General features: G+C 49.9%; 97 protein-coding genes and 1 tRNA gene (1 of these 98 cut by a window edge). 62 read left to right on the forward strand and 36 right to left on the reverse strand.

The annotated features are described in order from the left end of the window. Positions 1-154 precede the first annotated feature (154 nt). The 6 genes from AC5FX6_RS19675 (at position 155) to AC5FX6_RS19700 (ending at position 6661) form a co-directional block, all read left to right on the forward strand. Complete coding sequence (locus tag AC5FX6_RS19675; RefSeq protein ID WP_493598667.1) at positions 155-700, forward strand: GAF domain-containing protein; 546 nt, start codon at positions 155-157, stop codon at positions 698-700. A 67-nt stretch (positions 701-767) separates the two neighbouring features. Further along, a complete protein-coding gene (gene truA / locus AC5FX6_RS19680; protein WP_493598668.1) occupies positions 768-1535 on the forward strand; it encodes a tRNA pseudouridine(38-40) synthase TruA in 768 nt (255 codons plus the stop codon). Between the two features lies 1 nt (position 1536). Then, positions 1537-2844: a cystathionine gamma-synthase family protein gene (locus AC5FX6_RS19685; RefSeq protein WP_493598669.1), complete on the forward strand. Its 1308-nt coding sequence runs from the start codon at positions 1537-1539 to the stop codon at positions 2842-2844. A gap of 833 nt (positions 2845-3677) precedes the next feature. Continuing rightward, positions 3678-5447 (forward strand): ABC transporter ATP-binding protein, encoded by a 1770-nt coding sequence (locus AC5FX6_RS19690; protein ID WP_493598670.1) that lies wholly within the window; start codon positions 3678-3680, stop codon positions 5445-5447. Next, complete coding sequence (locus tag AC5FX6_RS19695; protein ID WP_493598671.1) at positions 5444-5965, forward strand: GyrI-like domain-containing protein; 522 nt, start codon at positions 5444-5446, stop codon at positions 5963-5965. Before AC5FX6_RS19690 ends, AC5FX6_RS19695 begins: the two co-directional genes overlap by 4 nt. 84 nt (positions 5966-6049) lie before the next feature. After that, positions 6050-6661 (forward strand): TetR/AcrR family transcriptional regulator, encoded by a 612-nt coding sequence (locus AC5FX6_RS19700; RefSeq protein ID WP_493598672.1) that lies wholly within the window; start codon positions 6050-6052, stop codon positions 6659-6661. Positions 6662-6772: 111 nt separating this feature from the next. On the opposite strand, the gene AC5FX6_RS19705 is transcribed toward AC5FX6_RS19700, so the two are convergent. Together AC5FX6_RS19705 and AC5FX6_RS19710 are read right to left on the reverse strand one after the other, a co-directional pair. Next, positions 6773-7192, reverse strand: coding sequence for a hypothetical protein (locus tag AC5FX6_RS19705; RefSeq protein WP_493598673.1), 420 nt, complete (start codon positions 7190-7192; stop codon positions 6773-6775). Positions 7193-7400: 208 nt separating this feature from the next. Beyond that, entirely contained in the window at positions 7401-9185 is a 1785-nt protein-coding gene (locus tag AC5FX6_RS19710) for an ABC transporter ATP-binding protein (protein ID WP_493598674.1), read from the reverse strand. 150 nt (positions 9186-9335) lie between these two features. On the opposite strand from AC5FX6_RS19710, the gene AC5FX6_RS19715 reads away from it, so the two are divergent. From AC5FX6_RS19715 to coaE, 8 genes are all read left to right on the forward strand, one after another. Continuing rightward, entirely contained in the window at positions 9336-10436 is a 1101-nt protein-coding gene (locus tag AC5FX6_RS19715; RefSeq protein WP_493598675.1) for a Glu/Leu/Phe/Val family dehydrogenase, read from the forward strand. 198 nt (positions 10437-10634) lie between these two features. Next, positions 10635-11807: a transcription antitermination factor NusB gene (nusB, locus tag AC5FX6_RS19720; RefSeq protein ID WP_493598676.1), complete on the forward strand. Its 1173-nt coding sequence runs from the start codon at positions 10635-10637 to the stop codon at positions 11805-11807. Between the two features lie 80 nt (positions 11808-11887). Beyond that, positions 11888-12193 carry a YtxH domain-containing protein gene (locus AC5FX6_RS19725; protein ID WP_493598677.1) on the forward strand — a complete coding sequence of 102 codons (306 nt, stop codon included), beginning with the start codon at positions 11888-11890 and terminating at the stop codon, positions 12191-12193. Positions 12194-12195: 2 nt separating this feature from the next. Then, complete coding sequence (locus tag AC5FX6_RS19730; protein WP_493598678.1) at positions 12196-13194, forward strand: isocitrate/isopropylmalate dehydrogenase family protein; 999 nt, start codon at positions 12196-12198, stop codon at positions 13192-13194. Between the two features lie 25 nt (positions 13195-13219). After that, positions 13220-13759 (forward strand): DUF1573 domain-containing protein, encoded by a 540-nt coding sequence (locus AC5FX6_RS19735; RefSeq protein WP_493598679.1) that lies wholly within the window; start codon positions 13220-13222, stop codon positions 13757-13759. Positions 13760-13791: 32 nt separating this feature from the next. After that, the gene (gene yajC, locus AC5FX6_RS19740) at positions 13792-14094 is read left to right on the forward strand and encodes a preprotein translocase subunit YajC (protein WP_493598680.1); all 303 of its coding nucleotides are present in this window, start codon (positions 13792-13794) and stop codon (positions 14092-14094) included. A gap of 12 nt (positions 14095-14106) precedes the next feature. Then, positions 14107-15084 carry a YbbR-like domain-containing protein gene (locus AC5FX6_RS19745; RefSeq protein ID WP_493598681.1) on the forward strand — a complete coding sequence of 326 codons (978 nt, stop codon included), beginning with the start codon at positions 14107-14109 and terminating at the stop codon, positions 15082-15084. A gap of 4 nt (positions 15085-15088) precedes the next feature. After that, positions 15089-15694 (forward strand): dephospho-CoA kinase, encoded by a 606-nt coding sequence (gene coaE, locus AC5FX6_RS19750; RefSeq protein WP_493598682.1) that lies wholly within the window; start codon positions 15089-15091, stop codon positions 15692-15694. A gap of 645 nt (positions 15695-16339) precedes the next feature. Here the strand turns inward: coaE and AC5FX6_RS19755 are convergent. Continuing rightward, positions 16340-16414: transfer RNA gene (locus AC5FX6_RS19755), tRNA-Val, on the reverse strand. Between the two features lie 185 nt (positions 16415-16599). Between AC5FX6_RS19755 and AC5FX6_RS19760 the strand changes: the two genes are divergently transcribed. Next, positions 16600-19119: an AsmA-like C-terminal region-containing protein gene (locus tag AC5FX6_RS19760; protein WP_493598683.1), complete on the forward strand. Its 2520-nt coding sequence runs from the start codon at positions 16600-16602 to the stop codon at positions 19117-19119. Positions 19120-19513: 394 nt separating this feature from the next. Here the strand turns inward: AC5FX6_RS19760 and AC5FX6_RS19765 are convergent, their stop codons facing one another. Both AC5FX6_RS19765 and AC5FX6_RS19770 read right to left on the reverse strand, forming a co-directional pair. Next, positions 19514-20680, reverse strand: coding sequence for a mechanosensitive ion channel family protein (locus AC5FX6_RS19765; protein WP_493598684.1), 1167 nt, complete (start codon positions 20678-20680; stop codon positions 19514-19516). A gap of 1 nt (position 20681) precedes the next feature. After that, entirely contained in the window at positions 20682-21908 is a 1227-nt protein-coding gene (locus AC5FX6_RS19770) for a Glu/Leu/Phe/Val dehydrogenase dimerization domain-containing protein (RefSeq protein WP_493598685.1), read from the reverse strand. Between the two features lie 436 nt (positions 21909-22344). On the opposite strand from AC5FX6_RS19770, the gene AC5FX6_RS19775 reads away from it, so the two are divergent. Next, a complete protein-coding gene (locus tag AC5FX6_RS19775; protein ID WP_076421268.1) occupies positions 22345-22653 on the forward strand; it encodes an ArsR/SmtB family transcription factor in 309 nt (102 codons plus the stop codon). A 169-nt stretch (positions 22654-22822) separates the two neighbouring features. Here AC5FX6_RS19775 and AC5FX6_RS19780 read toward each other — a convergent pair whose 3' ends face one another. Continuing rightward, the gene (locus AC5FX6_RS19780) at positions 22823-23230 is read right to left on the reverse strand and encodes a hypothetical protein (protein ID WP_493598686.1); all 408 of its coding nucleotides are present in this window, start codon (positions 23228-23230) and stop codon (positions 22823-22825) included. A 203-nt stretch (positions 23231-23433) separates the two neighbouring features. Beyond that, the gene (hemA, locus tag AC5FX6_RS19785; protein ID WP_493598687.1) at positions 23434-24708 is read right to left on the reverse strand and encodes a glutamyl-tRNA reductase; all 1275 of its coding nucleotides are present in this window, start codon (positions 24706-24708) and stop codon (positions 23434-23436) included. 114 nt (positions 24709-24822) lie between these two features. Here hemA and AC5FX6_RS19790 point away from each other — a divergent pair, with 114 nt between their 5' ends. Together AC5FX6_RS19790 and AC5FX6_RS19795 are read left to right on the forward strand one after the other, a co-directional pair. Further along, the gene (locus tag AC5FX6_RS19790; protein ID WP_493598688.1) at positions 24823-25998 is read left to right on the forward strand and encodes an ATP-binding protein; all 1176 of its coding nucleotides are present in this window, start codon (positions 24823-24825) and stop codon (positions 25996-25998) included. 152 nt (positions 25999-26150) lie between these two features. Further along, positions 26151-27086, forward strand: a complete 936-nt coding sequence (locus AC5FX6_RS19795; protein ID WP_493598689.1) for a GNAT family N-acetyltransferase — start codon at positions 26151-26153, stop codon at positions 27084-27086. 73 nt (positions 27087-27159) lie between these two features. Here AC5FX6_RS19795 and AC5FX6_RS19800 read toward each other — a convergent pair whose 3' ends face one another. The 3 genes from AC5FX6_RS19800 to dusB form a co-directional block, all read right to left on the reverse strand. Then, entirely contained in the window at positions 27160-29148 is a 1989-nt protein-coding gene (locus tag AC5FX6_RS19800) for a Na+/H+ antiporter NhaC family protein (RefSeq protein WP_493598690.1), read from the reverse strand. 162 nt (positions 29149-29310) lie between these two features. Beyond that, the gene (locus AC5FX6_RS19805; protein WP_493598762.1) at positions 29311-30213 is read right to left on the reverse strand and encodes a DMT family transporter; all 903 of its coding nucleotides are present in this window, start codon (positions 30211-30213) and stop codon (positions 29311-29313) included. Positions 30214-30365: 152 nt separating this feature from the next. Continuing rightward, on the reverse strand, positions 30366-31358 hold the full coding sequence (gene dusB, locus AC5FX6_RS19810) for a tRNA dihydrouridine synthase DusB (RefSeq protein WP_493598691.1): 993 nt from the start codon (positions 31356-31358) through the stop codon (positions 30366-30368). 53 nt (positions 31359-31411) lie between these two features. Here dusB and AC5FX6_RS19815 point away from each other — a divergent pair, with 53 nt between their 5' ends. From AC5FX6_RS19815 to AC5FX6_RS19840, 6 genes are all read left to right on the forward strand, one after another. Beyond that, positions 31412-32374: a CPBP family intramembrane glutamic endopeptidase gene (locus tag AC5FX6_RS19815; RefSeq protein WP_493598692.1), complete on the forward strand. Its 963-nt coding sequence runs from the start codon at positions 31412-31414 to the stop codon at positions 32372-32374. A 45-nt stretch (positions 32375-32419) separates the two neighbouring features. Next, positions 32420-33247: a phosphatidate cytidylyltransferase gene (locus tag AC5FX6_RS19820; RefSeq protein ID WP_493598693.1), complete on the forward strand. Its 828-nt coding sequence runs from the start codon at positions 32420-32422 to the stop codon at positions 33245-33247. Between the two features lie 96 nt (positions 33248-33343). Beyond that, positions 33344-34618: a Glu/Leu/Phe/Val family dehydrogenase gene (locus AC5FX6_RS19825; RefSeq protein WP_493598763.1), complete on the forward strand. Its 1275-nt coding sequence runs from the start codon at positions 33344-33346 to the stop codon at positions 34616-34618. A gap of 121 nt (positions 34619-34739) precedes the next feature. After that, on the forward strand, positions 34740-35423 hold the full coding sequence (locus AC5FX6_RS19830) for a phosphatidylserine decarboxylase family protein (RefSeq protein ID WP_493598694.1): 684 nt from the start codon (positions 34740-34742) through the stop codon (positions 35421-35423). 247 nt (positions 35424-35670) lie between these two features. After that, positions 35671-36483 carry a metallophosphoesterase family protein gene (locus AC5FX6_RS19835; protein WP_493598695.1) on the forward strand — a complete coding sequence of 271 codons (813 nt, stop codon included), beginning with the start codon at positions 35671-35673 and terminating at the stop codon, positions 36481-36483. 1 nt (position 36484) lies between these two features. Further along, complete coding sequence (locus AC5FX6_RS19840) at positions 36485-37069, forward strand: hypothetical protein (RefSeq protein WP_493598696.1); 585 nt, start codon at positions 36485-36487, stop codon at positions 37067-37069. Positions 37070-37304: 235 nt separating this feature from the next. On the opposite strand, the gene AC5FX6_RS19845 is transcribed toward AC5FX6_RS19840, so the two are convergent. Together AC5FX6_RS19845 and ribD are read right to left on the reverse strand one after the other, a co-directional pair. Then, a complete protein-coding gene (locus AC5FX6_RS19845; protein WP_116545075.1) occupies positions 37305-37787 on the reverse strand; it encodes a GAF domain-containing protein in 483 nt (160 codons plus the stop codon). 78 nt (positions 37788-37865) lie between these two features. After that, positions 37866-38918, reverse strand: coding sequence for a bifunctional diaminohydroxyphosphoribosylaminopyrimidine deaminase/5-amino-6-(5-phosphoribosylamino)uracil reductase RibD (ribD, locus tag AC5FX6_RS19850; RefSeq protein ID WP_493598697.1), 1053 nt, complete (start codon positions 38916-38918; stop codon positions 37866-37868). A gap of 146 nt (positions 38919-39064) precedes the next feature. Between ribD and prmC the strand changes: the two genes are divergently transcribed. The 5 genes from prmC (at position 39065) to rfbA (ending at position 43877) form a co-directional block, all read left to right on the forward strand. Continuing rightward, positions 39065-39919: a peptide chain release factor N(5)-glutamine methyltransferase gene (prmC, locus tag AC5FX6_RS19855; protein WP_493598698.1), complete on the forward strand. Its 855-nt coding sequence runs from the start codon at positions 39065-39067 to the stop codon at positions 39917-39919. Positions 39920-40233: 314 nt separating this feature from the next. Then, positions 40234-41259, forward strand: coding sequence for a UDP-glucose 4-epimerase GalE (gene galE, locus AC5FX6_RS19860; protein ID WP_493598699.1), 1026 nt, complete (start codon positions 40234-40236; stop codon positions 41257-41259). Positions 41260-41269: 10 nt separating this feature from the next. Next, entirely contained in the window at positions 41270-42319 is a 1050-nt protein-coding gene (gene rfbB / locus AC5FX6_RS19865; protein WP_493598700.1) for a dTDP-glucose 4,6-dehydratase, read from the forward strand. An 18-nt stretch (positions 42320-42337) separates the two neighbouring features. Next, positions 42338-42889, forward strand: coding sequence for a dTDP-4-dehydrorhamnose 3,5-epimerase (gene rfbC / locus AC5FX6_RS19870; protein WP_493598701.1), 552 nt, complete (start codon positions 42338-42340; stop codon positions 42887-42889). Positions 42890-43001: 112 nt separating this feature from the next. Continuing rightward, positions 43002-43877 (forward strand): glucose-1-phosphate thymidylyltransferase RfbA, encoded by an 876-nt coding sequence (gene rfbA / locus AC5FX6_RS19875; RefSeq protein ID WP_493598702.1) that lies wholly within the window; start codon positions 43002-43004, stop codon positions 43875-43877. 117 nt (positions 43878-43994) lie between these two features. Here rfbA and chrA read toward each other — a convergent pair whose 3' ends face one another. Further along, positions 43995-45164, reverse strand: a complete 1170-nt coding sequence (gene chrA, locus AC5FX6_RS19880) for a chromate efflux transporter (RefSeq protein WP_493598703.1) — start codon at positions 45162-45164, stop codon at positions 43995-43997. A gap of 65 nt (positions 45165-45229) precedes the next feature. Continuing rightward, entirely contained in the window at positions 45230-46213 is a 984-nt protein-coding gene (locus AC5FX6_RS19885) for an isopenicillin N synthase family dioxygenase (RefSeq protein ID WP_493598704.1), read from the reverse strand. Between the two features lie 98 nt (positions 46214-46311). Here AC5FX6_RS19885 and AC5FX6_RS19890 point away from each other — a divergent pair, with 98 nt between their 5' ends. The 3 genes from AC5FX6_RS19890 (at position 46312) to AC5FX6_RS19900 (ending at position 48530) form a co-directional block, all read left to right on the forward strand. After that, complete coding sequence (locus AC5FX6_RS19890) at positions 46312-47148, forward strand: hypothetical protein (protein ID WP_493598705.1); 837 nt, start codon at positions 46312-46314, stop codon at positions 47146-47148. A gap of 159 nt (positions 47149-47307) precedes the next feature. Beyond that, entirely contained in the window at positions 47308-48051 is a 744-nt protein-coding gene (locus tag AC5FX6_RS19895; RefSeq protein WP_493598706.1) for a PKD domain-containing protein, read from the forward strand. A 47-nt stretch (positions 48052-48098) separates the two neighbouring features. Further along, on the forward strand, positions 48099-48530 hold the full coding sequence (locus AC5FX6_RS19900) for a hypothetical protein (protein ID WP_493598707.1): 432 nt from the start codon (positions 48099-48101) through the stop codon (positions 48528-48530). Positions 48531-48592: 62 nt separating this feature from the next. Here the strand turns inward: AC5FX6_RS19900 and floA are convergent, their stop codons facing one another. The 3 genes from floA to proS form a co-directional block, all read right to left on the reverse strand. Further along, a complete protein-coding gene (gene floA, locus AC5FX6_RS19905; protein ID WP_493598708.1) occupies positions 48593-49579 on the reverse strand; it encodes a flotillin-like protein FloA in 987 nt (328 codons plus the stop codon). Positions 49580-49588: 9 nt separating this feature from the next. Beyond that, positions 49589-50062: an NfeD family protein gene (locus tag AC5FX6_RS19910; protein ID WP_493598709.1), complete on the reverse strand. Its 474-nt coding sequence runs from the start codon at positions 50060-50062 to the stop codon at positions 49589-49591. 158 nt (positions 50063-50220) lie between these two features. Continuing rightward, the gene (gene proS / locus AC5FX6_RS19915) at positions 50221-51699 is read right to left on the reverse strand and encodes a proline--tRNA ligase (protein ID WP_493598710.1); all 1479 of its coding nucleotides are present in this window, start codon (positions 51697-51699) and stop codon (positions 50221-50223) included. A gap of 185 nt (positions 51700-51884) precedes the next feature. On the opposite strand from proS, the gene AC5FX6_RS19920 reads away from it, so the two are divergent. From AC5FX6_RS19920 to AC5FX6_RS19930, 3 genes are all read left to right on the forward strand, one after another. Continuing rightward, a complete protein-coding gene (locus AC5FX6_RS19920) occupies positions 51885-53171 on the forward strand; it encodes a hypothetical protein (protein WP_493598711.1) in 1287 nt (428 codons plus the stop codon). A 17-nt stretch (positions 53172-53188) separates the two neighbouring features. Further along, entirely contained in the window at positions 53189-54691 is a 1503-nt protein-coding gene (locus AC5FX6_RS19925; RefSeq protein WP_493598712.1) for an OmpP1/FadL family transporter, read from the forward strand. Between the two features lie 164 nt (positions 54692-54855). Further along, complete coding sequence (locus AC5FX6_RS19930) at positions 54856-57090, forward strand: S9 family peptidase (protein ID WP_493598713.1); 2235 nt, start codon at positions 54856-54858, stop codon at positions 57088-57090. Between the two features lie 60 nt (positions 57091-57150). On the opposite strand, the gene AC5FX6_RS19935 is transcribed toward AC5FX6_RS19930, so the two are convergent. The 4 genes from AC5FX6_RS19935 to AC5FX6_RS19950 all read right to left on the reverse strand — a co-directional run bounded on the left by AC5FX6_RS19935 (position 57151) and on the right by AC5FX6_RS19950 (position 64603). Next, positions 57151-58014 (reverse strand): RelA/SpoT domain-containing protein, encoded by an 864-nt coding sequence (locus tag AC5FX6_RS19935; RefSeq protein WP_493598714.1) that lies wholly within the window; start codon positions 58012-58014, stop codon positions 57151-57153. Positions 58015-58067: 53 nt separating this feature from the next. Continuing rightward, positions 58068-59513 (reverse strand): aldehyde dehydrogenase, encoded by a 1446-nt coding sequence (locus tag AC5FX6_RS19940; protein WP_493598715.1) that lies wholly within the window; start codon positions 59511-59513, stop codon positions 58068-58070. Positions 59514-59997: 484 nt separating this feature from the next. Continuing rightward, positions 59998-60786, reverse strand: a complete 789-nt coding sequence (locus tag AC5FX6_RS19945) for an SDR family oxidoreductase (protein WP_493598716.1) — start codon at positions 60784-60786, stop codon at positions 59998-60000. 82 nt (positions 60787-60868) lie between these two features. Beyond that, positions 60869-64603, reverse strand: a complete 3735-nt coding sequence (locus AC5FX6_RS19950; protein ID WP_493598717.1) for a metallophosphoesterase — start codon at positions 64601-64603, stop codon at positions 60869-60871. A 175-nt stretch (positions 64604-64778) separates the two neighbouring features. Between AC5FX6_RS19950 and AC5FX6_RS19955 the strand changes: the two genes are divergently transcribed. From AC5FX6_RS19955 to AC5FX6_RS19995, 9 genes are all read left to right on the forward strand, one after another. Beyond that, complete coding sequence (locus AC5FX6_RS19955) at positions 64779-65306, forward strand: 3-hydroxyanthranilate 3,4-dioxygenase (protein ID WP_493598718.1); 528 nt, start codon at positions 64779-64781, stop codon at positions 65304-65306. 92 nt (positions 65307-65398) lie between these two features. After that, the gene (locus AC5FX6_RS19960; RefSeq protein WP_493598719.1) at positions 65399-66487 is read left to right on the forward strand and encodes an amidohydrolase family protein; all 1089 of its coding nucleotides are present in this window, start codon (positions 65399-65401) and stop codon (positions 66485-66487) included. 214 nt (positions 66488-66701) lie between these two features. Beyond that, complete coding sequence (locus AC5FX6_RS19965; RefSeq protein ID WP_493598720.1) at positions 66702-67787, forward strand: hypothetical protein; 1086 nt, start codon at positions 66702-66704, stop codon at positions 67785-67787. Positions 67788-67902: 115 nt separating this feature from the next. Then, positions 67903-69180: a kynureninase gene (gene kynU, locus AC5FX6_RS19970; protein ID WP_493598721.1), complete on the forward strand. Its 1278-nt coding sequence runs from the start codon at positions 67903-67905 to the stop codon at positions 69178-69180. 109 nt (positions 69181-69289) lie between these two features. Next, the gene (locus AC5FX6_RS19975; RefSeq protein ID WP_493598722.1) at positions 69290-70759 is read left to right on the forward strand and encodes a potassium/proton antiporter; all 1470 of its coding nucleotides are present in this window, start codon (positions 69290-69292) and stop codon (positions 70757-70759) included. A gap of 57 nt (positions 70760-70816) precedes the next feature. Further along, positions 70817-71203: a hypothetical protein gene (locus tag AC5FX6_RS19980; protein ID WP_493598723.1), complete on the forward strand. Its 387-nt coding sequence runs from the start codon at positions 70817-70819 to the stop codon at positions 71201-71203. A 304-nt stretch (positions 71204-71507) separates the two neighbouring features. After that, positions 71508-71711 (forward strand): hypothetical protein, encoded by a 204-nt coding sequence (locus AC5FX6_RS19985; RefSeq protein ID WP_493598724.1) that lies wholly within the window; start codon positions 71508-71510, stop codon positions 71709-71711. Positions 71712-71755: 44 nt separating this feature from the next. Next, on the forward strand, positions 71756-73996 hold the full coding sequence (locus AC5FX6_RS19990) for a monovalent cation:proton antiporter family protein (protein ID WP_493598725.1): 2241 nt from the start codon (positions 71756-71758) through the stop codon (positions 73994-73996). Positions 73997-74041: 45 nt separating this feature from the next. Continuing rightward, positions 74042-74989, forward strand: a complete 948-nt coding sequence (locus AC5FX6_RS19995) for a mechanosensitive ion channel family protein (protein ID WP_493598726.1) — start codon at positions 74042-74044, stop codon at positions 74987-74989. Positions 74990-75045: 56 nt separating this feature from the next. Here the strand turns inward: AC5FX6_RS19995 and AC5FX6_RS20000 are convergent, their stop codons facing one another. Next, positions 75046-76446: an alanine/glycine:cation symporter family protein gene (locus AC5FX6_RS20000; RefSeq protein ID WP_493598727.1), complete on the reverse strand. Its 1401-nt coding sequence runs from the start codon at positions 76444-76446 to the stop codon at positions 75046-75048. Between the two features lie 472 nt (positions 76447-76918). Between AC5FX6_RS20000 and AC5FX6_RS20005 the strand changes: the two genes are divergently transcribed. The 4 genes from AC5FX6_RS20005 to AC5FX6_RS20020 all read left to right on the forward strand — a co-directional run bounded on the left by AC5FX6_RS20005 (position 76919) and on the right by AC5FX6_RS20020 (position 82046). Next, the gene (locus tag AC5FX6_RS20005) at positions 76919-78193 is read left to right on the forward strand and encodes a cation:proton antiporter (RefSeq protein ID WP_493598728.1); all 1275 of its coding nucleotides are present in this window, start codon (positions 76919-76921) and stop codon (positions 78191-78193) included. An 89-nt stretch (positions 78194-78282) separates the two neighbouring features. Beyond that, positions 78283-80001, forward strand: a complete 1719-nt coding sequence (locus tag AC5FX6_RS20010; RefSeq protein WP_493598729.1) for a cation:proton antiporter — start codon at positions 78283-78285, stop codon at positions 79999-80001. Further along, the gene (locus AC5FX6_RS20015) at positions 79988-80581 is read left to right on the forward strand and encodes an alpha-ketoglutarate-dependent dioxygenase AlkB family protein (protein ID WP_493598730.1); all 594 of its coding nucleotides are present in this window, start codon (positions 79988-79990) and stop codon (positions 80579-80581) included. The genes AC5FX6_RS20010 and AC5FX6_RS20015 overlap by 14 nt, the downstream gene beginning before the upstream one ends. Positions 80582-80660: 79 nt before the next feature. After that, positions 80661-82046: an FAD-dependent oxidoreductase gene (locus AC5FX6_RS20020; protein WP_493598731.1), complete on the forward strand. Its 1386-nt coding sequence runs from the start codon at positions 80661-80663 to the stop codon at positions 82044-82046. Between the two features lie 32 nt (positions 82047-82078). Here AC5FX6_RS20020 and AC5FX6_RS20025 read toward each other — a convergent pair whose 3' ends face one another. Next, positions 82079-83350 (reverse strand): porin family protein, encoded by a 1272-nt coding sequence (locus AC5FX6_RS20025; protein WP_493598732.1) that lies wholly within the window; start codon positions 83348-83350, stop codon positions 82079-82081. An 89-nt stretch (positions 83351-83439) separates the two neighbouring features. Beyond that, positions 83440-84705: a porin family protein gene (locus tag AC5FX6_RS20030; protein WP_493598733.1), complete on the reverse strand. Its 1266-nt coding sequence runs from the start codon at positions 84703-84705 to the stop codon at positions 83440-83442. Positions 84706-84968: 263 nt separating this feature from the next. On the opposite strand from AC5FX6_RS20030, the gene AC5FX6_RS20035 reads away from it, so the two are divergent. Beyond that, complete coding sequence (locus AC5FX6_RS20035; RefSeq protein ID WP_493598734.1) at positions 84969-85463, forward strand: DUF4168 domain-containing protein; 495 nt, start codon at positions 84969-84971, stop codon at positions 85461-85463. Between the two features lie 62 nt (positions 85464-85525). On the opposite strand, the gene AC5FX6_RS20040 is transcribed toward AC5FX6_RS20035, so the two are convergent. The 3 genes from AC5FX6_RS20040 to asnS all read right to left on the reverse strand — a co-directional run bounded on the left by AC5FX6_RS20040 (position 85526) and on the right by asnS (position 89270). After that, positions 85526-87061 carry a hypothetical protein gene (locus AC5FX6_RS20040; RefSeq protein ID WP_493598735.1) on the reverse strand — a complete coding sequence of 512 codons (1536 nt, stop codon included), beginning with the start codon at positions 87059-87061 and terminating at the stop codon, positions 85526-85528. A gap of 72 nt (positions 87062-87133) precedes the next feature. After that, positions 87134-87709, reverse strand: coding sequence for a porin family protein (locus AC5FX6_RS20045; RefSeq protein ID WP_493598736.1), 576 nt, complete (start codon positions 87707-87709; stop codon positions 87134-87136). Positions 87710-87830: 121 nt separating this feature from the next. After that, positions 87831-89270, reverse strand: coding sequence for an asparagine--tRNA ligase (asnS, locus tag AC5FX6_RS20050; protein WP_493598737.1), 1440 nt, complete (start codon positions 89268-89270; stop codon positions 87831-87833). A 288-nt stretch (positions 89271-89558) separates the two neighbouring features. Here asnS and rpoN point away from each other — a divergent pair, with 288 nt between their 5' ends. From rpoN to AC5FX6_RS20070, 4 genes are all read left to right on the forward strand, one after another. Then, the gene (rpoN, locus tag AC5FX6_RS20055) at positions 89559-91004 is read left to right on the forward strand and encodes an RNA polymerase factor sigma-54 (protein ID WP_493598738.1); all 1446 of its coding nucleotides are present in this window, start codon (positions 89559-89561) and stop codon (positions 91002-91004) included. A 173-nt stretch (positions 91005-91177) separates the two neighbouring features. Next, the gene (locus AC5FX6_RS20060) at positions 91178-91798 is read left to right on the forward strand and encodes a hypothetical protein (RefSeq protein WP_493598739.1); all 621 of its coding nucleotides are present in this window, start codon (positions 91178-91180) and stop codon (positions 91796-91798) included. A 66-nt stretch (positions 91799-91864) separates the two neighbouring features. Beyond that, a complete protein-coding gene (locus AC5FX6_RS20065; RefSeq protein ID WP_493598740.1) occupies positions 91865-92647 on the forward strand; it encodes an enoyl-CoA hydratase-related protein in 783 nt (260 codons plus the stop codon). A gap of 185 nt (positions 92648-92832) precedes the next feature. Further along, positions 92833-93558: a TapB family protein gene (locus AC5FX6_RS20070; protein WP_493598741.1), complete on the forward strand. Its 726-nt coding sequence runs from the start codon at positions 92833-92835 to the stop codon at positions 93556-93558. On the opposite strand, the gene AC5FX6_RS20075 is transcribed toward AC5FX6_RS20070, so the two are convergent. Then, on the reverse strand, positions 93559-94269 hold the full coding sequence (locus AC5FX6_RS20075; RefSeq protein WP_493598742.1) for an ABC transporter ATP-binding protein: 711 nt from the start codon (positions 94267-94269) through the stop codon (positions 93559-93561). Positions 94270-94496: 227 nt separating this feature from the next. Between AC5FX6_RS20075 and AC5FX6_RS20080 the strand changes: the two genes are divergently transcribed. Both AC5FX6_RS20080 and AC5FX6_RS20085 read left to right on the forward strand, forming a co-directional pair. Then, entirely contained in the window at positions 94497-95081 is a 585-nt protein-coding gene (locus AC5FX6_RS20080; RefSeq protein WP_493598743.1) for a DUF4142 domain-containing protein, read from the forward strand. A gap of 98 nt (positions 95082-95179) precedes the next feature. Continuing rightward, positions 95180-95752 carry a DUF4142 domain-containing protein gene (locus tag AC5FX6_RS20085; RefSeq protein ID WP_493598744.1) on the forward strand — a complete coding sequence of 191 codons (573 nt, stop codon included), beginning with the start codon at positions 95180-95182 and terminating at the stop codon, positions 95750-95752. A gap of 56 nt (positions 95753-95808) precedes the next feature. On the opposite strand, the gene uvrA is transcribed toward AC5FX6_RS20085, so the two are convergent. From uvrA to AC5FX6_RS20100, 3 genes are all read right to left on the reverse strand, one after another. Beyond that, a complete protein-coding gene (uvrA, locus tag AC5FX6_RS20090) occupies positions 95809-98703 on the reverse strand; it encodes an excinuclease ABC subunit UvrA (RefSeq protein ID WP_493598745.1) in 2895 nt (964 codons plus the stop codon). A gap of 131 nt (positions 98704-98834) precedes the next feature. After that, complete coding sequence (locus AC5FX6_RS20095) at positions 98835-99218, reverse strand: YidH family protein (RefSeq protein ID WP_493598746.1); 384 nt, start codon at positions 99216-99218, stop codon at positions 98835-98837. Between the two features lie 97 nt (positions 99219-99315). After that, the gene (locus AC5FX6_RS20100) at positions 99316-99711 is read right to left on the reverse strand and encodes a DUF202 domain-containing protein (protein ID WP_493598747.1); all 396 of its coding nucleotides are present in this window, start codon (positions 99709-99711) and stop codon (positions 99316-99318) included. 186 nt (positions 99712-99897) lie between these two features. On the opposite strand from AC5FX6_RS20100, the gene AC5FX6_RS20105 reads away from it, so the two are divergent. Genes AC5FX6_RS20105 through AC5FX6_RS20115 form a run of 3 tightly spaced genes read left to right on the forward strand, consistent with a single transcriptional unit; the run spans position 99898 to position 105760 of the window. Further along, positions 99898-102582 carry a TonB-dependent receptor gene (locus tag AC5FX6_RS20105; RefSeq protein WP_493598748.1) on the forward strand — a complete coding sequence of 895 codons (2685 nt, stop codon included), beginning with the start codon at positions 99898-99900 and terminating at the stop codon, positions 102580-102582. After that, positions 102579-103658: a DUF4249 domain-containing protein gene (locus AC5FX6_RS20110; protein ID WP_493598749.1), complete on the forward strand. Its 1080-nt coding sequence runs from the start codon at positions 102579-102581 to the stop codon at positions 103656-103658. The genes AC5FX6_RS20105 and AC5FX6_RS20110 overlap by 4 nt, the downstream gene beginning before the upstream one ends. A 14-nt stretch (positions 103659-103672) precedes the next feature. After that, positions 103673-105760, forward strand: coding sequence for a hypothetical protein (locus AC5FX6_RS20115; protein WP_493598750.1), 2088 nt, complete (start codon positions 103673-103675; stop codon positions 105758-105760). A gap of 92 nt (positions 105761-105852) precedes the next feature. Here the strand turns inward: AC5FX6_RS20115 and AC5FX6_RS20120 are convergent, their stop codons facing one another. Both AC5FX6_RS20120 and AC5FX6_RS20125 read right to left on the reverse strand, forming a co-directional pair. Next, the gene (locus tag AC5FX6_RS20120; RefSeq protein WP_493598764.1) at positions 105853-106716 is read right to left on the reverse strand and encodes an LOG family protein; all 864 of its coding nucleotides are present in this window, start codon (positions 106714-106716) and stop codon (positions 105853-105855) included. Between the two features lie 141 nt (positions 106717-106857). Then, positions 106858-108105, reverse strand: coding sequence for an ABC transporter permease (locus tag AC5FX6_RS20125; protein ID WP_493598751.1), 1248 nt, complete (start codon positions 108103-108105; stop codon positions 106858-106860). Between the two features lie 181 nt (positions 108106-108286). On the opposite strand from AC5FX6_RS20125, the gene queA reads away from it, so the two are divergent. From queA to AC5FX6_RS20140, 3 genes are all read left to right on the forward strand, one after another. Further along, on the forward strand, positions 108287-109333 hold the full coding sequence (gene queA / locus AC5FX6_RS20130) for a tRNA preQ1(34) S-adenosylmethionine ribosyltransferase-isomerase QueA (RefSeq protein ID WP_493598752.1): 1047 nt from the start codon (positions 108287-108289) through the stop codon (positions 109331-109333). 95 nt (positions 109334-109428) lie between these two features. After that, positions 109429-110064 carry a CatB-related O-acetyltransferase gene (locus AC5FX6_RS20135; RefSeq protein WP_493598753.1) on the forward strand — a complete coding sequence of 212 codons (636 nt, stop codon included), beginning with the start codon at positions 109429-109431 and terminating at the stop codon, positions 110062-110064. Between the two features lie 33 nt (positions 110065-110097). Next, the gene (locus AC5FX6_RS20140; RefSeq protein WP_493598754.1) at positions 110098-110790 is read left to right on the forward strand and encodes a 2-C-methyl-D-erythritol 4-phosphate cytidylyltransferase; all 693 of its coding nucleotides are present in this window, start codon (positions 110098-110100) and stop codon (positions 110788-110790) included. On the opposite strand, the gene AC5FX6_RS20145 is transcribed toward AC5FX6_RS20140, so the two are convergent. The 3 genes from AC5FX6_RS20145 to AC5FX6_RS20155 all read right to left on the reverse strand — a co-directional run bounded on the left by AC5FX6_RS20145 (position 110787) and on the right by AC5FX6_RS20155 (position 113417). After that, positions 110787-111515, reverse strand: coding sequence for an ABC transporter ATP-binding protein (locus tag AC5FX6_RS20145; protein ID WP_493598755.1), 729 nt, complete (start codon positions 111513-111515; stop codon positions 110787-110789). The two genes, AC5FX6_RS20140 and AC5FX6_RS20145, sit on opposite strands and share 4 nt — an antisense overlap. 87 nt (positions 111516-111602) lie before the next feature. Further along, entirely contained in the window at positions 111603-111824 is a 222-nt protein-coding gene (locus AC5FX6_RS20150; RefSeq protein ID WP_007652164.1) for a DUF2795 domain-containing protein, read from the reverse strand. Between the two features lie 279 nt (positions 111825-112103). Further along, the gene (locus AC5FX6_RS20155) at positions 112104-113417 is read right to left on the reverse strand and encodes a DUF349 domain-containing protein (RefSeq protein ID WP_493598756.1); all 1314 of its coding nucleotides are present in this window, start codon (positions 113415-113417) and stop codon (positions 112104-112106) included. Between the two features lie 366 nt (positions 113418-113783). Here AC5FX6_RS20155 and ettA point away from each other — a divergent pair, with 366 nt between their 5' ends. Further along, positions 113784-115343 carry the 5' portion of an energy-dependent translational throttle protein EttA gene (gene ettA, locus AC5FX6_RS20160; protein WP_493598757.1) on the forward strand. Its footprint extends 111 nt past the window's final position, so only the first 1560 of its 1671 coding nucleotides appear in the window; the start codon lies at positions 113784-113786; the stop codon falls past the right edge of the window.

Genomic DNA, 115343 nt, shown 5'->3' on the forward strand with positions numbered 1-115343 from the left:
TGCTTAACTTGTTGGCGTTTAGAAAGGTATGGTGCGTTGAGAATTATGTGGACTAAAAGTGTCAACATAAAGCAAGGCAGCTGGAACGGTTAACCGTTTTGGAAAGTTATAGTCTACACGCTTTACGTGAGAGTATACATAGACGGGAAAGATTATGAAGAACACCTTTATTGGGGTGAACCTGATTCCTCAGAACGAAGAGGAAAGACTGCTGAAATTGCAGGAGTACGAAATATTGGACACGCCACCGGAGGGTGCCTTTAATCACATTGCAGCTATGGCTGCCCGCATGTTCAATGTACCCATCGCCCTGGTTGCTTTGGTGGATTCGGAGCGCGTATGGTTTAAAGCCAACGTGGGTATGGAAGGTGTGGAGAATGTGAGCCGTGGAATTAGCCTTTGCTCGCTTGCGATTCTCAATGATGGTCCTACTGTGTTTCCGGATGCCGTAAATGAACCTTGTTTGTTGGCTAATCCATTGGTGACAGGTAATTTCGGCCTTCGCTTTTATGCCGGTGCTCCGCTAAGAACATCCGACGGATACAATTTGGGCACGCTTTGCGTCGTAGACAAGCAGCCACGCGAGTTTTCGGAAGCAGATCAGAAAGTACTTGGTCAACTGGCCTCCATTGTGATGGATGAAATAGAACTGCGCTACTTGAAACGCAAAGTGCAGGTAGAAGCCACAGTTAAAGACTAGCTAAGAGCTACACATTGAAACCCGCAAGTACCACAGTGCTTGCGGGTTTATTTTTTACCTTTGCTTCATGCGCTACTTTCTAGAAATCGCTTACGACGGCACCCGTTTTCATGGCTGGCAAACGCAGCCCAACGCACTCTCGGTACAAGAAGTATTGGAAGATTGTTTGAGCAAAGTGCTGCGGCAGCCTATCAGCACGACAGGCAGTGGCCGCACCGATACGGGTGTGCATGCAAGCCAGCAATTCGTGCATTTTGATGCGGAGCAGGAGCTGGACTTAGAGCACATGGTCTACCGCTTCAACCGCCTGCTGCCCGACGATATCGTGGCGAAAAACCTATACCTGGTCACGGACGAGGCCCATGCCCGCTTCGATGCCTTTGAGCGGACCTACCATTACCACATCACCCTAGCCAAAGACCCTTTCACACGGTATTATGCTACCTACCTGCCGCGTTCTGTGGATGTGGAGAAGATGAACGAAGCGGCTGCGGTTTTGCTTCGTTACGAGGATTTTACGACCTTTAGCAAAGTCAAAGGCGATACCAAGCACTACCGCTGCAACATATACGAAGCAGTGTGGCAACGGCAAGGCGACGAGCTGATGTTCACGATCCGGGCAAATCGCTTCCTGAGAGGGATGGTGCGACTGGTGGTAGGAACCTTGCTGGATGTAGGTCGCGGCAAGCTCTCCATTGTGGATTTCGAGCGGATTGTGGCTAGTCAGGACCGAAGCAAGGCGAGTGGAGCGGCTCCTTCCGAGGGGTTATACCTGGCCAAGGTGACGTATCCGGAACATATTTTCAAGATATCACCCAAAACAAACCCTTTATAGCATGCAATTACCAGAAGACCAGAACGGTCCCCATCTAAACGGCAAGCACCTTCGCCCCGAAAGCTTAATGATGAGCTACGGCTACAACCCCGAGTGGTCAGAAATGGCTGTGAAGGCACCGATCTATCAAACATCTACCTTCGTTTTTAAGAACGCAGAAGAGGGCAAGGCCTTTTTTGAACTAGCGTACGGCCTCCGCGAAAAGCACGCTGAAGAGCAGCTTGGCCTGATCTACAGCCGCCTGAACAACCCGGACCTCGAAATCCTCGAAAACCGCCTCCGCTTTTGGGACGGCGCCGAAGAAGCGGCCGTGTTCGCTAGCGGTATGGCCGCTATCAGCACCACACTTTTGGCCTTACTCAAGCCAGGCGACCTGATTCTGCACAGCGAGCCTATCTATGGCGGCTCGGATTACTACATTAAAAACATTCTGCCAAAGTTCGGCGTGAAAAGCATGGGCTTCCGTGCCAACACCCCAATAGAGGAAGTGGAGCAAATGCTAGAGGAATCAGGTATGGCCGACAAACTGGCCATGGTATACCTCGAGACCCCAGCCAACCCGACCAATCACCTGGTCGATATTGAAGCTTGCTCCGCTATGGCAAAGAAGCACTCCACTGCAGACAAAAAGGTAGTGGTAGCCGTGGACAACACTTTCCTGGGTCCTGTGTTCTCGCATCCGCTTAAGCACGGTGCTGACCTTGTTTTATACTCTGCGACCAAGTACATCGGCGGCCACTCCGACCTGATTGCGGGTGCCTGCGCCGGTCCTGCTGATCTGATGAAGCAAGTGAAAGGCATGCGTACGTTCATGGGTTCCATGGCGAGTCCGTGGACCGGTTGGATGCTGATGCGCAGCTTAGAAACTTTGAAAATACGCATGGAATGCCAGGCACGCGGCGCTGAAGTAGTCGCCGCCTACCTGAAAGAGCACCCGAAAGTAGATAAGATTTACTTCTTAGGCTACCTGCAGGACAATCCGCAGCAGCAAGCCATCTATGACAAACAGTGCAAGGCGGCAGGTTCTATGATCTCCTTCGATATCAAAGGCGGTGAGAAAGAAGCCTTCACGTTCCTGAATAACCTGAGGCTTATTAAGCTGGCCGTGAGCCTTGGCGGTACCGAGTCACTGGCTGAGCACCCGGCTTCCATGACACACTCCGACATTTGCCTGGCCGACCGAGCAGTGATGGGTATAGGCGAAGGTATGATTCGCATCTCGGTAGGTGTGGAGCATCCGGAGGATATCATATCTGATATTGCGCAAGCACTGGAGAAAGTAGCTATACCTGTGGAAGCAGAAGTGTAGGTATCAGGTATAACTTTAATTAAGTCCTTTTCTGATTTTCAGAGAAGGACTTTTTTTGTGGCGTTGCCTCTACTCTTGTTTTGACAATAGTGCGAGAGAAATCCCAAAAATCCTGATGCAAAAACCATTAACTTTGCGGTCGGTTAACTGGTAGTACTCGTAAGGGTATAGCTGGCGAATGGAGTAGCTATGGCGCGAGCGTCCACGCTCGTGTCTACTATCGTGGGGCCTCTGGCCCCTGTATCAGGTATAGCAATAGCTTGCGCAGGTATAGCAACTGTGCTTTCGGATATAGAGGTTTTGTTTCATAGTATGGCTTAGCCAGCCGGGCTGGGGTTTCGCCTGTGCGGCGGGCACTCACTTTTTTCCTTGATGAAAAAAGTAAGCAAAAAAATCAAGACGATTTTGAACTCGCTGACCGCTCAAACAAAAAATCGTCGTTTGCGCACCTGGCTTATGTGTCAGTTACATAGGCTCAGTGCAAGTTAGCTTGCGATGCGTGCCAGTGGTGTGTATGGTTTGTAACAGTTGCGACAATGCTTATACCTACCAGTTTGTAATGTCTAATTCCCCTCTTGGGAGGGGCAGGGGGTGGGTTATTTGGCTTGAGCACCAAAGGACTCTAGCAACGAAGCTATACCTGTCATGTAGTAAAGGCAGATTCGCCGCCTTGGATAAGGAGGGATTAGGGGTGGTTGGACCCGGTATTTGATAAAGTCCTGTAAATCCTTGAGGTAGGGCTCCTATGTAGAGATTCAGATATCAGAAAAGGAGCAAACCAACCACATGGGGCTTTAAACCCCTGAAAACAAACAAAAACAGAAAAAACAAACTTGGAAGATAAACCAAAAGATACAGGCAAGGTATTCGATGCGGACGTCATACGGCGGCTCTTCACGTTTGTGAAGCCCTACCTGAAGACGTTCTACTTCATCGTGTTCCTGACATTTGCCTCGGCTATACTGGCGGCGGTGCGCCCATTTCTGATACAGTATACCGTTGACAACGAGATACTGCAGAACGATTGGGAAGGCCTGAACAAAATGTTCGTGATCCTCGCGGTGCTCTTAGTGGGGCATGCTATCGTTCAGTATCTCCATACCTATTTCGCTGGTTGGCTCGGGCAGCACGTGGTGCGCGACATCCGGGTGCAGCTTTATCGCCACATCCTTAACCTGCGCCTCAAGTTTTTCGATCGAACGCCTATCGGTACACTCGTAACCCGTAATGTGTCGGATGTGGAAACGCTTTCTGATGTGTTCAGCGAAGGTTTGGCTGCTATGATCGGCGATATCCTGCAACTGGTATTCATTCTCGGCTTCATGTTCTACATCGATTGGGAACTGGCGCTAGTCAGTTTGTCCACTTTCCCGATCATGCTCATCAGTACCTACATTTTTAAGGAGAAGATAAAAGACACTTTCCAGGATGTGCGTACGGCGGTGGCGCGGCTCAACTCCTTTGTGCAGGAGCATATAACAGGTATGAGTATCGTGCAGATCTTCAATAACGAGAAGCGCGAGATGGAGAAGTTCAAGGAGATTAACAAAGAGCATACCCGTGCCAATGTACGTTCTGTGCTATACTACTCCGTGTACTTCCCGGTGGCTGAGATTATCGGTGCGGCTGGCCTGGGCTTGCTCGTATGGTATGGCGCGCACGGCGTGATCGACAATGATGTGTCGCTGGGTACGCTGATGGCCTTTATTCTCTACATCCAGATGTTCTTCCGCCCGATCCGCATGATCGCTGACCGCTTCAATACGCTGCAGCTGGGCGTGGTTAGCACCGAGCGTCTGATGCGCTTGCTTGACAGCAAAGAGATGATTCCGGACAATGGCAGCTATAAACCCGAGAAGATCAATGGCAATGTTAACTTTAAAGATGTATGGTTTGCCTACAAAGATGAGGACTGGGTGCTGCGCAATATCTCCCTGGATGTAAAGGCCGGGCAGTCAGTAGCCTTCGTGGGGGCTACAGGTGCAGGTAAGACTTCTATGATTAACTTGCTCAACCGCTTCTACGAGATAAACAGTGGTCAGATTCTGATCGACGGGCATGATATAAAAGAATATGACCTGGACGTGTTGCGTCATCACATCGGCCTAGTGTTGCAGGACGTGTTCCTCTTCTCAGGCACTATTGCTGACAACATCAGTTTGGGTAACAAGGCCATCACCGAGGAGCAGATGTGGCATGCGGCTGACCTGGTGGGTGCTCGCAAGTTCATTGAGCGATTGCCGGGTGGACTGAACTATCAGGTAATGGAGCGCGGTGCCACGTTATCAGTTGGCCAGCGCCAGCTTATCTCCTTTGTACGGGCCATGGTTTACAACCCAGAGATCATCATTCTCGATGAGGCCACTTCCAGCGTCGATTCCGAAACTGAAGAACTGATTCAGTATGCCATTGACCAGCTGATGCACGGGCGCACGTCCATCGTCATTGCCCACCGGCTATCTACCATCCAGAAGGCCGACAAGATCATCGTAATGGACCGGGGTGAAATAAAAGAAATAGGTAACCACGAGGAATTGCTGCGCCACGATGGCTACTATGCCCAACTCTACCACATGCAGTACAAAAACATGATTGATTTATGAACAGGAAATTCTTGTTAGTGATGGTGGTGCTTTCCATCATTATAGGGGCTTTTTATGCCTATTTAGGCGGTTTTAGCTCAGCTAAAGTATCTGAAGTTAGCTCCGAGCAACTCTACTTGGCAGGGCGTTCTTTCAAAGGTTCAGTAAATGACAATGCGATCAATGACGCTTTCAGAAGAGCCGCCGAGGTGCTTGACAAGAAAGAACTGAACGGTATGTTGGGCAATATCTATTATAATAATCCGGAGGGGCGAGCCGACAGCGTGGATGCTTTTATTGGGGTAGTTATACCTGACAGCTCGGCGCAGTTGCCAGCTGACTATGAACTGCGGGTAGTGCCGGGTGGCCGCCGTGCCCTGCGTGGAGAGGTAAACGCCCATTACATGCTTTCTCCTAATAAACTGTATGAAGCCCTATTTGACTACGCTAAGGAGAAGAATCTGGAGTTGGAAACCTTCTATGTAGAGTGGTTCCCGGAAGACCACCGGGGTATAGTAGAAGTCCCGATTAAAGAGTAGCTTGCAAGTATAGATTATCTCTATATATTTGGTGATAGGGGAATGGCTGTACCTTTCCCCGTGGAACTATAGCAACAAAACAAATTGGGCAAAAAGGCAGAGGCAAAAAAGGAGCTGATACTGGAGGCAGCCAAGTCGGTGTTTGGTAAGCTGGGCTACAGCAAAGCCACATTAGACGATATCGCCCATGCCATTGGGCTTAAAAAACCGACCCTCTACTATTACTACAAGAGCAAGGAAGTTCTTTTTATTGAGGCCTTTTCGCAGGAATGGAAAGATAGTTTGTACCGTCTCAAAAAAGCATCTGAACAGAAACAAGATCCCCGTGAGCGCTTACTCCTGTACATTCGCTCATCGCTGCGCTACTATCAGGAAATCGTAACGCAGCATACCATCTCTATTAAGGTCCTTATAGAGACGCGCATTATGTTCCAGGAGCTCTTTAAGGAGTCGCGCGCCAAAGAGTCAAACTTCTATGCTTCCGTCATCAAAGAAGGTATAGCCAACCATACTTTCATCGATTGCGAGGCTGAGCGAGTAGGTTACTCCATCATGGTCGTCAAAGACCTGATCCAGTTCGAGGAATTTCAGCGTGCCCAGTTTCATAATCTGCCTTCCATCGATTTTGAGAAGATAGAGCGAGAAGTGCTGTTTACCGTAAATCTGATTCTGGAAGGTATACGGGTAAGAAGCTAATACATAAAAATGCCCCATCCGCAGCAAGCTGCTTGGTTGGGGCATCGTCATATCAGGCCTTTTCAGGCTTCAAGTCTTATTATAGCCAGATGGTAGTACAGAAGCAGGAAGCTACCCCTGCGGGTGACTGGCTTTGTATTCATCCAGCTTGGCCTTTAGCGCATCTACATCGGCGTGGTGGCCTTTGGCAACTTCAGCCGCGTCAAGTTCAAGGAGCATGTTTTGCATTTGCTTGAGGTAGGCAGCTTTGTCTTTCTTGAGGCACCCTTTGTGGTTGTCTTTGCAGGCGCCGTTCTCATCCATGGGCTTAAACATGCCGCCTTCACCATAAATGAGCCACTGCGGATTCAGGTCATGGAAGTGCTTCACGATGGCCACTAACTCGTCAAGGAGATAGTTTTTGCCTGACAGGATATTGGAAAGCACTGCTTCTTCGCTGCCCGTCATTTCAAGGAGCTGCGGCATTTCCAGTTCTTTAATACTGGTGTAGAAACGGAACCTTTTACCGATTTGCTGTATGTCAATAGCCATAGATAGAGATTTATGAGGTTATATAAACTTGCTATACGTACCTATAACAGTTTCTGTATCAAAAAATTCCCAGGCTATCAGTATAGTGTGTTAATACACAGATTGTTGAAGCTAAAAAAAGGTTGCAATTCGCCTGATTGACGAGGTTGGTTTTGAGCGGAACGATAGCTTCATGCAGGTATAGCAACATGGATTACGGTGGCTATACCTATTGCGTGTCTTCCGCCTGCAACTGTCTTTCGTAGAGCACCTTGTAAAGTCCCTGCTGTTGAATCAGCTCATCGTGCGTGCCATGCTGCACGATCTCGCCATCATCAAGCACCAGGATCTTGTCGGCCAGCTTTACAGACGACACTCTATGCGAGATGATGATAGAAGTTCGATCAGCCATAATGCGGCGAAGACTGTTCAGGATGGCATTCTCCGTTTTGGTGTCTACCGCTGAAAGCGAGTCATCCAGTATAAGAATGCTTGGTTCCCGCACGAGTGCCCTCGCTATGGAGACACGCTGCTTCTGGCCACCGGAGAGGGTAATGCCCCGTTCGCCCAGCTTTGTGTCGAACTGTTCCGGGAAGCGCATGATGTTTTCGTATACGTCAGCGTCTTTGGCGGACTGTATCATTTGCTCCTCCGTAATACTTGGCAAACCAAAGCCGATGTTGTTGCGAATGGAGTCAGAGAAAAGGAACACGTCCTGCGGTACGTAACCAATCTGGCTACGGAGACTATCCAGGTTATAATCGCGCACATCTACGCCATCAATCAGAATGCGGCCTCCCGTGGTGTCGTACATGCGCGGCAGCAAATTAGCGATGGTACTTTTGCCCGAACCTGTGTTGCCGATCACGGCCAGCGTTTCGCCGTGTTTGATGTCAAATGATACGTTCTTTAGAGCGTGTATACCTGTATCAGGGTATAGGAAGTCCACATTTTCGAAAACAATGTCCCCTTTGATCGGGCGGCTGATGTTTTCCCGTGAAACAATGTCGTTTTTAGTGTTAAGGAATTCGTTGATACGGGCCTGCGAAGCGGCGGCACGCTGCACCAAACTGGCTGTCCAACCCAGGGAGGTAACAGGCCAGGTGAGCATGTTCACGTAAATGATAAACTCAGCGATGTTGCCTGTCGTGATGCTGCCGTTCATCACTTCCTGTCCGCCAATGTATACTGTAATGATCGTGCTCAGGCCTACCAGAAATAGCACTAGCGGGAAGAAAAGCGAGTTAACGAAGTTCAGTTCCAGCGACTTGTCTTTGTAGTTGTTGCTGGCCTTGGTGAAGTTGTTGTGCGAATCATCCTCCCGCACAAAGGATTTGAGCACCCGTATACCTGAAAAAGCCTCCTGCACGAAGGTGGTTATACCTGACAGGCTACGCTGTATTTCGTCGGACTTGCGCTCGATGATGTTATTGACATAATAGATGCTGATGGCCAGAACAGGGAGCGGGATCAAGGTATAGAGGGTGAGCTTCACGTTCACCGACAGCATGTACGGAATCACCATCAGGAAAAGGATCACGAGGTTGATGCCATACATAATGGCCGGGCCCAGGTACATGCGCACACGGCTCACATCCTCAGAGATGCGCGACATCAGGTCACCGGTGTTGTTCTTGCGGTAAAAGCTGAGCGGCAGGCTTTGGTAATGTTCGTAAATCTCGTTTTTAAGGTCATTCTCGATGAGTCGGCTCATCACAATGATCGTTTGCCGCACAAAAAAGAGAAACAGCCCCCGCAGGAGCGCCATTACCAGAATCACCACGCCATACACCAGTATACTGCTGGCAAAGGTCTCGTAGACCGTCTCCTGCTGCGACATGCCTTCATAAAGGTTGTGCAGGTTGATGCCTTCCTTGATCAGATTAAAGGCATGACGCACCACCTGCGCCGGCAGAATCTGGAAAAAGTTGGATATGATGATGAATACCAGGCCCCAGAGAAGACGGTATTTATACTTGAGTAGATATTTATTGAGGTATCGAAGTGATTTCACAGCAAGAATATGAAGCTCAGAGGCTTTTACGTAGACTTAGAAGGTACAAATTGAATTAATCAAAAAAAGAATTAATTTTGCAGCACGAAACAGAGGGTTTGGAATCGTCTGCTTCTACAAAGATAGAATAACCCTTAATCAAATTCATAAATGGTCGAACTAAAAGAAGTTGAACTGAAGAAAGACAAATCGGTCTTCGGTCAGATATCGGAGTATAACCATGAGAAAGTAGTTTTCTGCCACGACAAAGAGACTGGCCTGAAAGCTATCATCGGTATCCACAACACAGTATTGGGCCCTGCTCTGGGTGGTACGCGTATGTGGTCGTATGCTTCTGAAGCCGAAGCGCTTGATGACGTACTGCGTCTTTCAAGAGGTATGACTTACAAAGCTGCTATCTCAGGCCTGAACCTGGGTGGTGGTAAGGCCGTGATCATCGGCGATGCCAAAAAAGACAAGAACGAGGCCCTGCTTCGTCGTTTCGGCCGTTTCGTGAAGAACCTGAACGGTGCTTACATCACAGCTGAGGACGTAGGAATGACCACAAAGGACATGGAGTACATCCGTATGGAAACGGAGCACGTGTCTGGTCTGCCTGAGTCAATGGGTGGTGGCGGTGACCCGTCTCCGGTTACAGCTTACGGTACGTACATGGGTATGAAAGCCGCTGCCAAGAAGGCTTACGGCTCTGACTCACTGAGCGGCAAAAAGATCTCTGTACAGGGTGTTGGTCACGTGGGTGGCTACCTGGTAGAGCTGCTTGCCAAAGAAAATGCCCAGATCTTCATCACGGACATCTACGAAGACCGTCTGCGTGAAGTGTCTTCTAAGTTCAACGCACAGATCGTGAGCATGGACGAGATCTACGACCTAGACGTGGACATCTATTCCCCTTGCGCCCTGGGTGGAACGATCAACGACAACACACTGGATCGCCTGAAGTGCCAGGTAATCGCGGGCTGCGCCAACAACCAGCTGCGTGATGAAACGGTACACGGTCCTGCGCTTGTAGAAAAAGGTATCGTATATGCACCAGACTTCCTGATCAATGCAGGTGGTTTGATCAACGTATACTCTGAGCTGCAAGGCTACAACCGTGAGAGCGCCTATGCGCAGACGGAGCGTATCTATGGCTATACCCTGGATATCTTTGAGCTGGCCGAGAAAGAAGGCATCTATACGCAACTGGCTGCCACTAAAATGGCTGAGAAGCGTATCAACAGCATCGGAAAAGTAAGATCTACTTTCTAAGGTCCTTCTATTGATAAGATGATAAAACAGAAGTGCTACATTAACCTGTGGCACTTTTGTTTTACACTTGTTCTGTTTTTAGCGAATTGGCTCACCTTTTCGTATAAATTACTACAGCGATAAACCGCTATACCTAATGCTCCGGCGTTAACAAGAGTACTAATACATTTCAACCAACACGTTCTTTAAAATACCATTATGCTCAACCGCAGAACACTTCGAATCAAGGCTATGCAAGCCATCTATGCCTACAAACAGGCCGAAGGTTCGGATTACCAACTGGCACTTGACCAGATAGCAGACGACTTCGCGCCAGACCTGAACTCCATGGAAGTGCAGGACCGTAAACTGCTTGAAGGCCGCAAGCAGATTGCCCAGTTGCTGTTCAAGGAGTGGCACGAAACCAGCCAGTTCGAAACAGAAGAGACCGACAAGGAGATAATTGACGCGGTAAACAGAGCGATCGTCTATTACCAGAACACCCTCAAAAAGGACTACAAGCATTACAGCAATCAGATGATGGGTGCTGTGGAGCGTATCTATGACCACTATCTGGGCACCTTACAAATACTGCAACTGCTGAACGAGCTGGTAGAAGACGAAGAAGAAAAGAAAGAAAAGCGCTTTACAGAGGCCAAAGGCCCGGACGTAAAGCGTTTCCTGAACAACCGCGTAGCACAGCGCATCCTAAGCAACAAGTCCTATCAGGAAAATATCATCCGCCGCAATATCAGCTGGGGTTCTGACATCAGCGAAATCCGTGCGGTTTATAAGAACATACTCAAGCAGGACGAGGTGTTTTTGAACTACCTGGCACTACCTGAACCTACCCTCGAAGAGGACTTGGAGGTGGTGAAACATATTTTCAAAAACATTATTTTTAAAGAAAAAAACTTACAATCTTTGTTTGAGGAGCAGGATTTGAACTGGGTGGAGAATAAATCCATCGTAAAAAGCCTGGTCAATAAGACTGTTAAGATGTTTGGTGAAGAAACCGAAGAGGAGCCCGTGCTGCTGGATCTTTCGGCTAACTGGGAAGACGATAAGGCCTTCTTTGAGGAGCTCTACCACCAGACACTGCAGGATGATGAAAAGTACGAGGCCATGATTGCCGCAAGCGTGAAGAACTGGGATGTGGAGCGTGTGGCCCTGCTTGACAAGATCATCCTGAAAATGGCGCTTTGCGAAATGCACATCTTCCGAAGCATACCCGTTAAAGTGACCATCAACGAATACATTGAGATTTCTAAGCTGTACAGCACACCTAAGAGCAAGCAGTTTGTGAACGGTGTACTGGACAAGATGGCACAGGAACTGACCACGAAAGGAGATATTCGTAAGTCAGGCCGTGGTTTGATTGATAACAAATAAGGTATAGTCCGTCTTTAAGCCCTGATATACCGTAATAGGGGGAAACGACATACCTAATATATAAGTATAGAGATAATCCTATGAGTAAGAAGACAAGCAACATACTGTTCTTCGTATCAGGCGCCGCAGTAGGAGCCGTGGCAGGTATCCTGTTTGCACCAGAGAAGGGCAGAGAAACACGCAGCTGGCTAAGCTACCGCCTTGAGAAGTATCGCGACACCCTTTCAGACCTGCTGGAAGAACTGGTGGAGGATCGTGACCGGGTAACCTCAAGCGCAAAGTCTGAGGGGCAGCGCGTGATTCAGGACGCAAAAGACAAGGCCGAAAAACTACTGGGTGATGTAGATTCACTTATCAACGAGATTAACAGCAGGAAAGAGATATAAACATGAGAGAGATTACACTGATTCCCGGTGACGGGATTGGGCCAGAGATTACAGAAGCCGTTAAAGCCATATTCAGCGCTGCCAATGTGCCTGTAACCTGGGAAGAGGAAAATGCAGGACAGACCACCTTCGACTCGATCGGTGAACTGATTCCTTCTACACTGATCGCTTCACTTAAGAAGAATAAAGTGGCTTTGAAAGGCCCGATCACTACGCCAGTAGGCAAAGGCTTCAAGAGCATCAATGTGCAGCTGCGCCAGATGTTTGACCTGTACTCCAATGTACGCCCAGCCAAGACCACTCCCGGTGTAAACACCCGTTTCGACAATGTAAACCTTGTGCTGTTCCGTGAGAACACGGAAGGCCTGTATTCTGGCCTGGAGATGTTTGACGAGCGCCTGCAGATATCCGACTCGGTGGCCCGCCTGACGCGTGTAGGTTGCCGCAAGATCATCCGTGCCGCATTTGAGTACGCCAACAAGCATAACTGCAAGAAAGTAACAGCTGTGCACAAGGCGAACATTCTTAAAAGCGCCGGTGCCCTGTTCCTGAGCGAAGCTAGCGAGATATCAAAAGAGTATCCGCACATCCAGTACGACGACAAGATCATCGACAACATGTGCATGCAGCTGGTGATCAAGCCAGAGCAGTTCGACGTGATCGTTACTACTAACCTGTTCGGTGATATCCTGTCTGACCTGTGCGCGGGTCTGGTAGGCGGCCTGGGCGTAGTGTCCGGTGCTAACATCGGCAATGACATGGCTATCTTTGAAGCGGTGCACGGCTCTGCTCCTGATATTGCAGGCCAGGGCAAGGCGAACCCAACGGCATTGTTGCGCTCTGCTATCATGATGCTGCACCACATTGACCTGAAGGACGAGGCGAACCGCATTGAAACGGCACTGGACGCAACACTGGCCAACAGAGAGCAATGCACTGGCGACCTGGGTGGCAATGCCAGCACGATGGAGTTTGCTCAGCACATCATTGCGAAACTATAATTGAGTATAAAGCTGTTTAACTGATATGAAAAAGAACTTCTTATTAGCCTTAGCACTTGGCGCTGCCATGACAGTGACCAGCTGCGACCAGAACAACACGACAGAAGCAGAGGCAACAGTTGCTGAAACAACTGCCACTGCTGAGCAACCACAGCAGATTGACAATCCGAACGTGGTGCCGACCAGTCAGACAACCAGCACTGAAAACACTGCTGTGATGACGTTTGAAGAGTCAGAGTACGACTTTGGTACAATCAAGCAAGGCGAGGTAGTAGAGCATACTTTTACATTCACTAACACAGGCAAAACGCCACTAGTGATCGAGAGCGCATCTGCCTCTTGCGGCTGTACTGCACCTGACTGGACGAAAGCTCCTGTAGCTCCAGGCGAAAAAGGCGAAGTGAAAGTGCGCTTCGATAGCAATAACAAAGCTGGTCAGCAGGCTCCTACTGTTACAATCCGTGCCAACACAGAGCCTAACATTGTGCGCATTGCTATGAAAGGCAACGTGGCTACATCCAGCATCCCAACTGCAGGCGCCGATGGTCCTGTAAAACTTAACTAAGAACCACTCTACTTGAGAGTATAACCCTTTTTATGCAAACGATATTTCTCCAGGCCGCACCAGACGGTGGCATGTTGCCACAGCTCCTGATGTTCGGCGCTATTATCCTTGTTTTCTATTTTTTCATGATCCGTCCGCAGCAGAAGAAGGCGAAGGACCAGAAAAAATTCCGTGAAGAGCTGACCAAAGGGATGCAAGTCGTTACAATAGGCGGACTGCATGGTCGTTTAACAGCAGTAAACGATGAAACCGTAGAGATAGAAGTAGACAAAGGCGTTCGCCTTGTATTCGAGAAATCTGCTATCTCGCTGGAAGCCACCGCAAAAGTGAAATAAGGATAAGCAACCTTGTCGTTTGAGAAAGCGCGAAATATCATTTTATGGTTTGTAAGGCCATTTAAGCCTCAAACAGAGCACTACTGGCGAATTGTAGTGCTCTGTTTTGTGGCGGCCTCTACTTTCTGGCTGCTTAACGCTCTCAATAAAAGCTATTCTACCCAAACTACCTACCCGGTACGTTTTGTGTACAATGACCAGCGCCTGGTTCCTATCAGTCCGCTTCCGGAAGAGGTGGCGGTGAATGTAACTGGCCGTGGATGGAAACTCCTCCGCAAAGCACTCAGAGTAGAAGTGCAACCTGCCGAGGTCTACATCCGAAATCTTCCCCGAAACAATTACCTGCTTGGATCTGCGCTGCGTCCCGCCTTGGTGAATGCCATGGATGGACTACAGCTTAACTTTGTAGTGACGGATACGCTCTTCTTCAATTTTAACGAGAAGGTAACGCGCCGCATCCCGCTGCAGCTTGACCCAAGCCAGAAAGTAACTGGTGAGCGTCACGCCATGCTACGCCCTGTGCGTATTGATCCAGACTCTATCACCTTCCGTGGGCCATCCTCAATGGTCGATAGTCTGCCTAGCCCGTTCTTGCTACGGCTTCCCATCACGAATCTCACAGAATCAGCCAAAATTGACGTGCCTATTGAGTACGACAACAAATCGCTGGTGAAAGCGAGCATCACAGAAGCAACAGTTTCTGTACGAATAAGACCGCTACAGCAACGAGAACTTCAGGTGACGCCGGAGATGGTGAACGTTCCATTAAATACCGAAGTGACCTTGCGGCCACAGGTGGTGCTGATTCGCTACCTCGCCCTTGAAGACTCAGGAGCTGTCATTAATTCTGATGCATTCAAAGCCATTGTAGACTTTTCGAGGTATAACCGCCTAGACTCTACTGTAGTGCCTGAACTCGTACAGAAGCCTGCCGGAGCACGCAACATCACGCTCTGGCCTGAGCGAATCAAAGCTGTTTTAGAAAAATAACACGATGCTTAAGATAGGTATAACCGGAGGGATAGGCGTAGGCAAAACGATTGTATGCCGCCTGTTTCAAGTGCTGGGTATACCTGTGTATGACGCTGACACACGTGCCAAGTGGGTCATGCAGTTTGACCCTGCGCTCAAGCATGAGTTGCAAGAAGCCTTTGGGGAGGAAACCTATACCTTAGAAGGCCAGTTGAACCGCGGTTACCTGGCATCGGTCGTTTTCAATAACCAGGAGCGACTTGACAAGCTAAATGCCTTGGTGCACCCACACGTAGGCACTGATTTTGAACGCTGGGCTACAGCCAATGCTGAGGCACCTTACCTGATCAAGGAAGCGGCCCTAATGTTTGAGTCGGAGTCGTGGCGGCAGATGGATGAAATTATTGTAGTAACCTCTCCACTGGATGTGCGTCTGAAGCGCCTGCTCAAACGCGATGCGCACCGTACAGAAGCTGATATAAAGGCAATCATCAGTAAGCAGCTGAGTGAAGAAGAGAAAATAGCCCGTGCTCAGCATATCGTCTACAACGATGATCAGCAATTGCTCATTCCTCAAGTGCTAACATTACACGATCAGTTCCTCACCAAGTCTGGCTTGGCTGAGTAGAATCCTCCAGCTAACCTGTCTTGCAGGTATAGCGCTATGCCTGCTCCTTTTCTAAAATGCTTGTGATTACCCCCAAGCTTAATTTAAAAAAGCCTCACAAGTTAAAGACAGCTTCAATTGACTTTCTCTGTCATTCTGTAAGGATCTTGGTCGAGAACCTTTCAGCCTTCGCAATTAGTGTAGACTTAAGTCTCGGAGGGAGGGTCCCTGTCTTTCAGAAAAATTTCTCTACAAAACGATAAAAAGTTCTGAATAGGGGTTCTTGAAATAAAACGACCCTGCCTACCCCGGAGGTTAAGACTATGCCACATGCTGCCAGGATCCATTGAGGATGACAAAAAATTAAATGAAATGGACCTGCGGAAATAGGGTTCTCTATCGCAAACTAGCTACTAAACATGCAACAGAATGTTCGGTCCCTCAGAATGAAACGAGTTGGACAGTAGCGTTACTGTGGTTATTTGAAAAGTTAATCGGCTTAATAGGTCTGCCTGAAAGCGAGATGCAAAACCTATCCTGGCAATGTATATTGTATTTGTAAATCAGCTCGTTATAAGAGGAACCGGGCGATAGGAATTCTCTAAATCAGTCTGTTTCAGAAAAGTATGGACATAAAAAAAGGACAACTTTTAAGTTGTCCTTTTGTGGGGCGTACTGGATTCGAACCAGTGACCCCCTGCTTGTAAGGCAGGTGCTCTGAACCAGCTGAGCTAACACCCCTTTTTATCGTTTCGTTGACCTTTTGTCCCCGTTTGATGATGCAAATATGGGGTGTTTTTTTGGAACTGCAAAACATTTGGAAAAAAAATCTTAAAATTTTTTTTCGTGCCTCACGGCCTATTGTGCACGTGTGAATACTACAGTACCTTTAGCTTTTGTAAGATGCTTAAAATCTGAACTTTCTCTTGGGACGAATTCGTGTTGTGAAAAAAGTGCTATTTTATATCACCCTGGCAGCAGTGGCGATTACTGGCATTTCGGCGGGCTTGGTGTATGCGTATCAGGATAAAATAATCGGCTTATTTGTAGCCGAAGCCAATAAGCACATTACAACAAAGGTTGAAGTAGGTAAAATATCGCTCTCCCTTTTCGATAAGTTTCCGCAGGTGGCCGTGGCGCTCGACCAGGTGAACGTGCACGAAGGTATAGCAGAGAGTGATTCGTCGCTGGCACGGGCCGAAAAGCTGTATTTCACATTCAGTGTGTTTGATATCATTCGTGGCAAGTATGATGTGAAGCAGCTATACCTGGAGAACGGCTCCATACATGTGCGTATCCTGAAAAACGGACAGGCCAACTATCATATCATCGCGACTGATTCCAGTAGCTCCTCCGGTGACTTCGCCTTCAATCTGGAAAAGGTAAACCTAAGCCAGGTGACGATACGCTATACCGACCTGTTGCTAAACCAGTATATCGAGGCCGATGCAGAACAGTTAGTTGCCGCTATGGCGATCACAAACGATAAGGTAGCCTTGGAAACGAAAGGAAACGCCACAATAGCAACTATCCGGATAGGAGAGAGCGAATACTTCAGGGAGAAGTCTGTTGCGCTGCACACAGCCCTTGAGATAGACCGCACAGCGCATACCATAGCCTTGCAGCCTTCTGTTGTACAAGTAGAGGGGGCTGCTTATGAAGTAGGCGGAAAGATTGCCTACGGTGGTACAACAGAGCTGGACTTGCAACTGCAGGGAAAAGACACCAACATACAGTCGTTGCTCTCGCTGTTGCCGCAGCAAATCACGCGTGATTTTAGCCAGTACCGCAGCGAAGGCGACGTGTTTTTTAAAGGGACTGTGCAGGGAAAAGTTTCCGCTAAGCACAACCCGGAGGTAGCGTTTGAGTTCGGCGCCCGAAACGCGGCTTTCTTTCACCCCGACACAAAGCAGAAGGTGGAAGGCTTGCACCTGGACGGATATTTCACAAACGGCGCCAGCAAGAATGCTACAACATCACTGCTGGAACTAAAAAACCTGAAAGGCGTGCTGAACAAACGTCCTTTTGAAGGGAGCCTGACCTATCGCAATTTTGACAATCCCTATCTGGCTTTCAGTGCCAAGGGTATGCTGGATGTAGGCTATATAGTCAGTCTGCTGCAGCTCGACGAAGTGAAAAGCGGAAGTGGTTTGGCTGATGTGCGCATCGCCTTTGCAGGTAATCTGAGAGAGTTTAAAGCTAAGCCTGGAAACAACACGCTCAATACGAGCGGTGACATTACCCTGCATAATGTAACCCTGAGCCTGAAGGAAATGCCCATGCCATTAAGTGGCTTAAACGGTAACTTCATTTTCAAGAAGAATGATGTGGCTGTGTCCGATTTCAAAGGTCGCCTCGGCGACTCAGACTTCGTGCTAAACGGCATGTTCCGCAACGTAATGGCTTGGCTATTGCTCGACAAGCAGCGCCTGCTCGTAGAAGCCGATTTAAGCAGCCAGTACTTAAATTTTGATCAGCTGCTCAGCGAAGAGCTAAATACACCGGCGGATGCAAGGCAGACTAGCAGTGGTGCCTCTTATAAGTTTAACATCTCACCAGATATTGCATTCGACTTAGGTGCCACCATCCGTCAGGCTAAGTTCAGGCGGTTCAGAGCGGAGCACATCAAAGGGGAGGTGAAACTGCGGAATCAAATCGTGTCAACACCCAACATCTCTTTTAACGCCATTGGAGGCAACTTCGCAGTACGTGGAAACCTGGATGCCCGCAACCGCGACCACATTAAGGTAAGCACAGCCACTAAGCTAAGCAACATGAGCGTCGATAGCCTGTTCTTTGTGTTTGAGAACTTCGGGCAGGATTTCATTTCTGATAAGCACCTGCGAGGCAAGCTTACAGCCAATATCGTATCGGATGTATACTTTGACAGTCACCTCAACCCTAAAACCGACCTGATGCAGGCAGAGATTGCCGCCACAGTGCGTGACGGCCAGTTGATCAACTTTGCACCCATGCAGAAAATGTCGGCCTTCGTGAAGAGGTCCGAACTGGCGAACATGAAATTTGCAGAGCTAAGCAATAATTTCTGGATACAGCAACGCACGATCTTTATTCCGGAGATGGACATCCGCACCAACCTGTCAGCTTTATCTTCCATGTCTATATCAGGTACTCATACCTTTGATCAGGACATGGACTACCGCATTAAGCTCCCTCTCTCTAAAGGTACACGCCCAGACCGCGACAGTGTATATGGGGTGGTGGCCGAGGATACAGACGCAGGGAACAGTTCGCTTTTCCTGACCTTACGTGGCAAGGAGAGCGACTTTAAAATAGCTTACGACAATGAGCGTGTGCGCGAGAAAATCAAAACTGACCTGAAGCAGGAGGGTCAGGTGCTAAAGGACCTACTGCGGGGCAAAAAGCCAGTGAAACAGGAAAAGAAAGTTGAGCTTCAGGAAGGGGAGTATTTCGATTTTGAATAAGCTTTATGTATAGAAGCTATACCTGCTAAGTGTTTATGCGGACTCTTGTTTTCAGGTAGCTATATCGAGTATAATTTTGGTGGATTAGGTGTAGTATTGTAAAAATTATATTTTACTTACATCTGTTGTTAACGATCATTCACCTCTCAAATGCAGGTGTTTGTTAAAAAAATGCTGTTAATTGTATAACCCGGCAGGCATTTGGTCGTTAGATAAAACAAAATTACAATAATGATTTGCGTTGATTTTTGGGAATAGATATAAAATGTACTGTAAGGTGACTTGGTAAGGTCCTATCTTGTTAAGAAAAGCATTACAGTTTGAAAATATAAGGGTGAAAAAAAAGCCGGAGTTTCTCCGGCTTTTTTATTTATACCTGTACAAGTATTTATACTTATTGCAAATCGGTGCTAGGGAAATGAGCCGTCTCAGGTGCCTGTGAAGCATTGGTCTTTTGCTCTTTGTATACATGCAGCGTTTGAGTCGGAAATGCAAAGTCAGCGCCGTGCTTATTTACCACTTCCACAACCTTATAGGCCACTTCCTCTTTAATGTCGATGAAATCGTTCCAGTCTAATGCCTCTACAAAGTATAGCACCATGACGTCCTTGGAGCTTGCTCCCAGGTTCTGGAAGCGGATACGCCCATCTAAATTGGTTTGAGGATGACTGTCGATGTATGCCTGCAATTCGCTGGTTATAGCTTTGATCTGCGCTGACGTGGTATCATAGGTCAGGTTCACGTCAAACTGTACTCTACGGAAAGTGCGCAGGGTCAAATTGTTGAGTGGCTTATCGATCATGCTCTTATTCGGCACCGTCACAAAGGTCTTTTCCAGTGTGCGTATACGGGTGCTTCTAAAGCCAATCTTTTCAATTACACCTGTAATACCGTTTACCTCTACTAAGTCCCCAACCACAAAGGGATGGTCCAGGAAGATGGTGAAGGAGGCGAGCAGGTTCTCTAGGCTTTCTTTAGCGGCAAAGGCAATAGCCAGACCACCCACACCCAAACCAGCTACCATGCCGGCCACATTTACTTTAAATACCGACCCCAGCACTACCAGGAAGGCGAAGATATAGATCATCACCTTGACAAAGTCAATAAAGAAGGGAACCAGCTGATCATCAAGTTTGGAGGCAGTGCGAGATGCACGGCGCTGGAATACTAGCCCGAAGAAATCTATCAAGCGTGTGATTGCCCAAGTAATAGCGGCAATGATGAAGATCTGGTAGATGCGAAACAGCGACAGCTGTATAATAGGGCCACCTACATAAGCTATACCTTTCGGAAAACGCAGCACATTAACGGCCAGGAAAAGGAATATAAGAAACACGACCATTTCCAGCGGCTTTATCAAGAACCGTTTTAGATTGGCCTGGCCTTCTTCATCCGTAAAGCGCTTTACTACCCTGAAAATAATATTGGTAATCAGCTTGGACAGAAGCGTTTTGAATACATAACCAAGCAGCAGGATGGCGACTGCCCATAGGTATGCCGCCAACGTGTTGCCCAGAAACTCATAGGAAAGATGAGTTCTTATGTCATCTATATAATTCATATTACAGCAGTTGGCTAAGCGCTAATTCGAAGGAGTTTTTGGCGATTTCGGTCTTTGCCTGATTTTTAGTGTGGGTCTTCTCCAGTGCCTCCCGGATCACACGGGATATGTCATGGAAGATGGCGTCGTCAGTGATCTCCACTTCATTCTCCATCAGGTAGGCAAACACACGGGCCATGCCGCAGTTAGCGATAAAGTCAGGTATAACCGATATGTTTCGGTCAGCGAACTCACCGGTAGGGCCAAAGAATATCTCCGGATCCTGGAACGGCACGTTGGCACCGCATGATATGACCTCAAGTCCGCTGGCGATCATTTGTTCAAGCTGCCCCCGTGTAACCAGGCGCGATGCAGCGGCAGGTATGAAGATCTCAGCAGGAAGAGACCAGATGCGGTTGTTCACCTCTTCGAATGGGATCAGACTCTCGGTATACAGCGCATTGCCCTGACGGCCCAGGAATAAATTGCGGATCTCCTCAAAAGAGAAGCCCTCCTCCTTGATCAAACCACCAGCCCGGTCGATGATACCTACGATCTTGACGCCTTTGCCTACCAGGTAGAAGGCAGCGGCGGCACCTACATTTCCCCAGCCTTGAATGATGGCGCGCTTTCCTTCAAACGAACCACCCCATATGGTATAGTAGTGACAAACAGCTTCTGCTACGCCATAACCAGTGATCATATCGGCTATGGTGTATTTACGGGAAGCTTCCGGGGTATAAGCAGGGTCTTCTATTACTTTGATTACTCCCTGGCGTAACTGGCCAATCTTGTTGATCTTCTGAGGCTCTGTAGCGTTGAAGTGTCCGTTTACGACGCCTTCCTGCGGGTGCCACAAGCCATAGTCCTCTGTAATCGGGATCACTTCGTGTATTTCATCCACGTTTAGGTCGCCGCCGGTACCGTAATAGCTCTTAAGCAACGGAATTACGGCTTTATACCAGCGTTCGAGCACACCACGCTTTCTAGGGTCAGCCGGGTCGAAGTTTATACCTGATTTAGCACCTCCAATGGCAGGTCCAGACACAGTAAACTTCACTTCCATGGTTTTGGCCAGTGACTCTACTTCACGCTTGTCCAGGCCTTTGCGCATGCGGGTGCCACCACCGGCTGCGCCACCGCGCAGTGAGTTGATCACAACCCAGCCTTCAGCCTCGGTTTCAGCATCTTTCCATTCAAATACTATCTCAGGGCGTTTATTCTCAAATTTTTCGAGAAGCTCTTTCATGGGTTTGTTTGTAGTTAAGGGTTTACAGACGGCAAAGGTACAAAAATACATTTGAGCGTGCAGGGCCTCAGGTAGCTGGCTTGTCATAGCCAAGTTTTGGACTTCTATAAGAAGGGAGTTTAGGTATAGCTGGTACTTGAGGAAAGTAAGCGGTTTGGACAATTCACGGAGGGAGCCGATCGGTGTTTAACCATATAGTAATCTATTAACATTAAGTATTTTATATATCCAATTTTAATTTTAATACGTACATCTACTCAATTCAGCGTTAACGATGTGTCTGACAAGGAGTGTGTTGTGTTATGGAAGGCTTCAAGAGAAAATTTTAAAATTCCTTTGAAGCTACATCAGCCAAATGTCGCTGTTGCCGTATATATCTTAATATGAATTGTATTGTTTAAATGTATGTAGAAACTGTTAGGTATAATTATTAATTATGAAAAGTTTGTTATCTAGAATTGAATCTAAAAAAATAGATAAGGCGGCCGCCATGCTTAAAGTCTTGGCGCACCCGAAAAGACTGGCGATAGTGGACTTGCTTGGCAAGGAAGATAAAATGACTGTTACTGAAATTTATAAGTATCTGGACTTGCCACAAGCTATTGCTTCACAACACTTGATTACGCTAAAAGACAAAGGTGTGCTTTCTTCTTTTAAAGTAGGTACCAAGATTTACTATTCCCTTGCCATACCAAAACTGATCGATGTGATCGATTGCCTGGAAGAATGTTGCATTGATATTTAGCGATCCGCTTAAGTGCTTTAGCACTGAATATTGTACAAGTAGAAAAGCCAAAGGTCTCCGCTCCCTTCATAAATGAAGCTGGCGGGGACCTTTGGCTTTTTATTGACTAAATATAATGGGCGATTTACGGAGTTTTGCGATGAAGCAAATGAATGCCCATGCGGAAAGCTTACAGGAGAATTTTGTCGCCTGCTTCTGCTTGTTTCTTTACTTTCACCCGCTTCCTGGTAGAAGAGTCCGCAGGCTTGTCTTTCTTCATGGCCTTCTCTACCTCACGTTTCAGTATCTCGTGGCCTTCAATAGTAGTGGCAGCGGAAAGTGCGACAGCTTCAGTGCGGCGTACGACACGTGATGAAGTAGCTGCTACATGTGGCTTAGAGGTTGCAACCCATCTGGCATCTGCGTCAGCATAAGCTTCTGCAGGCTTGTTGGCAACCATTCTATATTCTGACTTCTGTATCGGAGCGATGCCATCGTTAGCAATATCACGCTCAGTCAGCATAAAAGAGTGACTTGTGCAAGAGCTTAGGAGCAAAACAACAGAAACGAATGATAGGAGAGTAGAGATGTTTTTCATTTTCACTGTACTTAGGGTAATAAAGTTGATTTTGTCTGCTGCTGTTCTCTAGCTTGGATTGGAGCGTTTCTTCTGATTAAATTAAATATCTTATTTGAATATTTATATGTGCAAAGATATGTATTAATATTCATATACTGCAAGTGAAATCATAAAAAAAGCTGACTTATTAGGTCAGCTTTTTTTATAAGGTGTATTCTATATTAATGTGATTCTGTGTGTTGTTTCTCCAGATCAAACAGATCATTGAGCAGATCGATGAGTGTTTCAGCCTCACCGCGTTTGCAAGCCGCCTTTAGTTGCAGCACAGGCAGCTTAATCACTTTCTGCATCATTGATTTTGTGATGCTCTCTACCAGCTTGGCTTCTTTAGGGCCAAGCTTCTTCATGTAGCGGGCCATTTCCTCCTGGCGAATCGTCTCAAGCGCATTTTTCAGCTTGTTGATGGTAGGCGATACCATCATCTCTTTCGACCAGTCATTAAACTGCTCTTTTGACTCTTCTATAATATGTCGTACCTGGGGTACTGAATTGATGCGCTGCTGGAGGGCGGCAGATGCCTTGTTCTGTATAGTGTCGATGTTATAAACCAACACACCTGGCACGGCTTCTACTTCTGTTTCGACGCTGCGTGGCACCGATAAGTCTATAAAGAACTTAAACGTGAGCACGTTTAAGCGCTGAATCATTTCTTTGGTGAAGAAAGGCGTCTCGCGTGCCACCGATGAGATGATCACATCTGCCTCTTTCAAACCCTGCACGATATCTTCGAATGGAAGTACCGCCATACCACACTCGTCAGCCAGAGCCTGTGCTTTCACGAGTGTGCGGTTTGTGATGGTCACATGCTGGTAACCCTTGTCTTTGAGGTGACGGCACACATCAGCACCAATCTCGCCCACACCTACTACCAGTATCTTTGGTTCGGCCACCACGTCGGCTGTCAGTTCTTCAATCAACTCAATGGCAGCATAAGAGGTAGAGGCAGCCCCATCACGGAAGGCAGTCTCCTGTACGACACGCTTGTTTGTGAAGAAGATGGTGTGCATCAGGCGGTGCAGGAACGGACCAGCGGTCTCATTGTCGGCGGCCCACTGATACGATTGCTTTACTTGATTGGTGATCTGCATATCGCCCACCACCTGTGACTCCAACCCCATGCTTACCTCAAATAAATGCTGTACAGCGTCGTTGTGCTGGTTGAGGATGGTAAAATAGTCGAGGTATTGGGTGATATTGTCGATGCCTTTTGTAATGCCGAGCAGCTTTACAATTTCGGTACTATAGTCCACATCGGAGTTATAGTATACTTCGGTGCGGTTGCAGGTAGAGAGCACCAGTATGTCAGAAGCCTGAATAAAGCTTTTCAGCGTCTGAATAAATTGCCTGCATGAATTCTCATCTAAGGCAATCAGCTCCCTGATATCCAGCGGCGCTTTCTTATATGACAGGCTGATTGCTTTAAAGTTCTGAAGCATAATTTACGTTCGGAATACTAAAGTGCAAAATTACTGTATTGATGATTAAAATGAAACTTCCTTGCCCTTATTAATTAATTTATACTAATTTCAGATAATTTTCGCGCCTTCCGCATGATTCCCATTTACGCCCAGAAAAACAGAATAAAGTTTCTTGTCGTTATCGTAGCGCTCATTATTGGGGCGGTCACCATCACGTACACTAACGTATTAGTGAGCAAACTGTCTGAAAGAGAGCAGGAATTGGTACAGCTTTACGCCAAGGGCCTGCGCTACATGATCAATGCTCCAAGCGATGACAACATCGTTTTTATTGAAGAAGAGATTCTTTCCTCTAACCACACCATACCTGTTATCCTAACAGACGAACACGAAAACATTCTCGATTTTAAGAACATTGATTTTCCGGAAAACATTTCGGACCAGCGAAAAAATGAGCTCTTGCAACGGGAAATTTCCCGCATGAAGGCACAGCATGCCCCTATTGTGGTGCCTTGGGCGGAGGGCTCTGAAAACTATGTGTTTTATAAAGACTCGGCCCTGCTTTCGCAGCTGCGCTATTACCCTTATGTGCAGCTGATGGTAATAGCCTGCTTTGCCCTGATGGCTTACTTTGCTTTCAGTTACTCCCGCAAGGCGGAGCAAAACAGGGTATGGGTTGGTCTGGCCAAAGAAACCGCGCACCAGTTGGGTACGCCGCTCTCATCGCTAATGGCCTGGTACGAGTACATGAAGGCAAGCCCGAAGTTCGAAAACGAACCGATTACGGCGGAGCTTTGGAAGGATATACGCCGCCTGGAGATCATCACGGAGCGCTTCTCCAACATTGGGTCGGTGCCGCTGTTGCGCGATGAGAATATCCTGCAGGTGACAGAGAATGCCATCAACTACCTGCAAAACCGGATCTCAAGCAAAGTGGACTTTAGCATAAACTCTGCTTTTGCGCCTGAGATCACAGCCAAGGTCAATGTGCCGCTCTTTGACTGGGTGATCGAGAACATCTGCAAAAATGCTGTCGATGCGATGGAAGGCCGGGGCAGCATAAAGCTACAGCTTTCGCTGCTGGGCAAAAGCCAGATTGCGCTTGATATCAGTGATACAGGCAAAGGTATACCGAAGAGCAAGATGGATTCCGTCTTCTTGCCAGGCTTCACTACTAAGAAGAGGGGATGGGGACTGGGGTTGGCATTGGCCAAGCGCATAATCGACAACTATCACGCCGGCAGGCTCTATGTCAAGTCTTCTGAAGTAGGCAAAGGCACCACCTTCCGGATCGTGTTGAACAGGTGATTTTAAGTTAGAAAGTTAAAACGTTCAGAAGTTATAAAGGCAGGGGTTTAGCAGGTATAAATGTAGGGACAGGTCGCGACCTGTCCACTTTATTTGCAGGCGTAGTCTAGTAGAACAATATCATCAATCAAGAAGAGCTTTGTCAAGTAGTAATGGTAACGGTAATCAGGTATAGCGATAGGTATAAGCCGGAGTGGGACGCTTTCATCAAAGCCTCCAAAAATGGCACGTTCCTGTTTATGCGCGACTACATGGAATACCACGCCGACCGGTTCGAAGACCATTCGCTCCTGTTCTATTATAAAGATAAACTGGTGGCGGTGATGCCCGCTAACCGCATGGAGGATGACCTGCATTCACATGCCGGCTTAAGTTACGGGGGGATGGTAAGTGGTCTGAAGATGAAGAGCCCGCTGATGCTGCTGGTGTTTGACGCTTTGATCAGGTATAGCCGGGAACAGCGGTTCAAGTCGCTTTATTATAAAGTCACACCCCACTTCTACCACCAACTGCCAGCCGAGGAAGACCTGTATACCCTGTTCCGGTATGGCGCTACTTTATACCGCCGGGATATAAACTCTGTGATTGACTTAGGGCAGCCTGTCAGGTATAGCAAAGACCGACGCTGGCGCCTGTCCCAGTGCAAAGACCATGAATGGGAAGTGAAGTGCTCAGGAGATTATGCGGATTTTATGCAGTTGGTAGCTACACAGCTTGAAAGCAGGCACAAGTTGCAGCCTGTGCATACAGCAGCCGAAGTAGAGAGGCTAGCACAATTATTCCCTAATAACATCAGCCTTTACGCCATAAAGCAGGAGAGGGAGCTGCTAACTGGTGCTCTGGTTTACGAAACTGCTACCGTGGCTCATTGCCAATATATTGGTGCAAGCGACCGAGCACAGGAGCAAGGTGCTGCTTATGTGCTGATTGACCACCTGATAAACCAAGTATACCCGCACAAAAAGTATTTCAGTTTTGGCATCTCTACAGAGCAGCAAGGGCTATACCTGAACGAGGGTTTGGCGAGCTACAAAGAAAGCTATGGCGCTCGCACTGTGGTGCATGACTTCTATCGATTGGATTTTTAGCTTCAACAGCTGAAAACAAAGAAGGCTACCCAATCAGGTAGCCTTCTTTGTGCCTAGGTAAGACCAATGTGACTTAGGTTGTGGCTCCAGCTAAAACAGGCTCTTGTTCGTTTTTCTTGCCAAATAACTTGATAATGCCCCATAGTATAACCGCTCCTATAATATATACCAGGAGCCAGTGCACTCCCCAGCTAGAGAGCGAAGTACACACCAGGTTAGCCACCAATGCCACTGTAACAGCATAAGGCAGCTGTGTTTTTACGTGGTCGATGTGGTTGCAGCCCGAGGCCAGGGAACTGAGAATGGTCGTATCAGAAATAGGGGAGCAATGGTCACCGAATACGGCTCCTGCCAGCACCACCGAAATCACATTGTACATAATCGGCATAGTCTCCTCAACGCTCATGCCATGCTGCTGGCTTACATACCATGCGGCAGGCAGCATCAGCGGGTATAGGATCGCCATAGTGCCCCAGCTCGACCCTGTTGAAAATGCGATGATGGCAGCCAGGAAGAAGGTAATCTCAGGAAGCCAGCGCGGTGATACATTCCCTGAAAAGAGTGAAGTCAGGTACTCAGCGGTATAGAGCTCTTTGGTTACCTGTGCCAGCGACCAGGCCAGCACCAGTATAAGCATAGCTGGCAGCATGGTCTTGAATCCCGTCACCAAGGACTCCATGGTTTCATATAAACTCATAATGCGCTGGCCCACTGTAAGTGCAATGGCTACGACTACTCCTGACAAGGAGGCCCAGATCAGTGCCGTGTAAGAATTGGAGTCACCAATCGTGATGGAGAGTTTGCGAAAGAAGCCAATACTATTGTCCGCCCAGGTATCAGGGTTGTACCCTGTATAAAGCAGGCCAATCATAGTGCCGAAAATAACTACCAGCACAGGTATAAGCGCATTGAAAGCCCGGCTACGATCAGGGTCGATGGGTTCGAACTCGGCCATTTCCTGCTGTTGGCGGGCGTCGCCGCGGCTGTCGGGGCGGTGGTTGCTCACAGCGCCAGTGGTGCGGGCTCGCTCCTCGGCTTTGTGCATCAGACCATAGTCGCGGTTCATCCAGATCAGCATAAACATAAATACCAATGTCAGGACCGGGTAATAGGCGTACTCCAGCGAGTGGAAGAAAAGCGAATAGGCACCTTCTTCTATACCTAAAGTCGTGGCGGCATCCTTAATATAACCCAGCTCAGCCCCCACCCAAGTTGTCACAAAAGCGATAGCAGCTACAGGGGCAGCAGTACTATCCACAATGTAAGCGAGTTTTTCGCGGGAGATGCGGTGCTTATCCGTTACAGGGCGCATGGTGTTGCCCACGATCAGGGTGTTGGCGTAGTCATCGAAGAAGATCGCAATACCCAAAGCCCAGGTCACCAGCTGTGAGCTCCGGGCTGAGCGGGCATAGCGGGAGAGTTTATTTACAACTCCTGCCATACCTCCGTTTTTAGAAATGATCGCGACCATGCCACCGATCAACATCGAAAACAGGATCACGGCAATGTGGTCTGTGTCGGTCATAGCGCTGACCAGGTAGGTGTCGGCTACAGCAAGCAGGCCTGTGAAGAAAGCCTTGACTGACATGCCATAGATAACAAAACCACCTACCCAAATACCGGCAAACAAGGCCAGCAATACTTCCCTGAAGATAAGGGCCAGGATAATGGCAATAAGAGGCGGCAGAATAGAGAGCCACATCGGGAAGCGTCGCACCCCGTGCTCGGCTTCGGCGTCGAGGCGGTATAGGCGAGCAACGGTATGGGTACCCACATTGGCGCTCACCTGTATCAGGTTTGCCTTAGTTGGCAACGAAAAGCGGGCCTCACCTTCTGTAAAGCTGACGTCTAGCAGGTTACCGTTGATGCGCATAGGCAATGGGCCGCTATACTTGACCAGGTTGCCTGATTCGTTGGTGGTACGCAAAGTGAAAGCCGTGTCGTTAACGGCTTGCAGTTTAAATTCTTCAATGGCTAACTCTGTGCTGTCTTCCTGTGCTGTTGCATGAAAGGATAGAAGCATCAGCAGTGCAAGACTCAAAAGGGTCTGGAATAACCTCATGTGGTTGTAGGGTCGGTTCTTGTAAACCCTTAAGTAAGCAAATTATTAAGAGATTAGAAAATTCTGATATTAGCAAACCCTGCCTGTATAAAATAAAACAGCCTCTGCATTCGTATGGCAGAGGCTGTTGAGTAAGGTATAAACTTCTGAAGCTGTAGTAATTTACCTGGCTCTGTTCACAATAAATACACCAGCCAAAATAATGATCATACCCACATAGTGCCATAAGTGAATGACCTCCCCATCCAAAACGCCCCACATAAGCGCCACAATAGGAATCAGGTAAGTAGACGAGCTGGCAAAAAGCGTAGTACTCATGTGGATCAGCTTATTGAAAAGCACCAGACCTACTGCCGTGCTGAAAACAGCCAGGATAGCAATATACATGAAAGCCTCCCAGGCTCCCGGCGTGCTCTGTAGCTTTGGCACCACGTCCGTGGTGAACATATAAGCAATCGCCACCGGCCCAACCGTCAGCAGCGCCATACTGGACATTACAAGCGGTTTCATGCCCTGCAGTCGGTGCTTGATAATGTTCACGCTGCCACCGTAGCAAATCGTGGCGATCACAATGTAGATGCCATAGAACGTATTGTCCATGTTGGTGTCGCCGCCCGAGAAGATAAGGATGGCTGTGCCCGCTATACCTATGATAATGCCCAACATGCGCATCCAGGTGATAGCCTGCTGAAAAAACATGGCTCCTACCAGCAATGTGAATAGGGCCGTAAGTGAGTTGAGCACACCGGCCAAGCCACTGGCCAGCTGCGTTTCAGCATAAGCGAACAGAAAAGCCGGGAACAAATTGCCCAGCAGACCACTCCCTAGCAGATACTTCCAACGGTAAGGCTCTACCTGCCGGAGATGCTTGATGGCAAAAGGGGAAAGCGTCAGAAAGGCGATAGCGATCCGGATGGCACCCAGTTCGTTGGAGCTGAACACGACCAGGCCTTTCTTGATCAGGATAAAGGATGTACCCCATATCAGGGCCAGTATAATAAGCAGGAACCAAGCTAAAGGCGGCGCTCCTGTTTTCTCCTGTGCGGGAGCGAGAGAGGTTTTGATAGTTAGAAAGTTTAGAGGTTAGAAAGTTAGAAAGTTATCCGAGGTACGAAGGGCTCTTTCAAACCATCTGCAAATATAAAAGGAGTTGAAGTCTCAACACATATGCTGAACCTCCAACACCTTAAAACTTTCTAACTTTTTAATTTTTCAACTCACAACGCCTCTTCGTACGCCATCGTCTGGGCGATCTCGTCCAGTGTGTCGTAGATTTCCTGGATGTCTTCGGACTGCACCAGTTTCATACGCAGCGGCTTGAAGTGCGGCAGGCCACGGAAATAATTGGTGTAATGGCGGCGCATCTCAAAAATGCCCAGCTTGTCGCCTTTCCACTCCAGTGAATGTGTGAAGTGCTGGCGGCAAACTTCTACTCGCTCTTCCAAGGTTGGTCCCGGTAGTATCTCGCCGGTTGCCATGTAATGCTTGATCTCATTGAAGATCCACGGGTGCCCTATGGAAGCGCGTCCGATCATGATGCCATCCACGCCATACCTGTTTTTGTACTCCAGCGCTTTTTGCGGAGAGTCGATGTCGCCATTGCCGAATATGGGAATGTGCATGCGCGGGTTGTTCTTCACCTCCGCAATCAGGCTCCAGTCAGCTTCGCCTTTGTACATTTGCACGCGGGTGCGGCCATGTATACTCAAAGCTTTGATGCCGATGTCCTGCAGTCGTTCGGCAGTCTCTACAATGTATTTAGTGTTCTCGTCCCAACCCAGACGCGTTTTCACGGTCACGGGCAGATCAACGGCCTTGACGATCGTCTCTGTCATCTTCACCATCTTGGGCACGTCGCGCAGCAGTGCGGCGCCAGCACCCTTACAGGCCACGTTCTTCACAGGGCAGCCGTAGTTGATGTCGATCAGGTCAGGACCGGCCTGCGCCGAAACGATGGCAGCTTCGCGCATCGAGTCGATGTCGGAGCCAAATATCTGGATGCCGATAGGGCGCTCGTAGTCAAAAATGTCAAGTTTTTGCACACTTTTGGCAGCGTCACGTATCAAACCTTCAGAAGAGATGAACTCGGTATACATCAGGTCTGCACCGTTGGCCTTGCATACTTTTCTGAAAGGCGGATCGCTCACGTCTTCCATCGGCGCCAGCAGCAGCGGAAACTCGCCCAGTTCTATGTTCGCTATCTTTACCAAAGCAAAAGTTAAAATTTCACGTAAATTTACGTCAATTAAACCTAATCTTCTCTATGAAAGGTTTCATCTCCGAAGGCAGGCACCCGTTTTTTGTCCTGTTGCTACTCCTGGGGTTTATGCTGTTGGGCTATTTTGTGGCTTCTATTCTGTTTATAGCCATGAGTCCGCTTATGGGAATAGAAGTGCTGGACATCACCAATCTGCTGGCAAATCCGGCTGAGAACCCAAAGGGTGCGGACGCACTGCTGGTCTTTCAGGGCTTCGTGCAGTTCTGTTCTTTTGTATTGGGTCCGCTGATTATGCTGCGCTTTATGAAGGTGAACATCGGCCACTACCTGAACTGGAAACTGCTGCCTATACCTACATTGCTCCTGCTTACGGGATTCCTGATAGTTTTCATCATGCCTGCCAACTCACTTATCATCAACTGGAACGCCGAGCTCAGCCTGCCTGACTTTATGAAGGGGTTTGAGGAGTGGGCCAGGGCTAAGGAAGATGAACTGGCGGAGCTAACCAAACTGATCGCTAACTTCGGTACGCTGCCACGGCTGCTGGCAGGCCTTTTAGTCATTGCCGTTATACCTGCCATTGGCGAGGAATTGGTGTTCCGGGGGGTGCTGCAGCGCCAGTTGCACCGCTGGTCCGGCAATGCGCATGTTGCCGTATGGGTGGCTGCCATTGTTTTCTCGGCTATACATGTGCAGTTTTTTGGTTTTGTGCCGCGTGTGCTACTGGGCGCCTTATTCGGGTACCTATACCTGTGGTCGGGCAACATTTGGGTGCCGATTGTGGCGCACTTCTTCAACAACGGCTTCACAGTATTCTTGCTATACCTGCAGCAGACAGGCGCTATCGACTTTAATGTCGAGTCAACGGAGCCTATGCCGATTGTGGCTATTTTGATATCGGCGGTACTGAGTGCTGCGCTAATCTATTACCTTTACAAACAATTTATGCTGACGCCCACACGCCCTGAAAGTATAGCAGAGGCTGCAGAAGAGCGGCAGAACCAATAATTCAAGACGAACCACCCGGCTGATGCTGCCGGTAACCTGTTACGCATGAGCACCAAGCTATCTGCCCTTAGTAATTTACAGCAACGCCTGATTGTAGGAGTATTAGGGGCGGCTCTCTTTATCGGAGGTATCATCTTCAGCGAGTGGACCTTCTTCATCCTGTTCCTGGGGCTCACCGTGCTGGGCACGTTAGAGTTTTACAGACTGGCGGGTACGGCAGGTATAAAAGCCAACAAGGTATATGGCACCCTGCTGGCGGCTGGCATCTTCATCGCTGTTTTCCTGATTGATAAAGAGTACATGCCGGCCGAGCTGCTATACCTGGTGCTACCTGCATTATTCTTCATGTTTGTGCTGGAACTGTACCGCAAAGAGCCGCAGCCTTTCACCAATATCGCTTTCACCTTGTTGGGCGTACTCTACATCGCCGTGCCTTTTTCACTGTTCCAACTATTGGGTTACCTGCAGGGCGAATACAGCTGGCAGCCTATTCTGGGGCTGATGCTGCTGATCTGGTCATCTGATACGGGAGCCTATATTGCCGGTAAAAACTTCGGCAGGAACAAGCTGTTTGAGCGTATCTCTCCGGGCAAGACCTGGGAGGGCTGGGTAGGCGGCACCATCCTGACGGTGCTGGTTGGTTGGGGACTCTCCATGTTCTTTCAGGATCTGGAACTCTACCAGTGGATAGGCGTAGCTATTATAGTATCAGTTTTTGGTGTGCTAGGCGACCTGGTGGAGTCTTTGCTCAAGCGCAGCCTGGGCGTAAAAGATTCGGGTACGCTGCTACCCGGGCACGGCGGCATTCTGGACCGCTTCGACAGCCTGATATTGGCCATTCCGTTTATCGTCGCATTCCTTAAAACTTTCTAAATTATTGTTGATTAAGGTGTAGGTATGTGTAAATAATATTTACATAACTTTACCGCCATAATTGTTAATCACTGATTAATTCAAAAGATTAAAATGATGTTATACAAAGAGCCTGCACCGATCAAGGATAGAGAAAATCCTTTCGAATCGATGATGTCGCGTTTCAACATCGCGGCAGAGGTACTTGGGCTGGATGAGGAGGTTTACAATGTCCTTAAGACTCCAACGCGTCAGGTAATCGTGAACGTGCCTGTAACGATGGACGACGGCAAAGTGCGTGTGTTTGAAGGTTACCGCGTTATTCACTCTACAATCCTTGGTCCATCAAAAGGTGGTATCCGTTTCGCTCCGGACGTGTTCCTGGATGAGGTGAAGGCCCTGGCTGCCTGGATGACCTGGAAGTGTGCCGTGGTAGACATCCCTTACGGTGGTGCTAAAGGTGGTATCATTTGCGACCCTTACGCAATGTCTGCTGGTGAGATGGAGCGTCTGACAAGAGCCTATACCCAGGCTTTGATCGATATATTCGGTCCTGACCAGGATATACCTGCTCCGGACATGGGCACAGGCCCACGCGAGATGGCGTGGCTGATGGACGAATACTCTAAAACCAAAGGATCAACGGTACACGCTGTAGTTACTGGCAAGCCATTGGTACTTGGTGGTTCATTGGGCCGCGTAGAGGCTACTGGCCGTGGTGTGATGGTATCGGCGATGGCTGCTATGGAGAAGCTGGGCATGGACCCAAGCAAGTCTACGGCAGTAGTGCAGGGCTTCGGTAACGTAGGTGCCTGGGCTGCTAAGCTAATGGCCGAGCGTGGTGTGAAGATACTGGGTGTGAGTGACGTAAGCGGCGCTTACTGGAACGACAACGGCATCGACATCGAAGAAGCGATTGAATATAAGAACAACAACAACGGTCGCCTGGAAGGCTACAAGAACGCTGAGAAGATAAGCAACGACGAGCTGCTTATCGCGAAAGTGGACGTGCTGGTGCCAGCTGCTGTTGAGGATGTGATCACGATCAAGAACGTAGACCAGATTCAGGCACGCCTGATCGTGGAAGGTGCTAATGGTCCTACTTCTTACAAGGCGGACAACATCATCAACGAAAAAGGCATCATGGTGGTACCGGATATCCTGGCTAACTCTGGTGGTGTGACCGTGTCATACTTTGAGTGGGTGCAGAACCGCATGGGCTTTAAGTGGACGCTGGAGCGTGTAAACACACGTGCCGAGCGCATCATGAACGAGTCATTTGAGCGTGTGTATGCTGCCTCGCAGAAATATAATGTACCGATGAGAATCGCGGCCTACATCGTGGCAATCGACAAAGTAGCCATGACCTACAAGTATCGCGGCGGATTCTAAACAAAGATTTTTATTAAAATAAACGAAAGTTTATATATTTTTGAAGCAGATAATAGCCCATCTACGAAACTGGATGGGCTATTATAAGTTATATAAGACCTGTAGCATTTAGTTTTCACGGATGAAAATTCATAAGGAAGGAAGAAGGATTTTATTTTTTACATTGCTGATTTTGCTGGTACTCAACCTGTTGCTCTACAATTTCAACGCAGATAACAATACCTTCAACAAGATTTTCTCCGGTGTTTCAGTTGTTCTGTTCCTGCTCATCCTGCAGTTTTTCCGCAGCCCATACCGCAACCTGTTATTGCACGAAGACCTGATCGTGGCACCCGCCGACGGTAAGGTGGTTGTGATCGAGGAGGTAAAGGAGACGGAATATTTTAAGGACAAGCGCAAGCAGATCTCCATCTTCATGTCACCGATCAACGTGCACATCACCCGTAACCCGGTTTCAGGCATTGTGAGTTACTTCAAGTATCATCCGGGTAACTACTTTGTAGCATGGCACCCGAAGTCAAGCACGCAAAACGAGCGCACGACGGTAGTGGTAGAGTCTACCGCTGGTCCTGAGGTGCTATTCCGCCAGATTGCCGGGGCGATGGCCCGTCGTATTGTGTGGTATGTGAACGAAGGCGACGAAGTAAGCCAGGGCGAGGAGTTCGGCTTCATCAAATTCGGTTCACGCGTCGACATCTTCCTGCCACTGGACACCGAGGTGAAAGTGGAGCTTGGACAAAAGACCAAAGGCGGCCAAACCGTCATTGCCCAGCTCAAAACCGAAACGCCGACATTCTTCGGATAAGCTTTTAAACCATTCCTATACCTTACAAAAGGTATGAAAAGGCCAGTCTAGGATCAATACTAGGCTGGCCTTTCTACTTTTAAACAACTTATACTATTCTTCTTAAATAGCCAATTCCACTCCTTTAAAAGCTACAGACGTAGCGCTATAGCAGTATTGATCGTCTTCGTGCCATTAGCTGTACACTAACATTCTCCTGTATCTAGCGTTAGCAGATTAGAGAATAACTGTGCCGCCTGAGGCGACTATGAAACATACCTACTACCTACTACTAATACTGAGCCTAGGTTTGCTGGCCTCTTGCGATGAACTGTTTGAATACCATCCGAATCAGATCATACTAAATGAAGATGAGCGCAACCTTACCGCACGCAACCTGGAGCGAATGCAAAACCAACATCCCGGTGATACACTGCACCTGCTCTTGATGGGTGATACCCAGCGCTTCTATGACGCGGCCAGTGCCTTCGTTGACAAAGCCAATACCTTCCCTCACATCGATTTCGTTATCCATCAGGGCGATATTTCTGACTTTGGTATGTCGCAGGAGTTTCGGTGGATTCAGGATATCATGAAACGACTGCAATGGCCATACCTGACTGTGATCGGAAACCACGATATGCTGGCTAATGGGCGCAAGGTATACCAGCAGATGTACGGTGACTTTAACTATGCCTTCGACTATGGTCATACCCGCTTTGTGTTTTTAGACACCAATAGCCTTGAGCACAATTACAATGGCAAAGTACCTGATATAGATTGGCTGGGCAGGCAACTACTGAGGCAGGAAAATGATAAATGGGAGCAGGCTATCACAGTGTCACACATACCTCCCTACGATGCTGATTTTGACTCTAATTTAGAGAGCGCCTTCCATCAAACGCTGAAAGACAGTGAGCGTGTGCAGTTGAGTCTGCACGGGCACATTCATAACTTCAGAGCCGATTTTCGCTACGATGATTCAGTGCTATACCTGGCTACATCGACTGTGAAACAACGTGAATTCACATACCTCAAGGTATGGGTAGGAGGGTATAGTTACCAAAGAGTTGCTTACTGATATGAAGCGGTACTTTATACTATACCTTGCAGGCCTGCTGCTCTTGTTAAGCCCTCACGCCGCTAATAGCCAGGAAAGAGCATTTTCACCGTATCATGCCAAGGTGCAGTATGCAGGTAGTATCGGGTTTGTGTCGGCAGGCATTGGGCGCAGTTTCTTTCGTGACAAGTTGGAAACAGACTTGTTCATAGGCTATCTGCCAGAGCGAATCGGCGGAGATCATATTTGGACGGCTGCCCTGAAAACTACATTTATCCCTTTCAAGCCATTACCCATCAAGTCGCTGGATTGGCAACCACTGCGCACCGGTCTGCAACTAAGCCATACCTTTGGGAAAGAGTATTTTATCTTTGAGCACCATGACAAGTATCCCAAAGGCTATTACGGCTTTCCGACGGCGATGCGCCTCTACTTATACCTGGGCGGCCAGGCAGACTTTTCACGTGTAGATAAACTGCAACGGGTTGGGGTGTATTATGAAGTAGGCACAAGTGCAGAGTACCTGATCTCGTATATTCAGAATCCCCGCTACCTGGGTCCGGGCAAGATTTTCAATCTGGCGCTGGGTATGCGGGTGAGGTTGTAAAAAAGCCCCTATACCTTTCCGATATGATGGGGAGGTATAGGGGCAGTGCCATCCAAATAATTATTTGTGTCATTTCGACCTTCGGGAGAAATCTGAGATACGGCGGAGGCCGAAAATGACCTAGGATTCTCCATACTGTCGGGATGACAGATTAAATTGATTTCCCATGACGTTTACGGTGTTAGGTATAGGGGCGCGGAGTACAACCGGAAACTGAAGCTGCGCAGCAAAAGGCCTAATACCAGCTCTCCACCAGCTTCATCAGCTGCTCCAGATATTTCTGGTCCACTTCATCAAAATCATTGAGCTTGTCGCTGTCCACGTCCAGCACCAGCTTTACCTCACCGTCTTTAATAACCGGTATCACAATCTCTGACTTAGAGTCGCTGCTACAGGCAATATGGCCCGGGAAAGCCTCTACGTCAGGTACCAAGATAGTTTCGCGGCGGGTATAGCAGGCACCGCACACACCTTTGTGATAAGGTATACGGGTACAAGCCACCGGCCCCTGGAAAGGACCCAATACGAGTTGTCCCTCTTTGTTGAAATATACGCCTACCCAAAAGAAGCCCATACCCTGACGCAGGGCGGCCATCATGTTGGAGAGGTTCGCAATCAGATCGGTTTCGCCGGTTACCAATGCCTCGATCTGAGGAACAAGGGCTTTGTATTTTTCTTCTTTGCTTAGGTTCTGGTCTACAATTAGTGATTCAGCCATAATAGGGATTGTATAAGTATAAGTGTGCAACGGAGGAAATCTATACCTGGTAAGCAGTATAGCGCCCCGGCGCAGGGTTTATAAGTTAAGTTCTGAAATACTGTTTCGGTAATGCAATAGTCTGTCGGAACCCGCGGACTGCATTTCGAGCAGCTGTCCCTGTGCCATACCTGGAGCCGGAGTGCCATCACGCAACACACGGGTCTGGCTCTTAAAACAGATAGCTTCGTCCCACAGGTTTTCCTTCAACAGACTTTTGAGCAGGTAAGTGCCGCCTTCTACAAGCAGCGATAATACCTGGCGCTGGTGCAAGTCTTGCAATAGCTGTGGCAGCAACGGCTTGTCTTCGTGGAGTTGCACATATTGCAGATTCTCGTGCTGCTGTTCCAGCTGTTTGTAGGTATACACAACGGTCGGCAGACTCTTGTCAAACAGGTATAGATGGTCGGGTAGTTGCAGTTTGCGGTCAATGACCACACGCAGCGGACTGTGGCCGGGCCAGAAACGGGTGTCGAGTCGAGGGTTGTCGCAGGCTGCCGTGTGGCTGCCCACCATGATTGCCTGCTCTTCGGAACGCCACTTATGCACCAGCCTTCGCGATAAGGGGCCACTGATCTGTACCTGCTGGTTGTTGGGTCCGCTAATAAATCCATCTGCCGACTCTGCCCATTTCAGCAGAATGTAAGGACGCTTTTGGGTATGGAAAGTAAAGAAGCGCTTGTTGAGCTCCAGCCCTTCACTTTCCAATACGCCCACTTTTACCTGTGCTCCCGCATCAAACAGTTTCTTGATGCCACGTCCTGCTACTTTGGGGTTCGGATCGGTGTTGCAGATGACCACATCGCGCACACCGCTGCTAATCAGCAGGTCGGCACAAGGCGGAGTTTTGCCAAAATGCGAGCAAGGTTCCAGCGTCACGTATACCCGGCTTTTAGGCAACAAGCTTTTGTCTTGTATACTAGCTATAGCATTGACTTCGGCATGTGGGCCTCCAAACTTACGATGCCAGCCCTCCCCAATAATGCGTCCTTCGTGCACCACCACGCAGCCCACCATGGGGTTGGGATAGGTATAGCCGCTGCCCAGTTTGGCCAGTTCCAGCGCACGTCGCATGTAGATTTCGTCAGACAAGTTTAAGAGTTTAGGTATTAGAGAGTTTAAGATTCAGAACGATAAAACTATACGCCCCAGGAGCGACTTGATTTAACATTCGTGACTTATACGCAATAAAACTTTACTTTTGCAAAGGTACCTAAAATCACACAAAACCTATACCTGTGGCCACCATACAGCAAACAGCAAAATACATCCGTGAAAGCATACAGCATGCCTATCCTGAACCAGAGGCTGGTGCCATGGCGCAGCTGGTACTGGAGCATGTGCTGCAGAAAAGCCGGATGCAGTTGAGCCTGGCACAGCAGGAGGAAGTCAGTGAAACTCAGGAAGCGCAGATAAAGCAGGCTGTAGAACGTTTGCAGCTACATGAGCCAGTGCAGTATGTGCTCGGCACAGCCCATTTTTATGGTCTAGACTTGCAGGTAGATGAACGCGTGCTGATACCTCGTCCCGAAACGGAGGAACTGGTAGATTTGGTAGTGCGCGAGCACCAATGCCGTAGCAGCTTGCAGGTGCTCGACATCTGCACAGGCAGTGGCTGTATCCCTTTGGCACTGGCCGCTAATTTACAAGTTCATAAGGTGTATGGACTGGAGGTTTCGGAAGGCGCACTGAAAGTGGCCCGCGCCAATGCCCGTCAACTGAAACTGCCGGTGGCCTGGTTGCAGCAGGACGTATTTGAGCCGCTCCTGGGTATAGCCTCCCATTCCTTAGATATTATTACCAGCAATCCGCCCTATGTAAAGGAGCAGGAGAAAGCCTTAATGCGAGCCAATGTACTGGAGTTTGAGCCCCACCTGGCACTGTTTGTGTCTGACGAAGACCCGCTGAAGTATTACAGGCGCATTGCTGAAATAGGAGCAGAGCTTCTCAAAAAAGGAGGCCGGCTATACTTTGAAATAAATGAGAAGTATGGCGAGGAAGTGCATGCTCTGCTGCTAAAGGCAGGATTTACACAGGCGCAGGTAGTGCAGGATCTTTTCGGGAAGGACAGAATCGTGAAGGGTGAGCTTTAAGTGTAACGCTCAGGCATCTTTCTCTCTCAGCGACCCAAGTCGTGATGCTTATGTCAATAAATACATTTTAATATTATATTTTTGTGCTAACCCGTTTTGAAGCAAATCAGCTTGTAGAAACGGGAATAGTTGTGGTCTAGCGCTTAAGCTATAGGTGAAGGTGCTAGAAACCAATCTGAAGTGTTTATCGCATACCTAGGAAGTGATCACTGCTCTGACAGCGGTCAACTAAAATTTATATATTGTTAATCTGTAGTTCGTCGGTAGCGGCTACAAAACAGGAAAGCTTACTCATAAGCTTGAAAACAAATCGCATGAAGAAAATACTAGTAACCGGAGGGGCGGGCTACATTGGATCCCATACCGTGGTAGAATTGATAGAGGCAGGTTACGAACCTGTCATCATCGATAACTTTTCTAATACCGAAGAGCGTTCCCTGCAAGGCATAGCCGATATAGTGGGCCGCGACGTGACCTGTCACCGCATCGACTGTACTGATATGGAGGCGCTTCGTAAGGTGTTTGAAAATGAAACAGGTATAGCCGGTGTCATTCATTTCGCCGCATACAAAGCTGTAGGCGAGTCTGTGGAAGAGCCGCTTAAGTACTACCACAACAATGTGGGGTCACTGGTAGCCATTTTACAAGTAATGAAAGAGTTCAAGGTAAATAAGCTGGTATTTTCCTCATCCTGCACAGTATACGGAATACCTGAACAGCTCCCGGTTACTGAACAAACACCTGTACAGAAACCTACCTCACCATACGGCAATACCAAGAAGATCTGCGAAGAAATTTTATCAGACTTGGCAACAAGCGGCAGCGATATGTATACCATTGCCCTGCGCTACTTCAATCCGATTGGAGCGCACCCCACTGCTAAGATAGGCGAACTTCCATTGGGTGTTCCAAACAATCTGGTGCCTTTCATTACCCAAACAGCTGCAGGAATACGCCAGGAGCTTACTATTTTCGGTAATGATTATGATACCACAGACGGTACCTGCATCCGCGATTACGTGCATGTGGTAGACCTAGCTAAGGCGCATGTCGTGGCGATTGAAAGGCTCTTGTCTGACAAGGCTGATCATATCGAGTTTTTTAATGTAGGCACAGGCACAGGCAACACGGTGCTAGAGGCAGTGCAGGCTTTTGAGCATGCCACTGGCGAAAAATTGAATTACAAGATCGGTCCTCGTCGTCCGGGTGACGTGCCGAAAATATATGCCGACGTAACCAAAGCTATTGAAGAATTAGGCTTTAAAACGACCAGTACCCTGGAAGAAGCTATGAAAAGCGCCTGGGACTGGCAAATGCATTTAAAGAACACATCAGAATAACCTTAACAATATGAACTTACTTATTACTGGCGGAGCGGGCTTTATCGGCTCGCACGTGGTGCGGCTTTTCGTGGAGACCTACCCGCAGTACAACATCTTCAACCTCGACGCTTTGACCTACGCGGGCAACCTTGCCAACCTTGCCGATGTGGAGTCGAGAGAGAACTACACCTTTCTGCGCGGCGACATCACGGACGCGGCCTTCCTGGAGCAGATCTTCGCCGAGCACAAGTTCGAGGCGGTGGTGCACTTGGCGGCCGAGTCGCACGTGGACCGCTCGATTGCCGGGCCCATGGCCTTCGTGCAGACCAACGTGATGGGCACGGTGAACCTTTTGGAGGCCTGCCGCAGGGCTTGGGCGGGGGACTTTGAAGGCAGGCTCTTCTACCACGTCTCCACCGACGAGGTGTATGGCTCGCTGGGCGCCGAGGGGCTCTTCACCGAAGAGACCGCCTACGATCCGCGCTCGCCCTACTCGGCCTCCAAGGCCGCCTCGGACCACTTCGTGCGCGCCTGGCACCACACCTACGGGCTGCCGGTCAAGCTCAGCAACTGCTCCAACAACTACGGCCCCCACCACTTCCCCGAGAAGCTGATACCGCTGGCCATCCACAACATCAAGGCCTCAAGGCCCGTGCCTGTGTACGGCAGGGGCGAGAACGTGCGCGACTGGCTCTACGTCAAGGACCACGCGCGGGCCATCGACGCCATCTTCCACCGGGGAGCGGTGGGGGAGACCTACAACGTGGGGGGCGTGAACGAGTGGCGCAACCTGGATCTTGTAGAGCTGCTCTGCGATGTGATGGACGAGAAGCTGGGCAGAGCTCAGGGAGAGTCGCGGAAGCTGATCACCTTTGTCAAGGACCGGGCCGGCCACGACGCCCGCTACGCCATCGACTCCTCCAAGCTGATGGAGGAGCTGGGCTGGGAGCCCTCGGTGACCTTCGAGCAGGGCCTGCGCAAGACCGTGGACTGGTACCTGCAAAACGAGAGCTGGCTGGAGGAGGTGACATCAGGCCACTACCAGCAGTACTACGCCCAGCAGTACGGGGAGAGATAGGAGAGGAACAGCATACAGATGAAATTAATAGAGAGATACCTGGGGGACTGCCTGCTGCTTGAGCCGGCGGTTTTCTCAGACGAGCGAGGCTACTTCTACGAGAGCTTCAACGAGGACAGGTTCAACGCCCTGGCAGGCCGCACCGTGCGCTTTGTGCAGGACAACCAATCGTATTCTACCCGCGGCGTGCTGCGGGGACTGCACTTCCAGCGCGCAGAGCACGCCCAGGCCAAGCTGGTGCGGGTGCTGAAAGGGGAGGTGCTCGACGTGGCCGTGGACATCCGGCCGGAGTCGGCGACCTTCGGGCGGCACTTCTCAGTGGTGCTCAGCGCCGAGAACAAACTGCAGCTCTTCCTCCCGCGCGGCTTCGCCCACGGCTTCGTGGTACTGAGCGAGCAGGCCGAGTTCTTCTACAAGTGCGACAACTACTACCGCAAGGAGTCGGAGGGCAGCATCCACTACGCCGACCCGGAGCTCTCGATCGACTGGTGCCTGGACCCGGCCGAGCTGATCGTCTCAGGGAAGGACCGCGAGAGCGCGACCTTCGCCGAGTACAGGCAGAGTTTTTAAGGCCTGCCCGGCAAGGCGAAGAGCCATTGCCGGGGATTTTATTACCTTTGCACGGGCGGCCTTGCGTACAGAGACTGCCCGGGAATCAAACACAGAAACTGACTGAAGACAAATGAAAGGCATCATCCTGGCCGGAGGCTCCGGCACCCGCCTGCACCCCTTGACGCTGGCCGTGAGCAAGCAGCTCATGCCCGTCTATGACAAGCCCATGATCTACTACCCGCTCTCGACACTGATGCTGGCCGGCATCCGGGAGATTCTGATCATCTCCACGCCGCATGACCTGCCCATGTTCGAGCGCCTGCTCGGGGATGGTTCAAGAATCGGCTGCAAGTTCAGCTACCAGGTGCAGGAGGTGCCCAACGGGCTGGCGCAGGCCTTCGTGCTGGGTGAGGAGTTCATCGGGGAGGACAAGGTGGCCCTGGTGCTGGGTGACAACATCTTCTACGGGGCGGGCATGAGCCGCCTCTTGCAGGCCAACGCCGACCCGGACGGGGGCGTGGTGTACGCCTACCACGTCCAGGACCCGGAGCGCTACGGGGTAGTTGAGTTCGACGAAAGCGGGAAGGCCGTCTCGATTGAGGAGAAGCCAAATGTACCAAAGTCAAACTACGCCGTGCCGGGTTTGTACTTCTACGACAATGACGTTGTCGCAATCGCCAAGGCGCTCGAACCGAGCCCGCGGGGCGAGTACGAGATCACCGATGTCAACCGCGAGTATTTGCGCAGGGGCAAGCTGAAGGTGGGGGTGCTCAACAGGGGCACGGCCTGGCTCGACACGGGCACCATCCAGTCGCTGATGCAGGCGGCCACGTTTGTGCAGGTGATCGAGGAGCGGCAGGGCCTCAAAGTGGGCTGTATCGAGGAGGTGGCCTGGCGCATGGGCTTCATCAACGACCAGCAGCTGCGCGAAATAGCAGAGCCCCTCCGCAAAAGCGGATACGGCGAGTACCTGCTCCGCATCATGAAAGAAAAGGCATTTCGGTAGGTATACACAAAACTCAACTTAAATCATAAAGCTGCCTGTGCAAATGCATGGGCAGCTTTTTACTTAAATAGAGCCTGATATGAGGTACAGCGCAGCTTATATTTAGGTATGGCGCTGCTAGAAAATAAAGCCCAGAGCAAAACCCACTAGAATGAGAATAGGCGCAGGTATACGGGTGAAGAGAAGTAGGCAAAAGGTGGCCACTACAATTCCAAAGTTAAGGGGAGTATTATCAATAGGGCGATAGAGCATAACGGCCGCAGCTACTACCATACCTGAACTAACAGCACTTATACCTTCCAGCGAAGCCCGCACAACTCTGTATTTCTTGAGGTCATCCCAAAAGCGAATCACAAAGAAGATTAGGAAAGTGCCGGGTAGGAAAATGCCAACTGTGGCAACCAGTGAGCCGAGTAATTGCCCCCACACACCATGCTCGCGCATAGCCAGGTTGCCAATAAAAGAGCAGAATGAAAAGACCGGTCCGGGAAGGGCTTGTACAATGGCAAAACCGGACAGAAACTCTTCCGCTGATAAGTATTGCTTAAAGTCAACAAACTCGGTGAACATAAGGGGAATCAGTACCTGACCGCCGCCAAATACCAGGCTTCCATTTCGGTAAAAGTTCTCAAACAGCCTGATGGGGAGTGACGACGTTGCTCCACCCAGCACAGCTGCCGTGATCAGCACACCTACATAAAGTACAAAGTTCGCCCACTGAATGTGTAGTTTCTTATCCTTTTCCTGTGGGTGCTGTCTGAAGCGGAGCGCCGTGATAGCTCCTCCTGCCAGCAGCAACAACGGATATACCCAGGGAGAGTGAAAAAAGTAGGCCAATATACCTGACACTACCATGATACCGATGGCCAGCTTGGTATTAACTACTTTGATACTGATCGCATAGGCCGCATACGCAACGAAGCCTACCGCCATGGGTTGTATAAAGCGCAGAAATTGAAGTGAAATGTTATTCTCCTGCAAATAGGATATACCTATCGCAGCAGCTGCCATGATGCTGGAGGCTGGCAGCAGCCATACCAGTAGCGTCAAGTAAGCCAGATTAGGGCCGCCAATACGATAACCTATAGCTGTTAGAGTTTGGGTAGAGGTAGGGCCAGGCAGAATCTGACACAGGGCGTTAAGCTCGATCAGCTCTTGCTCGGTCAGGTAGCGGCGCTTTTGCACCAGCAGCCGAAACATCATAGCAACATGCGCCTGCGGACCGCCAAAGGCCGTCAGGGCGAGCAACAGTACGTCTTTCAGAAAGATGTAGTAGCGCAGACTCATGCCGTAGGTTCAAAAAAAGAGAGACAGCGCGAACACCATCTCTCTTTTTACTGGTTTCAATTCAGTTAAGCTTTTTTAAGTCCCAGCTCTACCAGGCGCTCATTCAGGTACTCACCTGCAGTCGCATCCGGATAGGCTTTTGGGTTCTGCTCATCTATGCAGCTTTCCAGGCAAGTCAGGTCCATTTCTGAACGCGGGTGCATAAAGAACGGGATAGAGTAGCGGGAAGTGTGCATCAGCTCACGTGGCGGGTTTACTACACGGTGAATAGTCGACTTCAGCTTGTTATTGGTCAGACGGGCGAGCATATCGCCTACGTTTACTACTACCTGCTCTGGCAGGGCCGTGATCGGGATCCACTTGCCATCGCGGCGCAACACTTGCAGGCCGTCGGCGCTGGCGCCCATCAGCAAAGTGATCAGGTTGATGTCACCATGCTCGGCAGCACGAACTGCGTCTGCAGGAACCTGGTCAGGGTTTTCGATCGGGAAGTAGTGGATAGGGCGCAGGATGCTATTACCGTACTTCACTTTCTCGTCGAAGTAAGTTTCTTCCAAACCAAGGTGAAGAGCGATGGCGCGTAATACCTGCTTGCCGGCAGCTTCCAGTTTTCTGTAAGCCTCAAGCGTTACTTCCTCAAGCTCTGGCACTTCTGATGGCCAGATGTTTGCCGGATACTCTTCTTTGATCGGGTCACTGTCCGGAATACCGCTCAGCTCCTGACCTACGTGATAAAATTCTTTCAGGTCACCGGTATTGAAACCTTTGGCCTTTTCCTTACCCTTGCCCACATAGCCTCGCTGGCCAGCAAGTTCCGGATTTTCATATTTTTGCTTAACCTCATCCGGTAAGGCAAAAAATTTCTTAACGGCTGCATAGAGTCTTTCCGTCAGGTCATCGCTCAGGCCGTGGTTTTTCAGGGCGATAAAGCCAATGTTCTGATAAGCGTTCCCCAGTTGCTGCACAAACCGCGCTCTGCTTCCTTCATCTCCCGATGTAAAATCAGCTAAGTCCAATGAAGGAACTTCATCAAACAAAATCTCGCTCATATAGTCTTTTTTGTATACTTTTACGTTAATATTACGTAGTGCGCAATATACAAATAAAATCAGTATATTGGCTATTTGCTAATTCAAACCCTCTTTAGATGAAAAAAACCTACTTACTCTTCGCTTCGGCCCTTATGCTGGCATTTGCTTCCTGCGATACGACACGCCAGATGCAGGATGACGAAACGCGTACCCCTGTGATGGCAACTACTACAGGACCAACACCTACCGGAGCTGTTATGAGCAAGGGCGGATTGCGTGTATTCGCTTTCGACGATTCACAGAAATATCCGGAGTCACAGCTTCGACTGAATACTCCTCCTGCAAATGGTGTGGTACAGCCAGGGCCGGTAGAATTTTCATATGAGCTTTCTAACTTCCAGTTGACCCGTATGACGCCGCATTCCAATTCGGAGTTTATGGCCAATTCGCAGGAAGGGCAGCACATCCATAACATCGTAGACAACGAGCCTTACACCGCTCACTACGAGACTTCATTTACAAAAGAGATGGAGGAAGGCGAGCACGTGGTACTTTCATTCTTATCGCGTTCTTACCACGAGAGCCTAAAGCATAGAGGTGCTTACGACCTACGCATGGTAACTGTGGGCAGACCGCAGCAGCGCATGGAGTTTGACATGAAAGGGCAGCACATGTTCTACAGCCGTCCGAAAGGCGAGTATGTAGGCAGCGACACCCGCCGCATTATGCTGGACTTCTATCTGGTAAACACTGACCTGTCAACTACTGGCAATAAGGTGCGTGCTACGATCAACGGTAACGAGTTTGTGTTAGACAAGTGGATGCCACATATCATCGAAGGTTTGCCAATGGGCGAAACAACCATCAAACTGGAGCTGATCAACAATGCCGGTGCTGTTATACCTGGTCCTTACAACTCAGTAACGCGCACTATTACACTGAAGGAAAGTTAAGATATCCTGTAACGGAATAAAGTTAAAAGAAAGCCCGCGAGCATCATCGCGGGCTTTCTTTTTGGTATGGTTTTGGCTATATAGTTTTGGATTAATATTTTGCCTGCTGCTGCATTAAGTAGCTGATGGGCACCAAAACCCTTTAACCGCTCCTACAACATGAGAAAACAACTACTTGCTGCCGTAGTGGCAATGACCCTCTTCACTTCCTGCAAAAAAGACGATCCCGTAGTTATACCCACACCTGAGTTTACTATTCCGGATGAGTTTTACATTACAGAGGAGTACATAAATATTAAAGATGTAAGCCAAGCTGATGCTTATAAGTGGGACTTAGGCAATGGCGAGACATCCACGCACCGGGTGCCTGACTCGTTTAGGTATAAAAAGCCGGGAAGCTATACTGTAAAGCTTACTACATACATCAATGGCCAAGCCAGTACAGTAGAGAAAGAAGTAAAAGTGGCTCAGTTGTATGCCTACGAGGTTCAACTGCGCAGCTATCTTGAAAACTATGCCTTAGAGGGGGGAGACTTATCCGCTCCATCACAAGGTAATCCTAATGTGTACTTGCAGGTGTCTGCGTATGAAAATAATACAGATCAGATTATATACAGGAGTGATACTCAGTATGATGTTTCCAGAGATCAACTGCCCTTGACTTTTGCAGTTGATCGAATACCCCTTGGCGGTGAATATTGGTCATACAACTACCCATTCTTTAATTTTTATGATCAAAATGAGGATAAGCCAGATAGACTCATTGCCCATAATAGAGTAGCTGGGGGCAGCTCTAGATTTCACCTTGATAAAGCAACCAGAGAAGGCCACTTTTCATACCAGCGCGGCACCGACGATTGGGGCTCGCATTTAGTAGTAAGGTTCAGAGCAGAGTTACCTTAAGAAGGTATGATCAGTATTGCTTTTTATAATCTGTTAAACGTTTAGAAATGAGGAAATTATTTCTGCTGCCGCTGTTGTTTATGCTACTCTCTTGTAAGAAAGATGCTGATACAGAACTAACTGTAAATGACCTGATAAAAGGAGATTGGACGCTGGTCTCTTACGAAAAGACCACTTATAATAAGTCTGGTAGCATACATAACCGCTCTACAGCTAGCCCTAGCCTGAGGTACAAGTTTGATGAGCAGAACTACACTCTATATGTCGGAAGCACTACTGAAAGCGGGCCTTATCGTATCTCAAAAAGGAACGGCAAAGATTATATTACCTTTTCTGATAAAGAGGTTGAAGGGCAGAGTGAAATCACATCTATATCAGCTAATAATCTTTTTATCACTTTTGAGTATCAGGGAGATGCTTACCCACAAGCAGGTTCAGAGTATAGAACAGTGATAGTGCAAGAGATTGAGCGACCATAGTTACTAAAGTAAAAGGGCCACCAATATTGGTGGCCCTTTTGCTTTTTTGTATTATTTGCCCTTTACTCCTTCGGCTTATTCTGCCCACTTTGTCCTGGACTGGCGATAGAGTTGCGCATATCGGTATCGCTTTGGATGTTCTGCATTTTGTAGTAGTCCATAATACCGAGGTTGCCACTACGGAAAGCTGCTGCGATGGCCTGCGGAATCTCTACTTCGGCCGCGATTACGGAGGCGCGGGCTTCCTGGGCTTTAGCCTTCATTTCCTGCTCCACGGCAACGGCCATGGCGCGACGCTCTTCGGCTTTCGCCTCAGCTACTTTCAAGTCGGCACCTGCCTGGTCAATCTGCAGTTTCGCTCCAATGTTCTCGCCCACATCGATGTCGGCGATGTCAATAGATAGGATCTCATAGGCAGTGCCAGCATCAAGACCTTTCTGCAATACTAGTTTTGAGATGATGTCCGGGTTTTCCAACACGCTCTTATGCGATACCGAAGAACCAATGGAAGTTACGATGCCTTCGCCCACACGTGCCAAAATGGTTTCTTCACCGGCACCACCTACCAGTTGCATAATGTTGGCGCGCACGGTTACACGGGCTTTGGCGATCAACTGGATGCCATCCTGCGCTACAGCAGCTACATTGGGCGTATTGATCACTTTGGGATTTACTGAGGTAGTCACGGCCTCAAACACATCGCGGCCGGCCAGGTCGATGGCAGTGGCTTGCTTGAAAGACAGTGGAATATTCGCCTTATCAGCGGAGATAAGCGCTTTGATCACATTCGGTACATTACCGCCAGCCAGGTAGTGGGTTTCGAGTTCAGTGGTAGTCACGTCTATACCTGCCTTGGTGGCATTGATCATGGAGTTCACGATGAGACTTGGCGGTACCTTACGGATGCGCATGAACACCAACTCCAGCAGGCCTACCTTAACACCTGAGAACAGGGCTGTGATCCAGAGGCTGATCGGCACGAAGTAAAGAAAGATAAGCAGCAGGATAATGCCGCCCGCAATCAGAAATAAGACTGAAAAATTTTCCATTGATTTGTTTTAGGTAATTGCTTCTACTGTGATTTTATTCGCTACTATTTTGATGATGCGTACAGGGGTGTTGGGTGCCAGAAAAGCTCCGGTAGTCTGTACCTCGTGGTGCCGCTCCTTAAAAATAGCCGTTCCTTGTGGGCGGAGCGCCGAAACGGTTTTACCTTCTTCACCCACCTCCAGCAAGTGCGGGTTTTCCTCATTCACCCGGCTTTTAATGCTGTCCTTGAGGGCAAACCGTGACCATGCCTCCGATCTGAAACTATAGAAAAGTGCCACTCCACCGGCCAGTACCGATCCTGCCAGCACCAGATGTCCGGTTTCCGTGCCCAGGGCGGCATAACTGATCCAGATGCCCACGACTACTAGTATAAAGCCCAGAATGCCAACAATGGTAACGCCCGGTACAAATATGAGCTCCACCACGATCAGAACAAGACCGATGCCGATCAGCAGTACTACTGTAAGCCAGTCTAAGAGCATAGTTTCGGAGTAGGTTTAGGTAAATATAGCGATTTTGCGATTGAATTACCTGGGTCGCTTCATTAATTTATACTGTGTGTAAAACAAAAAAGCCATCTCCCGAAGGAAATGGCTCTCTGTTTTCTGAATTCTGGTTTACGTCCAGGTATAGCCTTGGCTTAGTAAGCTTTTGCGAAGTATACACGCTGCTTCGAAGGCTTGCCCGTGATCATGTCTACGCCTTCTTCTTCCGGTGTATCAAGGGCAATGCAACGAATGGTCGCTTTGGTCTCCTCTTTGATACGCTCCTCCGTTTCCGGTGTGCCATCCCAGTGAGCCAATACAAAACCGCCCTTGGTCTCAAGCACCTGCTTAAACTCCTCGTAGCTGTCTACCTTCGTGGTGTTTTCCTCACGGAAGGTATAGGCACGGTTATAGATATTCTCCTGGATCTCGTCAAGCAAGGCAGGGATGTAAGTAGCCAGGCTATCGAATTGCTGTGTGCTCTTCTCTTTGGTGTCGCGGCGGGCCACTTCGGCAGTACCGTTTTCCAGGTCACGGGCGCCGATGGCCAAACGTACCGGCACGCCTTTCAATTCCCACTCGGCAAACTTAAAGCCAGGGCGCTCAGTGTCGCGGTTGTCAAACTTCACACTGATTCCTTTAGCTTCGAGCTCTTTCTTCAGTTGCAGTACTTTCTCGCTGATTTGTGCCAACTGCTCTTCGCCTTTGTAGATCGGAACGATTACCACCTGGATAGGAGCCAGTTTTGGAGGCAGTACCAGGCCTTCATCATCGGAGTGGGCCATGACGAGCGCACCCATCAGGCGCGTGCTCACACCCCATGAGGTACCCCATACGTGCTCCAGCCCGCCGTCTTTGGTAGCGAACTTTACATCAAATGCTTTTGCAAAGTTCTGGCCCAGGAAGTGCGAGGTACCTGCCTGAAGTGCCTTGCCATCTTGCATCAAGCCTTCGATGCAATAGGTGTCGAGGGCGCCGGCGAAACGCTCGTTTGGTGTTTTTACACCACGGATTACCGGTAGAGCAATGTATTGCTCAGCAAAGGTAGCGTATACCTCCAGCATCTGCTTGGTTTCGGCGATGGCCTCCTCAGCGGTAGCATGGGCTGTGTGGCCTTCCTGCCACAGGAACTCGGCTGTGCGCAGGAACAGACGCGTGCGCATTTCCCAGCGCACTACGTTGGCCCACTGGTTCACCAGGATAGGCAGGTCGCGGTAGCTTTGGATCCAGCCTTTGTAAGTGTTCCAGATCACAGCCTCTGAGGTTGGGCGTACGATCAGTTCTTCTTCGAGTCGGGCATTCGGGTCTACACGCAGTTTGCCGGGCTTGTCTGGATCGGCTTGCAAACGGTAATGCGTTACTACGGCACATTCCTTGGCAAAGCCCTCAGCATTCTGCTCTTCAGCCTCAAACAAACTCTTGGGTACGAACAGCGGGAAGTAAGCATTTTCGTGGCCGGTGGCCTTAAACATGTCATCTAGCTGACGCTGCATTTTCTCCCAGATGGCATAGCCGTACGGCTTGATCACCATACAGCCGCGCACGGCAGAATTCTCAGCCAAACCGGCCTTTTTTACCAGCTCGTTATACCACTGCGAGTAGTCTTCGCTTCTTTTTGGTAGCCCTTTGCTCATTATTTGAAAAAATTTATCTTATATCAGTAATTGTTAATCTTTTTGGAATGAATATTGCTTTCCACATAGGGAAGATTTAATATCATTCTGGCTCAAAATTACGTTAATATATTATACTATTGATAAGGTTTTGCGCTATTGTGTTTATATCTTTGATATAGAAGCATTTTTAGACACAGAAGGCCATGAAAAAATTACACATATACACCGCACTAGCCCCTGTGATTGCACTTTTTACGGTTGGTTGCAGTAGCCCGGTGGCTATGCAGTCGACGGAATATGATGATATGTACTATAGCTCATCTGACCGTACCGAATATGTGCAGCCCCAGGCACAGGCTTCCCAACAGCAGCAGTACACTCCAACTGAAGATAATCAGCAGGTCGTGACTGATGACGTAACTCAAAACTATACCGCCGACGAATATTACGATGGTCGTACCTACCGTCCGCAGGCTACCTGGAATAATCCAAACTATGCCTATGTGGACCCTTATTGGACATCGGCCTATGTACACCGCCGTGTTAGTCCGTTTTACGACCCGTTCTTCTATGATCCATTCTACGATCCGTTCATGTATGATCCCTTCTTTCATAGAGGTGGCATGCGTGTGAATATTGGATTGAGCATGGGCTGGGGGGCTGGCTGGAACCGATGGGGGCACCCTTGGGGACGGCCTTATGGTATGTATGATCCCTTCTGGGGCGGTGGCTACTGGCCGCACAATAACTATTATGCCGGCTTCTATCATGGGTATAACCGTGGTTTCTATGGTAACAACCGTTACATCTATGACCGCCCGGGTGTGGTGCAGCAGCGTCAGGTACAGTATGGACCACGCGGTGAGCGCAGTGTAGTGCCAGCCACAGGTAACCCAGAGCGAGTAACCGGACGTCCGAACAGATCGGAGTCTGTAAGGGACGAACAGCGTTCTACGCAAGGTGTAGACTATGCACGACCAGGCAGAACAGAACGTGCCACAGGCAACACGAATGTAAGAGGACAGGAAATGAATGCGGGTGAGAATACAGGCCGCACGTTACCGTCCAGACCAGCTACTACCAATCGTGGCTATGATCCGCAAAGTGGCCAGGTAAGGCCATCGCGCCAGCAGCCGGAAGGTCAGCAGCCAGTAGAGCGCATCAATCAGTCAAGAGAGCGTAACGTATCGCCAGCTACACAGCCACGACCAGTGGAGCGCCAGCAGCGTATTCAGCAGCCTACGCAGCGCCAGGAAAGAATCCAGCAGCCTGTGCAGCGTCAGCAAATTCAAAACCAGCCGGTGCGTTCGCAGCCTAGCTATCAGCGTAGCCAACCTGTGCAGCGTTCACAGCCAAGCTACCAGCGTAGTCAGCCAGTGCAGCGCTCACAACCGAGCTACTCACCACCAACCAGAAGTTCCGGTACATCTAGTCCTCCGGCACGAACTAACTCCAGTGGCGGTGGCCGCGGAAATAGAGGAGGAAACTAACCACAAACCACTGATCCATGAAAATAACTAAGATTGTTTCCGCCAGCCTGGCATTAATGCTGGGCTGGGGCGGAACCGCTTTTGCCCAAGACGAGGTAGACGCATTGCGCTACACCCGTTATGGTCTTACCGGCTCCGCACGTATCCAAGGTATAGGAGGAGCGCAAACGGCACTCGGAGCAGACATTTCTACCATGGCCTCCAACCCAGCCGGACTGGGCATGTTCAGACGCTCGGAATTTAGTATAACGCCTGGTCTTGGCTTCTCCACTTCAACCGGACGTGTTGGAGGTATCTCGACGAATGATGAACGCAATAGTGTGGGAGTGCCTCACATTGGATTTGTGTTCGCCGACCGCCAAAGTGACGAGAACAGCGATTGGCGCGGTGCCACCTTTGGTATCAGCTTCAGCAGGCTCAACAATTTTAACAACCGGACCTCATACCGCAACACAGCTGGCGGGCAAGACCCCACCATAGTTGAATACTTTACTGAATTAGCTAACCTGCGTGGTCGCACCCAAACTGATCTGGACAATGAGTTCGATAATGGATTCACTACCATGGAAGGCTTGGCTTACGGTACTTTCCTTTTTGATTTTGATGAAGACGGTTTTGCTATACCTGCCGAGCGGATTGGTAATATCAATCAGTCAGAGGAGATTATCAGAAGAGGTTCTCAGAATCAAATCGACATAGCCGGTGGTACCAGCTATCGTGATAAAATCTACCTGGGAGCATCACTCGGTGTTATTACGTCAGACTTCAGGCAGGAGCGCATCTTTAGGGAAACCGAAGAAAGCGCCAGTACCGATTTTACAAGTCTTGAGCTGCGTGACGAGTACAGAACGCGCGGCACGGGTGTTAATCTTAAACTAGGTATAATCGTTCGGCCATCCGATGTGATCCGGTTAGGCGCTTCTATCCAAACGCCTACGCTGTACAACTTCAACGAAACCTATCAGCGGTCTATGTATAGCCAGTTTTTGCCGGGTGAGAATTACAGTGCTGCAGAGTTGCCGGGAGAGTTCTCTTATAAGCTTACAACTCCTTTCCGTGCATCAGGTGGTGTGGCCTTTTTCATCCAGAAGTATGGCTTTATAGCAGCAGATATCGAGTATGTGGATTATGCCAATGCCCGCTACTCTGAAAGCGATGACTTTGGGGGTAATAGCACTTACTTCAACAGCGTGAATGACCGCATTTCAGGAACGTACCAATCAGCTCTTAATTTCCGGTTGGGAGCAGAAGCCCGCTACGAAGTATTCCGTTTCAGGGCGGGTTATGCCATCACTGGCGATCCTTACCGAAATGCCGATTTTGACGGTAAAATAAACACCTTTACCCTGGGCACAGGTATACGTCTGAACAGGTATTATGCTGATGTTGCATTTACCAGCTCCACAGCGAACAGCCTGTACAGTCCTTATAATTTTAACGACCCATCCGTGTTTGTACCTGTCGTGGATATTGAAGACAAACTGAATACAGTCATGCTGACTTTCGGCTATAACTTCTAGCAAAGAAGATTTTTTCCTGTTTTTAAAAAGGCGGTAGTCTCCAAAAGGGATGCCGCTTTTTTTGTGTCTATACCTGTGGGTGGTATGGTTTTAGCGACAAGCTATGGCAAAACCATATTATTCTGATAAATTAGCAAGGCTAAACGTTAATAACCCTTAAACACATGCATATTAACCTTAAAACTAACTTTCTAGCTGTCGTGTTGCTGTGCTTCGCTTTTGTGGCACAAGCGCAACAGAAAAAAGAGATCACGCTGGAGGATATTTACCGCAAGGGCACCTTTTCTGCCAAGTCGGTATATGGCGTGAACTGGATGAACGACGGTCGCTACTACAGCTCACAGGTAGCTGACGAGAAAAACGGCGTAACCGACATCGTGCGCTACGACGTGACCAAAGGCCAGCCTGTAAATACCATCATCGAAGGCGAGGACCTAAAGCCGGAGGGCAGCGACAAGCCTATCAAGTTTGACAGCTATACCTTTAGCTCAGACGAAAAGAAAGTGCTTTTTGCTACAGAAAAGGAGCAGATCTACCGTCGCTCTTCCAAAGCGGAGTTTTTCGTGTACGACATCGCCTCGAAAAAACTGACGAAGCTGAGTAACGGTGGTAAGCAGTTATATGCGACTTTCTCACCAGATGCGAAGCGTGTAGCTTTCGCACGTGAGGGCAACATGTTCTTCGTAGACCTGAGCAACATGAAGGAGACGCAGATCACTACTACCGGCAAATTCAACTCGATCATCAACGGTTATGCGGACTGGGTATACGAGGAGGAATTCTCGTTTGCGCAGGGTTTCCATTGGTCACCGGACGGGTCAAAGATTGCATTCTATACCTTCGACGAGACCAATGTACCAGAGTTCAACATGCAAATGTGGGGTGAGCTGTATCCACAGGATTACAAGTTCAAGTACCCAAAAGCTGGTGAGGCTAACTCTGCTGTGACTGTGTCGGTTTACAACGTGGGCAACGGCCAGACTGTGAAGATGGACACAGGCAACGAAACGGATATCTATATTCCGCGCATCAAATGGACCAACGACAGCAACCTGCTCTCTATCCAGAAGATGAACCGCCTGCAGAACACGCTGGAGATTCTTCATGCCAACGCTACAACTGGTAAAGCCAACGTGGTACTGAAGGAAACAGACAAAGCTTATGTGGACGTAACAGATGACCTGACTTACCTGAAGGATGGTAAAAACTTCATTCACTCTTCGGAGAAGGATGGTTTTAACCACCTATACCTGTACAACATGAACGGTAAACTGGTGCGCCAGATCACGAAGGGCAACTGGGAAGTAAGCAACTTTATCGGTTTCGACGAGAAGAGCGACGTGTTGTATTATATGTCTACAGAGGTATCGCCACTGGAGCGCCACCTGTATAGCATCAAAAGCAATGGCAAAAACAAAAAGCGTCTGACGACTGAGGCAGGTACTTACAACGTGAACATGAGCAAGGACTATAAATACTTCCTTGCTTACCACACAGCTGCCAACACACCGCTTACTGTGAGTTTACATACTGCTAAGGATGGTAAACTGGTAAAAGTGCTGGAGAATAATCAGAAACTGCGCGACACAGTGGCCCAGTATGATATTGCCAAGCAGGAGTTCTTTACGATGAAGACTCCGGACGGCACGCAATTGAACGGATGGATGATCAAGCCAACTGACTTTGATCCAAAAAAGAAATACCCTGTACTGATGTTTGTGTACGGTGGCCCGGGCTCGCAGACAGTGAACAACAGTTGGGGCGGCGCCAACTACCTGTGGTACCAGGTGCTGGCCAACAAAGGCGCTATTGTGGTGAGCGTGGATAACCGAGGCACAGGTGCCCGCGGTGCTGAGTTTAAGAAAGTGACTTACGCGAACTTAGGTAAGTACGAGATCGAAGACCAGATAGAAGCAGCCAAGTGGTTAGGCAATCAGCCTTACGTTGACAAGGATCGCATCGGTATCTGGGGACATAGCTATGGTGGTTATATGGCACTTCTTGGCCTGACAAAAGGCAATGGTGTGTTCCGTGCCGGTATATCAGTAGCTCCGGTTACGAACTGGCGCTTCTACGACAGCATCTATACCGAGCGCTACCTGAAAACACCGCAGGAAAATGCTTCTGGCTATGATGATAACTCGCCGTTGTTCTTTGCCGACAAACTGCAGGGTGAGCTGTTGCTGATTCACGGAACCGGCGACGACAACGTGCATTTCCAAAATGCGGTGGCGATGCAGGATGCCCTGATCAGTGCTAACAAGCAGTTCGAGAGCTTCTACTACCCGAACCGTAACCACGGCGTGGGTGGCGGCGTTACAAGCCTGCACCGCTTCAAGATGATGACCGACTTCCTGGAGCGCAATCTGATCAACCCGACTTCAGAGAAGAATCAATAAGGTATAGCCTTACCTGACAAAGAGGCCCGCCAGCAATGGCGGGCCTCTTTGTTTTTGAGCTTATCTGTTCTTTCGCTCTAAGGCCTCAAGGTGATGGCGCAGTCGCTGTTTTTCTCCTTCAGATATGGCAAAGCGGTTGATTTGGTTTTGCAAAAGTGCTTGTTCTGTTTCAGAGATAGGGCTATGGCTTTGTAGCTTATGCAGCACAGTTTTGATAAAGGACGCCAGCTGGTCAGATTGCCCGGTGAAGTGGCTGAGTAGGTGGAGCAAATCGCGCACGAAAGCATTGCAGTTATGGTCAGGGTAACGCACAGTATGGTCGATCTCGCTCCAGCCTTCTTCGAAAAGCGTACGCAGCTGTATCTCCACAAAGTAACGCTGGCGGTTGGCTTGGGTAATCACTACATAATGCACCGCTCTGTAACCATGGTCATGCCACCTGATATCGGCTCCTGAGTCGCTGAACTCCTGCACCGTGTTTTCCTCTGTGTCAGGAGTGAGGTAGGCGATAGGTGAACGTTTCAAGTTCCAGTTTGTTTGGATTTGTCTACCTAAGGTATGCCAGGCAGACTTGTACAGGTATAGCGCCCGTACGCCTGCCAGATCATTAATCCAGTCAGTGTAGTTGTATTCGTCGATGTGGCGGTCGGGATACTCTGTTTTCTTGCGGATAATCTTACGCAGTAGGTGCAGCGGGTCTTTCACCCGATACCGTACAGCATGTACACCGGGCAGGTGCTGCAGACTTTGTGCTGTCTGTGCCCCAATCTCCAGCAACTCCGCCTTTCGCTGCAGAAAATCGTGGTATATAGCCACCAGCGTCTGTGGCGCTATACCTTGCGCACGCCATTCTTTCTCGGCTATACCTAAGCTGGTCAGGATAGCTGTGGAATGGCTTTCATTTGGCTGGTTGTGGCTGGGCATCAAAAGAGTATAGTCTTATATAACCATACTCTTTTGATGGGGGAAAGGGTTTTCTACAACTTCACACAAACATTCTGCGGCTCGGTGAAGAAACGTAATGCCTCAAAACCACCCTCACGTCCTACACCCGAATTTTTCATGCCACCAAACGGAGTGCGCAGATCTCGTAGAAGCCACGTGTTCACCCAGACGATGCCCGAATGTACTTGATGCGCTACACGATGGGCACGTTGTAGGTTCTGTGTCCAGATGGTGGCCGAAAGGCCGTAGTCGGTGCAGTTAGCGTACTGGATAACTTCCTCTTCGGTATCGAAAGGGGTGAGGGTAACAACAGGGCCAAAGATCTCTTCAGTGTTGGTGCGGCAGTTATAGGGCAGTCCTTCGATGATGGTTGGGGCAATGAACCAACCGTTCTGGCAACGCCCTTCTACCTGCACCTGGTGCCCGCCCGTCAGGATGGTGCCACCCTCTTGTTTGGCCAGTTCGATGTAGGAGAGGACTTTTTGCATGTGCTGTTCCGACACCACGGCACCCATTTTGGAACCTTCTTCCATTGGGTCACCTACTTGCATGGCTTTTACTTTCTCCACAAAAGCATCGCGGAATTTTTCGTACAGTGGGCGTTCGATGAAAATGCGGGAGCCGCAGAGGCAAATCTGACCTTGGTTGGCGAAAGAGGAGTGGATAGAGGTATGCAACGCGTTATTGAAATCGCAGTCGGCAAAGATGATGTTCGGGTTTTTGCCACCCAGCTCCAGCGAAAGTTTCTTGAACATTGGAGCTGCTGTGGCCGCAATGGTACGACCTGTGGCCGTGCCGCCAGTGAAGGAGATAACCGGCACTTTCGGGTGCGCCGTCATGGCAGCGCCTACCTTGTGCCCGTAGCCATGCACGATGTTGAGTACACCCGCCGGCAAGCCCGCTTCGATGCAAATCTCTGAAAGCATGTAAGCCGTCATGGGCGTGACCTCCGATGGTTTCGCCACCACGCAGTTGCCAGCAGCCAGGGCAGGGGCTATTTTCCAGGTGAACAGGTATAGCGGTAAGTTCCATGGCGAAATGCAGCCCACCACGCCATGCGGGTGGCGTACGGTATAGTTGATGGCATCTGTTCCTTCCATGTAATGTGCCTCCGAAGCGAAATGCTGAATGGCCGTGCCGTAAAAACGCATGTTGCTGCTCGCCCTAGGTATATCCACCGACTTTGCCAGCTTCAACGGCTTGCCATTGTCCACCGACTCCGCTTCAGCCAGCTTATCCAGATTCTGGTCAATGAGGTCGGCAATGCGCATCATAATCTGCCCCCGCTTTTCGGCAGGCGTGTTCAACCAGGCCGGGAAAGCTTTCAAAGCAGCCTGTACCGCTTGTTCCACATCCTGTTCGTCAGAGTCAGGTATAAGCGAGTACACTTCCCCGATAGCGGGGTTGTAATTGTCGATGTACTGCCCCGCCACAGGCATGACCAACTGGCCGTCGATGTAGTTATGTATGTGCTGCATTGTTACCTCCCCCAACCCCCTCCTAAAAATATGAAGGGGAGTTTTTGGGGTTTATTATGTTATCAAAGAAATAAATTCTATGGTTTGCCCTCGCTCGCGTCCCGCGAGTGTGAGCTATTCAGTGGTGTCCCACCGACTTGTGCCCAAACACAGGAAACAGCGGACAAATGGCTTAAGGGCTTTTCAGTGTCTAAATTTCTCTATAGTAAACTTGAGTTGCTTCAGGATGATTTTTCTGAAAGGCTCTACTAAAATGTAAACAATCACAAGTGACACGAAGTACCTAACTGACATCGGATACTCCACGAGTATGTCAAAATAATTGCAGACATACATCAGAGCGGCCACCAGATTTAAGCATATCAAATTGAACAGATAATCCTCTAATCTAAGTTTATAAAACCTGGATAAGCTCAATAGAGTTGCCACAAAGCATAAGTTGAGGAAGACTATTACAAAAAGCGTTGCCATTTCAGGTGCTTACTTACAAACTCCCCGTCCTGCCCCCATCCACCGGCACATTGATACCGTTGATGTACGCTGCCGATGGCGTAGCGAGAAACGCAGCCGCAGCAGCAACTTCTTCGGGTTCGGCGAAACGGCGGGCCGGGATTTCGGCCATCATTTCTTCTTCTACCTTGTCCACGGCACTGTCGGTTTTCTTCGCTTTATTCTCGATAATGGATTCCAGACGGCTTGTGCGGGTAGCGCCAGGGAGCACGTTATTCACCGTGATGCCGAATTGCCCGAGTTCGTTGGCCATCGTCTTCGCCCAACTAGCTACAGCGCCGCGTATGGTATTGGATACGCCCAAGCCCTGTAGCGGCTGTTTTACTGACGTACTGATGATGTTGATGATGCGGCCATAGCCTGCCTGTTTCATCAACGGAATAACCGCCTGTGCCAGATTGTGGTTGTTGATCAGGTGCATGTTGAAAGCACTGAGGAACTCTTCTGGCTTGGCATTTACGATGGGGCCACCTGCTGGTCCGCCTGTATTGTTGACGAGGATGTGCACTTGTTCGTGTTGCTGCAGGTATACCTGTAGTTGCTGCACCAACTCGTCTGGCTTGCTGAAATCGGCTATCAGATAGTCGTGTTGCTGGCCTTTGCTGTTGTCCAGTTCTTGGGCTGTCTCCTGTAGCTTGGCTTCATTGCGTGCCACCAGTGTCACGCTGGCGCCCAGTTGCGCCAGTTCCAGGGCGATGGCTTTGCCTATACCTTGCGTGCTGCCACACACAATCGCTCTTTTATCAGTCAGGTCTAAGTTCATAGCTTAAAGATAAGCATATACCCCTTAAATTATGTCATGCTTTTGGCTATACCTGAGTTTTAGGTATGCGAGATATCAACCGTTAAAAGAAAAAGCCATTCTGCAAATTGATCAAGGTGCCTTCGCGGGAGTGGGCTGCGGTGCCGGTGAGCACAATGCGGTTGAAGAGCGAGAACCAGATGCCACCGCCATAGGCCTTATTCCAACCGCTCACATTGTTGGTGCGGGTCCAGACGCGCCCCGTGTCGTAGAGACCGAGTACGCCGATTTTGCCCGGGAACAGGTATACGCGGTAGTCGAGCACGGAGGCACGTACCTCGAGATTGGTAAAGAAACTGCGGTCACCGATGAGGCGGGTATTGCTAAAACCGCGAATGGTCTGGCTAAAGTCAGGCAGGAGGCCACCTCCTAGCATGTTACCCTGATAGAAGGCGTAACGGCCCGTGTTGATGCCACCGCCCATACGACCAGCGAAGGTCAGCTGGAAAGGCAGGCTCGGACTCATGTAGTAGCGCACCTCGTAGGTATAGCGACTATACCTACCACTGGTGTTGGCCATCCCCTGAAACCAGTTGCCTTGCACATCCACCACCAGTCCGCGGCTTGGGTTGTGCTCGTTGTCTTTCACATCGGTCCTGAAAAAGGCCATGGCGCCGAGATAATTGCGCTGCCCGAATACGTCCTGTCGGTTGTCAGGCAAAAGGTCCTGCACCCAGCCATTGCGGCGCTCGCTCAGTCTGAAAAACTCAAACACAGGCCCCGCCCCGAAAGAGAAGAACGTACCGAATGGTTTTTGTAAGGCCGCCGAAACATGCGCATTGTTCATTTCCACCCGTTGGTCAATAGGAATATCAGTAGGCGCGGGACGGTTGCCGTAGCCACGGTACTGCATGCTAAAATAAGGCGCATATACCCAAGCGCGGCTCACAAAATCAAGGTTGAAGAACAGGTTTTTGATTTCACCTTCGTGAAAGATGCGGGCCATGCCTGTTTTGAGTGAACGCTGGTATAGCAAGCGCTGTGTACCGCCCTTGGCACTCGTCCTGAACTTGTAGGGCTTGTACTGCAGGCCAGCGCCGAGTACCAGTCCGTCGGCTGAGTTGTAGACCACTGTGAAGTTAGGCCCGAAGCGGGTATAGCGGAACACGTCGGAAGCGGGACTGTTGATGAGGTCGCCTGTGGCAAAATCTTCATAAGTGGTGCGGGTGTTGTCGAATACCTTTCTGTCGCCGATGCTGTTGAGCAAGGTATAAGAGTTGCCGTTATTGCCCAAACTGTCGGAAAAGGCAAACTGGTAGCGGCCGTACTCTTTGAACCCGATCACGCGTACTTTTATGTCGCTGCCCAGTTCGCCTGTCACCCTGAATTCATCACCGCCCCCAAAGCCGTATAGTCGGATTTCTTTGGTGTACTCAGGAGAAAAAGTGCGGGTATAGAGCGTCAAACTCGGATTGTCGGCGGCGGTCATCGTGATGCGGGTGTCGCCATTTGCCAATCGCTCGATCTGGAATAACTCTTTCTTTTTGCTACCAAACACATCCACGTAGCGGGCCAGCAAAAGGGCGTATTCTTCGGCCACGCGGGGAAGCTGTGCCCGGCGGGCTTTTAGCTTTTGGGCTAGTTCGTCACCGTGCAGCGGGTATACCTCGGGCGGCATCTGGCGCACGGCATCAGCTAGCACCTCGTCGGTCAATACTGTTTCGAGACTGTCAGCTATCTGGCGCCAGTCAGCGGGGGTGAGACTGCCCAACAAGCGGCGGTCGAGGTCTTTGGCGGCCATGTTCAGGCCTTTTAAATTCTCGATTTTATAGCCGAAGTGCTGCAACTCCTGCACGCCCCAACTACGGGTAGCCAGCCACGGCAGGAAACCATTGAACGCGAAAAAGGCATTGTCACGCACCTTCGGTATGGGCAGGTATAGCGTGCGACCGTTTGTTTCGGTCAGGCTCCATTCGTAGTTGTTTTCGTGGCGGTCCCAGTCGCCGATGAGCATGTCGAGGAGGCGGGCTTTGGCGAAGGCATGGGTGTTGACCTGGTGCAGGTGGTCGTCTTCGATACGATGCAGCATGCCGGCATAGCTCAGCTCCTGCACATCATCCGCATCCTGACTTGTGTGGCCCAAGCGGTAGTCTTCGGCATCGAACTCCAGAAAGCCCAGACGGTTTCCGAAAGGTGCTTTGTAGGGCTCCAGGCAGTCGATGTCGGGCAACAGGTACAGGGCGGGGGAGGAGGCCAGCAAACCGGCGGCTTTCTCGAGCGGCGTGACAATGAGCGGCGCATAGGGGTGCTGTGAGGGCAGCCACGTTTCGGGCACCGACTGTATGGCCGACGAGCCACGGTACTGTTGCGGCACGGCACGCAAGGCATCGCGGAGCAAAGGGCGGAAGCGGTACTCGTAACCCTTGGCACTACGCAGGCGCAGGCTGTTGCGGTCGCGATCTTTTGTCAGGCCGAAGGGGCTCAGGCCACCGTCCACTTTGCTTAAATCAAGGTAGCTTACACGCACAGGCGTGGCCCATTCGCGGGCGTAATCTTCTTTGAGTAGCATACCTGCCAAGGCATAGGGACGCTTGCGCGGGTCGGCGGGTCTGAACTCCACCGGCTCCTGCATTAGGGGATCAGTGCAAGCAGCGGTGCCAGGTGCGTTCGGGCGAATCTGGTCGTAGAGCTTGCCGCGGTAATTTACCTGCCCCGTGTCGCCATCCCCCTCAGGCGACCAGAACTCGGTCCATACCTCCCCATTGGTGTAGTAAATCACCTTCACAAAACCCTTCTCGCTGTGCACAAAAGTGGCATTATTGCCTGTATCTGCGGGAGTCACTTTGCAGCCCGAACCGCTGATGATGTGGATGTACTTGTCGACTTTGTGCAACTGCAGGTTGTGGTCGTGGCCGGAGGTATAAATGATATTGTCGTAGCGGTTGAAAAGTTCCTCCATGCGGCTGATGAGCAACTGGTAGCGGTAGTGCGGGATGTCCTGGTCCACGCCGCCCAACTGGCGGTAAAAGGGGTAGAGCGAACCAATCACGGGCAGCGGAATCAGGAGGCCGTCACGCACGAGGCGCAGCGGGAAGAGGTGGTCCATCACGGTATAGAAGCCGCCGTGATTGCTATTACTCACAAAAGGGTGATGCGCCCCGATGACGATGTGCTTGCCTTTGTTGGCTTCCAGCGTTTCCTCCATCTGTTGCAGCATTTCGGTTTCGGTGCCCGCACCGCAGCCGCTGTTGGCGCCGTAGGGTTTCTCGTGCTTGTGCAGCCACCAATGCGAATCTATACCGATGAATATCACATCGTCGCTCACCTGTTCCACGTGAGGGCCGGGGCAGCCGTTGTCGGGCACGAAAGTGTTGCCTTTGTTGATGCGCTCTTCGATGTACTGCTCCTGCCGACGAATCTTCTCGAGCCCCTTGGGCCCCATATAGTCCCAGTCGTGATTGCCGGGCACAAAGAACACTTTGCCCTGGTGGTCAGCTACGAGTTTTATCTGTTCATCGAGGCGCTTCTCGTCCCGCTCACGTGTCAGGCCGCCCTCTGCAGAAAGCCCGTCGTGGTAGAGGTTATCGCCCAGCACGACGAGTGTGCTATTGGGGTCGCGGTCGAGTTGCGATTTGAGTAGCTTGAAGGTGGGCTCGGTCTTGTCGAGGCTAGGAGCGCCCGCGTCGCCTAAGAGGTATACAGTATAGGCGATGTCTGCCGTGTCAGGCAAGGAGAAGTGCTGCCAGTTGCCCGCTTCGGGGCCATAGTAGATGCGGGAGGTGCAGGAGGCACTACAGACTAGGACGTAGAAGAATAGGTAGCGTAGAATTCTGGTCATAGGGGGCGTGTAATCGTACCCTGTATACTTTAAAGTGCTTCGCAGGTATACAGGGTAGGTATAAATTTTTACACCATACCGTATTTGCCATGCAAAGTATTGCGAGGGGACAGTCCTATTTGCCAATTGTGAGTAATTCTCGTACATTCAAAAATCAATCTAACCCGATAAAACTATGGCCATACAGCGACCTTTCAATTTCAAACAGTGGATAGACGAACACCGCCATTTGCTTAAACCACCGGTGGGCAACCAACAGGTATACAAAGGCAATGACGACTTTATTGTGATGGTCGTGGGCGGCCCTAATGCCCGCAAAGACTACCATTACGACGAAGGCGAAGAGTTTTTCTACCAGGTGGAAGGAGATATTGTGCTGAAGATCATCGAAGACGGCAAGCCGGTGGATATTCCGATCAAGGAAGGCGAGATCTTCCTGTTGCCTCCTAAGGTACCGCACTCCCCGCAACGCCCTGCCAATACGGTCGGTCTGGTGATTGAGCGCTACCGCCGCGAAGGGGAGAAAGATGGTTTTATGTGGTTCTGTGAGAACTGCGGCAACAAGCTGCACGAAGACTTCACGGAAGTGACAGACATTGTAAAACAGCTACCGGTTATCATGGGGAACTTCTGGGATAATGAGGATTTGCGTACCTGCGATAAATGTGGCGAGGTGCTGCAACCGCCGGTGAAGCCAGCATAACTTGTAGGCGTATGATCTATAAAATGTGTATCTTGTTGGATTGCTTGATTTGGCCGTACTCCGTATAGCCGCATTTACGTTCCTTTGTCAGCATGCAAAACCAGAAGTCTACATCGCCTATACCTACCGAAAACAATCTGTTTAAGATTGACATTCACACGCATATCCTGCCAGCTACGTGGCCTGATTTGCGGGAACGCTATGGGTATGGCGGCTTCATCAGGTTGGAGCACCATAAGCCGTGCTGCGCCCGCATGATGATGGACGACAAATTCTTTCGCGAGATACAAGACAATTGCTGGGATCCCAAAGTGCGCATGCACGAATGCAGTCACCACCAGGTGGGTGTGCAGGTGCTGAGCACGGTGCCGGTGATGTTCAACTACTGGGCGAAGCCTGAGCATACCTATGACTTGTCGCGCATGCTCAACGACCACATCGCAGGTATTGTGGCGGATTATCCAGATCGTTTTATCGGCTTGGGTACTATACCGATGCAGGACCCTGATTTGGCTATAAAAGAGCTGGAGCGTTGTATGAAAGAACTGGGTATGGCCGGTATACAGATAGGGTCACACATCAACGACTGGAACCTGGATGCACCCGAACTTTTTCCGATTTTTCAGGCAGCAGAGGAGCTGGGTGCGGCCGTGTTTGTACATCCCTGGGACATGTACGGCAAAGAGAAAATGGGCAAGTACTGGCTGCCCTGGCTCGTAGGTATGCCCGCCGAAACCAGTCTGGCCATTTGCTCTATGATATTCGGAGGTGTGCTCGAGCGACTGCCGAAGTTGCGTGTCGCATTTGCCCACGGAGGCGGTTCCTTCCCGGCAACGATTGGTCGTATCGTGCACGGTTTTGAGGTACGCCCCGACCTGTGCGCTATCGATAACAATGTGAACCCGCGCGAGTACCTCGGCAAATTCTACTTCGACTCACTCGTACACGACCCACAGGCGTTGGACTATCTGGTGAATCTGGTAGGCGCCAACAGTATCGCCCTCGGCACAGACTATCCTTTCCCATTAGGTGAACTCGAGCCCGGCAAGCTGATCGAGTCCATGCCCTACGACCGTGCTACCAAAGACCGCATGCTGCACGGCACCGCGCTGGAATGGCTGAATCTGGAGAAGAGCCGCTTTGTGAAGGACGCGTTCGGGATTTCAAAAGCCAAGGTATAGCTACCTTTGTTTTCCTGTCACTCAAGTGCTTTCTCAACATTAGTCTATCGTTAAAAAGCGGCACTTCCTGTGTCCATTCATGCTGTTCAATCTTCATTTTTGAGCTACTGCCACTAATATAAAATATATAACAAAAGATGTAGGAGGAGTTTAGTATAATTTAGGATAATCAGCTTATATTTATAGACCAAAAATTATACTATTAGTAGCTTCTATGAAACTCAAACTTTTATTCTTCTTACTATTCTTTCCTACAATTGTCTTCGGGCAAGTCTTAAACCAGCAAGGCAAAATAACCCTCTCGACCGGGGATGTACTGACTGGCTCTATCACTCACTTCTATGACCAGCCCAAAGAGATCATTTACTACTCAGAGCAAAGTGTAAAGCAAGTTTTGGCACCGCGACAGGTGCATGAAGTCAAACTTAACAATGGAGAGAAATTCGTAGTCAAACCATATAAGTCAGGTGGCGATAGCATCTATGTAGTGCTAAAGGTGCTGATAGAGTCTTCCCGGATTTCTCTTTTCGTCAGAGAGGATAATGCGGCGGAACATTTCTATGCATCCAAAGATGGCGCGCTTTACAGACTTGAGAATAACAAGGTATATGAAAAGCATGAGCAGAAGCAATACATGCGAAAAGATAACCAGTACCTGGCTGTCCTGGGGGCATTCATGCAAGACCGGTTTGATCTAGTACAGGATCTGCCTAAAGTCACCCTCCAACAGCACAGCCTGGTAAAGGTGATCCATGCATACAATCAAGGAGAAGGGACAGATTATCTGGTGATTGGCGATGAAGCTAAAAAGGAGCCTAATTGGGTGTTTTTTGCACAACATAGCCGATTAGGAGTTCCTAAAGATATACCTGCTTCCATTAACGCTTTCGGCAGCATGGTGGGCCTCCAGTATTACTTTTCAAGAGACAGCCGTCATTCCCTGAAAACTTCACTTGATTATCTCCATACCAGAATCGATGATGAAAGTGCTCGGTTATACGGACTTGGGATAAGGTATGAGTGGGCATTCAAGAGAGGAGAAAAATACAATGTTTACTTTCAAGTGCCAATAGGGGAGATAGGCTACGCTGTCTACAATACTCATGACAGTGAGTTGAATGAAGATGGCTTCACATCATTGCTTGTTCTAAATCCAGGTATAGGGCTTGAACTGCGGCCGATGCCAAGGATGGCTGTTTATGGAGAGATCAATCAGCTGCTTGATTTCGGAAACTTGCCCAAATCGTTTACGTTTGGCTTCAAGTATGATTTTGGAAAAACTAACTGGCGAACATACTAGCTTTTCTAAGCGGGTGCTTCATTAAACTTTGCCGTAGTTATTTTCTATCTTCGCATTACAAACAAAGTAACAGTGCTGTTGTTCAGCCTGAAAAGAACGTACCCGCACCAGAAAAATGAACTATCAAAATAGCCTTGCCTTTGCGCAGGAACAAGATAACCTCGACCCGCTTAAGCATTTCAAAGACCGCTTTTACTTCCCGCAGGTAAACGGGCAGGACGCCATTTACTTTTGTGGCAACTCCCTTGGTTTGCAGCCGAAGTCGGCACAGATGTACATCGACAACGAGATGTATAAGTGGGCCAATTACGCTGTAGAAGGGCATTTTAAAGGCGAAGAGCCATGGTTCAACTACCATCGGTTCCTGACTGACGGCGCTGCCCGCGTGGTGGGAGCCAAGCCGCAGGAAGTGGTGATTATGAACCAGCTTACCGTGAACCTGCACCTGATGCTGGTGTCGTTCTACAGACCAGAGGGCAAGCGCATCAAAATCATCATGGAAGGTGGTGCTTTCCCATCAGACCAGTATGCGCTCGAAACGCAGGTGAAATTCCATGGCTATACTCCGGAGGAGACCATTGTGGAGCTTTTCCCGCGGGAAGGCGAACATACCCTGCGCACCGAGGATATTTTGCAGACCATACGCGAGCACGGCGACGAACTGGCACTCGTGCTGATGGGCGGCATCAACTACTACACCGGACAGGTATACGACATGCAGGCCATCACCCAGGTTGGTCACGAAGTGGGGGCCGTAGTGGGCTTCGACCTGGCGCATGCCGCGGGCAATGTGCCCATGCAGCTGCACGATTGGGACGTAGATTTTGCCGTGTGGTGTACCTACAAGTACCTCAACTCAGGGCCGGGTGGTACGGCGGGCACATTTGTGCACGAGCGCCACGCCAACAACCCGGACCTGCCGCGATTCGCCGGTTGGTGGGGCCACGATGCTGGCGAGCGTTTCCAGATGAAAAAAGGCTTTAAACCCATGCCGGGTGCCGAGGGCTGGCAACTGAGCAACGGACAGATACTTAACTTTGCCGTGCACCGCGCTTCGCTGGAGATTTTCGACGAGGCAGGTATGGCGAACCTGCGCGCCAAGAGCGAAAAACTAACGGGTTATCTGGAGTTTCTGATTAACGATGTACAGGTAAGCAAAGACGTGCTCGACATGATAACGCCGCGCGACCCGCAGGCCCGCGGCTGCCAGATTTCGCTCCTTGTAAAGCAAAATGCCCGCGAGCTGTTCGACAAACTGATGGAGGCCGGTATCATCGTCGACTTCCGCGAGCCGAGCGTGATTCGTGTCGCGCCAACGCCGCTTTATAACAGCTTTGAAGAAGTGTACCGCTTCTCTGAAATATTACACGCTTGCCTGGAAGGGCACTGCTAACCCAAGCAGCATTTAGTAGGTATAGGTATAAACAGTAGGGCGGAGGGGAGACAACATGGTCACTTCTCCGCTCTATTCGCATATGCAAGGCGCTTCCTAACTTAGACTTATGGGATTCACCATCGAAGACATATTGCTTGGCGTTTCCATCCTGCTGTTCCTGAGTATTATCATCAGCAAGAGCCTGGGCCGTTTTGGTATACCTGCGCTTATCCTTTTTCTGGCGGTGGGCATGCTGGCAGGCTCTGAAGGTATAGGCAATATTCACTTCGATGATGCGCGGTCGGCGCAGTCGCTGGGCTCTGTGGCCCTAACCATCATCCTGTTTTCGGGCGGTCTGGATACGCGCTGGGAAAGTATAAAACCAGTACTATGGCGGGGTGTGACGCTCTCAACGGCTGGCGTTTTCATCACAGCCATGCTCACGGGGCTATTTGCCACTCTGGTGCTCGATTTCACCATCCTCGAAGGGCTTTTGCTGGGCTCCATTGTTTCTTCAACCGACGCGGCAGCGGTGTTCTCCATCCTGCGTTCCAAAAACATTGGCCTCAAAAACAACCTGCGGCCTACCCTTGAGCTCGAGTCGGGCAGTAACGACCCAATGGCTTACTTTCTCACCGTCAGTTTCACGTTTCTGATTACGAACGAAGGGGCCTCAATCTGGCAGCTGGTGCCGATGTTCTTTTTGCAGATGACCATTGGTGCTGTGATGGGTATTCTGATGGGCCGCATTATGGTCTGGGTCATCAACCGCATCAAGCTCGAACAGGAAGGGCTGTACCCGGCACTCACACTGGCGATGGTTATTTTCACCTATGCCTTCACCAACCTGATCAACGGCAACGGATTTCTGGCGGTGTATGTGGCAGCTGTGATTCTAGGTAACCGCAACTTCATCCACAAGCGCAGCCTCACCAAGTTCTACGACGGCGTGGCCTGGCTGATGCAAATCCTGATGTTCCTCACGCTGGGCTTACTCGTATTCCCCTCGCACATGCTGCCCGTGATTGGAGTCGGACTGCTTATCTCGCTCTTCCTGATTTTCGTGGCCCGCCCTATCAGTGTTTTCCTGAGCATGGCATTCTTTAAGAATACCGTGCAAGACAAACTGTACGTGTCGTGGGTAGGGTTGCGGGGTGCCGTGCCGATTGTGTTTGCTACCTATCCCTTGCTGGCAGGTATAGACAAGTCGGAGATGATTTTCAATATTGTGTTCTTTATTGTGCTCACCTCCGTTATGCTGCAGGGCACTACCCTTACGCCTGTGGCCAAGTGGCTCAACCTGAGCGAACAGGAGAAAAAACTCAAAAAGCACCAGTTCGATATCGAGATGGGGTACGACCTCAAAAACGAACTCACCGAAATAGAAGTACCCGAGCATGGGCCAGCCGCGGGTAAGTCGCTCGTAGAGCTGCGTTTCCCCAAAGGGGCCCTGATTGTGCTCATCAACCGAAACGGAAAATTCGTGACGCCGAACGGTGCTACTGTACTGGAGCCCAAAGACGTGCTCTACGTCATGACCGACAACGACGAAGAACTCACACACGTGAATAAAGTGCTGGGCTACGAAGTGACCTGAGCCTTTTTAAGGATTTACTGTCTGCACTTTGCCCCAAAAGCGCTAAATTTGTTTGATATGGCCATTACCGGAACAATCAGACGCTGCCTCCAATACCCACTCATGTGGGTGATGCTGCTCTGGGCGCTTACCTTGCCCGGGCACGAGCTGGCCGTCTACAGTTTTCTGGTAAAAGGTTCGGTTACAGAAGTGGCGTCGCGTCTAAAGTCCGTGGCAGGTGAACAAGGCGAGTCGGGTGTGAAGCAACAGGCTGTGCAGGTTTTCCTAGATGCCAACACCACTCCAGCCATCGTGCTGAGCCCGCACCAAGCCCTCAGATGCGTGCTTCAGCTGTTCGCCTTTGTGCCACCTCTCGATGCTATACCTTACAGGGCACCCCATGCTGCGGGAGCCGAACTGATAGCGCAGCTTTTCCCCATTACCATACAGCCCAACGCTCCTTAGGCGGCAGGGCCAATTTATTTTAGTGAAGCACATTCAAAACGTACTGGCATTCTGTTAAGAAAACTGTTTGACAGGGGGCTCTACCCCAGATGTTAAGCCTTGGCTGCTTTTACCAAGCTCCTTGCAGGATGCAAAGAATAGAATGAAATGGCCCCCACTCCTCAGGCAGGTATAGCCTCCTTTTCTCGCTTAGCTGTCCCTATCCTTTTCAGATTTTCAGCATCATGATTGAGCGGTTTTTGTACCTGTTTCGAGCAAGGTATAGACGAGCTGTTCTGAATCATTTCAATACATGTATGGTATCATGGCTAATTTTTCAGTACTTATATCTTTCCTTTCCATACTGGGCCTGCTGACAGGGTTGGTATACCCGCGGCTTGGCCTTTTTTGGTATACTGGCAAGAAGTCCAGAGGCCATACAATAGTTGTTTACGGCACTACGCTCGTACTATCGTTTTTGGTGTTTGCCGTATCGACCAATATAGCGCCTGTTGCGGCAGCGGAGTAAAACTGCCTTTTTTCTTAAACTTTGACGCGTAAAACAAATTCAATATGACACACCTTCCCCACTTAGTAATGGACTTGGGGCTGATACTCGGCGCTGCCGGTATCACAACACTTATCTTTAAAAAACTCAAACAGCCCCTTGTGCTGGGCTACATCATTGCGGGCTTGCTGGTTGGGCCGCACTTCAACCTGTTTCCGACCATCGTCGAGGTAGAGAACATCAATGTTTGGGCTGAAATCGGCGTGATTTTCCTGCTGTTCAGCCTTGGGCTGGAGTTCAGCTTTAAGAAGCTGGTGAAAGTAGGCGGCGCCTCGTCTATCATGGCGGGCGTGGAAGTAATCGTCATGCTCCTGCTGGGTTACCTCACAGGCAAAATGCTGGGCTGGAGCACCATGGACAGTGTGTTCCTCGGCGGTATACTCTCCATCTCCTCTACCACCATTATCATCCGGGCTTTCGACGAACTGGGCGTAAAGTCGCAACGCTTTGCAGGGCTCGTGTTCGGGGTGCTGATTGTAGAAGACCTGGTGGCGATTTTGCTGTTGGTGCTGCTTTCGACCCTGGCCGTGAGTCAGCAGTTTGCAGGCACCGAAATGCTACAGGCGGTGCTAAAGCTGGCTTTCTTCCTGGTGGTGTGGTTCCTGGCGGGCATCTTTCTTATACCTACATTCTTGCGCAAGGCCAGCAAACTGATGAACGACGAGACCTTGCTTATCGTCTCCATTGCGCTCTGTTTCCTGATGGTGATACTGGCCGCTCAGGTTGGTTTCTCGCCGGCGTTAGGTGCCTTTATCATGGGTTCCATCCTCGCTGAAACCACCAAAGCCGAGAAAATTGAGCACTTGGTGACCTCTGTGAAAGACCTGTTTGGGGCCATTTTCTTCGTGTCGGTAGGTATACTGATTAACCCCGCTATGATTGTGGCGTATGCCGGGCCGATTGCGCTGATCACAGTCGTGACAATTGTTGGTAAAATGCTGAGCATCACAGGCGGTGGCCTGATGGCGGGGCAGGGGCTCAAAACCTCGATTCAGTCAGGTATGAGCGTGTCGCAAATCGGTGAGTTCTCCTTTATCATCGCCACACTCGGTCTTACCCTAAACGTGACCAGCGACTTCCTGTACCCGGTAGCGGTGGCTGTCTCGGCTATTACCACTTTCACCACACCCTACATGATTAAGATGGCGGACCCGTTGCACCGCTCCGTGGAAGGTATGCTGCCCGATAGGTGGAAGAAGTCGCTGAACGAGTATAGCTCCGGCGCCCAGACCATCAGCACGGCCAGCGACTGGAAAATCCTGCTGCGGTCTTACGTCATCAACCTGGTGGTCTACTCGGTCATCCTGATTGCGATTGTGCTGGCGGCGGGCAACTTCCTATACCCGTTCATCACCGAAAACTTTATCAACGGCGTGTGGGGCGGCATCACTACCGTGGCCATTACGCTGGTATTTATGGCGCCCTTTCTGTGGGCCATGGCCGTATACCACCCACAAAAGGAGGCGCAGGGCCGGATTTGGGCCAACCGTAACTACCGCAGCCTGATTATAGTGCTGGAGTTTACCAGAGTAGGTATAGCCATTCTGTTCATCGGCTTTTTGCTCAACCAGGTGCTCTCGGTTCAGGTGGCCATTGTCGGCAGCTTGTTTATTATTGGTTTGCTGGTGGTTTTCTCGCGGCATATTCAGAACTTCTATACCCGCATCGAAGACCGGTTTATGTCGAACCTGAACGCCCGCGAGATAGAAGCGGCTAGCAAAATGACGCATACGCTTGTTCCCTGGGATGCCCACCTGATCAGCTTTGAAGTGTCGCCCAATGCAGCAGTGGTAGGCAAAAGCATGATGGAACTGCAAATCCGTGAAATGTATGGCGTGAACGTAGCGGTAATTGAGCGAGATGACCGTACTATTATGGCCCCAACCCGCAATGAACGCATATTCCCCGGCGATAAGATTTACGTATTCGGCACAGATGATCAGATCGAGGCCTTTCGGGATTTTATCAACGAGAAGAGTATACGTGCTCAGAATGGCGAGGCGACCCGAGAAGAAGTCAGTCTGCAGAAACTGGTCGTGTCGGAGGCATCCATGTTGCTCGGCAAGACCGTGCGGGAATCAGGGGTTCGGGAGAAAACGAAAGGCCTGATTGTAGGTATAGAGAAACACGGCGAACGCATGCTCAACCCAGACTCAGAGTTGGTGATAGAAGAAGGCGACATTTTATGGATTGTAGGCAGCCCGTGGCGTATAAAACAATTGGAAGCCGCCCGACAGGAAGCTTGAGAAAGAGCATCCTTTTTACGACTTTAGCCTGAATAATAAAGCGATATGCGCAAGATAGAATACTGGATAGAAGAGAACCTCAACCTGTCGGCTGTCATACAGGAGAACATCGTGAAGTCGCTGGTGACTTTGCTGGTGCTGTGGATCATCAGCCGGGTGCTGTTACGGTTGGCCTCGCGGCAGCAGACGGACTCCCGCAAGCTGTACCAGTGGAAGAAGACGACCAATTACGTCGTGACGGGGCTGGGCATCATCTTTCTGGCCAACATCTGGTTCGACGGCTTTCGGTCCATTACCACCTTTTTGGGTATCTTCTCAGTAGGTTTGGTGGTGGTGCTCCGCGACCCGATCCTGAACATGATGGGCTGGGTGTTCCTCATCTGGAAGCGTCCGTTCAAGGTAGGCGACCGCATTAAGGTAGGCCAGTATACCGGCGACGTGATTGATATTGCTTTCTTCCAGTTCACCATCAACGAACTAGGAGAGTGGGTAGATTCTGAACAGGCCACTGGTCGCGTGGTGCATATTCCCAACAGTCAGGTATTCACACAAGGGCAGATCAATTACAATTATGGCTTCCCTTTTCTGTGGCACGAGGTGCAGGTGCGGATCACGTTTGAGAGCAACTGGCAAAAAGCCAAATCCATCCTGCAAGAGATCGGAGGGCGCCACTCAGAGAAGTTAACGGGTGAGCTGGAGCAGCGCGTGCGCATCGAGGCCCAGCAGCACCTTATTTTTTACCGAAGCTTTGAGCCGCGTGTGTTCACCAAGGTACAGGAGAACGGCATACAGCTCACCGTGCGCTACCTCTGCAACCTCAACGGACGCCGGGAGAGCGAGAACAAGATATGGGAAGACGTACTCACCGAGTTTTTAGCTACTTCAGATATTCGCTTTGCTTACCCAACCACACGCTTTTACAGTGCCGCCGAAGGGCAGGAGAGCGAAACAGAACTGCAGCGGATCGTGTCGTTGCGAAAGGGCTTGGAATAAACGACAAAGGCATGGGGTTTACCATGCCTTTGTCGTTTATGATAGGATCTGCTCTTTTAACTCCTGATCTCTTTTACTTTATCCGTTTCTTCCCGGAAATCCCTCATCCTTCTAAAATAATCGCGGGCCGCAGCCATTACCTTCGGTGATAGTAATAGTGCCGACACCATGGTAGGGATCGCCATCATGGCATACATGCCGTCGATCAGGGCGATAACGGCTGTGATGGTGGCCGTGGCGCCGAACACGATGGTGGCTACATAGAAGTAGTTGTAATAGTGCTTATACTTCGCGCCAAAAAGGTAGCTGAAGCACTTGGTGCCATAGTAGGAGTAGGAAAACAGCGAAGTAAAAGCAAAGATCATTACGCACACCACCAGCACATAGCTACCGAAACCTGGCATGGCATTGTTGAAAGCGGCAGCCGTCATCGTTACGCCGCTGGCATCGCTGGTTTGCCAGGTGTTGGTCAAGATGATGGCCATACCTGTGAGTGTGCACACCACAATGGTGTCGATGAAGGGACCAAGCATGGCTACCAGGCCTTCACGGATTGGTTCGTCAGTCTTGGCGGCACCATGCATCATGGAGGCCGTGCCTATACCTGCTTCGTTGGAAAAAGCCGCCCTGCGAGCTCCTGCAATAATAATAGCCCCCACAGCACCACCCAACATAGTTTGGGCTGAGAAAGCGTCTCTAAAGATCAGAGCGAAAGCGTCAGGTATAGCGGTGTAGTTCACGATCATGATATAAAACACGGCTAGCATGTAAAGTATCACCATGCCAGGCACCATCTTGCCCGCCACGTGACCGATGCGCTGTATACCCCCGAAAATCACCATAGAGGTAATGAACACAAGCACAAGCCCGATGGTGAGGTTGGTGTAGAACAGGTCGGTGGTAGTGAAGCCGTTAGGCTCCAGCACTACTTCGCGGACTACCTGTGTGAGCTGGTTGGCCTGAAAGATCGGCAGCGTTCCAAACAAGCCGGCAACAGCGAAAAAAGCTGCCAGTGGTTTCCATTTCTTGCCAAGACCGGTTTCGATCACATACATGGGGCCTCCTTCAAGGTGGCCTACACTGTCGTGGCCGCGGTACATCACCGACAGCGAACAGGTAAAGAACTTAGTAGCCATACCTACAAAGGCGCTCACCCACATCCAGAACAGTACGCCCGGTCCGCCAATGGCAATAGCCACAGCCACCCCACTGATGTTGCCCATGCCTACGGTTGCCGCCAGAGCTGCTGAAAGGGCTTCAAAGTGGTTAATGTCGCCCGGATCATTGGGATCATCGTATTTACCGCGCAGCACATCAATGGCGTGGCGCAGGTAACGGAAGGGCAGAAACCCCGAGTAAAACATAAAGTAGAAACCGCCGCCCATCAGGAGAATCAACAAAGGCATGCCCCAGGCGGCGTCACTAAACCAGACTAAAAAATTTTCTAATGCTTCCAATATGAATTTATGCTTAAGCAGAAAGCTACAAATATACGCTTAGAATGACAACCGATGACATGATACAGAGGCCGTATTTTTTCATGGCCTGTAGGTGTAGACGCCTGATCCGGCGCAGGTATAACCCAGAACCTCCTGCTATGAAAACACGGGTTATCGTACTGGTCGACTTTCCCTCCTGCTTCAAAAGAGAGCTGCAACTGGCCAAACACAGGATTGACAGAGAGGAGGCGGACTTGTGTTTTGGCACGTCACAGATACCGGCAGGTTTTGCTCTTAGCGTCGCTAATGGCAAACCAAAACGGATGCAACTTATGTGCTTGCTCATGGTTTAGTATAAGCTCCATCATCTGCAGACGCAACAAAGGGGCCTACTCAGATGTATGCCTATTGTTCTCACACTTTAACGGTGTGATGCGATAACTCAATTTTATTATAAAAGCTTAATCCGGGTCGGAAATCTAACTACAGGATGGATAAATATATAATTGCTATTTCAGTAGTGGGGGTGGCGTCTCTTTCCATGGCCTGGATTCCGCGACTGGTTAGCCGCACCTTTCTGTCCTATCCCATCTTGTTTCTGCTAGTAGGGATGTTCGTGTACTGGGTGCCTTTCGATCTGCCTTCACCGAACCCTATCAGAGGAGAAACTTACGCCGTACACCTTACCGAGCTAAGTGTGATTATTTCACTGATGGGCACTGGTCTTAAGATAAGGCGCAAGTTTGGCCTGAAACTCTGGCGTATTCCGCTCCGGTTGGTGAGCATTACCATGTTGCTGTGTATTGGGGCGCTCGCTTTCTTAGGCTGGAGTGTTCTGGGGTTTTCTGTGGCAGCCGCTGTGCTGCTGGGGGCGGTGCTGGCGCCTACTGATCCGGTGCTGGCCGAACAGGTACAGGTGGGGCCCCCAGATGACAAAGAAGAAGATGTGGTAAGGTTTTCCCTTACGTCAGAGGCGGGCCTGAATGATGGGTCGGCTTTTCCTTTCACCTGGCTAGCCATAGTGCTGGCCGTATCGGCGGGCACTAACCCAGACTGGTTTACAGAATGGTTGTTGCGCGACCTGATTTATCGTATTGCAGCAGGAATAGGCATGGGCTACGCCATCGGCCGGGTGCTGTCTTATCTTGTCTTCACACTGCCCAGGAAATCGAGTTTCCCAAAAGCAAGCGACGGCTTCTTAGCGCTCTCGGCTACGCTGGTATCGTACGGTTTTACAGAGTTTATACACGGTTATGGCTTTATCGCCGTATTTGTAACCGCACTAACTTTCAGCAGCTTCGAAGAGGAAGACGAGTACCATACCGAAATGCATGATTTCATCAACCAGATCGAGCGCATTGTGATGGTGATACTGCTTATGCTGTTCGGAGGTAGTATTGTGTCAGGGCTGTTGGACCACCTTACCTGGAAAGGCGCCTTAATTGGCCTGGCATTCCTGTTTATCATCAGGCCGCTCAGCACGCTGCCAAGCCTGATCGGCACACGTTCCACTATGCGGGAAAAGGTCGCGATCAGCTTTTTTGGCATACGGGGCATAGGCTCCTTTTTTTACCTGTCATTCGCGCTGAACGAGTACGACTTTGAGGAGGTCAACGAGCTTTGGTCTGTCGTGGGTTTCATTGTGATGATCTCTATCATACTGCACGGTGTAACGGCCTCCAGGGCCATGCGGCGTCTGGATGTGGAGCGGAGGAAAGAAGGTATAGAGCCACTTGCCCCTGATGAGACACCAGAGGAAACATGATTTCTCTAAACAGCCAATTAGCTTAGATGACAGCCGTATACCTGAAATAATTATGATGCTGCTAAAGCATCATTCTAAAGAAATAAACTATGGATCTTGCTGAACTGATTGATAACCAGTTTTACGAATTTGCTCTTATAATCTTTCTGGCTACCATAGCAGGTGCTGTCGGGCGTATGCTACGTCAGCCGCTCATTGTGTCTTTTATCGCAGTGGGTATAGTCGTAGGCCCCTCGGTGCTCAACATCCTCAACTCCGAACACGAAATAGATTTGCTCGCGGAGATGGGCATCGCGATTCTACTCTTTGTCGTGGGCCTCAAACTGGATGTTAACCTGATCAAGTCGACGGGCAAAGTGGCTTTGATGACAGGTATGGGGCAGGTGCTCTTTACCTCTGTTTTCGGGTTTGGCATTGCCTGGGCTTTGGGCTTCGGCTGGCTGGAGTCGGTGTATGTGGCCGTGGCACTCACGTTCTCGAGTACCATTATCATTGTGAAGCTGCTCTCCGACAAAAAAGAGATCGACATGCTGCACGGGCAGATTGCACTTGGCTTCCTGATTGTGCAGGATATCGTGGTGGTGATTGTGATGATCGTGCTCTCGGCTTTGGGTGCTGAGTCGGAACGCTCGGTAGGTATGGACCTGCTCTTTGTGTTTGGCAAGGGCATCGCCATGTTTGCTGTGATCGCCGTGCTGATGAAGTATGTGATACCACGCCTCACCAAGCAACTGGCCGACTCACAGGAGCTGCTGGTACTGTTTTCCATTGGTTGGGCCATTCTGTTGGCTGCGATGGGCGATTTCCTGGGCTTCAGTAAAGAGGTGGGTGCTTTCCTGGCAGGTATATCGCTGGCTTCTACGCAATACCGCGAAGTCATCAGCGGCCGCCTGACCAGTGTGCGCGACTTCCTGTTACTGTTCTTTTTTCTGAATCTGGGGTCGCAGCTTGATCTGGGTCTGATGGGCGAACAGATTGTGCCATCAGTTATTTTCTCTGTATTTGTGCTGGTCGGCAATCCCATCATTGTGCTCATCATTATGGGTATTATGGGTTACCATAAGCGCACCTCCTTTAAGGCGGGTCTCACCGTAGCCCAGATCAGTGAGTTCTCGCTAATTCTCATCAACATGGGTATGGACGTAGGCCACATCGACGAAGAAACACTCGGGCTGGTCACCTTGGTCGGTCTTATCACGATTACACTCTCCACTTACATGATCATGTTCTCAGATCAGCTCTTTGACTTGCTCTCGCCGATGCTGGGTATCTTTGAAAAGAAGAAGCCTTCTCAGCCAAAGGAACTTGATGACGATGGAGAAAAAGTGGATGTGCTTGTTTTTGGTTTGGGGCGTTATGGCAAGCGTATCGCTGCTGCCTTGGAAGAGAAGGATCTGACATACATTGGCGCTGACATAGATCCTGCTTTGGTGAACAACTGGAAGGAGCAAGACCTGAATGCCGTGTACTGCGACGCTGAAGACCCCGACTTGGCCGACGTGCTGCCTGTGAAGCGGGTGTCGAATGTCATAAGTACCATATCGGATGTGAAAGTAAACATTGCCCTAATAAAATTGCTGGGGCATCAGCATTTTGATGGACGTATTGCCGTGACTGCAAAAAACGACGCGGCGGTGCAGATACTGAAAGAGGAAGGAGCTGAGTACATTCTGGAGCCTTATAAAGATTCTGCAAAAAAGGTTGCCAAAATGTTTAGCCACAAAGTGGAGAAGGACGAAAAAGAAGAAGGGGTGCAAGAGAATACTAGCGACGGAGACAAGTCTGGAAAAGAAGATGGTGCAGCGTAGCGATAGCTTTATCAAACTCGAGATGCCCGAGGCAGAGGTATATTATGCGCCACATTTTTTTACGAAAGAAGAAAGCGACCTCTACCTGCAGCGCCTGACAGAGGAAGTGGCCTGGCAACAGGAGGAAATCAAAATGTTCGGCAAGCAATTGCCCCTGCCGCGACTCACCGCCTGGTACGGTGACAAAGGCTATACCTATTCAGGCCTCTATAATGCCCCCCAGCCATGGTTACCTATACTGATGGAACTGAAAGAGAAAGTAGAGGCCGCCTCTGGCGACAGATATAACAGTGTGCTGCTTAACTACTACCGCGATGGGCAAGACAGCATGGGCTGGCACTCCGATGACGAAAAATCACTTGCGCCAGGTATAGCCTCCATCAGTTTTGGTGGGGAGCGGGGCTTTGCCTTTCGCCACCGCAGCCGCAAAGACCTGCCTGGTGTAAAGCTCACGCTGCAGCACGGCAGTTTATTGCTCATGCAGGGTAACACACAGCAGCACTGGCAGCACCAACTTCCCAAAACCAGTCGTCCCACGGCACCACGCATTAACCTTACTTTCCGTACTATTGTGGACTAAGGTATATTGCCGCCGGAATATTGCCTTTCCCGATTGTAAAACGTTTCTTTACAGTACAAGAAGCCTTGCCTGAAAAACTATGACCGAGAGAAAGAACATCACCATCATGGGCGCCGGACTGGTTGGGTCGCTGTTGTCGCTATACCTGGCCAAGCGTGGCCACAAAGTGGACATCTACGAGCGCCGACCGGACATGCGCAAGACGCTAATCGATGGTGGCCGTTCGATCAACCTTGCCCTGAGCGATCGCGGTTTCAAGGCGCTGAAAGGGATAGGTATAGAGGAGGCGGTGCGCAAGGTGGCTATACCCATGCATGGCCGCGTGATGCACGACGAGCAAGGCAATCTGACTTTTCAGCCCTATGGCAAGGAAGGACAGGCTATTTACTCTGTTTCGCGGGGAGGCCTGAATGCTGCCCTGATGGACCTGTCAGAGCCAAACCCGGACATTTCCTATCACTTCAACCGGCAATTGTTGGACCTGGACCTGCGTGGGAGCAAAGCCACACTGCGCAACCACGAAACAGGCGAAATGGAGGAACTGCAGACTGAACTGCTTTTTGGTGCTGATGGGGCTTTCTCGATGGTGCGCAATGCCATGCAGAAGACGGAGCGCTACAACTACTCCCAAAACTACCTCGAGTACGGCTATAAAGAACTGACTATACCGCCAACCGGAGACGGTGGCTGGGCACTGGAGAAGAATGCGCTGCACATCTGGCCACGCGGCAATTACATGATGATCGCCCTGCCCAACATCGACGGCAGCTTTACCTGTACCTTGTTCTTTCCATACGAGGGCGAGCTCTCTTTTGAGAGCATCAAAACCGACGACGACCTGCTCAACTTCTTTCTACAGACTTTCCCGGATGCTATACCTTTGATGCCCGACCTGGCTGAAGATTACTTCTCCAACCCGATTGGTTCTCTGGTAACGGTAAAGTGCTTTCCCTGGTCGTTTGAGAATAAAGCCTTGCTGATAGGTGATGCCTGCCACGCGGTGGTGCCTTTCTATGGACAAGGTATGAACGCCGGCTTCGAGGATATTACCGTGCTGGATCAGATGCTCGAAAACTTCGATGGCGACTGGGAAAGATTGTTCAAAGCCTTTGAACGAAGACGTAAGCCTGATGCCGATGCCATCGCTGATCTGGCCGTAATGAACTTCATCGAGATGCGCGACAAGGTAGCCGATCCGCGCTTCCTGCTCCGCAAAAAGATCGAGGGCAAGATCAACCAGCAGTACCCGGACAAATGGATCCCGCTTTACTCGATGGTGACCTTCACTGACCTGCCTTACTCATATGCCTTGGAGACAGGCCGTGAGCAGGACAAGATCATGAAAAAAGTGATGAAGCACATCCAGTCCGTAGAAGACTACGATAAGCCTGAGGTACAGAAACTACTGGAAAAGCAACTTGTTAAAAAAGAGAAGCTGAAAAGCTATCAAGCGCAGCAGGTGTAGCCACCACACTTGATAGCAAAAAAAAGGTATGTTTATTTGAACAAGAGAGCAGCAGTCAGGTAAAAACCTTGGTGGTTCTCATTTAGAAAAGCTCTGGAATCTGAATTATTGTGGTCTGTAGCCAGGTAGCGGCCATGTTCATACCTAAACTGCAGTAAAGCAGAATGCCTGTCCGTTATCTGGGCTTTGACGCCCAACGCGCCTGTAAGCGCATGTGAGAACGTGGTGCCGATTTCTGTACTTCTAACAGCACCTTCCTGTGATAGACCGTTATGGTATACAGTTTTTTGAGTTCCACTCACATCACCACTCAGTATGTAATCATTCGTTACTCCCGCACCAATATAAGGGCTGAACCTACCATTTGAGGTAATAGTGTAGCGAAGCATGATAGGCAGTGACAAGCGCTCCAGGTCTATGGTGTAGTTTCCGTTGATTACATAAGTTTCACGCGGGTATTCAAAGATGCCAGAGTGGTGTTCCTTGCTGTACATAGGTTCAATCTGCACAGATAGGCGTTCACTCTTCTTCGGAGAGATAAAATTGAATACAGCCCCGAATACAAGGTTGTTTGAAGAAGGCATCTTCGCTCCTTTAAACCAGTGAATCGTAGTGTTATGGTTGAACTGAAGCGCCGTTGAGTAGCCGCCGGCAAATACGCCTATTTCTGTTTTGAGCCATGACTGCGTTTCTTTGTAAGAGATAGTGCTGGTTGGTGCTGCGCAGTGATTGTAATTTCTAACGATGGCCGTTACATCCGGCACATGCAGCCGCCTCTGTACTTTCAGCATGAGCTTATCCGGTACCGGGCAATCCAGAGTGAGCGAGTTGAGCAGGATCAGGTGCTGGGTGGAGGTATTCACTGTTTTTTGCTCGCCAATGTGCATGGTTATGTCCTGATCATCTGTCTGCAGGTATAAGTGCTTGAGTCCACTGTCCTCTTTCTCCAGGTATAGTTGGTTGTTTTGAGTATAGAGCATGAGTTTTCCTTGCTCCAATACTTCAATAAACATACGACTTAAGGCGCCATCTTTTTCGGGTACTTCTTTGCTCACAAAAGGAGCCTCACCTGCTATTCCGTAGGCCTGGATGTTAGTAGGAAAATATTCTGTTGCATCAGCATCCTCCGTCGTTTTGAAAATACAGCTTTTGTTATTCAGTTTGCCTTCCCGATAACGAACCAGGCCTTTGGTCGTGTCGCCGGCGGCCTCTACAATAAAGCCAGGCCGAAATGTTTGGGCAGTAGAATGAAATGGAGTCAGAATGGCGACCAAAGCCAGGCTGGCGAGTAAAAATTGTTTCATAAAAAGATCAGGTATAGGTAGTAAAGACAAATAAGGCCGGAGCCGTTGATGGCCCCGACCTTTGAAGGTATAAGATTGATTAGGTATAATTAGAAGTAAAATCCGAAGAGAACTGACAGCGTCCTTGTGTCAGAGTCAAGTGCATTGGTAATTCTATTAACGGCAGCTTGATCGTGCAAATCCAGCCCTAACTCGTAGCGAGCCTCCAGTGATAGTCTGTGCTTACTTAAGTTGAGATATGTGCCAACGCCTGCCATGAGGCCTTGCTGTACTTTACCAAAGAAATTCTCATCATCACGGTTCCTTTCAGTGGGTGTACTACTCTGTGTTCTTCTGACATACTGAGTATGCTTATAGTCGCGCTGATGGAAGATGTTGAAAAAACCACCGGCATTAACGAACGGCTGAAGCGTCTCACCTGCAAAATCGTAGCGTAAAGCTGTTGTGAGTTTAATAGCAGAAAGCTCGATATCGATTTTGTTATCATAGTAGGACTCAAACCATTCATAGCTGGGGTCAGCCTGATAACTGTTACTAAAATAGCGACCCTCTACAAATAGCGATATATTCTCGTTTATACGGGGTGAGTTGAGTAGCAGCGCGACACCAAAAGTAGGGTTAGTATTAGTGTTGAACTCAGCATTTTCCAAGTGGATGTATCTTTCGTCAGTGGCTGAGAAGTTAAGAGAAGTATGGCTGATGGCGCCTACAAAACCAGGCCTGACAGAAAGCCACTTCTTCGACTCCTTGAAGGTAGTTTGCTCATCAGTGCCGCCATTGCAGCTGTTGTACTCTTTCACCAGATCGACCAGGTTTTTCTCAGCCAGCTTCACGCGCTCCACTTTGTTGAACATCGCAATGCAGTCCTGCATAAGTGTGTTCAGGATGCGGACATGATGGTTGATGTCCCTTTGAGCCGTTACACCATAGTTGTTGACATATGTTTCCTTGGTGATGTAGAGCTTGTGCAGCTTTTCCGGGTTGTCATTCTTTTCGACGAAGAAAGTGTTCTTATAAACAAAAAGATTCATAGTACCCCGAACCAGTTCCTGCATAAAAACATACTCAGCAGCAAGGGTGTCGGCATGATCGAGTGTGCGGGTGCGGTAATTTCTGTCGCCAGGAAAGCCGTAGCCCGCTATGTCGTTGGCTGTATAAGAGGTAGCGGTTGACTGGCCGTCCCTTCTGAAGCCGATCGTTTTGCCAAGGACGTCTGTGCGGTAGCTCACCTGCCCCTGCAGGGTATCGCCTTGCGGCATTACAACATAGCCTGGTTTGTAATCAGTTTGGGCCGTAGCCGGCATTGCAAGTAAAGCCCCCATGCACAGGGCAATAAGTTTGTAGAGTTTTTTCATGTGATCAGATTAGTCAATAAATATAATAAGATATATTAATATCCAATGATTGGACTGTGTAAAGTTTTATGAATACTTACCACCAGGACGTCCTCTGTTAGGATGATTAGTCCATAGCAACCTATGGCAAGGTTATTGGGCTAAGAGCAGCAGGCAGGGGGCAGCCGAAAACTATTTTCCTGAAAAAAGGTATAGTTTAAGTGGTAATCGAGAAAACCTGCCTTTCTTTATCAATTATTCTAAATTTTTTAACCCCGAATCTTATGAATATTTTCCATAAACTGAAGGTCACTGTCGTGACGGGACTTGTTGTAGGCTTTGTGACAATTAGTGGTAGTGCTTTTGCCCAGCAGGCTGCTCCTCAGAAAGCACCGCAGCAGCAGACACAAGCTATTTCTGATCAGGATATCAAGCTTTTTGTAGATGCCAGCACTCGGCTAATGGAGTTGCAACAGGAAAGCGAAAAAGCCATGCTGGTTATCTTGCAGGAAGAGAAGCTGAGCGTTGACAAGTTTAACACCTTGGCGCAGGCGCACCAGCAGCAGAAACTGGCCGAAGCCGAAGGTACCGCAGAGGAGAAAGCAGCCTTTAATAAAGCGATTGGCCGTATGATGGAAATGCAGCCTGAAATTGAGAAAAACATGCAGACTGCGATTCAGAAAGACGGTATGTCGATGGAGCGTTACGAGCAGATCATGATGGCTTATCAGCAGGATCCAGCCGTGCAGGCCAAAATCCAGAAAATGATGGGATTGTAAGCTCCCACAGGTATAGAAATAAAAAAGCTTCGCCGGATCCCGGCGAAGCTTTTTTATTGGGTCTAGTTCTGGGTGAACTCCAGTATTTTAAAGGTTTTGCTACGCTTATCGAAGTAGCCATAGTGCAGCTTGTTGTTGCCGTAGCGGTACAAAGTCTTGTACTCGGGCGTCTGCTTTAACTCTTCTTCGTAGGCCTCTATCTTGTCCTGCACAGTGGCGGCAGTGCTGTCGTCTTTTGCTACAAAGGCTTTGTCGAGTGTTTCACTGTCGAGCACAGCTCTGAAATAGGTACTGGTGCCTGGGCCTACCGGCTCACCATTCCGGCTATAGAACGGATCGTAGTAGTAGCGGTTTTGCGGGAACATGCTATAGCTATAAGGCAAGGTATAGGCAGGCACCCAACGGCCCGGCATCAGGTATAGCCCGCGGGAAGTCTGGATAAAGCGATCCGGCGTGCGCACCAGTCTGGTTGGGTCGCCGTTAAGGTTCCGGCGGCTTGGTGGCTGGTAAGAACCAATGGTAAGCTGCAGCGTGCTGTCGTTAAAGGCATCCACCGTAATGGCAGGCTTGCCACTCGACAGGTTACGCATCACCTTGGAAGTCTTCTCGATCACACTGTTGCCAGACGAGAACAGGGCGCCCGCTCCCCGCTGGTGCACAGGCGTGGCTTTGATGTCGATGTCCTGATCAGCCGTATACCTATACTCCTTGATAGACTGCAGGGTGTTGAAATCATAAGCTGTCAGCGTAAACTCATCCTTCTCGAGCTGTACCCGGAACAGGGTGTTGACATGCAGAAAAGAGTTGAAATTCGACTCGTTCTTTACAGTCAGCGACGGCAGGGTACGGTACTCTGTTTGTCCGCTTGGCCAGTCGAGTGTCAGAATCTCCGTGGTCAGTTCATTCTTCTTACCGCGCAGCGAGAAGCCGTCGAATACCAAGTATAGCTTATCACCACGGGTATAGATCTTGCTGCGGTGCTGGCCGGCAAACACAGTGCGTTCCAGGTCAGGGTGCACGAAGATGAGTTCCTGCTGGCGCTCGTTTCTGGTACGTGTGCGTGGCAGGTCCGACATCTGGAAAGTCTTTTTCTCATAATAGCTTTCATCCAGTTCACGGTGCAGAATCAGGTTGTCCTTTTTGTCAGTGTAGAGCATGTAAAAGTGAGAGGCATCTGCAAAAGCTCCGGCAAACGTCTCGTTTCTGTCACGGCGGATCGGCACATCAGGCAGACTTCGGAAAGCGCCGCTATACCTGTTCACGGCAAAGGGGCGCACAAACTCTCGGTTGCCATTGACATGGCGACTGTAAAACACAAACTCGGTATCGGTCACGCGAGTACCCAGCACCTGTGGCTGTTGGCTGTTACGGTAGGGTATCTCCTGTGTCGCAATGGTCTGTCCTTTGGCATCGACGAGGCTAAAGTGCAGCTTGCCACCCTGGAAAAAGTAAAGGCAAACGTTACCATCACCATCAGCCACCGACACCAGATCCTCGGCGCGGCGCAAAGGCAGCTCCAGGTTGGCAAACTCCTGCTGCGCACGCACCTCAGGGGCCGCAAAGCCTAGCAGGAGCAAGGCTAAAAATATATATCGCATAAGGCTATTTATTAGGAATTTATCTTATTGAATGATAGCAAATTTCTAGCCAAAAACGAAGCTTTAATAACACTATTTGCTACTGATGCAGTAGGCTAAGGATAATTGGAATACTTGGTTTTTAGCATGTATGACATTGGCAAGGCCTAGCTGATGGCGGAGGCTGCCTGTAAGTTTAGCTTCATTCCCAAAGGTGATTCCATAAAGTAGACCATGATCTGCACCTTTCATATTGGGTCTAGAGTGGTAGGATTCAAATTCGTAGCGCTCTGATAGCAACAGCCCTGCATAGCCACCACCCTGTAAACTCACACGGGGGGCAATAAAGACCTTCGCAAGCACTGGGATATTCAGGTAATGTAGTAAGAGATGGCCCCTGTCGATCTTAGCTCCCTGCAAAGAGTATTGAGCCTCTAGTTGTATGCCTAACCAGTCTTTTTCCATGGTAAGATAAGATATGCCTGCATGGACTCCTATCTGTCCGCCAAACCAAGGCTCGCCTTTGGGAGATAAGGTTGTCAGGCTTGGCCCCACTTTAATGCTGGTAAACTTTCTTTTGGCGGAGGGGGAGGAGGATCCTTCTTGTGCCAATACAGGGATAGAGCAAAGCAAAAATAGCCCTGCAACGAGTACGTAAAATTTATGCATAGAAAATAGAAAAAGTTAGAGGTCTAAAGATAATTTAATACTGTATATCTCTTGATGAAAGACCCAAAAAAAGCCCGACTAAGGTATAGCCGGGCTTTCAGGGTGTAGGGAATAGCGTCGATTAAAACTCTGCGTTTTTCGGAGTTCTTGGGAAAGGAATCACGTCACGGATGTTGCCCATGCCGGTCACGAACTGCACCATGCGCTCGAAGCCTAAGCCAAAACCAGCATGCGGACAGCCCCCGAAACGGCGGGTGTCGAGGTACCACCACAGGTCTTCCTCTTCAATGCCTACGCCCTTCATGCGCTCTACGAGTATCTCCATACGCTCTTCACGCTGCGAACCACCCACGATCTCACCTATACCTGGTGCCAGGATATCCATGGCGGCTACGGTCTTGCCGTCGTCGTTGAGGCGCATGTAGAACGCCTTGATGTCTTTCGGATAATCCGTCACGATCACAGGCTTTTTGAAGTGCTTCTCTACCAGGTAGCGCTCGTGCTCACTTTGCAGGTCGATGCCCCAGGATACCTCGTACTGGAATTTCTTCTTTTTATAGGCAGGAGAGTTCATCAGAATGTCCACCGCCTCAGTATAGGTTACACGCTCAAAGTCGTTGTTCACCACAAACTCCAGCTTTTCGAGCAGGGTCATTTCCTGTCGCTCGTTCTGCGGCTTGGCTTTGTCCTCTTCTACCAAACGCTGGCCCAGGAACTCGATGTCCTCACGGTTGTGCTCGAGAGCGTAGCGGATGATGTACTTGATAAACTCTTCGGCCAGGTCGGCGTTCATCTTCAGGTCATGGAAAGCCATCTCCGGCTCAATCATCCAGAACTCAGCCAGGTGACGGGCCGTGTTGGAGTTCTCGGCACGGAACGTCGGGCCGAAGGTATAGATATCGCTGAACGCCATGGCTGCCAGCTCGCCTTCCAACTGGCCTGAAACTGTCAGGTTGGTCGCTTTGCCAAAGAAGTCCTCTTCGTAGTTGATCTTGCCGTCTTCGGTGCGCGGCAGGTTGTCGAGGTCGAAGTTCGTTACATGGAACATCTCGCCGGCGCCTTCTGCGTCAGAAGCCGTGATGATAGGTGTGTGCATATATACAAAACCCTTCTCATTAAAGAACTTGTGCACCGCAAAAGCCAGTGTGTTGCGTACACGAAACACGGCGCCAAAGGTGTTTGTGCGGAAACGCAGGTGAGCGATCTCACGCAAAAACTCCAGCGAGTGCGCCTTTTTCTGCAGCGGATAGGTTTCCGGGTCGGCTTTGCCCAGCACTTCTATGGTGTTGGCTACTATCTCAAAAGCCTGTCCCTTGCCCTGCGACTCTACTAGCTGACCCGTGATCGCTACAGCAGCACCCGTAGTCACATCTTTCAGAGACTCTTCGCCAAATTTCTCAGCATCGGCGACTACCTGCAGGTTCTGTATAGTGGAGCCGTCGTTCACGGCAATGAAATTCACAAACTTGTTGCCGCGCTTGGTGCGTACCCAGCCCTTCAATAAAACCTCGTTGCCTACACCGGCACCCGTCAGTAGCTCTTTTACTTTTGTGCGTTGCATGTTATTTCTAGTAGCGTGTTGTATCTAAATAAAATGATGCCTTAAGGTATAAAGTCAACCCTTTGCGCAAGGGCTTGGACCTATACCTGTTTCAATGGGAATGCGGAGCTAAGCAGTTCGGCCAAAGGCTTGTAGCAGGTATGCAGACCACCTTTGACATGGTATAGTACCCCGTTTTCCAATAATCCCTCAAAGTAACGATATTTTAACCTTTTTTGTAAATGCGAGTAAAATTATCCTAAATTTGACGGTGTACTAACAGGCACCAGATTACATTTTTCACCCACTATGCAGCGACTCGATTTAAGACAACTCTTATCCCAGAAGTTATCGCCGCAGCAGATACAATTTATCAAGCTGCTGCAGATTCCTACTGTTGAGTTAGAGGCGCGCATAAAAGAGGAGATGGAAATCAATCCTGCCCTCGAAGAAGGCCGTGAAGAGCCTGAGAATGAGTACAGTGACTCCGAATCAGATGATTACGACAGCGATGACGACTACGGCAAGGACGATGTTGACATCAACGACTACCTGAACGACGACGAGATAAGCGGCTACAAAATGCAGGGTGACCGCGGAGGCGATGAAGAGGACCGTGAGATGCCGATTGCCATGGCCTCGTCGCTCACCGACAATCTGATGGACCAGCTCGGCTTCCTGGAACTCGACGACAAGCAGTATACCATCGGGATGCAGCTCATCGGCAGCATCGACAGCGATGGGTACATCCGACGTGAGCTGAGCTCCATCGCCAACGACCTGGCTTTTTCGCAGAACGTGATGACCACGGAGGAGGAGATCGAGCAGGTACTGCACATGATTCAGACTTTCGATCCGGCAGGTATAGCGGCCCGTGATTTGCCTGAGTGCCTGCTGCTGCAGCTTGAGCGCCGCGAGCAGGACGCAACTACGCTGCTGGCGGAGCGCATCATTAAGGACTCGTTCGAGGAGTTCACCAAAAAGCATTACCAGAAGATACAGAGCAAGTTCAACGTGTCGGAAGAAGAGCTGAAAAAAGCGATCGATGTGATCATTAAGCTCAACCCAAAACCGGGTGGAAGTGGCGCTGGCATGGCACGGGTACAGTACATTATACCTGATTTCATGCTGGTGAACGAAAACGGACAGCTGCAGCTCTCACTTAACTCCCGCAACGCTCCTGACCTGCGCATCAGCCGCTCTTACGCCGACATGTTCGACGCGTATGACAAGTCCGATAAAAAGGACAAGAAGCTAAAGGAAACCGTGACTTTTGTGAAGCAGAAGCTCGATGCGGCCAAGTGGTTCATTGATGCCATACGCCAGCGCCAGAACACGCTGCTGCGCACCATGGAGGCGATCATTAAGTACCAGCACGACTTCTTTTTGGAAGGTGACGAAAGTCAGTTGCGCCCGATGATCCTGAAAGACATTGCCGAGGAAATCGGGATGGACATCAGTACCGTGAGCCGTGTGGCCAATAGCAAAGCCGTACAGACCGAGTTTGGCATCTACCCTCTCAAGTACTTTTTCTCCGAAGGTATAGCGACCGACTCAGGCGAGGATGCCAGTAGCCGCGAGGTAAAGCACATTCTCAAAGAGATCATCGACAAAGAAAGCAAGCGCAAACCACTCTCTGACGAAAAGATCGAGAAGCTCCTCAACGAAAAGGGCTACAACATTGCCCGCCGCACCGTGGCCAAATACCGCGAGCAACTCAACATACCCGTAGCCCGTTTGCGGAAAGAGCTGTAATTGTTAAATTGTTTGAATCAGGAGTCTCAGGATTAAAGGATTTACAGAAATCGTTTACTGCTAAAATCAACTCTGAGAACTTCAAAGTTCTGATTAAGACTAATTGATTAAACAGTCACTCCAGCATTAACTCACTCAAACACTAACTCACCAAATCACTCAATACGTCACCCTTGAACCGCTCCCTTGCCCGCTTTTTATCTGTTGCGTTTCATCCACTGCTGATGCCGACGTATCTGTTCGTTATCATCCTTTACTTTCTGCCAATTTCCTCTATTGCGCTTCCGTTGCAGAGCCGCTGGATCGTGCTCGGCATGATCTTTTTTACCACCTTTATGGTGCCAGGGCTAGGGGCCTATGCCTTGTTTCGTACCGGTTTCATCGACTCGTATGAGATTGACCGGCGGGAGCAGCGCAGCAAGCCGCTTTTGTTTACCGCTCTTTGTTATGGAGTCACGACCTACCTGTTTTATACAGAGCCTGTGTTCGACCATCTTTTCTTTTTTGTGATGGGAGTGATCACAGCTTCTGTTTTTGTGGCCTGGTTCGTTTCATTTTTCTGGAAAATCAGTGCGCACGGCATTGGACTGGGAGGAGCACTGGGAGTGCTTTTGCTGGTAAATAAGCTGACGCCCGAAGCAGGTTTGATTACCCCGATTATTTTGCTGATCCTGGTATCTGGTGCGGTGCTCTCGGCCAGACTGGCGCTGCATGCCCATACCCCGGCGCAGGCTTATACCGGATTTTTGACGGGACTTATGCTGGTGCTCATAGCTGGTTTTGTGGCCCTGTAGCCGTTTTTGCTCTTCAGGGTGATTATCTATACCTTTGGTTATCTCTACCACTAAACAAACGACAACATGAACTACGAGTGCTTGCTATATGATGTGCAGGATGGCATTGCGACCATCACGCTGAACAGACCAGATGTTTTCAACGCCTTTAACGATAAGCAAAGCTACGAGCTGCAGGACGCCCTCAAACAGGTGACCCGCGACGACAGTGTGCGTGTGGTGATACTGACAGGTGCCGGCAGAGCCTTCTGCTCCGGGCAGGACCTCAAAGCCATTGCCAGTGCTGATAAGCGTGATTTGTCTGAGTCGCTGGAGAAAAGGTATAACCCGATCATCCGGGCGATGCGCAGCCTCCCGAAACCCATCATCTGCAAGCTCAACGGTGTGGCTGCCGGTGCCGGTTGCTCGCTGGCATTGGCCTGTGACCTGGTCGTGGCCTCCACTGCCGCCAGTATGATCGAAGTATTTGTAAACGTAGGCCTGGTGCTTGACTCGGGCTCCTCTTTCTTTTTGCCACGTGTCGTGGGTTCGCTCAAGGCATTTGAGTTAAGCACGCTGGGTTCTAAAGTAAGCGCTGAGGAGGCCCTGCAGCTAGGGATGGTCAACAAAGTGGTAGCACCGGAAGAACTCGATGCGGTCGTAGCTGAACTGGCGGCCCGCTATGCCGTGGCCCCGACCAAAGCCATTGGCCTGATGAAAAAAATGCTCAACAAGTCATTCAACTCCACTCTGGACGAAATGCTGGATTACGAGGCGCACTGCCAGAAAATAGCAGGCAACTCCGCTGATTACAAAGAAGGCGTGACAGCCTTCAACGAAAAGCGCAAGCCGAATTTCACAGGCGCCTAATGCGCTATACCTGACGATATATAAAAAAAGCCGGGCCCTGTGTCCGGCTTTTTTTATACCCTGTTTTTCGAGCTGTTGACCCACCTTGGAGACCACTTTACACTTATCTACAGCCAACACCAGCAAATGGTAGCCTTATTAAGTATATTTATAGTAGTATTTGGTGAATTAAATGGCTTAAAATTATGAAAAATCATCTCCTCTTGCTCTCTTTCGGATTGTTATGGGCAATGCTGTCCATACCTGTCGGCGGTCAGGCACAAGACTGTAACAATTACATGTTATTGACTGAAGATGCCGAATACGAGATACTCAACTACAACCAGCGTAACAAGCTCACAGGGCGAGTGCTTTACAAAGTGACGGATGTGCGTCGCAATGGAGACAAGTCAGAGGCGACGGTTCATACCCAGATGTATGACGAGAAGGGAAAAATGGCCAATGAAGGCAGCTACCAGGTAGGCTGTGAAAAGGGATCCATTTGGGTGGACATGCGCTCCCTGATGAACCCTGATATGATGGAAGCTTACAAGAACATGGAGGTTAAAATGGAAGGAGACCACATGGACTACCCAGCCTCTCTTAGTCCGGGGCAGCAGCTCAAAGACGGGAGCTTCACCATCAATGTGATAGACAAAGGCAGCGGTCAGAACATGAGTACCATCACGATGCTGGTGACAGGTCGAACCGTGGGTAACAAAGAGCGGCTGGAGGTGCCGGCCGGTTCGTACGAGGGCTTTAAGATAAACCAGGATATGGAAGTGCAGACCCGCGCCATGGGGATGAAAATGCCCGGCACCCGCATGCAAACAGTAGAGTGGTTTGTGCCCGGTACCGGCTGGATCAAATCAGAAACCTACCGCAACGGCAAACTGATGGCTTACAGTGTGCTCAATAAGATCAATAAGTAACTAGAAAGAATAACCTATAGAGAAGTTGAGCTGAGGAGATGGGCCTACCGTGATGACAGCACCTTCATCAGAATGCACCACATGCCCAATGATATTCTCCCTGATCAGATCCCCGCCGTTGGTCGCGTTGGCGATTTTGACACGTCCTCCAATCCCGCCTGACAGTTCCGTTGTAAAATGGCGCCCTAACTGAAACTGATAGCCCAGGTGATAGCTCAGGTCCAAAGCGTTCTGATAGAGTCGGCCCACATACCTGAAGTCTGGGTCGTTGGGCGGTAGGTTAGGGAGGTCAAACACGTTGCGCTCAAACACCATGAAGCGGTAGCTGAACATGGGGCCGTGAAAGAAACCAAAAGGGGCAGACTTCTTTTTAGAGGTATAGTAGCGCTGACTCATCCGGATGCCGATGCCCATTACGTCCTTCACGTTCGTTGACCAGCCATCGCCTTTCATGTGCGTCTTGTAAAGGTAACTCAGGCCAAACTCATTGCTGATGCCAGGCGCACGCACCTTTTCGTAGGACACGAACACCTCACCGTAGTGGAGCGGATGGATCTTGATCGTCTTGTCATGGTCGCGGTCAATGGGCATCATTTCAAGACGGTCTTCACTATCCTGTGTTGGTACTTGGGCATGGGCCGTAGAGCAGACTAAAAAGCAGCAGAAGAACGTCAGGATCGCAGCGGTTTGCTTAGTAGGGCGTTGCATCATAGGATATAGCTTAGGAAGGGTTTCTGGTATATATCGTTTTATGCCTGAGATAGTTGTGCCTGTTCTTTTGTAAGTGTAGTCAGTACCTGCGTCTTGCTTCAAAATAGCCAGAATACGGCTTTATTCGTTCTCTTGCATTATATTAAAAGCACATAATATAACTCCATTGCTCTAAGGGCGTATACCAATTTGTTCAAACTATTTTACTATTAACAAGAAATAACACTATGAAAAGAATTGCAACAACAGGATTAATGGCATGTGCCTTTATGTTTGGCACAATGGCCTGTGGCGGGTCTGGCAACGACAGCGTAGACGAGGCACAGGAAGCTACGGAGCAGCGTTTTGAAGACACTGCCATGGAAGACCGCAGAGTAGAGGCCGCTGATTTTATGACCACTGCAGCCAGCAGCAGCATGATGGAAGTAGAGGCAGGCAAACTTGCTCAGGAGCGTGCTACTAATCCGCAGGTAAAGGAGTTTGCCAGCATGATGGTAAAGGATCACACAGCTGCTAACGAGGAGCTGCGCAAACTGGCTACCAGCAAAAACATCACACTGCCTGACAGCATGAGCAACGACCACATGGGCCATATGCGTGACTTGCGTGACAAGCAGGGTGCTGAGTTTGACAGAATGTACATGGACAAAATGGTAAGCGCACACGACTCTGACATTAGCATGTTCGAAGACGTGGCAGAAGACCAGGAGTATCCGGATGCTGATGTGAAAGCATTTGCTAGCAAGACCCTTCCTAAGCTGCGCCAGCACCACCAGCGTGCACAGCAGATCAAAGACGGCCTGCAGCAATAAGCGATTACCCGAAACACTGGGTATTTCCTAATAACTAATTATCTTAAGCATCTGCAGCTATTATTGGCTGCAGATGCTCCTATTTTAAACCCATGCGTATGATCCGAAAACTTACCCTATACCTTGCCAGCGCCGTGCTTCTTTTGGGCACTGCCAGCTGTGGCGCCGACGATAGCATAGAACGAGCTGCCTCCCAGAGTGTGGAGCAGTTTGAGGCTGCCGGCATGCAGGGGATGAAAAACGATGCTCTGTTTGTAGCCGAAGCCACCAGTGCCAACATGCTACAGGTACGACTTGGTGACCTGGCTTTGGAAAGAGCCGTGAGCCCGGAAGTAAAAGAAATGGCGCAGGACATGAGCACCGGTCACCGTCGTGTGATGGAAGACCTGCAGAACATAGCCGTGCAAGGCGAGTTTGTTATTCCCAATGAACTGGGCAGAGCGCATCAGAAGGTATACGACGAGGTGAGCGGAGAAACAGGTATAGGCTTTGACCTGGCTTACATCAAGCGTATACGTGAAGAGCACCGTAGCCTATTGAAGCGCTACGAGGATATAGCGGAGAATGCTCAGGTGATGGAAGTAAAGCAGTTCGCCTCCAAGCAGCTCCCACTCTTGCGACAGCACTTACAGAAAGCCGAAGAGTTAGAAGACAGACTCGGAAATATCTAAAACAAAAATGCCGCTCTCAGCTATGAGAGCGGCATTTTTAGGTATAGCTATACCTGTTAAGCCTGGCCGTTTTCGCGGTAATGGCTCATCTTAAGTTCTTCTTTGAGGAAGTGAGCAGTATAGCCTTTGCCTTTCTTGACAATATCTTCTGGTGTGCCTGCCGCTACAATGGTGCCACCGCCCTCACCACCTTCCGGTCCAATGTCGATGATCCAGTCAGCGATCTTGATCAGGTCCAGGTTATGCTCAATGATCAGCACTGAGTTGCCCTTGTCCGTCAGCTTGTGCAGCACTTCGCTCAGGTGCTCGATGTCCTGGAAATGCAGACCGGTTGTAGGCTCGTCCAGAATGTAAAGCGTCTTGCCTGTGTCTTTCTTGGAAAGCTCCGTAGCCAGTTTCACACGCTGCGCCTCACCACCTGATAGAGTAGTAGCCTGCTGACCAAGGGTGATGTAACCTAAGCCCACCTCGTTTAGCGTCTGAATCTTGCGCAGGATACGTGGCTGACTCTCAAAGAAATCCACAGCTTGCTCCACCGTCATATCCAGCACGTCAGTGATGCTCTTGCCTTTAAAGCGCACTTCCAGGGTTTCGCGGTTGTAGCGTTTGCCTTTGCACACCTCGCAAGGCACGTATACGTCCGGCAAGAAGTTCATTTCGATCGTGCGCATTCCGGCACCTTCGCAGGCCTCACAGCGACCACCCTTCACATTGAATGAGAAACGACCCGGAGTATATCCTCTGATTTTTGCTTCTGGCAGCTGCGCAAACAGCGTACGAATGTCTGTGAACACGCCGGTATAGGTAGCCGGGTTAGAGCGCGGCGTACGGCCGATCGGTGACTGGTCTACTTCGATCACCTTGTCAATGTGCTCCAGTCCTTCAATTTTCTTGTATGGAAGCGGATCGCGTTTGGCCCTGAAGAAGTGCGTGTTCAGGATCGGGTAAAGCGTATCGTGTATGAGCGAGGACTTACCACTGCCCGATACACCGGTTACGCACACCATCTTGCCAAGCGGCAACTCCAGTGTCACGTTTTTCAGGTTGTGGCCCGTAGCGCCTTTCAGTTTCAATACTTCACCTGTTCCCGGACGCTTCACACGCGGCACGGCTATACCCCGGCGGTTACTCAGGAAGTCGGCTGTGGTGGTGCCGGCTTTCATCATGTCTTCCGGCGTGCCGGCGGTTACCACTTGTCCACCGTGTATACCTGCGCCCGGACCGATATCCACCACATAGTCGGCTTGCAGAATCATGTCCTTGTCGTGCTCCACTACAATGATGGAGTTGCCCAGGTCACGGAGGTCCTGCAATGCTTTGATCAGGCGCTCGTTGTCGCGCTGGTGCAGACCGATGCTCGGTTCGTCCATGATGTAAAGCACACCCACCAGCTGCGTACCGATCTGAGTGGCCAGTCGTATGCGCTGGCTTTCGCCACCAGACAGTGTTTTTACGGGGCGGTGCAGGCTCAGATAATCCAGACCAACATCCAGCAGGAAGCCGATGCGCTTACGGATCTCTTTCAGCAGTTCACGGGCGATCACATTCTGACGCTCGTTCATGCGTTCTTCCACGCCCTCAAACCAGGCAGCCAGTTTGTTGATGTCTAATACCGAGAGCTCACCTATGTTCGTATCAGCGATTTTGAAGTGCAGCGATTCTTTTTTGAGTCTATACCCGTTACACTCCGGGCAGGTCGTGGTCTGCGCAAAATCCTCTACCCAGGAGCGGATGTTGTCGGAGTCAGACTCCATCTGCCCTTTCAGGAAGTTCACGATGCCTTCAAACTCCACTACATAGTTACCTTTCTTGGTATTCACCTCCAGTTCCTCGTCCAGGCCATAGAGCAATACCCGAAGCACATCTTCGGGCAGGTCTTTGATCGGCGTCGAAACCGATACCTTGAAATGCTTGAAGAGGGCCTCGATCTGCTTGAAAATCCAGATATCGCGGTACTCACCCAATGGGGCGATGCCGCCGCGACGAATACTCAGACTCTTGTCAGGTATAACCGACTCTTCTGTGATTTCCTGTATTTCACCCAAGCCATTGCACACCGGGCAGGCACCATAAGGGGAGTTAAATGAGAAGGAGTTCGGAGCCGGATCGTCATAGGCTATACCTGTGGCCGGGTCCATGAGGTGGCGTGAGAAGAAGTGGGTCTTGTCGGCGTCCACGTCCAGTATCAGGACAGTGCCCTTGCCATGCGTGAGTGCGTTCTGGATAGAACCTGACAAACGGAAGCGGTCTTCCTCCTTCACCACGATCTTATCGATCACGATCTCGATGTCGTGAATCTTGTAGCGATCCACCTGCATTTTCGGAGCGATCTCCACTAACTCACCATCCACACGGGCACGGATAAAGCCCATTTTTCGGATCTGCTGGAACAATTCACGGTAGTGGCCCTTACGGCCTTTTACCACTGGGGCAAGTACGATAATACGCTTTCCCTCAAAGTGCTCAAGAATATGGCTCACGATCTGGTCATCGCTTTGGCGCACCATTTTGTCGCCGGTGACATAGCTAAATGCCTCAGCCGTGCGCGCCCAAAGCAGACGCATAAAGTCGTAAATTTCGGTGATGGTGCCTACCGTGGAGCGGGGGTTGCGGCTCGTCGTCTTCTGCTCGATGGAAATCACCGGCGAAAGGCCTTCGATCTTGTCCACATCAGGTCGCTCTAGTCCGCCCATGAACGAGCGGGCGTAGGCCGAAAACGTTTCCATGTAGCGGCGCTGCCCTTCGGCGTAGATCGTATCGAAAGCCAGCGAGGACTTACCCGAACCACTAATGCCAGTAAAAACGACCAGCTTGTAGCGGGGCAGCTTGATGGAAATGTTTTTGAGGTTATGTTCGCGGGCACCGTATACTTCAATCTGCTGGTTTTCCCCATTCTCGGAGAAGGCAGTATCTGTGCTGCTTGCTGTGTCTTGCGCTTGATTAAAAGCCATTCAGGAATGCTTGATTTTAAATAGCAAAGGTACAAAAATATCAGCTCCTCCGGACTCGAAGATGCTAACCCTTCTTAACAGATATCAGCGCTAAATGGTTTAGCTTTTAGCAATTATCCTTAGTTAACGCCTCAATCTGCGTTTCCATGGCGTGATGCCTGTTTTTCGTGAAGTTCTTCGTGGTGCTGGCTTGTGGGTTGGTAGTCTTGCCGATGACGTTCGATTAGCTTCTGCTTAGTAAGATAGCGCACAAAGCTATACACGGCCAGCAGTACACCAATAGGCATCAGCGTAAAGCCGATCAGCTCCATGTAAACATGCTGGGAGAACTTAATAGCAGCAAAGCCACCGGCGATAAGCGCAATTGCCGTCCGGAAGTAAGCCATCAAAGTACGCTCATTCGCAAAGATGGTGCGCTGAATAGCCATCTCGTCGCGGATCTCATTGTTCTTCTTTTCCAGCTTTTTGATCTTCTTACGCAGCTTCTTGATTTCGTCTTGCTCCTGCACAGGCATCTATTCTATTTTTTGAGAAATATACGAAACAAAGGGAAGGAAAGGGATAACAGACGCAAGCCACGTTTTTATAACGGCCAGCATAAGCAAATGCCCGTTAGGCAGAGGTTTGTTTGCCATTGCCACCAGGCTGGGGCATTTCGCTGTGTGCCCGCTCGTGTTCGTGGCTTGTTGGGCAGTAGCCCTGGTGATGATCTTCGATAATGCGCTGCTTGTGCCTATACCTGACAAAGCTGTAAACGCCCAGTATGATGCCGATGGGAATTAAAATGACACCAATGACCTCCAGGTACAGATCATCGGAAAGCTTGATGGCCACAAACCCACCTACCGAAATTGTCATGGCTGTGCGCAGGTAGGCCATCAGGGTGCGTTCATTGGCGAAGATCGTGCGTTCCGCTGCCATGTGGTCACGTATCTCAGCGTTTTTCTGCTCCTGTACTTTAAGCTTCTTCTTGAGCTTCTTGATCAACTCTTTGTCCGCATCTGACATAGGCTTGGGCTCTCTTGTTATTATGTACGATTCTCTTGGACTTAGGTAATAAGGATTCCGCCAAAGCTTTTAAATTCAGGAACATCCTAAATTTTCAATTTCAATGTTAAAACTATATATTGCTAAGGTGTAAAGTGGTCTTATTTAATGCCTGCTGCGCACATATGCCAACCGCACCTCCGTTTTATGAAAAGACGCTACCACTATTTTTTACTTGCTGTACTGATGCTACTGACAGGCCATGCCCGGGCACAGGAAAGTAGTCAGCCACGCATTACAGCCAGCTACCAGGAGCAGCCCTTGGCAGCAGTGTTGCAAGACTTACAGCAGAGGTATAAGCTGCGCGTGTTTTACCAACCGGAATGGGTAGAAGGGGTGCAGGTTTCACAGACCTTTGAGCAGGAGCTACTCTCCAGTGCCTTGCAAAAGCTCCTGGAGAAAGCCCGTCTCTCATTTGTGCTGTACGATGACCGCACGGTAGTGCTGGTGCCTCAGTCCGCGGCTTCTATATTTCGCTCTGACACGGTGCCTTCCGGCGTGCAGACAGGAGGGCAAGCCACTGATCGCATTGTGACCCTAAGCGGACAGGTGCGCAATGCCAAGACAGGGGAGCCGTTCATTGGCGCCACTGTGCTACTTGTGGAGATTGGAAAAGGCACCGTTGCCGACGAGCACGGCAGGTATACCTTGTCGGTGCCAGCAGGCAGGTACACCTTGCGGGTGCGAGCCATCGGCATGGTAGAGGACCAGCGACGGGTCAGCCTGCAGCAGAGCCGCACCATGAACGTTGAGCTATTTGAAGTAAGTAACCAGCTGCGTGAGGTAGAGATATCGGCCAAAGCACCTGACCATAATGTAGAAAGTTTGGAAATGGGTGTGGCGCGCCTATCAATACAGGAGGTGCGAAAGATGCCCAATTTCCTGGGGGAAGTGGACGTATTGCGCAGCATCATTTCGTTGCCGGGTGTGACCACCGTCGGGGAAGGGGCCAGCGGCTTCAATGTGCGCGGAGGCAGCATCGACCAGAACCTAATCCTGCAAGACCAGGCGCCGCTTTTCAGTGCCTCGCACCTGTTTGGTTTCTTCTCAGTTTTCAACCCGGATATGGTACAGGATGTGACTTTGTATCGCGGCGGTATACCTGCCCGTTACGGAGGACGCATCTCGTCAGTGCTGGATGTGGAGCTGAAAGAGGGTAACAAGAAAGCGCCTATCCTGAGCGGTGGCATCGGCCTGCTGGCAAGCCGCCTGATGGTGGAAGCGCCACTACTGAAAGACAAAGCATCATTTGTGCTCGGAGCTCGTGGGGCCTATCCCGGGCTTGCGCTGCGCTACGTGCCTGACAAAGCTGTGCGCGACAGCGATGGCTACTTTTACGACTTCAACGCCAAGGTTGACTACACGATCAGCGCCAAAAACCAGCTGATGCTGTCAGGCTATCTAAGTCGCGACGGTTTCCGTTTTGGAGCTGATACCACTTATACCTGGGGCACCGCCACTGCTACTGCCCGCTGGAACCATACCTTTAGCGACAAACTCCTGTCGAGCGTAACGGGTGTGGTAGGTGATTATGACTATGGCGTAGAAGCCGAAACAGAGCCTTACAGCTATACCCTTGACTCAGAGATAAAATACAAGCAGATCAGGGCAGACCTGAACTACGAACCTTCTGTGCAGCACAAGTTGGGTTTGGGGGCTTCGTCCTCCTGGTATCAGTTTAGCCCCGGTGTCTTGACGCCCGGTTCAGAGCAATCGAGTCTGCTGCCTGTCAACATGCCACGGGAACGCTCTGTTGAAGCTGCGCTATACCTGGACCACGAATATGCTCTTAGCCCGAGAATATCGGTTAGCTATGGGCTACGCTACTCCTCATATTATAACCTGGGGCCGGGTGATGTGTACGTCTACGATCCGGAGTCACCCCGACGGGAGTCAACGATCGTTGACACCGTGCGCTACAACAGTGGCGGCGTGATACAGCAGTATAGTAATTTTGAGCCGCGTGCCTCACTTAAGGTAAGCCTGGGCGAAAACAGTTCTGTAAAACTGGGTTATAACCGCATGGCACAATACATTCACTTGATCTCCAATACAGCGGCCGCCTCTCCAGTGGATACCTGGAAAACGAGCAACCCGAACCTGCGCCCACAGATCGGCGATCAGGTGGCACTCGGCTTTTTCAAAAATCTGCAGGACAATACCATCGAGCTCTCGGCGGAGGCCTATTACAAAAAACTGCACGACCTGGTGGAGTATAAAGACGGAGCCCGGCTCCTGCTCAACAGCACACTGGATGCGGACCTGCTGCCAGGCGAAGGCAAAGCTTACGGACTGGAGCTGATGATGCGCCGCAAAGGCAAAAAGCTGACCGGCTGGGCTAGCTATACCTATTCCAGGTCACTGCGTCGCGTGAACGGTCCTACCCCAGAAGAGCGCATCAACAACGGCAACTTCTTCCCGGCCAACTTCGACAAGCCGCATGACCTTACCTTGGTCATGAACCAGCAGCTGACCCGCCTGATCAGTCTGTCAGCCAACTTTACTTACAGCACGGGCAGACCAATCACTTATCCGGAATCAGTGGGTTATATTGATGGACTGCTGATGGTAAACTACAGCGACCGCAACCAGCACCGCATACCAGACTATCACCGCCTGGACCTGGCCTTCGTGATAGACGGCACCAACAAACGGAACGCAAACTGGGTGAGCAGCTGGGCCTTCTCGGTGTATAACGTCTATGGGCGCAAAAACCCATATTCTGTGTTCTTTAAACCATCTTACGGTGGCACTATTCCGCAGGCTTACCGGCTATCAGTCATCGGCTCGGCAGTTCCGGCCATCACTTACAATTTCAAGATCACCAAATGAGAAAGCATAATGAACGACAGAGCTGTGCGTGGTTCTTCCTGTGGCGAGCCATTCTTCTTGCCACGGTATGTTTCCAGGCTTGTATAGATCCTTTTGAGATCCAGACCGGCACAGAGCAGAAGTCGCTGGTGGTAAGCGGCATGATCACAGACCAGAATAACCCGGAGCTGAACAAAGTAACTCTCACCTGGACCGCCCCTTTCGATAGCAAGAATCAGCAGGTGATTGTCGAGCGGGTGCTAAATGCCACCGTTACGATACAGGACAACCTCGGCAACAGTATGCCTTTGGATGAAGAACCCAGAAGCGGCGTGTACAGATTACTAGAAAGCGACTACCAGGTAGAGCAGGGAAGGAGCTATACCTTGCACATTACCTTGCCTGACGGTCGGGAGTATGCATCGCGTCCAGAATTACTGCGCCCGGTCCCAGCCATACAAGGTATAAGCTATGAGTTCAAAGAATTTACAGACGTGGTGCGCAACTCAGCGGGTCTTTTGATAGAGCGCAGGTCAGTGGGCTTTGAGGTAAAGGCGCAGGTACAGGATCCGCCTGAGCGAGGCAACTACTACCGCTGGGATACAGAAGGCGTGTTTGAGTTTTATACCAATACGGGCGATGTGCCGGTACCTTCTGTTTGTTGGTCCAATAGGGGCAGCATCAACACAAAAGTGGTGTCAAATGATGACAGGCTGGTGAACGGACGCTATTTTGAGCAACCTGTCGTGGTAGTGCCAGCCGACATCCCAACCAAATACCGCATCAAAATCAGGCAGTTTTCCCTGACCGGCGAGGCCTATGAATTCTGGCGATTGTTCAATGAGCAGCAGTCGAGTGTGGGCAGTATTTTCGATCCGCCGCCGGCCCGCATCAACGGCAACCTGTATAGCGTCACCAACCCCGAAGAGCAGATAGTAGGCTATTTCACCGCTTCCGCCATGGTGGAGGATTTTGTCGTGATTCAGCGACAGTTCTACGCTCCGTTCCCGGGTCTGCCTTACGAGCCGCCTTTGGGCGACTGCCGCTACACTTTTCAATATCCAAACGTAACTGACCAGCGGCCAATTGGCTTTTGATAAACTACCTGATCATGATCAAACCCTGCAAAAAGAGTAACAGGATATTGGGGGCAGCCTGTTGGCTGTGGGCAGTGACTTGCATTAGTTTGCCAGCCTATGGCCAGCAAGAGCAGGTTACCAAAGTCGCTGCTGCTCAGGTACAGCGTCAGCTCTCTGATGAACAGGTGCAATTGGTACACAGCCAGCCCTGGTACATGGCAGGGGAGCGGCTCTGGTACAGTGCCAACGTGCAAAAGAGCTCAACTGCTCCGGCGAGCCGGGTGCTTTATGTGGAACTGCTGGATGCAAAAGGCAATACCCTGATCAACCAGCGACTGGTGATAGAGGATGGGAAAGCACAAGGAGATTTCCTGCTTCCTAAGGATATGCCCTCTGGCAACTACAAACTGCAAGCTGCCACCAATTGGATGAGAAACTTCAGCACACAACAGCATTGGCAGCAGCAACTTACCATTGTCAACCCGGATGAAGTGCGGGCACTGCAAACGCATCCCGTAAAGGCCAGGCCACTACAAGTACGATTCTTTCCTGAGTCAGGTGTCTGGCCGGCTGGAGTGCCCACTAAAATGGTAGCGGCTGTGACCAACGCTGCAGGTATAGGTATAGCCGCTCAAGGGACTGTGGCTGATACAGCCGGGCAGGTCATCACCACATTCAAAAGCAATGAGGCAGGTATAGCTGTTTTCACTCTGTCGGCTACAGAGCAGCAGGAACTGGTGGCGCAGCTGCAGGCGGAAAACTATATGCCGCAGCAGGTGCCGCTCCCAAAACCAAGGCAGCAAGGTATAGCCCTGGCAGTTGGGAACGTAAACAATGCGGGTATACAGGTCAGCGTGCAAGGCAAATCGGCAATAGGCCATGTGCTGGTGGCAGCTTCGGGCGGAACCGTATACTTTGCGCAATACCTTTCGGGAACAGAGCAGATTACCGTACCCTGGTTAAGTGCCGAGCAGCCCGAATGCCGCTTGCTGCTACTTAACACAGGAGGTCTGGTAGAAGCAGAACAGCGGATCGCATTGCCTCGTGCAGCAGGTATAGAAGTGCAAACTGATCAGAAGCAATACGGTACCCATCAGCAGGTAACTGTCTCCGTGAAAGGATTGCCAGCCTCCACCTGGCTCACTGCCTCTGTGGCAGAACGCAGGGCTGCACTTCAGCAACCAGGCAGCTTTGTTTCCGGAAACGAGATACGGCAGAACTACGTGGCAGACCGTGAACTCTGGGATGCTATCGCAAAAAGCGAAACAGAAGCACGCTTTAGTAGAGAGCCCTTGGTAGAACCTGTGCGGCAAGAAGGTATAAAGTCACCTTTTCAGCAGGAAGCCTTCACAAAGCAGCTGGACACAGCTTTCGTCCAGGCGCTGCCACTGCAGGTAAAGAATATAGCGATGAAACACTATACCCGCACCAACATCAACGAAATCTATGGCCTGACCGAGCCTCATGCTACAGCTCCGCTTCCGCGCCTGCCAGCCGATCGGGTGTTCAAGCTGGATGAGTATGTCGCTTTTCAGGATGTAGAAGAAGCTATTCGTGAGGCTACTACCAACCTGCGCATGCGCAAAAAGAAAGGCAGGCAGACAGTACGATTGCTCTATGTTGCGCCCGGAACCAAGCGCATGATGAAAGAGGAGCCGCTATACCTGCTGGACGGCGTCATACTGGAGAACATGGACGAGATCATGGCGCTCGATCTGAACGATATCGCCTCCATGGAGATCGCCTGGTCAGAGGAGAAGTTGTATGCCGGCAACCTGGGTCGCTTGGTTGATCATGGCATGTTTGCTATTTACACCAAAAGCGGTGAGGCCCGGGAGCGGCTCAAGGAAAAAGGGCTGCCTGTGCTGTACGAGCAGTACAACCTGCCCCGGAACTTTGTAGTGCCAGCCACTAACGATGTGGCGCAGGCCCAATTACCTGACTTCCGGCAGCAGCTGTACTGGCAACCATCTCTGCAGACTGGAGCCGACGGAAGTGCCACGATCACGTTCTATACCTCCGACGAAACAGGAATGTTTGAGATAAAAGTGCAGGGGCAAACAGCAGCGGGTATACCTGTACATGGTAGCACCTCTATTGAAGTAAAGCCGCTAAACTAATGAGCCGTACTACGCTCTATGGCAGACTGTGTTTTACAAAAAAAACGCCCCGTTGGAGAACAACGGGGCGTTTTTTTTGAATTGCTTTTCTCTTAGAAGTTCGGAGACAGCAGGTATTTGCTGTAGAACTCGTCGATTACTCTTACTGCTTCAGTTGCATCGTCCACGATATGGATCAGGTCCATGTCTTCCGGGCTGATGTTGCTTTCCATTTTCAGCATCACGTCCTCTACCCACTTGAAAAGTCCTTCCCAGTACTCACGGCCTACCAGCACGATCGGGAAGGCACCGATTTTCTTGGTTTGAATCAAAGTGATCGCCTCAAACAGCTCATCCAGCGTTCCGAAGCCACCTGGCATCACGATAAAGCCCTGCGCATACTTCACAAACATTACTTTGCGCACAAAGAAATAGTCGAAGTTGATGAGCTTATCGGAGTCGATGTAGATGTTGTTGAATTGCTCGAACGGCAGCTGGATGTTCAAGCCTACAGACTTGCCACCTTCTGAGTGAGCCCCTTTGTTACCTGCTTCCATGATGCCCGGTCCACCGCCTGTGATCACGCCGTAACCATGGCGTACCAGTTTGGCGGCGATTTCCTCAGCCATGATGTAGTACTTGTGCGTGTTTTTGGTTCGGGCTGAGCCAAAAATTGAAACGCAAGGGCCAATTTTAGACAGCTTCTCGAAGCCTTCCACAAACTCCGACATTACCTTAAAGATCTGCCAAGAGTCAGCGATTTTGATCTCGTTCCAGTCCTTGTCTACAAAGGCCTGTCTGATTTTTATATCCTCCTCAGATGCTGGCGGGGCCTGTACTTGTCCGTTCTCGCGCAGGTCTGTGATGGATTTTGCTTTATTTTCGTTTACATCCGGGTTCAGGATCGTCTGTCCGCTTCCGCTGTTGTGTGACTCGTCGTTGAGTTTCGTTTTGCTTGTCTTTCTAAGCTTTGTCATAATTCTTTCTTCGTCTTCTTCAGGAGGCAGGCCTCCTGCGGCGCACTCACAATGAGACGCCTTCTTCATTTAATAAATAATTTTAAGGGTGTGTGTCTGCAGCGTGGAGAAGGATGCTTTGCAGTCACGGTCGTGTTTTTGTTATTTGGAGCGAATCGCAATCACCGGATCCAGGTTTGAAGCAAGCACTGCCGGAATTATACCCGATAGCATGCCTATCACCGCCGATACGCCCAGGCCTAATATAATGTTGCCTGCTGAGAGCGAAATCTTCATCATGTCCTGCGGTATCAAAGTGAGCAGGAATACCAGCAGAATACCGATGCCACCGCCAATAATGCTCAAAAATACTGACTCAAACAAGAACTGGAATAAAATGAAATAGTTTTTAGCGCCCAGTGATTTTTGTATACCTATGATATTGGTGCGTTCCTTAACTGACACAAACATGATGTTGGCGATACCAAAGCCGCCCACCAGTATAGCAAATCCACCGATTACCCAGCCTGCCAGGCCAACCACCTGGAAGAAGCCAGAAATAGCTTGAGTAGCCATTTCAGGGCGGTTGATAGCAAAGTTGTCTTCGTCACGCGGTTTTAATCCACGGATATTGCGCATCATGCCACGCACTTCATATTCCAACTCTTGTAACCCTATGTCCTCTTCGCGGCCTTTTACAGCAATAGTGGAGCCGATACCATTAGGGCCTGTCGCGTACATTTTGCTGAAGGTGCCATAAGGTATAATGCCCATCTGATCGAAGTTAGGCATGCCAAACATGCTTTCACCCTGTTTCTCCATCACCCCGATCACCGTGAACTTGTGCCCGCTAACTCTGAGCTCCTGCCCGATGGCTGGTTGGCCCGGATAGAGCGTGCTGGCCACTTCATCGCCTATGATCATCACATTCCGGGCTGCATCCACCTCTTGCGGGATAAAGTAGCGGCCTTCTGCCACTGGTATCTCCGTTACTTTGTTGTAATCGTAGGTAACGCCCATAAGACCGGCGTCTCTGAAATTGTTATTGCGGTGCTTAAACAAGCTGCGTCCTTTGTTGGCAAAAATAGCCACACCAGCATCGTTGGTCAGGTTGCGGTCCAGCAAGCGGAATTCGTGGGTGTTAGGCTGTGGGCGTTTGAAGTATTTCCACCAAGGGTATTCGCCACCGAAACTCCAGGGCCACTTTTCTACATACAACACCTTGTCACCAATGAAACTCATGCTGTCGCGCACATTGCGCTCGAGCGAATCTACCAGTGTGAATACCGATATGATGGCAAAAATACCAATTGTAACGCCCAGCAGGGAGAGGATCGTTCGGAGCAGGTTGGCACGTAAGGCTTGCCATGCAAATCGGAAACTTTCAGCTATAAGGCGTAGGTAGATCATAGTTTGGCGTACAGGAAAGTAATTTTCTTAAAAGTAAGAATATTTCGGGCAAACTAAGTAAATTTGCGGTTTGATTTTTTAATTGTATCATGGGTATGCCTTCCTGATTTTTAAGGAGCCGGTCACTTACCCGATACAGACCGTTCTAAGTCAGCACGATTTATACCGTAATATAAAAAGTATGAAGTTATCAGAATTTAAGTTTGAGCTCCCCGAAAGCCTGCTAGCCACACATCCATCCGCTAACCGCGATGAGTCACGCATGATGGTGCTGCACCGCGACACCGGTAAGATTGAGCACCGTGTTTTCAAAGACATCCTGGAGTATTTCGATGAAGGCGATGTGATGGTGGTGAACGACACCAAGGTGTTTCCTGCCCGTCTGTATGGCAACAAAGAGAAGACCGGCGCCAAGATTGAAGTGTTTCTGCTGCGTGAGCTTAACAAAGATATCCACCTGTGGGACGTGCTGGTAGATCCGGCCCGTAAGATTCGCGTTGGTAATAAACTTTACTTCGGCGATAGCGACCTGGTAGCAGAGGTGATTGACAACACAACCTCCCGTGGCCGTACGATCAAGTTTTTGTTTGATGGTCCGGACGAAGAGTTCTATAAGACGATCAACGAGCTAGGCGAAACTCCACTTCCAAAATACATCAAGCGTGAAGCTGAGCCGGAAGACAAAGAGCGTTACCAAACGGTATATGCCAAAAACGTAGGTGCCGTGGCCGCCCCGACTGCCGGCCTGCACTTTACCAAAGAAGTACTGAAGCGCCTCGAGATTAAAGGTGTGGATGTAACGCCACTGACGCTGCACGTTGGCCTAGGCACTTTCCGCCCGGTAGACGTAGAAGACCTGACCAAGCACAAAATGGACTCGGAGAACTTCTCAGTTCCTGCTGAAACCGCCGAAATGGTGAATAAAGCCTTGGACAACAAGAAGCGTGTCGTGGCGATTGGTACGACCACCATGCGTGCACTGGAGTCGTCGGTATCGGCAAGTAACCGTCTGAAGCCAAACGATGGTTGGACTGACCGTTTCATCTTCCCGCCATATGATTTCAAGATCGCGAATGCACTGGTAACGAACTTCCATATGCCAGAGAGCACACTGCTGATGATGACAGCTGCTTTCGGTGGCTATGAGCTGGTGATGAAAGCCTACGAAGAGGCTGTGAAAGAAAAGTACCGCTTCTTCAGTTACGGCGACGTAATGCTGATTCTGTAATCAGCAGGTATAAGATTTAGAAATGCCCCGACCTCCAAAGTCGGGGCTTTTTGCTTTATTTGTAGCTTTGTACATTGCACTACTAAATCGGATATATGCCAAGTCCAGATCCCCACAACACATACCCGCTTCCGCATCACCATAATCTGGTTTTTCTGAAGAACATCATCCGGAATCCGAACATCATAGTTGGGGACTATACCTACTACCATGATATGGAGGACCCGCATAACTTCGAAAAAAATGTGTTGTACCACTTCGATTTTATAGGGGATAAGCTGCTCATCGGGAAATTTTGTGCCATCGCCTCCGGGGTGAAATTCATCATGAATGGGGGAAATCACGAAACCAAAACCATCTCTACCTATCCTTTTGAAATTTTTGCAAATGGCTGGGAAAAGACAGGCGGGACAGACGCACCGGAGTACCCATACAAAGGCGACACAGTGATAGGCAATGATGTGTGGATTGGTTACGAAGCAGTGATTATGCCCGGCGTGAAAATTGGGAACGGGGCCATTGTTGCGACTAAGGCCGTGGTGACTAAGGATGTACCTGATTACGCTATTGTAGCAGGTAATCCGGCTCAGGTTGTGAAAATGCGTTTCACGGAAACCGAAATAGCACAATTGCTTCAGATCGCATGGTGGGACTGGAGCATCGAAAAAATCACTCGGAATCTACCTTATATCAAGGCAGCAGGTATAGCCCAGTTGGCCAACTGCCAGTAAAAACAGGCTATTACAGCACATAAACCTTACCTTATGGAGAAAGCTTTGCAACAATACGCCATTGTAGTAGCCGGTGGCACTGGCAGCCGCATGCAGCACAGTTTGCCCAAGCAGTTTATCGAGCTTGCCGGTAAGCCTATTCTGATGCATACCATTGAGCGGTTCTATGCCTACAATTCCGATATACGCATAGTGGTGGTACTGCCAGAAGACCAGTTGCAGGTATGGCGAAACCTTTGCAAGCAGCATAAGTTTCCTGTATTTCATATGGCGGTGCCGGGCGGCAAGACCCGCTTTGGATCTGTCAAGAATGGACTGGCTACGATTCACGGCGAGGCACTAGTGGCTGTGCATGATGGTGTGCGGCCATTTGTAAGCACTGATATCATCCAGGCAGCCTTTGAGCAAGCGGCTGAGTCAGGTGCCGCTGTAGTAGCCGTGTCACCGAAAGATTCTATCCGGGAACTCACTGAGGATGGAAGTCAGGCCGTGCCACGTACCAAGTACAAACTTGTACAGACCCCGCAGTGCTTCCAGGCAAGCCTGTTGCGGACAGCATATGAGCAGCCGGAGCAGGAGCACTTCACAGATGATGCTTCAGTGGTAGAGCAACTGGGCGCAGGTATAGCGCTGGTAGAAGGCAGCTATGCCAATATCAAGATCACCACACCGGAAGACTTGCTGCTGGCCGAAGTGCTTGTGAAGCAGTTTGCAACGGCGCCTTAACGGATAATCCGTTGTGCCTCCAGAAATTCCTGGTTCTGCTGCACGGTTTCTGCAGAGAGCGGCTCTAGTGTAGGGGCGGGTTTCGACAGATTGAGAAGGAAGCCCTCCACGGGCATCAGATTGTAGAGGTCATGTGTTATGCAGAACACTGTTTTGCCCTTTTGCTGCACCCATTCCTGCAGCAGTTGGAACACCTGTTTCTTATAATACACATCCAACTGCTGGGTAGGCTCGTCGAGTAACACAACATCGGCATCCTGCAGCATCAGCTGTGCCAGCCACACCATTTGCTGCTCACCACCCGACAGTGTTGTAAAATCCTGCTCCTGCAGGTGTGTCAGTTCCAGTTGCGCCAGAATGGACTTGGCTTGAGTATAATCCTGCGCTGTATAGTTTTCAAAAAAGCTCTTCTTGCGGAATAGCCCCATCACCACCAGGTCAAGCACGCTGATCGAGAAAGAAACAGTATTTTTTTGGGGGAGATAGGAGAGGAGCCCGGATGCTGCTGCATCTTTTGTGTGGCGCAAGTCCTGCCCTTTTAGTAGGAGTTGTCCCTGGTAGGGTATTTTTTGTTGGAAAGCCCTGAACAGGGTTGTTTTGCCAGCTCCGTTGTGACCAACAATAGCCACAAACGCTTTAGCAGGCACGGAAAAAGAAAGGTTGCGGATCAGAACACGCTGTTCATAACCCGCAACCAAATTTTTTACTTCAACGATGTTGTTCAATGAATAATGAGGAATGACTAATGAATAATGAGAAGCTGTGATGGCTGTTGGGGATTATTCACTATTCATAATCTGATTAATCAGTGATTAGTACTCGTCTTCGTTGAACATGAAGTCTTCCTTAGTAGGGTAGTCAGGCCAGATCTCCTCGATGTTCTCGTAAGGCTGTCCGTCATCTTCAAGTGCCTGCAGGTTTTCTACTACCTCCATAGGGGCGCCTGAGCGAATAGAGTAATCGATCAGCTCGTCCTTAGTAGCTGGCCAAGGTGCGTCCTCCAGGTATGATGCTAATTCCAGTGTCCAATACATAGTATGTGTCTCCTTAATCTAAATGGCGTTGAAAAAAATAGTTCGCAAAAGTATGAATTAATTTACAAACTAAAATTTTTTTGAAATATTTATTGCTTTTTGTGATTGTTTTTACCAAAACAACGCAAATACACAGTAAATGTTCATTTTGAGTCAAATTTTTTTGACCACTGTTTTTTACTGTTATTTGCCCTGATTGGCCTATATGTAAATATAAAAAGCGCCTGCCGCATTCGCAACAGGCGCTTCCTTAAAAAATATAGTTAAATCTTAATTTTTCTATTTATTGATAGTGCTCAGCTGCTCCTGGAACATTTCAATCAGGGCCTGCTTGGTTTTGATCTTGCGATTGAAGTTACGGATCTTGCCCAGCAGCATATTGCGGAACGAATCGTTGCTCGGTGCTTCGCTCAACTTGCCAAGATTAGTTTCGAGTACTTCCAACTCCTGACGGTCTGACTTAATAAAATCTCGCAGGGCATTGATACGGGCATTCAGCCCTTCCTCATGGCTATAAGTTTCGTTGGCGTTCTGCTGGCGCTTGCGAATGTAGTGCTCCAGGCTGCTCATTTCGAACACGCGGTCGCATGCCTTAATGAAGCGCTCCCAGATTGCGTCTGAAATATCAGGGCGCACCGGGCCTACTTTCTTCCACTCAGCCTGCAATTCCTTGGCGCGCTTTACAGCGTCGTTCAGGCTATTGTGCTGCAGCAACTGCTCAGCCTGGCTTACGAGTTCTTGCTTCCGCTCCAGGTTGGTGTCGTAGTACTTTTCCTTAGAGTCCGCCTTTTCGTTTGTAATCTTTACTTTGAGGCGCTCGAAGAAATGGTTGTGTGCTTTTCTGAACTCAGTCCACAGTTTATTGGTGGTGGCACGCGGCAACGATCCTCCAATCTGCTTCCATTGAGTCTGCAGGTCTTTCAGTCTTGCTGTGGTGGCTTCCCAATCCTCAGAGTTCTGCAATGCTACTGACCTGGCGATCAGGTCTCTATACCTGTCGTAAGTGCGGTTCTGCATTTGCTTCTTATCATTGAAGAAAGACTTTTTGCGCTCAAAGAAAGCCTCTAGTGCCGTTTTAAAGCGCTCCTCAATCTCCTCAGTGAGTTCTTTCTCCACCGGGCCGGTCTTAATCCAGGTCGCGCGTAGGTCCTTCATCTTGTCAGAAGTCTCTTTCCACTCCAAGCTATCCTGCAGTGCCTCTGCTTCCTGTATAAGCCCGATCTTAATGCTTAGGTTCTTCTCGCGGTTCTGCTTGATGGTCTCATTTATCTCTTCCTCGGCTTCACTCAGCGTATGATAAATTGCTTCGAAATCACCTAGCGCATCATAATTGCCCACCTGGTCTTTCATGTGCAATACCTTCATCAGGAAAGAGCCTTTGTTTTCAGAAGTTGTGATGCGCTCGAGCAGGGCGTTTACTTTGTCGCTAAACATGTGAAAACGCTTGGCGAAATAAACCAGCGAGTCCTCCTCTGATTCTTTTACTTCACCTACCTTTCTGTCAGGGTAAGTCATAAAAGCTTTCAGCCATACTTGCTGGTCCTGAATGAAGCCATACTTTTTGGCTTCCTCCAATAGGTCGTTGTTTTCCATTTAAGGATCGGGTTAGAGTCGGAACATAATAGGGCAAAGGGTCCAGAATTTAGACTAACCTTAGCATACGCAAGTCAGGTTGTAGCGTTGACAGTCTGCAGTTTAGCAGTTTGCGTCTCGTACCCATGACCTGATTTGGTGCTACGATAAGTCTGTGCGGACTTCTCCCATACAGTTTTTCTACAAGTTTAGTGATTTCAAAGCACTTTTGTGAAGCATAAACACATGAATTTTTACGATATTTGTATTTGCCGACGTAAATAATTGCCAAATCAGCCCTGTTTGTAGGGGCGGGCAATGTGAATGTTGCGTTAATTTAATTTTAAATTACTGTCTGAGGGCAGTACTAAACTGATATACAGTATAATGAGCAACGAAACCATTATTTTCTCCATGGCTGGGGTCAGTAAGATCTACCCGCCACAGAAGCAAGTACTAAAAAATATCTACCTCTCATTTTTCTACGGTGCCAAGATAGGCGTACTGGGTCTGAACGGCTCTGGTAAGTCAAGCCTGCTCAAGGTGATCGCCGGTGTGGACAAAGAGATTCGGGGCGAAGTAGTATGGTCGCCGGGCTACACGGTGGGCTACCTGGAACAGGAGCCTCAACTGGACCCGACCAAAACGGTGCGTGAGATAGTAGAAGAAGGTGTGAGTGAGGTCGCGGGTCTGTTAAAGGAGTTCGACGAAATCAATATGAAGTTCGCCGAGGAAATGACGGACGACGAGATGAACAAACTCATCGAGCGCCAGGGTGAGGTGCAGGAGCGCCTGGACCAGCTGAACGCCTGGGAACTGGACAACCGCCTGGAGCGCGCGATGGATGCTCTGCGCACACCACCGGAAGATGCTGTGATCGGTAACCTGTCAGGTGGTGAGAAGCGTCGCGTGGCCCTTTGCCGCCTGCTACTGCAGGAGCCGGATGTACTGCTCCTGGACGAACCTACCAACCACCTCGACGCTGAGTCAGTAGACTGGCTGGAGCAACACCTGCAGCACTACAAAGGCACTGTGATCGCCGTAACTCACGACCGCTACTTCCTGGACAACGTGGCTGGCTGGATTCTGGAGCTGGACCGTGGCGAGGGTATTCCGTGGAAAGGTAACTACAGCAGCTGGCTGGAGCAGAAGGCTGCCCGTCTGGCCAAAGAAGAAAAGTCAGAGAGCAAGCGCCAGAAAACCCTGCAGCGTGAGTTGGAGTGGGTGCGTATGGCCCCGAAGGCGCGTCATGCCAAGTCGAAGGCCCGTATCAGCCAATATGATAAGCTTGCCAGCGAAGAAGCTTCCAAGAAAGAAGAAAAACTGGAGCTCTTTATACCCGATGGCCCACGCTTGGGTGCTCAGGTTATTGAGGCACATAACATCAGCAAAGCTTATGGTGACAAGCTGTTGTTCGAAAACCTGAATTTCTCATTGCCGCAGGGTGGTATTGTAGGTATCATCGGTCCAAACGGTGCCGGTAAGACTACTTTGTTTAAACTGATCACAGGTCAGGAGAAACCAGACGCAGGCGATTTCACGGTAGGCTCTACGGTAGAGATATCTTACGTAGACCAGGAGCACGCTAACCTTGACGCTACAAAGTCGGTGTTTGAGGTGATCTCAGGCGGTACGGAGCACATGATGATGGCAGGCCGACAGGTTAACTCCCGTGCTTATGTAAGTAAGTTCAACTTCTCAGGTGGTGACCAGGAAAAGAAAGTGGAGAAGCTATCAGGTGGTGAGCGCAACCGCGTACACCTGGCTATGACGCTGAAAGAAGGCGGTAACCTGCTACTCCTGGACGAACCAACCAACGACCTGGACGTGAATGCAATTCGTGCGCTGGAGGATGCCCTGGAGAACTTTGCTGGATGTGCTGTGATCATCTCACACGACCGTTGGTTCCTGGACCGTATCTGTACACACATTCTTGCTTTTGAAGGC

It is taken from the genome of Pontibacter sp. LHS2 (assembly GCF_058932845.1).

Coding starts and splice junctions, on each gene's coding strand:
- AC5FX6_RS19840 (WP_493598696.1), top strand. CDS start 36,485: ATGAAGCGGTACTTTATACTATACCTTGCAGGCCTGCTGCTCTTGTTA.
- AC5FX6_RS19965 (WP_493598720.1), top strand. CDS start 66,702: ATGAAACTCAAACTTTTATTCTTCTTACTATTCTTTCCTACAATTGTC.
- AC5FX6_RS19735 (WP_493598679.1), top strand. CDS start 13,220: ATGAAAAAGAACTTCTTATTAGCCTTAGCACTTGGCGCTGCCATGACA.
- proS (WP_493598710.1), bottom strand. CDS start 51,699: ATGAGCAAAGGGCTACCAAAAAGAAGCGAAGACTACTCGCAGTGGTAT.
- kynU (WP_493598721.1), top strand. CDS start 67,903: ATGAACTATCAAAATAGCCTTGCCTTTGCGCAGGAACAAGATAACCTC.
- AC5FX6_RS19975 (WP_493598722.1), top strand. CDS start 69,290: ATGGGATTCACCATCGAAGACATATTGCTTGGCGTTTCCATCCTGCTG.
- AC5FX6_RS19685 (WP_493598669.1), top strand. CDS start 1,537: ATGCAATTACCAGAAGACCAGAACGGTCCCCATCTAAACGGCAAGCAC.
- nusB (WP_493598676.1), top strand. CDS start 10,635: ATGCTCAACCGCAGAACACTTCGAATCAAGGCTATGCAAGCCATCTAT.
- rfbB (WP_493598700.1), top strand. CDS start 41,270: ATGAACTTACTTATTACTGGCGGAGCGGGCTTTATCGGCTCGCACGTG.
- AC5FX6_RS20045 (WP_493598736.1), bottom strand. CDS start 87,709: ATGCATAAATTTTACGTACTCGTTGCAGGGCTATTTTTGCTTTGCTCT.
- AC5FX6_RS20100 (WP_493598747.1), bottom strand. CDS start 99,711: ATGTCAGATGCGGACAAAGAGTTGATCAAGAAGCTCAAGAAGAAGCTT.
- AC5FX6_RS19715 (WP_493598675.1), top strand. CDS start 9,336: ATGGTCGAACTAAAAGAAGTTGAACTGAAGAAAGACAAATCGGTCTTC.
- AC5FX6_RS19940 (WP_493598715.1), bottom strand. CDS start 59,513: ATGCAGCACATACATAACTACATCGACGGCCAGTTGGTCATGCCTGTG.
- AC5FX6_RS20085 (WP_493598744.1), top strand. CDS start 95,180: ATGATCCGAAAACTTACCCTATACCTTGCCAGCGCCGTGCTTCTTTTG.
- AC5FX6_RS19825 (WP_493598763.1), top strand. CDS start 33,344: ATGTTATACAAAGAGCCTGCACCGATCAAGGATAGAGAAAATCCTTTC.
- hemA (WP_493598687.1), bottom strand. CDS start 24,708: ATGCTTCAGAACTTTAAAGCAATCAGCCTGTCATATAAGAAAGCGCCG.
- AC5FX6_RS19960 (WP_493598719.1), top strand. CDS start 65,399: ATGCAAAACCAGAAGTCTACATCGCCTATACCTACCGAAAACAATCTG.
- uvrA (WP_493598745.1), bottom strand. CDS start 98,703: ATGGCTTTTAATCAAGCGCAAGACACAGCAAGCAGCACAGATACTGCC.
- floA (WP_493598708.1), bottom strand. CDS start 49,579: ATGGAAAATTTTTCAGTCTTATTTCTGATTGCGGGCGGCATTATCCTG.
- AC5FX6_RS19925 (WP_493598712.1), top strand. CDS start 53,189: ATGAAAATAACTAAGATTGTTTCCGCCAGCCTGGCATTAATGCTGGGC.
- AC5FX6_RS20110 (WP_493598749.1), top strand. CDS start 102,579: ATGAGAAAGCATAATGAACGACAGAGCTGTGCGTGGTTCTTCCTGTGG.
- AC5FX6_RS20040 (WP_493598735.1), bottom strand. CDS start 87,061: ATGCGATATATATTTTTAGCCTTGCTCCTGCTAGGCTTTGCGGCCCCT.
- coaE (WP_493598682.1), top strand. CDS start 15,089: ATGCTTAAGATAGGTATAACCGGAGGGATAGGCGTAGGCAAAACGATT.
- AC5FX6_RS19935 (WP_493598714.1), bottom strand. CDS start 58,014: ATGCCCAGCCACAACCAGCCAAATGAAAGCCATTCCACAGCTATCCTG.
- AC5FX6_RS20075 (WP_493598742.1), bottom strand. CDS start 94,269: ATGATGCAACGCCCTACTAAGCAAACCGCTGCGATCCTGACGTTCTTC.
- AC5FX6_RS19675 (WP_493598667.1), top strand. CDS start 155: ATGAAGAACACCTTTATTGGGGTGAACCTGATTCCTCAGAACGAAGAG.
- AC5FX6_RS19790 (WP_493598688.1), top strand. CDS start 24,823: ATGATTCCCATTTACGCCCAGAAAAACAGAATAAAGTTTCTTGTCGTT.
- AC5FX6_RS19995 (WP_493598726.1), top strand. CDS start 74,042: ATGCGCAAGATAGAATACTGGATAGAAGAGAACCTCAACCTGTCGGCT.
- AC5FX6_RS19775 (WP_076421268.1), top strand. CDS start 22,345: ATGAAAAGTTTGTTATCTAGAATTGAATCTAAAAAAATAGATAAGGCG.
- AC5FX6_RS19780 (WP_493598686.1), bottom strand. CDS start 23,230: ATGAAAAACATCTCTACTCTCCTATCATTCGTTTCTGTTGTTTTGCTC.
- AC5FX6_RS20025 (WP_493598732.1), bottom strand. CDS start 83,350: ATGAAACAATTTTTACTCGCCAGCCTGGCTTTGGTCGCCATTCTGACT.
- AC5FX6_RS20150 (WP_007652164.1), bottom strand. CDS start 111,824: ATGTATTGGACACTGGAATTAGCATCATACCTGGAGGACGCACCTTGG.
- AC5FX6_RS19800 (WP_493598690.1), bottom strand. CDS start 29,148: ATGAGGTTATTCCAGACCCTTTTGAGTCTTGCACTGCTGATGCTTCTA.
- AC5FX6_RS19820 (WP_493598693.1), top strand. CDS start 32,420: ATGAGCACCAAGCTATCTGCCCTTAGTAATTTACAGCAACGCCTGATT.
- AC5FX6_RS19985 (WP_493598724.1), top strand. CDS start 71,508: ATGGCTAATTTTTCAGTACTTATATCTTTCCTTTCCATACTGGGCCTG.
- AC5FX6_RS20125 (WP_493598751.1), bottom strand. CDS start 108,105: ATGATCTACCTACGCCTTATAGCTGAAAGTTTCCGATTTGCATGGCAA.
- AC5FX6_RS20140 (WP_493598754.1), top strand. CDS start 110,098: ATGGAGAAAGCTTTGCAACAATACGCCATTGTAGTAGCCGGTGGCACT.
- rpoN (WP_493598738.1), top strand. CDS start 89,559: ATGCAGCGACTCGATTTAAGACAACTCTTATCCCAGAAGTTATCGCCG.
- AC5FX6_RS19885 (WP_493598704.1), bottom strand. CDS start 46,213: ATGAGCGAGATTTTGTTTGATGAAGTTCCTTCATTGGACTTAGCTGAT.
- AC5FX6_RS19910 (WP_493598709.1), bottom strand. CDS start 50,062: ATGCTCTTAGACTGGCTTACAGTAGTACTGCTGATCGGCATCGGTCTT.
- AC5FX6_RS20120 (WP_493598764.1), bottom strand. CDS start 106,716: ATGACAAAGCTTAGAAAGACAAGCAAAACGAAACTCAACGACGAGTCA.
- rfbA (WP_493598702.1), top strand. CDS start 43,002: ATGAAAGGCATCATCCTGGCCGGAGGCTCCGGCACCCGCCTGCACCCC.
- chrA (WP_493598703.1), bottom strand. CDS start 45,164: ATGAGTCTGCGCTACTACATCTTTCTGAAAGACGTACTGTTGCTCGCC.
- AC5FX6_RS19725 (WP_493598677.1), top strand. CDS start 11,888: ATGAGTAAGAAGACAAGCAACATACTGTTCTTCGTATCAGGCGCCGCA.
- AC5FX6_RS20095 (WP_493598746.1), bottom strand. CDS start 99,218: ATGCCTGTGCAGGAGCAAGACGAAATCAAGAAGCTGCGTAAGAAGATC.
- AC5FX6_RS19770 (WP_493598685.1), bottom strand. CDS start 21,908: ATGAAAGAGCTTCTCGAAAAATTTGAGAATAAACGCCCTGAGATAGTA.
- asnS (WP_493598737.1), bottom strand. CDS start 89,270: ATGCAACGCACAAAAGTAAAAGAGCTACTGACGGGTGCCGGTGTAGGC.
- AC5FX6_RS19900 (WP_493598707.1), top strand. CDS start 48,099: ATGAGGAAATTATTTCTGCTGCCGCTGTTGTTTATGCTACTCTCTTGT.
- AC5FX6_RS19795 (WP_493598689.1), top strand. CDS start 26,151: ATGGTAACGGTAATCAGGTATAGCGATAGGTATAAGCCGGAGTGGGAC.
- yajC (WP_493598680.1), top strand. CDS start 13,792: ATGCAAACGATATTTCTCCAGGCCGCACCAGACGGTGGCATGTTGCCA.
- AC5FX6_RS19845 (WP_116545075.1), bottom strand. CDS start 37,787: ATGGCTGAATCACTAATTGTAGACCAGAACCTAAGCAAAGAAGAAAAA.
- AC5FX6_RS19730 (WP_493598678.1), top strand. CDS start 12,196: ATGAGAGAGATTACACTGATTCCCGGTGACGGGATTGGGCCAGAGATT.
- galE (WP_493598699.1), top strand. CDS start 40,234: ATGAAGAAAATACTAGTAACCGGAGGGGCGGGCTACATTGGATCCCAT.
- AC5FX6_RS19990 (WP_493598725.1), top strand. CDS start 71,756: ATGACACACCTTCCCCACTTAGTAATGGACTTGGGGCTGATACTCGGC.
- AC5FX6_RS20155 (WP_493598756.1), bottom strand. CDS start 113,417: ATGGAAAACAACGACCTATTGGAGGAAGCCAAAAAGTATGGCTTCATT.
- AC5FX6_RS20135 (WP_493598753.1), top strand. CDS start 109,429: ATGCCAAGTCCAGATCCCCACAACACATACCCGCTTCCGCATCACCAT.
- AC5FX6_RS20005 (WP_493598728.1), top strand. CDS start 76,919: ATGGATAAATATATAATTGCTATTTCAGTAGTGGGGGTGGCGTCTCTT.
- AC5FX6_RS20070 (WP_493598741.1), top strand. CDS start 92,833: ATGAAAAATCATCTCCTCTTGCTCTCTTTCGGATTGTTATGGGCAATG.
- truA (WP_493598668.1), top strand. CDS start 768: ATGCGCTACTTTCTAGAAATCGCTTACGACGGCACCCGTTTTCATGGC.
- AC5FX6_RS19705 (WP_493598673.1), bottom strand. CDS start 7,192: ATGGCTATTGACATACAGCAAATCGGTAAAAGGTTCCGTTTCTACACC.
- AC5FX6_RS19920 (WP_493598711.1), top strand. CDS start 51,885: ATGAAAAAATTACACATATACACCGCACTAGCCCCTGTGATTGCACTT.
- AC5FX6_RS20015 (WP_493598730.1), top strand. CDS start 79,988: ATGGTGCAGCGTAGCGATAGCTTTATCAAACTCGAGATGCCCGAGGCA.
- queA (WP_493598752.1), top strand. CDS start 108,287: ATGAAGTTATCAGAATTTAAGTTTGAGCTCCCCGAAAGCCTGCTAGCC.
- AC5FX6_RS19930 (WP_493598713.1), top strand. CDS start 54,856: ATGCATATTAACCTTAAAACTAACTTTCTAGCTGTCGTGTTGCTGTGC.
- AC5FX6_RS20105 (WP_493598748.1), top strand. CDS start 99,898: ATGAAAAGACGCTACCACTATTTTTTACTTGCTGTACTGATGCTACTG.
- AC5FX6_RS19895 (WP_493598706.1), top strand. CDS start 47,308: ATGAGAAAACAACTACTTGCTGCCGTAGTGGCAATGACCCTCTTCACT.
- AC5FX6_RS19945 (WP_493598716.1), bottom strand. CDS start 60,786: ATGAACTTAGACCTGACTGATAAAAGAGCGATTGTGTGTGGCAGCACG.
- AC5FX6_RS20035 (WP_493598734.1), top strand. CDS start 84,969: ATGAATATTTTCCATAAACTGAAGGTCACTGTCGTGACGGGACTTGTT.
- AC5FX6_RS19980 (WP_493598723.1), top strand. CDS start 70,817: ATGGCCATTACCGGAACAATCAGACGCTGCCTCCAATACCCACTCATG.
- AC5FX6_RS19830 (WP_493598694.1), top strand. CDS start 34,740: ATGAAAATTCATAAGGAAGGAAGAAGGATTTTATTTTTTACATTGCTG.
- AC5FX6_RS19890 (WP_493598705.1), top strand. CDS start 46,312: ATGAAAAAAACCTACTTACTCTTCGCTTCGGCCCTTATGCTGGCATTT.
- AC5FX6_RS20065 (WP_493598740.1), top strand. CDS start 91,865: ATGAACTACGAGTGCTTGCTATATGATGTGCAGGATGGCATTGCGACC.
- AC5FX6_RS19695 (WP_493598671.1), top strand. CDS start 5,444: ATGAACAGGAAATTCTTGTTAGTGATGGTGGTGCTTTCCATCATTATA.
- AC5FX6_RS20115 (WP_493598750.1), top strand. CDS start 103,673: ATGATCAAACCCTGCAAAAAGAGTAACAGGATATTGGGGGCAGCCTGT.
- AC5FX6_RS20010 (WP_493598729.1), top strand. CDS start 78,283: ATGGATCTTGCTGAACTGATTGATAACCAGTTTTACGAATTTGCTCTT.
- AC5FX6_RS19765 (WP_493598684.1), bottom strand. CDS start 20,680: ATGAATTATATAGATGACATAAGAACTCATCTTTCCTATGAGTTTCTG.
- AC5FX6_RS19835 (WP_493598695.1), top strand. CDS start 35,671: ATGAAACATACCTACTACCTACTACTAATACTGAGCCTAGGTTTGCTG.
- AC5FX6_RS19950 (WP_493598717.1), bottom strand. CDS start 64,603: ATGACCAGAATTCTACGCTACCTATTCTTCTACGTCCTAGTCTGTAGT.
- AC5FX6_RS19955 (WP_493598718.1), top strand. CDS start 64,779: ATGGCCATACAGCGACCTTTCAATTTCAAACAGTGGATAGACGAACAC.
- AC5FX6_RS20030 (WP_493598733.1), bottom strand. CDS start 84,705: ATGAAAAAACTCTACAAACTTATTGCCCTGTGCATGGGGGCTTTACTT.
- AC5FX6_RS20080 (WP_493598743.1), top strand. CDS start 94,497: ATGAAAAGAATTGCAACAACAGGATTAATGGCATGTGCCTTTATGTTT.
- rfbC (WP_493598701.1), top strand. CDS start 42,338: ATGAAATTAATAGAGAGATACCTGGGGGACTGCCTGCTGCTTGAGCCG.
- AC5FX6_RS20020 (WP_493598731.1), top strand. CDS start 80,661: ATGACCGAGAGAAAGAACATCACCATCATGGGCGCCGGACTGGTTGGG.
- AC5FX6_RS19815 (WP_493598692.1), top strand. CDS start 31,412: ATGAAAGGTTTCATCTCCGAAGGCAGGCACCCGTTTTTTGTCCTGTTG.